The sequence below is a fragment of the Helicobacter sp. 12S02232-10 genome (assembly GCF_002272895.1).
GTDB lineage: Bacteria > Campylobacterota > Campylobacteria > Campylobacterales > Helicobacteraceae > Helicobacter_J.
The window spans coordinates 1-115,343 of the sequence record NZ_MLAQ01000002.1; the positions used below are offsets into that span (position 1 = coordinate 1).

General features: G+C 34.1%; 111 protein-coding genes, 1 tRNA gene and 2 pseudogenes (1 of these 114 running past the window's edge). 33 read left to right on the top strand and 81 right to left on the bottom strand.

Annotated elements, in window-relative coordinates; all coding sequences use genetic code 11:
* Window positions 1-832: 832 nt before the first annotated feature.
* Window positions 833-1,252, top strand: a complete 420-nt coding sequence (locus BKH41_RS01545) for a DUF1104 domain-containing protein (RefSeq protein WP_095296678.1) — start codon at window positions 833-835, stop codon at window positions 1,250-1,252.
* A 134-nt stretch (window positions 1,253-1,386) separates the two neighbouring features.
* Here BKH41_RS01545 and BKH41_RS01550 read toward each other — a convergent pair.
* Window positions 1,387-1,462, bottom strand: a tRNA-Phe gene (locus BKH41_RS01550).
* 167 nt (window positions 1,463-1,629) lie between these two features.
* On the opposite strand from BKH41_RS01550, the gene BKH41_RS01555 reads away from it, so the two are divergent.
* Window positions 1,630-2,385 carry an exodeoxyribonuclease III gene (locus BKH41_RS01555; RefSeq protein ID WP_095296679.1) on the top strand — a complete coding sequence of 252 codons (756 nt, stop codon included), beginning with the start codon at window positions 1,630-1,632 and terminating at the stop codon, window positions 2,383-2,385.
* Here BKH41_RS01555 and metA read toward each other — a convergent pair.
* From metA to mraY, 4 genes are all read right to left on the bottom strand, one after another.
* A complete protein-coding gene (gene metA / locus BKH41_RS01560; protein ID WP_095296680.1) occupies window positions 2,374-3,294 on the bottom strand; it encodes a homoserine O-succinyltransferase in 921 nt (306 codons plus the stop codon). The genes BKH41_RS01555 and metA overlap by 12 nt on opposite strands.
* A 162-nt stretch (window positions 3,295-3,456) precedes the next feature.
* The gene (locus BKH41_RS01565) at window positions 3,457-5,310 is read right to left on the bottom strand and encodes a mechanosensitive ion channel domain-containing protein (RefSeq protein WP_257875375.1); all 1,854 of its coding nucleotides are present in this window, start codon (window positions 5,308-5,310) and stop codon (window positions 3,457-3,459) included.
* Window positions 5,307-6,557, bottom strand: coding sequence for a UDP-N-acetylmuramoyl-L-alanine--D-glutamate ligase (gene murD / locus BKH41_RS01570; RefSeq protein ID WP_095296681.1), 1,251 nt, complete (start codon window positions 6,555-6,557; stop codon window positions 5,307-5,309). Before murD ends, BKH41_RS01565 begins: the two co-directional genes overlap by 4 nt.
* 5 nt (window positions 6,558-6,562) lie before the next feature.
* A complete protein-coding gene (gene mraY, locus BKH41_RS01575; RefSeq protein ID WP_095296682.1) occupies window positions 6,563-7,627 on the bottom strand; it encodes a phospho-N-acetylmuramoyl-pentapeptide-transferase in 1,065 nt (354 codons plus the stop codon).
* 130 nt (window positions 7,628-7,757) lie between these two features.
* Between mraY and BKH41_RS01580 the strand changes: the two genes are divergently transcribed.
* Window positions 7,758-8,675, top strand: coding sequence for a PDC sensor domain-containing protein (locus BKH41_RS01580; RefSeq protein ID WP_095296683.1), 918 nt, complete (start codon window positions 7,758-7,760; stop codon window positions 8,673-8,675).
* On the opposite strand, the gene proC is transcribed toward BKH41_RS01580, so the two are convergent.
* Both proC and fliW read right to left on the bottom strand, forming a co-directional pair.
* Window positions 8,672-9,460 carry a pyrroline-5-carboxylate reductase gene (gene proC / locus BKH41_RS01585; RefSeq protein ID WP_095296684.1) on the bottom strand — a complete coding sequence of 263 codons (789 nt, stop codon included), beginning with the start codon at window positions 9,458-9,460 and terminating at the stop codon, window positions 8,672-8,674. The two genes, BKH41_RS01580 and proC, sit on opposite strands and share 4 nt — an antisense overlap.
* Window positions 9,461-9,536: 76 nt before the next feature.
* Window positions 9,537-9,929: a flagellar assembly protein FliW gene (gene fliW, locus BKH41_RS01590; RefSeq protein ID WP_095296685.1), complete on the bottom strand. Its 393-nt coding sequence runs from the start codon at window positions 9,927-9,929 to the stop codon at window positions 9,537-9,539.
* Between the two features lie 188 nt (window positions 9,930-10,117).
* Between fliW and bamD the strand changes: the two genes are divergently transcribed.
* The 3 genes from bamD to BKH41_RS01605 all read left to right on the top strand — a co-directional run bounded on the left by bamD (window position 10,118) and on the right by BKH41_RS01605 (window position 14,076).
* The gene (gene bamD / locus BKH41_RS01595; RefSeq protein ID WP_095296686.1) at window positions 10,118-10,759 is read left to right on the top strand and encodes an outer membrane protein assembly factor BamD; all 642 of its coding nucleotides are present in this window, start codon (window positions 10,118-10,120) and stop codon (window positions 10,757-10,759) included.
* Between the two features lie 11 nt (window positions 10,760-10,770).
* Window positions 10,771-13,170 carry an endopeptidase La gene (gene lon, locus BKH41_RS01600; RefSeq protein WP_095296687.1) on the top strand — a complete coding sequence of 800 codons (2,400 nt, stop codon included), beginning with the start codon at window positions 10,771-10,773 and terminating at the stop codon, window positions 13,168-13,170.
* A gap of 78 nt (window positions 13,171-13,248) precedes the next feature.
* Entirely contained in the window at window positions 13,249-14,076 is an 828-nt protein-coding gene (locus BKH41_RS01605; RefSeq protein ID WP_095296688.1) for a prephenate dehydrogenase, read from the top strand.
* A 22-nt stretch (window positions 14,077-14,098) separates the two neighbouring features.
* Here the strand turns inward: BKH41_RS01605 and BKH41_RS01610 are convergent, their stop codons facing one another.
* Window positions 14,099-14,599, bottom strand: coding sequence for a flavodoxin (locus BKH41_RS01610; protein ID WP_095296689.1), 501 nt, complete (start codon window positions 14,597-14,599; stop codon window positions 14,099-14,101).
* A gap of 105 nt (window positions 14,600-14,704) precedes the next feature.
* Entirely contained in the window at window positions 14,705-15,274 is a 570-nt protein-coding gene (locus tag BKH41_RS01615) for a DedA family protein (protein ID WP_095296690.1), read from the bottom strand.
* A 120-nt stretch (window positions 15,275-15,394) separates the two neighbouring features.
* On the opposite strand from BKH41_RS01615, the gene BKH41_RS01620 reads away from it, so the two are divergent.
* Window positions 15,395-16,228: a flagellar hook-basal body protein gene (locus tag BKH41_RS01620; RefSeq protein WP_095296691.1), complete on the top strand. Its 834-nt coding sequence runs from the start codon at window positions 15,395-15,397 to the stop codon at window positions 16,226-16,228.
* Window positions 16,229-16,251: 23 nt separating this feature from the next.
* On the opposite strand, the gene ruvX is transcribed toward BKH41_RS01620, so the two are convergent.
* The 6 genes from ruvX to ilvC are packed head-to-tail and all read right to left on the bottom strand — an operon-like array spanning window position 16,252 to window position 20,460.
* A complete protein-coding gene (gene ruvX / locus BKH41_RS01625) occupies window positions 16,252-16,653 on the bottom strand; it encodes a Holliday junction resolvase RuvX (protein ID WP_095296692.1) in 402 nt (133 codons plus the stop codon).
* Window positions 16,650-17,438 (bottom strand): DNA-processing protein DprA, encoded by a 789-nt coding sequence (gene dprA, locus BKH41_RS01630; RefSeq protein WP_095296693.1) that lies wholly within the window; start codon window positions 17,436-17,438, stop codon window positions 16,650-16,652. The genes ruvX and dprA overlap by 4 nt, the downstream gene beginning before the upstream one ends.
* Window positions 17,428-18,390 carry a divergent polysaccharide deacetylase family protein gene (locus BKH41_RS01635; protein WP_095296694.1) on the bottom strand — a complete coding sequence of 321 codons (963 nt, stop codon included), beginning with the start codon at window positions 18,388-18,390 and terminating at the stop codon, window positions 17,428-17,430. The genes dprA and BKH41_RS01635 overlap by 11 nt, the downstream gene beginning before the upstream one ends.
* Complete coding sequence (minE, locus tag BKH41_RS01640; RefSeq protein ID WP_095296695.1) at window positions 18,390-18,623, bottom strand: cell division topological specificity factor MinE; 234 nt, start codon at window positions 18,621-18,623, stop codon at window positions 18,390-18,392. The genes BKH41_RS01635 and minE overlap by 1 nt, the downstream gene beginning before the upstream one ends.
* A complete protein-coding gene (gene minD, locus BKH41_RS01645) occupies window positions 18,620-19,426 on the bottom strand; it encodes a septum site-determining protein MinD (RefSeq protein WP_095296696.1) in 807 nt (268 codons plus the stop codon). The genes minE and minD overlap by 4 nt, the downstream gene beginning before the upstream one ends.
* Window positions 19,427-19,434: 8 nt before the next feature.
* Window positions 19,435-20,460, bottom strand: a complete 1,026-nt coding sequence (gene ilvC / locus BKH41_RS01650) for a ketol-acid reductoisomerase (RefSeq protein WP_095296697.1) — start codon at window positions 20,458-20,460, stop codon at window positions 19,435-19,437.
* Window positions 20,461-20,615: 155 nt separating this feature from the next.
* Here ilvC and BKH41_RS01655 point away from each other — a divergent pair, with 155 nt between their 5' ends.
* Window positions 20,616-23,321 (top strand): phosphoenolpyruvate carboxylase, encoded by a 2,706-nt coding sequence (locus BKH41_RS01655; protein ID WP_095296698.1) that lies wholly within the window; start codon window positions 20,616-20,618, stop codon window positions 23,319-23,321.
* Between the two features lie 123 nt (window positions 23,322-23,444).
* Window positions 23,445-23,669: a YdcH family protein gene (locus BKH41_RS01660; protein WP_095296699.1), complete on the top strand. Its 225-nt coding sequence runs from the start codon at window positions 23,445-23,447 to the stop codon at window positions 23,667-23,669.
* Between the two features lie 3 nt (window positions 23,670-23,672).
* Here BKH41_RS01660 and BKH41_RS01665 read toward each other — a convergent pair whose 3' ends face one another.
* Window positions 23,673-24,113 (bottom strand): thiamine-phosphate pyrophosphorylase, encoded by a 441-nt coding sequence (locus BKH41_RS01665; protein ID WP_095296700.1) that lies wholly within the window; start codon window positions 24,111-24,113, stop codon window positions 23,673-23,675.
* Window positions 24,097-24,792, bottom strand: coding sequence for a Bax inhibitor-1/YccA family protein (locus BKH41_RS01670; RefSeq protein WP_095296701.1), 696 nt, complete (start codon window positions 24,790-24,792; stop codon window positions 24,097-24,099). The genes BKH41_RS01665 and BKH41_RS01670 overlap by 17 nt, the downstream gene beginning before the upstream one ends.
* A gap of 143 nt (window positions 24,793-24,935) precedes the next feature.
* Between BKH41_RS01670 and gap the strand changes: the two genes are divergently transcribed.
* A complete protein-coding gene (gene gap, locus BKH41_RS01675; RefSeq protein WP_095296702.1) occupies window positions 24,936-25,934 on the top strand; it encodes a type I glyceraldehyde-3-phosphate dehydrogenase in 999 nt (332 codons plus the stop codon).
* A 52-nt stretch (window positions 25,935-25,986) separates the two neighbouring features.
* On the opposite strand, the gene BKH41_RS01680 is transcribed toward gap, so the two are convergent.
* The 4 genes from BKH41_RS01680 to BKH41_RS01695 all read right to left on the bottom strand — a co-directional run bounded on the left by BKH41_RS01680 (window position 25,987) and on the right by BKH41_RS01695 (window position 31,112).
* Window positions 25,987-27,534: a phospholipase D family protein gene (locus BKH41_RS01680; protein WP_095296703.1), complete on the bottom strand. Its 1,548-nt coding sequence runs from the start codon at window positions 27,532-27,534 to the stop codon at window positions 25,987-25,989.
* 87 nt (window positions 27,535-27,621) lie between these two features.
* A complete protein-coding gene (locus BKH41_RS01685) occupies window positions 27,622-28,368 on the bottom strand; it encodes a fumarate reductase iron-sulfur subunit (protein ID WP_095296704.1) in 747 nt (248 codons plus the stop codon).
* Window positions 28,365-30,350 (bottom strand): fumarate reductase flavoprotein subunit, encoded by a 1,986-nt coding sequence (locus BKH41_RS01690; RefSeq protein ID WP_095296705.1) that lies wholly within the window; start codon window positions 30,348-30,350, stop codon window positions 28,365-28,367. Before BKH41_RS01690 ends, BKH41_RS01685 begins: the two co-directional genes overlap by 4 nt.
* Window positions 30,351-31,112, bottom strand: coding sequence for a fumarate reductase cytochrome b subunit (locus tag BKH41_RS01695; RefSeq protein ID WP_095296706.1), 762 nt, complete (start codon window positions 31,110-31,112; stop codon window positions 30,351-30,353).
* Between the two features lie 504 nt (window positions 31,113-31,616).
* On the opposite strand from BKH41_RS01695, the gene BKH41_RS01700 reads away from it, so the two are divergent.
* A complete protein-coding gene (locus tag BKH41_RS01700; protein ID WP_095296707.1) occupies window positions 31,617-32,318 on the top strand; it encodes a triose-phosphate isomerase in 702 nt (233 codons plus the stop codon).
* 49 nt (window positions 32,319-32,367) lie between these two features.
* Window positions 32,368-33,366: a UDP-3-O-(3-hydroxymyristoyl)glucosamine N-acyltransferase gene (gene lpxD, locus BKH41_RS01705; RefSeq protein ID WP_095296708.1), complete on the top strand. Its 999-nt coding sequence runs from the start codon at window positions 32,368-32,370 to the stop codon at window positions 33,364-33,366.
* 45 nt (window positions 33,367-33,411) lie between these two features.
* Here the strand turns inward: lpxD and BKH41_RS01710 are convergent, their stop codons facing one another.
* The gene (locus tag BKH41_RS01710; protein ID WP_275542221.1) at window positions 33,412-33,969 is read right to left on the bottom strand and encodes a phosphatase PAP2 family protein; all 558 of its coding nucleotides are present in this window, start codon (window positions 33,967-33,969) and stop codon (window positions 33,412-33,414) included.
* A 314-nt stretch (window positions 33,970-34,283) separates the two neighbouring features.
* Between BKH41_RS01710 and ald the strand changes: the two genes are divergently transcribed.
* From ald to BKH41_RS01730, 5 genes are all read left to right on the top strand, one after another.
* The gene (ald, locus tag BKH41_RS01715; protein ID WP_095296710.1) at window positions 34,284-35,402 is read left to right on the top strand and encodes an alanine dehydrogenase; all 1,119 of its coding nucleotides are present in this window, start codon (window positions 34,284-34,286) and stop codon (window positions 35,400-35,402) included.
* A 182-nt stretch (window positions 35,403-35,584) separates the two neighbouring features.
* Window positions 35,585-35,758 carry a hypothetical protein gene (locus BKH41_RS09710; RefSeq protein ID WP_180762695.1) on the top strand — a complete coding sequence of 58 codons (174 nt, stop codon included), beginning with the start codon at window positions 35,585-35,587 and terminating at the stop codon, window positions 35,756-35,758.
* Complete coding sequence (locus BKH41_RS01720; RefSeq protein ID WP_180762696.1) at window positions 35,736-38,135, top strand: Plug domain-containing protein; 2,400 nt, start codon at window positions 35,736-35,738, stop codon at window positions 38,133-38,135. The genes BKH41_RS09710 and BKH41_RS01720 overlap by 23 nt, the downstream gene beginning before the upstream one ends.
* Entirely contained in the window at window positions 38,125-39,189 is a 1,065-nt protein-coding gene (locus tag BKH41_RS01725) for a cytochrome c peroxidase (protein WP_095296712.1), read from the top strand. The genes BKH41_RS01720 and BKH41_RS01725 overlap by 11 nt, the downstream gene beginning before the upstream one ends.
* Before the next feature lie 177 nt (window positions 39,190-39,366).
* Window positions 39,367-40,398: an MraY family glycosyltransferase gene (locus BKH41_RS01730; protein WP_095296713.1), complete on the top strand. Its 1,032-nt coding sequence runs from the start codon at window positions 39,367-39,369 to the stop codon at window positions 40,396-40,398.
* On the opposite strand, the gene BKH41_RS01735 is transcribed toward BKH41_RS01730, so the two are convergent.
* The 5 genes and pseudogenes from BKH41_RS01735 to BKH41_RS01750 all read right to left on the bottom strand — a co-directional run bounded on the left by BKH41_RS01735 (window position 40,395) and on the right by BKH41_RS01750 (window position 44,808).
* Window positions 40,395-41,048: an NAD(P)H-dependent oxidoreductase gene (locus BKH41_RS01735; RefSeq protein WP_095296714.1), complete on the bottom strand. Its 654-nt coding sequence runs from the start codon at window positions 41,046-41,048 to the stop codon at window positions 40,395-40,397. The genes BKH41_RS01730 and BKH41_RS01735 overlap by 4 nt on opposite strands.
* 140 nt (window positions 41,049-41,188) lie before the next feature.
* Entirely contained in the window at window positions 41,189-41,800 is a 612-nt protein-coding gene (locus tag BKH41_RS10035) for a restriction endonuclease subunit S (protein ID WP_257875386.1), read from the bottom strand.
* 75 nt (window positions 41,801-41,875) lie between these two features.
* Window positions 41,876-42,331, bottom strand: a pseudogene (locus BKH41_RS10040) (restriction endonuclease subunit S); the annotation flags it as partial.
* A 307-nt stretch (window positions 42,332-42,638) separates the two neighbouring features.
* Window positions 42,639-43,109, bottom strand: a complete 471-nt coding sequence (ilvN, locus tag BKH41_RS01745; protein WP_095296716.1) for an acetolactate synthase small subunit — start codon at window positions 43,107-43,109, stop codon at window positions 42,639-42,641.
* 10 nt (window positions 43,110-43,119) lie between these two features.
* Window positions 43,120-44,808 carry an acetolactate synthase large subunit gene (locus BKH41_RS01750; RefSeq protein WP_095296717.1) on the bottom strand — a complete coding sequence of 563 codons (1,689 nt, stop codon included), beginning with the start codon at window positions 44,806-44,808 and terminating at the stop codon, window positions 43,120-43,122.
* An 81-nt stretch (window positions 44,809-44,889) separates the two neighbouring features.
* On the opposite strand from BKH41_RS01750, the gene BKH41_RS01755 reads away from it, so the two are divergent.
* The 3 genes from BKH41_RS01755 to BKH41_RS01765 are packed head-to-tail and all read left to right on the top strand — an operon-like array spanning window position 44,890 to window position 47,206.
* On the top strand, window positions 44,890-45,663 hold the full coding sequence (locus BKH41_RS01755; protein WP_095296718.1) for a pyridoxine 5'-phosphate synthase: 774 nt from the start codon (window positions 44,890-44,892) through the stop codon (window positions 45,661-45,663).
* The gene (pdxA, locus tag BKH41_RS01760) at window positions 45,660-46,577 is read left to right on the top strand and encodes a 4-hydroxythreonine-4-phosphate dehydrogenase (protein ID WP_095296719.1); all 918 of its coding nucleotides are present in this window, start codon (window positions 45,660-45,662) and stop codon (window positions 46,575-46,577) included. The genes BKH41_RS01755 and pdxA overlap by 4 nt, the downstream gene beginning before the upstream one ends.
* Window positions 46,577-47,206, top strand: coding sequence for a hypothetical protein (locus tag BKH41_RS01765; protein ID WP_095296720.1), 630 nt, complete (start codon window positions 46,577-46,579; stop codon window positions 47,204-47,206). The genes pdxA and BKH41_RS01765 overlap by 1 nt, the downstream gene beginning before the upstream one ends.
* 3 nt (window positions 47,207-47,209) lie before the next feature.
* Here BKH41_RS01765 and BKH41_RS01770 read toward each other — a convergent pair whose 3' ends face one another.
* Window positions 47,210-47,662 carry an acyl-CoA thioesterase gene (locus BKH41_RS01770; RefSeq protein WP_095296721.1) on the bottom strand — a complete coding sequence of 151 codons (453 nt, stop codon included), beginning with the start codon at window positions 47,660-47,662 and terminating at the stop codon, window positions 47,210-47,212.
* A gap of 109 nt (window positions 47,663-47,771) precedes the next feature.
* Between BKH41_RS01770 and galE the strand changes: the two genes are divergently transcribed.
* On the top strand, window positions 47,772-48,794 hold the full coding sequence (galE, locus tag BKH41_RS01775; RefSeq protein WP_095296722.1) for a UDP-glucose 4-epimerase GalE: 1,023 nt from the start codon (window positions 47,772-47,774) through the stop codon (window positions 48,792-48,794).
* Between the two features lie 15 nt (window positions 48,795-48,809).
* Here the strand turns inward: galE and ruvC are convergent, their stop codons facing one another.
* Window positions 48,810-49,292 carry a crossover junction endodeoxyribonuclease RuvC gene (ruvC, locus tag BKH41_RS01780; RefSeq protein ID WP_095296723.1) on the bottom strand — a complete coding sequence of 161 codons (483 nt, stop codon included), beginning with the start codon at window positions 49,290-49,292 and terminating at the stop codon, window positions 48,810-48,812.
* A 94-nt stretch (window positions 49,293-49,386) separates the two neighbouring features.
* Here ruvC and dnaA point away from each other — a divergent pair, with 94 nt between their 5' ends.
* Both dnaA and BKH41_RS01800 read left to right on the top strand, forming a co-directional pair.
* Window positions 49,387-50,709 carry a chromosomal replication initiator protein DnaA gene (gene dnaA, locus BKH41_RS01785; protein ID WP_095296724.1) on the top strand — a complete coding sequence of 441 codons (1,323 nt, stop codon included), beginning with the start codon at window positions 49,387-49,389 and terminating at the stop codon, window positions 50,707-50,709.
* A gap of 1,878 nt (window positions 50,710-52,587) precedes the next feature.
* Window positions 52,588-54,426, top strand: coding sequence for a relaxase/mobilization nuclease domain-containing protein (locus BKH41_RS01800; protein ID WP_095296727.1), 1,839 nt, complete (start codon window positions 52,588-52,590; stop codon window positions 54,424-54,426).
* On the opposite strand, the gene BKH41_RS01805 is transcribed toward BKH41_RS01800, so the two are convergent.
* The 36 genes and pseudogenes from BKH41_RS01805 to BKH41_RS01960 form a co-directional block, all read right to left on the bottom strand.
* Window positions 54,423-54,794, bottom strand: a complete 372-nt coding sequence (locus tag BKH41_RS01805; RefSeq protein WP_095296728.1) for a hypothetical protein — start codon at window positions 54,792-54,794, stop codon at window positions 54,423-54,425. The genes BKH41_RS01800 and BKH41_RS01805 overlap by 4 nt on opposite strands.
* Window positions 54,779-55,675, bottom strand: a complete 897-nt coding sequence (locus BKH41_RS01810) for a Fic family protein (protein ID WP_095296729.1) — start codon at window positions 55,673-55,675, stop codon at window positions 54,779-54,781. The genes BKH41_RS01805 and BKH41_RS01810 overlap by 16 nt, the downstream gene beginning before the upstream one ends.
* A 63-nt stretch (window positions 55,676-55,738) precedes the next feature.
* Window positions 55,739-56,107: a hypothetical protein gene (locus tag BKH41_RS01815; RefSeq protein ID WP_095296730.1), complete on the bottom strand. Its 369-nt coding sequence runs from the start codon at window positions 56,105-56,107 to the stop codon at window positions 55,739-55,741.
* A 17-nt stretch (window positions 56,108-56,124) separates the two neighbouring features.
* A complete protein-coding gene (locus tag BKH41_RS01820) occupies window positions 56,125-56,811 on the bottom strand; it encodes an AAA family ATPase (RefSeq protein WP_095296731.1) in 687 nt (228 codons plus the stop codon).
* Window positions 56,812-56,829: 18 nt separating this feature from the next.
* The gene (locus tag BKH41_RS01825) at window positions 56,830-57,447 is read right to left on the bottom strand and encodes a hypothetical protein (RefSeq protein WP_095296732.1); all 618 of its coding nucleotides are present in this window, start codon (window positions 57,445-57,447) and stop codon (window positions 56,830-56,832) included.
* Window positions 57,448-57,850: 403 nt separating this feature from the next.
* Window positions 57,851-58,816: a sel1 repeat family protein gene (locus BKH41_RS01830; protein ID WP_095296733.1), complete on the bottom strand. Its 966-nt coding sequence runs from the start codon at window positions 58,814-58,816 to the stop codon at window positions 57,851-57,853.
* Between the two features lie 122 nt (window positions 58,817-58,938).
* Entirely contained in the window at window positions 58,939-59,958 is a 1,020-nt protein-coding gene (locus tag BKH41_RS01835; RefSeq protein WP_257875378.1) for a site-specific integrase, read from the bottom strand.
* Window positions 59,959-60,081: 123 nt separating this feature from the next.
* A complete protein-coding gene (locus tag BKH41_RS01840) occupies window positions 60,082-60,555 on the bottom strand; it encodes a hypothetical protein (protein WP_095296734.1) in 474 nt (157 codons plus the stop codon).
* A 2-nt stretch (window positions 60,556-60,557) separates the two neighbouring features.
* Window positions 60,558-60,683, bottom strand: coding sequence for a hypothetical protein (locus BKH41_RS10045; RefSeq protein WP_257875379.1), 126 nt, complete (start codon window positions 60,681-60,683; stop codon window positions 60,558-60,560).
* Between the two features lie 385 nt (window positions 60,684-61,068).
* Complete coding sequence (locus tag BKH41_RS10050; protein ID WP_095296735.1) at window positions 61,069-62,853, bottom strand: toprim domain-containing protein; 1,785 nt, start codon at window positions 62,851-62,853, stop codon at window positions 61,069-61,071.
* A gap of 8 nt (window positions 62,854-62,861) precedes the next feature.
* Entirely contained in the window at window positions 62,862-64,499 is a 1,638-nt protein-coding gene (locus tag BKH41_RS01850; protein WP_095296736.1) for a hypothetical protein, read from the bottom strand.
* A gap of 81 nt (window positions 64,500-64,580) precedes the next feature.
* Window positions 64,581-65,891 carry an ArdC family protein gene (locus BKH41_RS01855; RefSeq protein ID WP_095296737.1) on the bottom strand — a complete coding sequence of 437 codons (1,311 nt, stop codon included), beginning with the start codon at window positions 65,889-65,891 and terminating at the stop codon, window positions 64,581-64,583.
* A complete protein-coding gene (locus BKH41_RS09715) occupies window positions 65,884-66,036 on the bottom strand; it encodes a hypothetical protein (RefSeq protein WP_180762697.1) in 153 nt (50 codons plus the stop codon). The genes BKH41_RS01855 and BKH41_RS09715 overlap by 8 nt, the downstream gene beginning before the upstream one ends.
* 328 nt (window positions 66,037-66,364) lie before the next feature.
* Complete coding sequence (locus BKH41_RS01860; RefSeq protein ID WP_095296738.1) at window positions 66,365-67,807, bottom strand: hypothetical protein; 1,443 nt, start codon at window positions 67,805-67,807, stop codon at window positions 66,365-66,367.
* Between the two features lie 617 nt (window positions 67,808-68,424).
* Window positions 68,425-68,790 (bottom strand): YccF domain-containing protein, encoded by a 366-nt coding sequence (locus BKH41_RS01865; protein WP_095296739.1) that lies wholly within the window; start codon window positions 68,788-68,790, stop codon window positions 68,425-68,427.
* Window positions 68,791-69,165: 375 nt separating this feature from the next.
* Complete coding sequence (locus tag BKH41_RS01870) at window positions 69,166-69,630, bottom strand: single-stranded DNA-binding protein (protein WP_095296740.1); 465 nt, start codon at window positions 69,628-69,630, stop codon at window positions 69,166-69,168.
* 2 nt (window positions 69,631-69,632) lie between these two features.
* Complete coding sequence (locus BKH41_RS09720) at window positions 69,633-69,800, bottom strand: hypothetical protein (protein WP_180762698.1); 168 nt, start codon at window positions 69,798-69,800, stop codon at window positions 69,633-69,635.
* 215 nt (window positions 69,801-70,015) lie between these two features.
* Window positions 70,016-72,118 (bottom strand): type IA DNA topoisomerase, encoded by a 2,103-nt coding sequence (locus BKH41_RS01875; RefSeq protein WP_257875380.1) that lies wholly within the window; start codon window positions 72,116-72,118, stop codon window positions 70,016-70,018.
* Window positions 72,119-72,152: 34 nt separating this feature from the next.
* Complete coding sequence (locus tag BKH41_RS09730; RefSeq protein ID WP_180762700.1) at window positions 72,153-72,293, bottom strand: hypothetical protein; 141 nt, start codon at window positions 72,291-72,293, stop codon at window positions 72,153-72,155.
* A gap of 761 nt (window positions 72,294-73,054) precedes the next feature.
* A pseudogene (locus BKH41_RS01880) lies at window positions 73,055-74,950 on the bottom strand (type IV secretory system conjugative DNA transfer family protein); the annotation flags it as partial.
* A gap of 62 nt (window positions 74,951-75,012) precedes the next feature.
* A complete protein-coding gene (locus BKH41_RS01885; protein WP_095296741.1) occupies window positions 75,013-75,648 on the bottom strand; it encodes a hypothetical protein in 636 nt (211 codons plus the stop codon).
* 56 nt (window positions 75,649-75,704) lie between these two features.
* Window positions 75,705-76,655, bottom strand: a complete 951-nt coding sequence (locus tag BKH41_RS01890) for an ATPase, T2SS/T4P/T4SS family (protein ID WP_095296742.1) — start codon at window positions 76,653-76,655, stop codon at window positions 75,705-75,707.
* 31 nt (window positions 76,656-76,686) lie between these two features.
* On the bottom strand, window positions 76,687-76,998 hold the full coding sequence (locus BKH41_RS01895; RefSeq protein WP_095296743.1) for a hypothetical protein: 312 nt from the start codon (window positions 76,996-76,998) through the stop codon (window positions 76,687-76,689).
* A gap of 80 nt (window positions 76,999-77,078) precedes the next feature.
* On the bottom strand, window positions 77,079-77,720 hold the full coding sequence (locus BKH41_RS01900) for a hypothetical protein (protein ID WP_095296744.1): 642 nt from the start codon (window positions 77,718-77,720) through the stop codon (window positions 77,079-77,081).
* Window positions 77,721-77,734: 14 nt separating this feature from the next.
* Window positions 77,735-79,735 (bottom strand): hypothetical protein, encoded by a 2,001-nt coding sequence (locus BKH41_RS01905; protein ID WP_095296745.1) that lies wholly within the window; start codon window positions 79,733-79,735, stop codon window positions 77,735-77,737.
* A 10-nt stretch (window positions 79,736-79,745) separates the two neighbouring features.
* Window positions 79,746-80,342: a hypothetical protein gene (locus tag BKH41_RS01910; RefSeq protein ID WP_095296746.1), complete on the bottom strand. Its 597-nt coding sequence runs from the start codon at window positions 80,340-80,342 to the stop codon at window positions 79,746-79,748.
* 18 nt (window positions 80,343-80,360) lie between these two features.
* Window positions 80,361-81,692, bottom strand: coding sequence for a DNA type IV secretion system protein ComB10 (locus tag BKH41_RS01915; protein WP_180762701.1), 1,332 nt, complete (start codon window positions 81,690-81,692; stop codon window positions 80,361-80,363).
* Window positions 81,692-83,062 carry a TrbG/VirB9 family P-type conjugative transfer protein gene (locus BKH41_RS01920; protein ID WP_257875387.1) on the bottom strand — a complete coding sequence of 457 codons (1,371 nt, stop codon included), beginning with the start codon at window positions 83,060-83,062 and terminating at the stop codon, window positions 81,692-81,694. The genes BKH41_RS01915 and BKH41_RS01920 overlap by 1 nt, the downstream gene beginning before the upstream one ends.
* 5 nt (window positions 83,063-83,067) lie before the next feature.
* Complete coding sequence (locus BKH41_RS01925) at window positions 83,068-84,453, bottom strand: VirB8/TrbF family protein (RefSeq protein WP_095296747.1); 1,386 nt, start codon at window positions 84,451-84,453, stop codon at window positions 83,068-83,070.
* Between the two features lie 7 nt (window positions 84,454-84,460).
* Window positions 84,461-85,177 (bottom strand): Rha family transcriptional regulator, encoded by a 717-nt coding sequence (locus BKH41_RS01930; RefSeq protein WP_095296748.1) that lies wholly within the window; start codon window positions 85,175-85,177, stop codon window positions 84,461-84,463.
* Window positions 85,177-85,491: a hypothetical protein gene (locus BKH41_RS01935; protein WP_095296749.1), complete on the bottom strand. Its 315-nt coding sequence runs from the start codon at window positions 85,489-85,491 to the stop codon at window positions 85,177-85,179. Before BKH41_RS01935 ends, BKH41_RS01930 begins: the two co-directional genes overlap by 1 nt.
* Window positions 85,491-86,708, bottom strand: a complete 1,218-nt coding sequence (locus BKH41_RS01940; protein WP_095296750.1) for a type IV secretion system protein — start codon at window positions 86,706-86,708, stop codon at window positions 85,491-85,493. The genes BKH41_RS01935 and BKH41_RS01940 overlap by 1 nt, the downstream gene beginning before the upstream one ends.
* Window positions 86,698-89,067 carry a DNA transfer protein gene (locus BKH41_RS01945; RefSeq protein WP_095296751.1) on the bottom strand — a complete coding sequence of 790 codons (2,370 nt, stop codon included), beginning with the start codon at window positions 89,065-89,067 and terminating at the stop codon, window positions 86,698-86,700. Before BKH41_RS01945 ends, BKH41_RS01940 begins: the two co-directional genes overlap by 11 nt.
* A gap of 9 nt (window positions 89,068-89,076) precedes the next feature.
* Window positions 89,077-89,340: a virB3 type IV secretion protein gene (locus BKH41_RS01950; RefSeq protein ID WP_095296752.1), complete on the bottom strand. Its 264-nt coding sequence runs from the start codon at window positions 89,338-89,340 to the stop codon at window positions 89,077-89,079.
* A 9-nt stretch (window positions 89,341-89,349) separates the two neighbouring features.
* Window positions 89,350-89,637, bottom strand: a complete 288-nt coding sequence (locus tag BKH41_RS01955) for a TrbC/VirB2 family protein (RefSeq protein ID WP_095296753.1) — start codon at window positions 89,635-89,637, stop codon at window positions 89,350-89,352.
* A 10-nt stretch (window positions 89,638-89,647) separates the two neighbouring features.
* The gene (locus BKH41_RS01960) at window positions 89,648-90,379 is read right to left on the bottom strand and encodes a hypothetical protein (RefSeq protein WP_095296754.1); all 732 of its coding nucleotides are present in this window, start codon (window positions 90,377-90,379) and stop codon (window positions 89,648-89,650) included.
* A 217-nt stretch (window positions 90,380-90,596) separates the two neighbouring features.
* Between BKH41_RS01960 and dnaN the strand changes: the two genes are divergently transcribed.
* The 6 genes from dnaN (at window position 90,597) to BKH41_RS01990 (ending at window position 97,936) form a co-directional block, all read left to right on the top strand.
* Window positions 90,597-91,667 carry a DNA polymerase III subunit beta gene (gene dnaN / locus BKH41_RS01965; RefSeq protein ID WP_095296755.1) on the top strand — a complete coding sequence of 357 codons (1,071 nt, stop codon included), beginning with the start codon at window positions 90,597-90,599 and terminating at the stop codon, window positions 91,665-91,667.
* Window positions 91,668-91,681: 14 nt separating this feature from the next.
* On the top strand, window positions 91,682-94,006 hold the full coding sequence (gene gyrB / locus BKH41_RS01970; protein WP_095296756.1) for a DNA topoisomerase (ATP-hydrolyzing) subunit B: 2,325 nt from the start codon (window positions 91,682-91,684) through the stop codon (window positions 94,004-94,006).
* Window positions 94,007-94,038: 32 nt separating this feature from the next.
* Window positions 94,039-94,704: a glycerol-3-phosphate 1-O-acyltransferase PlsY gene (gene plsY / locus BKH41_RS01975; protein WP_095296946.1), complete on the top strand. Its 666-nt coding sequence runs from the start codon at window positions 94,039-94,041 to the stop codon at window positions 94,702-94,704.
* A gap of 3 nt (window positions 94,705-94,707) precedes the next feature.
* Window positions 94,708-95,043, top strand: coding sequence for a dihydroneopterin aldolase (locus BKH41_RS01980; RefSeq protein WP_095296757.1), 336 nt, complete (start codon window positions 94,708-94,710; stop codon window positions 95,041-95,043).
* A 62-nt stretch (window positions 95,044-95,105) separates the two neighbouring features.
* The gene (locus BKH41_RS01985) at window positions 95,106-97,268 is read left to right on the top strand and encodes a TonB-dependent receptor (RefSeq protein WP_095296758.1); all 2,163 of its coding nucleotides are present in this window, start codon (window positions 95,106-95,108) and stop codon (window positions 97,266-97,268) included.
* 182 nt (window positions 97,269-97,450) lie between these two features.
* The gene (locus BKH41_RS01990; RefSeq protein ID WP_095296759.1) at window positions 97,451-97,936 is read left to right on the top strand and encodes a heme-binding protein; all 486 of its coding nucleotides are present in this window, start codon (window positions 97,451-97,453) and stop codon (window positions 97,934-97,936) included.
* A 17-nt stretch (window positions 97,937-97,953) separates the two neighbouring features.
* Here BKH41_RS01990 and BKH41_RS01995 read toward each other — a convergent pair whose 3' ends face one another.
* Genes BKH41_RS01995 through BKH41_RS02010 form a run of 4 tightly spaced genes read right to left on the bottom strand, consistent with a single transcriptional unit; the run spans window position 97,954 to window position 100,423 of the window.
* Complete coding sequence (locus BKH41_RS01995; RefSeq protein WP_095296760.1) at window positions 97,954-98,316, bottom strand: DCC1-like thiol-disulfide oxidoreductase family protein; 363 nt, start codon at window positions 98,314-98,316, stop codon at window positions 97,954-97,956.
* The gene (locus BKH41_RS02000) at window positions 98,309-99,397 is read right to left on the bottom strand and encodes a DUF354 domain-containing protein (protein ID WP_095296761.1); all 1,089 of its coding nucleotides are present in this window, start codon (window positions 99,395-99,397) and stop codon (window positions 98,309-98,311) included. Before BKH41_RS02000 ends, BKH41_RS01995 begins: the two co-directional genes overlap by 8 nt.
* Window positions 99,394-99,597 carry a hypothetical protein gene (locus tag BKH41_RS02005; protein WP_095296762.1) on the bottom strand — a complete coding sequence of 68 codons (204 nt, stop codon included), beginning with the start codon at window positions 99,595-99,597 and terminating at the stop codon, window positions 99,394-99,396. Before BKH41_RS02005 ends, BKH41_RS02000 begins: the two co-directional genes overlap by 4 nt.
* On the bottom strand, window positions 99,590-100,423 hold the full coding sequence (locus BKH41_RS02010) for a class 1 fructose-bisphosphatase (protein ID WP_095296763.1): 834 nt from the start codon (window positions 100,421-100,423) through the stop codon (window positions 99,590-99,592). Before BKH41_RS02010 ends, BKH41_RS02005 begins: the two co-directional genes overlap by 8 nt.
* A 91-nt stretch (window positions 100,424-100,514) precedes the next feature.
* Between BKH41_RS02010 and rpe the strand changes: the two genes are divergently transcribed.
* A complete protein-coding gene (rpe, locus tag BKH41_RS02015; RefSeq protein WP_095296764.1) occupies window positions 100,515-101,153 on the top strand; it encodes a ribulose-phosphate 3-epimerase in 639 nt (212 codons plus the stop codon).
* Window positions 101,150-101,902, top strand: coding sequence for a 3'-5' exonuclease (locus tag BKH41_RS02020; RefSeq protein ID WP_095296765.1), 753 nt, complete (start codon window positions 101,150-101,152; stop codon window positions 101,900-101,902). The genes rpe and BKH41_RS02020 overlap by 4 nt, the downstream gene beginning before the upstream one ends.
* 1 nt (window position 101,903) lies before the next feature.
* Here the strand turns inward: BKH41_RS02020 and BKH41_RS02025 are convergent, their stop codons facing one another.
* The 12 genes from BKH41_RS02025 to hisF form a co-directional block, all read right to left on the bottom strand.
* The gene (locus BKH41_RS02025) at window positions 101,904-103,043 is read right to left on the bottom strand and encodes a glycosyltransferase (protein WP_095296766.1); all 1,140 of its coding nucleotides are present in this window, start codon (window positions 103,041-103,043) and stop codon (window positions 101,904-101,906) included.
* 4 nt (window positions 103,044-103,047) lie between these two features.
* Entirely contained in the window at window positions 103,048-103,878 is an 831-nt protein-coding gene (locus BKH41_RS02030; RefSeq protein ID WP_180762702.1) for a class I SAM-dependent methyltransferase, read from the bottom strand.
* 144 nt (window positions 103,879-104,022) lie between these two features.
* Window positions 104,023-106,098: a hypothetical protein gene (locus BKH41_RS02035; RefSeq protein WP_095296768.1), complete on the bottom strand. Its 2,076-nt coding sequence runs from the start codon at window positions 106,096-106,098 to the stop codon at window positions 104,023-104,025.
* Window positions 106,091-106,912, bottom strand: coding sequence for a rod shape-determining protein MreC (gene mreC, locus BKH41_RS02040; protein WP_095296769.1), 822 nt, complete (start codon window positions 106,910-106,912; stop codon window positions 106,091-106,093). The genes BKH41_RS02035 and mreC overlap by 8 nt, the downstream gene beginning before the upstream one ends.
* A 19-nt stretch (window positions 106,913-106,931) precedes the next feature.
* Window positions 106,932-107,972 (bottom strand): rod shape-determining protein, encoded by a 1,041-nt coding sequence (locus BKH41_RS02045; RefSeq protein WP_095296770.1) that lies wholly within the window; start codon window positions 107,970-107,972, stop codon window positions 106,932-106,934.
* On the bottom strand, window positions 107,972-109,237 hold the full coding sequence (gene clpX / locus BKH41_RS02050; RefSeq protein WP_275542222.1) for an ATP-dependent protease ATP-binding subunit ClpX: 1,266 nt from the start codon (window positions 109,235-109,237) through the stop codon (window positions 107,972-107,974). The genes BKH41_RS02045 and clpX overlap by 1 nt, the downstream gene beginning before the upstream one ends.
* A complete protein-coding gene (gene lpxA / locus BKH41_RS02055) occupies window positions 109,233-110,036 on the bottom strand; it encodes an acyl-ACP--UDP-N-acetylglucosamine O-acyltransferase (RefSeq protein WP_095296772.1) in 804 nt (267 codons plus the stop codon). Before lpxA ends, clpX begins: the two co-directional genes overlap by 5 nt.
* 5 nt (window positions 110,037-110,041) lie before the next feature.
* A complete protein-coding gene (gene fabZ, locus BKH41_RS02060) occupies window positions 110,042-110,497 on the bottom strand; it encodes a 3-hydroxyacyl-ACP dehydratase FabZ (RefSeq protein ID WP_095296773.1) in 456 nt (151 codons plus the stop codon).
* A 55-nt stretch (window positions 110,498-110,552) separates the two neighbouring features.
* Complete coding sequence (locus BKH41_RS02065; RefSeq protein WP_095296774.1) at window positions 110,553-111,704, bottom strand: epoxyqueuosine reductase QueH; 1,152 nt, start codon at window positions 111,702-111,704, stop codon at window positions 110,553-110,555.
* 136 nt (window positions 111,705-111,840) lie between these two features.
* Window positions 111,841-112,911: a 23S rRNA (adenine(2503)-C(2))-methyltransferase RlmN gene (rlmN, locus tag BKH41_RS02070; protein ID WP_257875381.1), complete on the bottom strand. Its 1,071-nt coding sequence runs from the start codon at window positions 112,909-112,911 to the stop codon at window positions 111,841-111,843.
* A gap of 8 nt (window positions 112,912-112,919) precedes the next feature.
* Complete coding sequence (locus BKH41_RS02075; RefSeq protein ID WP_095296776.1) at window positions 112,920-113,465, bottom strand: purine-nucleoside phosphorylase; 546 nt, start codon at window positions 113,463-113,465, stop codon at window positions 112,920-112,922.
* The gene (hisF, locus tag BKH41_RS02080) at window positions 113,466-114,236 is read right to left on the bottom strand and encodes an imidazole glycerol phosphate synthase subunit HisF (protein ID WP_095296777.1); all 771 of its coding nucleotides are present in this window, start codon (window positions 114,234-114,236) and stop codon (window positions 113,466-113,468) included.
* Between the two features lie 110 nt (window positions 114,237-114,346).
* Here hisF and rsmA point away from each other — a divergent pair, with 110 nt between their 5' ends.
* Window positions 114,347-115,144 carry a 16S rRNA (adenine(1518)-N(6)/adenine(1519)-N(6))-dimethyltransferase RsmA gene (gene rsmA / locus BKH41_RS02085; protein WP_095296778.1) on the top strand — a complete coding sequence of 266 codons (798 nt, stop codon included), beginning with the start codon at window positions 114,347-114,349 and terminating at the stop codon, window positions 115,142-115,144.
* Window positions 115,134-115,343 carry the 5' end (the start) of a ribonuclease J gene (locus BKH41_RS02090; protein ID WP_095296779.1) on the top strand. The gene runs 1,806 nt beyond the window's last position, so 210 of the gene's 2,016 nt are visible here — the first part of the coding sequence; the start codon lies at window positions 115,134-115,136; its stop codon lies beyond the right edge, outside the window. Before rsmA ends, BKH41_RS02090 begins: the two co-directional genes overlap by 11 nt.

Genomic DNA, 115,343 nt, shown 5'->3' on the forward strand with positions numbered 1-115,343 from the left:
GGTGCGACTCGACGACCTAGCGCTGCAACACAACACGTTCGCAGCGCACGTCACTATTGTGTGTTTTTTGCTAGGCGACGGCGCCCCCCGCGACTTCCCCTCTCTCCCTACACGACCCCCTTCCGGTCTGGTTGGAATCTTTAAGCGAAGGGCAATTTCGGGAGTGATTATTTTGCCCCCCCCCCCCCGTGCGAAAATATTACCCAGTGAGGTATCGATGTGGGCTTGATCGCGTTTGTTTATTTTATTGATTGGATTCATTAGAATGCTCCTTAAATTATCTTTGATTAAAGATTTTATTACCTACATTAAAACACAATTTCATTAAAAAATCCATTAATTATTTTTTCATAATTTGTGTTTTATAGCATTGAATTGACATTTTTTTATAATTTTGTGATTTATTTGATTTGATATATTTACTAATATAATTATAAATTTACTATATTTAATATAAATATTATTAAAAATATTTGATAAATCTCTGAAATATTGTGCAATGTTTCAGAAAATCAGATTAAAAACAGATCTGAATCTAAGAAAAAAGGAAAAAAATACAAATTCTTAAATCTGTTTGAAGAGCAAATGGAGAGCTTCCTCTTTCAAGCAATGCAATCAAAATGCTTGCAAGTGTAATGAAGAAATTTTGGTTCTATATGATGGACTGCTTTAGGAGTGTTATCAGTATTTGCTTGAAATCCTTTCATTCAAATGCAATGAGGGGTTTTATATTTTATTAAGATTTTTAAGATTGTGTAGATAGCAAATTAACAGATGATTCACATACAAGACTTATAATTGCTGTCTAATTTTTTAACATAAAGGAAAAAAAATGAAAAAAATTACTTCAATGATTTTGGCAGGCGCAATATGTGCTTCATTTGCTTTCGGTGCTGATTTTTCTAAAAAAAGCAACGATGATCTTGTACAAATGGCAGGAATAGTAGCACCAAAAGATGTTCCTGATTATAAAATCGAACTCAATAAGCGAATGAAGACAATGAAAAAAGATGAGGCGATGAAATTCCATCAAAAGCTCGAAGAAGCGATGAAAAAAAATACGGATAATATGACCCTCAAAGAATTCAGAGAAAGACGAGAGGCTGTTAAAAAAGCTATCGATGCGAAAAAAAAGACAATGACTAAAGAGCAATTAAAAGCAAGTGGTTTGGATCATCATTATCAATGCGATATGGATCACCAACACAAAAAATCTCACGATGCTAATCATAAACATTCAAAAGACAAATAATCATCTTGCAAATGGCAGGGGTTTCCTGCCATCATTTTCTATTCTTCTGATTTCATTCTTTCTATAGTATTTCAATATATTTGTGGTTTAGTTAGTTGTGTGTGTTTTAAAAATAAATGGATTGTATAGGCATATGGTGGCTTGAGGCGGAATCGAACCACCGACACGGAGATTTTCAGTCTCCTGCTCTACCGACTGAGCTATCAAGCCAAATTTAAAAGATGGATTATTCCAAAAAACCCTTGAAAAACAACTTAAACGATTTGATTCATTGTTAAATTGATTTGGATTTGACAAACAACGGCGATGAAATTCTGATATTAAAATCAAAAAGCTATAATCTAGCCATCAAATTCATCCTATCGTTAAGGAAAATAATGAAGCTCATCTCTTGGAATGTGAATGGCTTGAGGGCGTGTATGAACAAAGGCTTTATGGAGTTTTTTACTTCTATTAACGCTGATATTTTTTGTATTCAAGAATCAAAAATGAGTCCAGATCAAGCTGCATTTGAATTTAAGGGGTATGAAGAATATTGGAATTCGGCTGAAAAAAAAGGTTATTCGGGCGTGGCGATTTTTTCAAAAATCAAACCTCTTTGCGTAGCTTATGATATGGGTATTGAACATCACGATAAAGAAGGTCGGATCATTACTATAGAATATGAGCATTTTTATTTAGTGAATGTCTATACGCCAAATTCCAAGCGCGAACTTGAAAGATTACCCTACCGAATGCAATGGGAGGATGACTTTAGAACATTCTTAAAGCAATTGGAAATAAAAAAGCCTGTTGTTGTGTGTGGGGATTTAAATGTCGCGCATCAAGAAATTGACCTTAAAAATCCAAAAACGAATCGAAAAAATGCCGGCTTCACAGATGAAGAAAGAGAGAAATTTACTCAATTGCTCAATGCTGGCTTTACAGATACTTATCGGTATTTTTACCCTGATTTAGAGGGGGCTTACACGTGGTGGAGTTATATGGGCAAAGCTAGAGAAAACAACACGGGTTGGAGAATCGATTATTTTTTATGCTCAAATATTCTTGCTCCAAAACTCAAAAGTGCTGCAATATACCCTGAAATTACAGGGAGCGATCATTGCCCCGTAGGCATCGAACTAGATGTTTAAAGTCTGAGAGAAGTTCAGTTCATAAGGGGTGACTTGATAAACATAATAATTGAGCCAATTGCTAAAAATCAAGCTCGCCCCTGCCCGCCAATTCACACTTGCTTGATGATTTGAATCGAAATAATTTTTTGGCACATCTATCTTTAGCCCTTTGGCGATGTCTCTTTCATATTCTTGCTTTAGGGTATCGCGATCGTATTCCAAATGCCCGATAATGAAAATCTTTTTATTATCACGAGATTTGATAATGCCCGCCCCTGCTTCAGTATCTTCACATAAAACACATAAATCTTGGCATTGCAAAATTTTCTCTTCATCAACTTTAGTGTGCCTAGAATGAGGCATATAAATCTTATCATCACACCCGTTAAACAAAATATCGGAGGTATTTGTTTTGGAATTGGCAAAAACACCAAAAACTTTTTTATCCAAAGGGTATTTTTGAATGCCATAATGATGATACAGACCTGCCATCGCCCCCCAACAAATATAAATCGTGCTATTGACGTGAGTTTGAGCAAATTCTAAAACCTCTTTCATTTCATCCCAATAAGCCACTTCTTCAAATTCCATTGTCTCAATCGGAGCTCCTGTGATGATCATTCCATCAAAATACATATTTTTGAGTGCATCGAATTTTTTATAAAACCTTTCCAAATGGGTTTTAGGCGTATGTTTGCTCTCATAAGTTTGCGTCGTAAGCAAAGTAATCTTGACTTGGAGGGGTGAATTAGCAAGAAGCCTTATGAGTTGGCTTTCAGTTTGGATTTTGGTGGGCATCAAATTAAATATTGCAATTTCAATTGGTCGGATATCTTGTCTGAGCGCTCTAGTTGAAGACATTACGAAAATATTCTCATTTTGAAGCGCTTTAAAAGCTGGGATTTCTTGAGGAATGATTACAGGCATAGGTTTCCCCCTCCGTTTTGCAAATATATAATAAACACGATATGTGTTTATTATATAAATAAAACATAAATCAAAGAAGAAAAAACCCAAAGAATCATCTGAAATGGAAACAATGAAACATTAGATTTTCAAATGTTTCTCAGATATGGAGTTTTCAAAAAATCAAGCAGGTTTGGGCAAACTCTCGACATAAACGCTTTGGCTTGGAAAAGCAAAGCTTAAGCCATCGGCTTGGACAATACGCATAATTTCAAGCATCACTTCTTCTTGGACTTTTAAAAACTCTCCCCAAACCACAGTTTTTGTAAAGCAATAAATCAAGATATTGATGGAGCTATCGGCAAATTCATCTACAAAAACAAAAAGCGTGCTTTTATAACCCAAATAATCATCCATTGAGATAATATCTTTTTTGACAATGAGTTGATAATCTATCGAGCCGCGTTCATCGGTGTCTTTTGAGATATTGGGATTATTTAAAAGCATTTCTCTGATTTCTTTAACGCACTTTTGGAGCTGCTCTCTTGTAGAATCATAAGTTAAGCCGACACTCATTTTAATGCGTCTGCCAACCTTGCGTCGATTCCAATTTCGAATCGATTTATTAGCAAGTTCGGAATTTGGGACAAAAAGCATTGCATTATCAAATGTCCTGATGGTTGTGCGTCGCAACCCCATTTCTACGACACTCCCTTCAATATCCCCACAAACTATCCAATCGCCTTGAGAAAAAGAGTTGTCAAAAAGAAGCATTACAGAAGCAAAGAAATTTGCCAGCATATCTTTTACCGCCAAAGCAACCGCCAATCCCCCGATGCCTAAAGAAGCGACAATGGCAGAAATATTAAACCCTAAATGTTTTAAAATCACCAAAAGAGCAAAAACAATCACGATAAAATAAAGAATTTTTAAAATCAAATTGATCACTTCTTTTCGGAATCCATCTGTGCTTTTTTGAGCGATGGTGGTGATAAAAGCTGTCCCATAACCCTTTAGCAAAGAAATCACAAACCAAGCTATCAGGGCTATATAAACCACTCCAAACCACACTTCAATCTTTGGAGAGGGAAAATTGGGGTAGTACAAAATATCCAAAGCAATGGCAAAGCTCCAAATCAATAAAAACGCTGAAATCGGGGCAATGATATCATTGCGGATCTTGTTTTGTATTTCTTGATTGTGGCGAGTAAATTTTATAAAAAAATCTATCAGCTTCATAATGATGCGAGCAACAATCTTTCGACATCCAAGCAAAATCATCAGCATTACCAAAGAAAGTATGACTTTGGCAATTCCTAAATTACTTGTATTCAAAGGGATATAGTGGTCAATTTTCTCCAATACCCATTCCATTCCTATATTCATAGCTGCATTTTGAGGGAGCACCTCTTGGGCATTTTTTTGAATGTAGCTTAAAATTTCCATATAGGTTTCAAGCTTGGTTTGATAATGATTGAGTTGGGTTTGAAGCGTATGTTTTTGAGCCTCTTTGAGTTCTGTGGGCAAAGAATATTTTTGAGCTTTTTTTTGGGCAAATTGCAATAGATAAGGCGAGACGATTTTAACCACATCATCTTTTTGACTGAAAAAATCAATTTTTTTGCGTAATTTTTCTAAAAACTCATACATACTTTGATCAAGCCAAAGCGAATCTAAAGAAATTTTATCGCTCATCAATGCGTAGATATCCTTTGTTTGTTCGCTTACTTGAAGCTTTTGCTTGATTTTTTCTTGATCGGTTTTGTTTTGCTCGATATTGATACCAATTTTTTCTTTGTGACTGACAATCTTTGTAGCAAGCTCTTTCATCAAATCATTTTTTTGATCAGCATACAAAGCTGTTTCTTGAGATTTATGCGGATCCTTTTTATACGTATCTATGACTTGATTGATTTGATCAATCTGTTTTAAAATCACATATAAATCAATAAAATCTGGATTGTCTAAAGCCTTTAAAGAAATCGGAGCAAAAACCCCAAAAATCATAATGGCAAAACTAAAAATAATTTTTTTCATTCTTGTTCCTCTTTTAAAACAGATTGTCGAAATATTTCCCCACGTTCTTTATAGGATTTGAACTGATCGAGGCTTGCAGCTGCAGGAGAGAGCAAGCCCACGCCATCGCTTTTTAAGACATCTTTTATTTTCTTGATTGCTTCTTCCAATCTAGAACACGGGTATATTTTAAGAGCGTAGCTTTCCCCCATAGCTAAAAGCTTTTTTTCATTGCTTCCTATCGTAAAAATTTCTATGTCTAAATGTTTTGCCAATTCAAAAATAGGTTTTTGATCTGCTCCTTTGTCATCTCCTCCCAAAATCAAAAATATTTTTTTATTTTTATAGCGTTTCAGTGCTTCAAGCGTGGCATCTACATTTGTTCCCTTGCTATCATCAACCCATAAGCGCCCTTTTTTGTCATTAAATTCTTCAATCCGATGAGCACCTACCTTGAAAGTATTGAGACAATCAATATCAGCTTGATTGAATAAAATCTTTGAAGCATATAATGCCAAAAGTCCATCAAGCAAAAAAGGCTCTTGGAAGCAAATATCTTTTATAGACACGCCGATTTTTTCAGCCAAGCTTTGTGAATCGCTGTAAAAAAAGGCTTTTCCTATAAAATTTATCACTTCAGGTCTTTGAGAAAATTCTTCAGGCAAAATAGCATAAGTGTCTTGTTGCATCAATGAAAGCGGTTTGAGCTTGTCACAAACATAAGCTTCAAAACTCCCGTGCCAACTGATATGATCTTCTTTTACCGGAAGCAAAAGATATAGATTTGGAAAAGCCTTGCAGATATAGTGAATGCTGAAAGAACTTGTTTCTAAAACCCACAAAGGTGCTTTTTTTGTATAAAGTTCGGCTAAAGGTGTGCCGATATTTCCCCCACTTTGTGCCCCAAATTTAGAGAGCAAAAGCGTGAGCATTTCTGTTGTCGTCGTTTTGCCGTTAGTTCCGCTAATCCAAATGGTTTGAGGACAATAAGAGGGTGAAAATAAATCATAAAAATAATCGTACTCGCCAATGGGATTTTTTGACTTCTGAATCAAAAAATGGGTTGGGGGAATGCCAGGACTTAAAATCTCTATTTCAGAATCTTGTGCTTTAAATTCATCAGAGGGCAATAAAAGATTCCCGTATTCATCTGTTGATGGGCTTAAAAACTTATCATCAAAAATGACACATTTTATCCCTTTGTGATTAAGAAATTTGACAATGGGCTTCGTCGTGACACCATAGCCAAAAACTGAAACGTTCTTCATATTGCTTACCTTATTTTGATACTCATCAAAGCAATGATATTACTCAAAATCGCAATGATCCAAAATCTCACGATGATTTTGTTTTCCGCCCAACCCTTGACCTCAAAATGATGGTGGATGGGTGCCATTAAAAAAATTCTTTTTTTGCGGGTTTTGTAACTTCCGATCTGAAGAATGACTGAAAGGGTTTCAATCACAAAAATCGATCCGATCAAAATCAATAAAATTTCGTTATTTGAAACTATCGCCATATAAGCAATAAATCCGCCGATACCAAGACTGCCACTATCCCCCATAAAAACTTGAGCGGGATGGCAGTTGTACCACAAAAATCCAAAAAGAGCACCAATCAATGCAACAGAGACAACAAAAAGTTCGCCAGCATCTACAACGCGAGGCCATAAAAGGTATCTTGAAAATTCAGCATTACCAGCAATATAAACAAATATGGACAAAGATACCAAAGCACAGATGCTTGGCACACTTGCTAATCCATCAAGACCATCCGTAATATTGACTGCATTAGTAGTTGCTAAAAATACCAATGTCCAAAAAGCAATCGCTACACCTGGATAATCCCCCAAATAAAGCAAAGGTTTTTTCATAAAAGGCACATACAGGCTTGAATCAAGTCCGTTTATGCTCAAAGAGCTTGCAACACCTACTGAAACGATAAACAGAAGAATAAATTTTAATCTCGCACTCATACCGCTGTTTTTCTTGGCTGCAATCTTCATATAATCATCTCTAGCTCCAATCAAACCAAAGGCGATCAAAACAATCAGACCCAAAACAACATAAGCATTATCTAACTTGACACTTAAAAGCGAAGCAAGAACCCCAGCTAAAATAAATACTATTCCCCCCATCGTGGGTGTATTTGCCTTGCCCTGATGGGCGGGAACAAAAGTTGATATGGGTTGATTGGCTTTTTTTGATTTTGCCCATTTGATAAAAGAGGGCATCACAAAAGCACATAGGCAAAAAGCCACAAAAAAACTTATCCCCGCTCTAAAAGTCAGGTATTGGAATACATTGATTCCAAAAACCGAATACAAATAATATAGCATAGGCATCCCCATTGTTATTTAGATTTTAGAATTATAAACCAGTTTTAAAGATAAAATCTTTAAAAATTCAAAACACTTAAATTCATAGTAAAATTTCACAACAGACAACAAAACTTTAAGGAAATCTGCTATGCTCTCAAAAGACATCACCACCTATTCAAAAATCCGATCCGAACTGCGTGCCTACATTTGTTACTTATTCACTCAAAATATCAAAAACTATATGCCTGAAACAACTTTTGACTCTGTTTTAAATGCAATCAAAAAAATCAAAGATGAAATTAAAGCCTTTGATTGCATCTATATTTTAGATTCCAAAGGCAACCAAATCAGTGAAACAATTACGGGGAATAAAAACGTTCGACACGATATTTGTGAAAATTTTGCCGATAGAGCGTATTTTTCTGAAGCTCTCAAAGAGCAAAAATGTATCATCACTAATCCCTACCCCACCCAAATTGATGGGAATCTCGTTGTGACTTCTTCCTATCCTGTTTATAATGCAAAACGTGAGCTTCTTTTTGTAGTGTGTGTTGATATTCCTCTTAAAGAAGCTATCAATATCAGCTCTCCAAGTCGTTTTTATGATGTGTTTTCAAATTTTAGTATCGCTATGTATTTTTCTCTTTCAAGTATGCTCACTCTGGTATCTATCCTACTTTTTATAAAAGGTATTGCAAGTTTTTGGACAGCTTCAATCCATTTTAGAAGCTTTGATATCAAAGAAGTTTTTGAATCCACTATCTTGCTCACTTTGGCTTTGGCAATCTTTGATCTGGTTAAAGCAATTTTTGAAGAAGAGGTTTTGGGAAAAAATAGCGGGGATAATCATCGTGCCATTCACAAAACAATGATTCGCTTTTTGGGATCCATTGTGATTGCTTTGGCTATCGAAGCATTGATGTTGGTATTTAAATTCACTATCAGTGAGCCTGATAAAATTATCTATGCAGTCTTCCTTACAGGCGGAGTAGCAATGCTTCTAATCGGGCTATCTGTTTATGTGAAGTTTGCTTATGGTGCGATGAACAAGGATGAGAGAAACTAGTGCTTCTTCTTGCATTTTAATACAGCTTCGTGACAAGCCTGAATAAAAGCACCTCTAACCGCCCTATCTTCAAGCACAAAAAGACCTTCTATCGTCGTTCCTCCCGGACTTGTAATTGAAGAGATGATTTGATCAGGGGATTGCTCACAAAGCAAATGCGAAAATCCTTCAAATGTCGTTCTAACAAGACTGAGCGCATCTTCACGCTTCAACCCCTCCCTGACACCTGCATCAATCAATGCTTGAGCAACCAAAGCTAAAAAAGCCGGCGAACTGCCTCCTGTGGCTATAGAAGCATCTACTAAAGATTCAGAATCCACAAAAACAGCACAGCCAAAACTTGAAATGATTTTTTTTGCCTCTTCAGCAATGTTTCCCTCCATATACACAGCCGTCGATGACTTTTGATATCTAGCCCCGACATTGGGCATTGCCTTGACATAATTGGCAGAAATGATATGCTGTTTTAACGTATCGATATTCACTCCTGCCATCACGCTATACACGGAATTGGCATTGCCTTTATATTTAAAACTCTCTAAAGCATAAGGCTTGATGCATAAAATAACGATTTTTCCATCTACATCAATCCCTAATGATGGATCATAGATTTTTGCTTCTCCTGTTAAATGATTTTCTTCAAGGAATTTTTGAGCTTTTTGAGGATTTCTTCCTGTGATTTCAAATCGATAAATGTCTTTTAAATTGCTGTTTGCAATTCCTAGTGCAATTGCTTTGGCCATATTTCCATACCCGACAAAAAGTAATGTTTTTTGAGCTGGCATTCTCAATCCTTTATTAAATTTTATTTAAAATAATTCTTAAAATATAAAAAATTAAGTTAAATAAATAGCAATAAAATTATTTTTCTTCTTTATAATAATTGGCGATAGGCTCAGCAAGACCATATTGAGGGTATTTAAGACTGTCTAAAACGACCTGTCCCATTGTTTGATTGTCGAAATTAAAGACAACGGGGGCTAGAAAATTAATCGTGGAATTTTGAATCGGGGTTTGAATAACCATAATATTGGCTGTAAAAACATTGTTGCTATTTTCAAGGTCGAGCAAAAGTTTCAAAGCAATGGGAACATCAAATTCATATTCTCTTAAAACAAACGGATTGATGAGCGTGAAGACAGGAACATCACTTTCTGCGTTGCTAAGGCGAACAAAAATGTCATCTATTCTTTCCAGCTTCATCTTTATGACATTTTCAAATCCCAAAATTGGCGATTTTACATCAAAAATCATTTGTTAAACCCCTAACTTATACTAAATACTATATTTTAGAAAACAAATCTTATCATATATTCTTTAGATTTTATCCAAATTTTACATCTAAAAATCAATTTTACAAAATTATTTTTCTAATTGATTGCGTGAGATTAGGTATAATACAAAATAAAGACTACAAGAAACTAAATAAAATTAGGAGCTTTATGCCTTATAAGCAAATTATTTTTTTAATTTTTACCATTATCATTTTTGCAGCTTGCGCAAAACAAAATACAGAATACAATAAGCCCGCCATATACTGGTATCAAGGCATTGTAAAAGAAATCAAATTCGGGAATCTTGAAACTGCTGATAATTATTATTCTTCTCTTCAAAGCGAGCATATCAATTCCCCTTTATTGCCTGAAGCAATGCTTATTTTAGGGCAGGCACATATGAGCGAAGAAGAATATATTTTAGCTGAATTTTATTTTGATGAATATCTGAAGCGATATGGAACGATTGAAAATGCCGATTATATTGCTTTTTTAAAATTACAAGCCCATTATTATGCTTTTAGAAATCAAAGCAAGGATCAAGAATTTATATCAGATACAATCCAAGCTTTAGATATTTTTCTCAATAAATACCCTAATAGTCGCTATCTTCCGTATGTAGAATATATGCAGGTAAAATTCATTTTGGGGCAAAATGAACTCAATAAAGCCATTGCAAACGTTTATAAAAAACAACACAAAAAAGAGGCTTTAGAAAAATATCTCGATAGGATTGATGAAAAACTTGAGAAAGAAACTCACCCAAAACCTTCGCACATCCCGTGGTATGTCGTTATATTTAACTGGTAAAGGAATCTGATATGCAAATAAATAGTTACGGCAACTTTCCAAGCGTGATGCCTGTCATCATTGAAGATGAAGTTTTTATGTATCCTTTTATGATCGCTCCTATCTTCATCACAGATGAGCCCAATATCAAAGCTGCCAACAAAGCTCTTGAGCAAAATGATCTCGTGTTTGTAAGCTGTGCAAAAAATTCTCAAGAACAAAAAAGACTTAAAGACAGCTTTTATGATGTAGGGGTCATTGGGAGCATTATGCGAAAAGTGGCACTTCCTGATGGGAGAGTCAAGCTTCTTTTTCAAGGCATTACAAAAGGAAAAATCCTGTCTATAGAAGATGAAGATCCGCTTCAAGCACTTGTAGATGTCATTGTTTATAAAAATTACGATCCAGATAAAATCAATGCCATTATGGAAGTCTTGCGTGAAAAAGTCACTAGTCTTGCCAATATCAGTCAATTTTTTCCTCCAGACCTACTCAAAACCATTGATGACAACGACGACCCTAATCGAATCATCGATCTTATTGCCTCTGCTTTAAGATTAAAAAAAGAGCAGTCTTATCGTCTTTTTGCTAGTGATGACACAGAAGAAAGATTGTTGCTTTTGATTGATCTTGTGATTGAAGAAACCCAAACACAAAAACTTCAAAAAGAAATTAAAAGCAAAGTCCATAACAAAATGGAACAAATCAATAAAGAATATTTTCTTAAAGAGCAACTCAAACAAATCCAAAAAGAACTCGGGGTTGATAAGCAAAGAGATGAAGAGATCGATCAATATTACCAAAAACTTGAAAAAATCAAACTTTCTATGGACAAAGAAGCTTATAAAGAAGTCAAAAAACAAATTGATCGCTTGAGTAAAATGCACCAAGACAGCGCCGATGCAAATGTTGTTCAAAACTACATTGAATGGGTGCTTGAAATTCCATTTGGAAAATTTAGAAAGAAAAAACTTTCAATAAAAAATGTTCAAAAACAGCTTGATTCTGATCACTATTCCCTCCAAAAACCAAAAGAACGTATTGTTGAATATTTTGCTGTCAGGGAACTTTTAAATCTCAGAAATAAAACAAATGCCGAAGGAAAAGGAACAATTCTTTGCTTTTATGGACCTCCAGGTGTGGGAAAAACAAGTCTTGCAAACTCAATCGCCAAAGCCATTGAACGCCCTTTAATCAGAATTGCACTTGGTGGTCTTGAAGATGTCAATGAACTCAGAGGGCATCGACGCACTTATTTGGGTGCGATGCCTGGAAGAATCGTACAAGGATTGATTGAGGCTAAAGAGATGAATCCTGTGATGGTCCTTGATGAGATTGATAAAGTGGGAAGAAGTATGCGTGGCGACCCTACAAGTGTATTGCTTGAAATTCTTGATCCTGAGCAAAATATTGCGTTCAGGGACTATTACACGAATTTTAACATTGATCTTTCTCAAATCATTTTTATTGCCACTGCCAATGATATTTCCAATATTCCGCCTCCATTACGCGATAGAATGGAATTTATTGCTGTCTCAAGCTATACTCCTCAAGAAAAAGAAGAGATAGCAAAAAAATACTTGATCCCTCAAGAGATTAAAAAACACGCTTTAAAATCAAGTGAAATCGCTATCACACCTGATGCTATCAAAATCATCATCGAAAAATATACTCGCGAAGCAGGTGTGAGAAACCTGCGCCGAAATATTGCAACCATTATGAGAAAATGTGCAAAAATTATCCTCGAATCAAAAGAAAAAATGAAAAAAATTATCATCGTCCCCAAAGAATTGCCACATTATCTTGATAAAATCGTTTTTGAAATTGATGCTGTTGATAAAGAAAATAAAATCGGGATCATCAACGGATTGGCTTGGACAAGTGTCGGGGGAGATGTGCTTAAAATCGAAGCGATTAAAATCAAAGGAAAAGGCTCGCTTACACTCACTGGTAGTTTGGGAGATGTGATGAAAGAGTCAGCACGCATTGCATTTTCTGTCATCAAAGTATTGATTGATTCAGAAGTTTTAAAAATACATTCACCAAAATCAAAAAAGAGTAAAAAAGATCAGGAAGTTCAAAATTATAATCTCTATGATATCCATTTACACGTTCCTGAAGGCGCTACGCCAAAAGATGGTCCTAGTGCTGGCATTGCTATGGCAAGTGTGATTGCTTCGATTTTATGTGAAAAAAAGACACGTTCAGATGTTGCAATGACGGGTGAATTAACATTAACAGGAGTAGTTTTGCCTATTGGAGGACTCAAAGAAAAGCTGATTGCAGCCCATAAAGCAGGAATCAAAAAAGTTCTTATCCCTGAAAAAAATTATAAAAGAGATTTGGAAGATATTCCTGAAGAAGTCAAAAAAGAAATGCAAATCGTTCCTGTCAGCAAAATTGAAGAGGTTTTAAAAGAAGTTCTTTTATAAAAACTGCCAACTTAGTTTTTAATCTTTGGGCAAATGCTTTGAATTTGCATTATAATGTTTTATTTAACGGAGGAAAAAATGCAGGCAGGAATTATCGGTTTGGGTCTCATTGGCGGGTCGATGGGACTAGCATTGCAACAAGCTAAGATGTTTAAAACCATTTTGGGCTATGATATCAACCCACTGCATACCCAACAGGCATTATCTTTAGGTTTGGTCGATGAATGTGTGAGCTTTGATGAGATCCAAGAATGCGATGTTATTTTTTTAGCCATCCCTTTAGAAGGGATTATTCAAGCTCTTCAAAAATTAGATAAAACCTCTCCTCATACGACGATTATTGACTTAGGAGGGGCAAAAGAAAAAATTATCGCTGCTGTTCCCCCTAAAATACGTAAAAATTTTATCGCTGCCCATCCTATGAGTGGGACTGAATTTTATGGACCAAAGGCCGCCCTTAAAGATTTGTTTAAAAATAAAATCATTATCTTTACGGATTTAGAAAATAGTGGTGAATTTCAAATTGCTTGTGCGAAAGAAATTTTTCTTTCCATTGGAATGCGTATCATTAAAATGAATTCCAAAGACCACGATAAGCACATTGCCTTTATCAGTCATCTTCCTCATATCATCAGTTATGCGCTTGCAAACACCGTTCTTTCCCAAGAAAACCCACAAACAATCCTTGCTCTTGTAGGTGGGGGCTTTAAAGATATGAGCCGGATTTCAAAAAGCTCTCCAATTATGTGGAATGATATTTTTAAACAAAATAAAGAAAATGTCTTAAAATCAATTGATTTGTTTGGAAAAGAAATGTTACTTGCTGAAAAACTGATTCAAGAAGAAAATTGGGAAGAGCTCAAAGAGTGGATGGCTAAGGCCAACACTCTTCAAAATTTTATGTAAATTCAATCAAATGCTTAAAAAATTAAGCAAAATTTGATTTGATTTGATTGACCCAAGAATCAATTCTTTCTTCTGTCAAATCATCTTGATTGTCTTCATCAATTGCCAATCCTACGAACTTATCCCCATCAACTGCTTTAGAATCATCAAAAGTATAGCCATCAGTAGAAGTTTGACCAATTAGCTTGCCACCCTTTGCTTTTTCATACAAATGATAAAGCGCATCACAAAATGTATCGCTATAAGTGTCTTGATCTCCAAGTCCTACAAGCGCAACTGTTTTTCCAGAAAAATCACCTTCTTCTAAAGAACCGATGAAATCTTCCCAATCAGTTTGAAGGTCGCCACTCCCGTAAGTTGAACTTGCTAAAATAAGATTATCAAATCCTAAAAGCTGGTCTTTAGAAGCTTTTGCAACATCAATAAGTTCCACGTTCTCTTTGCCAAGTTTATCAGCTATTTTTTCGCAGACTGTCTGAGTATTTCCACTATCGCTTCCATAAAAAATTCCTATTTTTTTCATTTTTTTATCCTTTATGATTTATTTTTAAATGCGATATTATACATCAAAATGTATATATCAAAAACTTTCCTATGAAAACAAATCAAAAACATTTCAAAAATATTGCTATTTTTTACTAAATTTTTTTAACAAAAACCAAATAACCACAACAAATACTATGAAAATCAAAGGCATTAAATAAGGCATATCGCTTGCTGCAGAAAAAATCCTCTTGATAAACTCACTTGCAAAAAATGATACCATACCTAGAAATACAGCCCAAATACCACAAGAAAAAGCATTTAGAATTAAAAATTTTTTCAAATCATATTTGCTCAAACCAATTGCGATAGGAACAATTGTTTTGACTCCATAGATATATTTGTTGATAAAAATCAGCCAAATTCCGTATTTTTTCATCCAGATATGGACTAAGGCAACTTTTCTGCGGTGTTTTGAGAAGTATTTAAAAATCTCACTTTTTTGATACCTGCCCAAAAATGCTAAAACACTACTTCCAAAAGTATTGCCCAAAAAAGCAACCAAAATCGAAATCCCTATATCCATACTGCCCAAAGAACTGAGTATGCCTGCAACGACTATGCCCACATACCCGCTACCCATACAATACAAAAATAAAATCAAATATCCCCACGTTTGAAAAGAATCTTGAAACGATTGAATAGTCTGTTGCATTTCTCCTCTTTCTCTCAAAACTACGCTTATTCTACCCAAAAATGATAACAAATATCATCAATAAATTCTATGGGAATAAAACTTGCTTGAATCAAGTTTAAATCCGACAAAGAGGTTTCAATGCAAAATGGTTATTACTCTGCAACAGGGGGTATGGTCACTCAATTCAATCGACTTGATTTGATCTCAAATAATCTTGCCAATCTCAATACCAATTCTTTTAAACGCGATGATGTGGTTATCGGGGATTTTTTAAGGCTTTATCAAACCCATCAAGAAACCCTGCCTATCAAAAATCAAACCCGAGATGCCGCCAAATACATCAACAGAAATTTGGATCGAGTGCCTATCATTTCTGAAGAATACACAGATAGAGCTATGGGTGCTATGAGCAGAACGGAAAATCCTTTAGATTTTGCCCTGCAAAGAGAAAATGCTTATTTTGCAATTCAAACCCCTGATGGCATCAGATATACCCGCGATGGAAGCTTTACAATAGGAACAGATGGTATGCTTAGTACCAAAGAAGGGTATCACGTTTTAAGCAGAGTTGGTTTGGACAATCAAGGCGGGATTATGATGGCACAAGGTATGGAAATAGAAGCAGACAAAAACGGCAATCTTTATTTTAGGGATACTGCTAATGAAGCTATTGGAGAAACATTGGCAGCAGGAGCGATCGCAATCGTTAGTTTTGCTAATCCTAAGTATCTCAAAAAAGTCGGTAAAAATCTCTATGAATACCCCGAGGATAAAATCAATGAAAGAGAAAATCTGATCGCTCCAAATTCTCTAGTTCAATATTTTGTCGAAAAAAGCAATGTAAATGCCGTTACCGAAATGACAAATCTGATTGAAACCAACCGATTGGTTGATATGTATTCCAAAGTTCTCAAAACCCATATGGATGACCTCAACACTGAAGCTATCAGCAAACTTGCAGTAAGGGCTTAACTCTATAGAGTCCTTCTTGTGGCTTAAATGCTCTTTAAGTATCTTTCTAATATTTTACAAGCTGCTAAAGAATCTAATTTTCCGTTTTTACAAGCTTGTCTTCTAGATTTTTTTCCCATATAAAGAATATCTTCAAACGCCTCAATACTTGAATAATCCTCATTGACATAAACAATTTTTCCTTGAAATTTTACAAGTCCCATAAAATGCCTAATACGATGATACATTGGCGTCAAATTTTCATCTTGGGCACTAGGTAGTCCCACCGCAAGAATGGAAGCCTTTTTCAACTCCAAAAAATTTGAAAGCTCTTGGGCGGCTTGGTGGCGATTTTTACGAATGATGGGTTCCATTGGCAAGACAACCCCGCCAATATAGCCCGCCAAACCGATTCTTTTAAGCCCTACATCGCACGCCACAATCATAATACAACCTTTAAAAATCCATTTTCTCTCACAATTTTCCCCTCAAGCTCATATTCTAAAACCAAATCTCCATACATCAAATAAGCCTCCTCAAAAGTAGGCATATTGGCACAAAATCTCAAGAATTCATCGTTATTTTTTTCTTGTTTGCCAAAAATTTGCCCCACAAAGACATCTATATCATAAATAGCTTGCGCTAATGCATTCTGAAGCAAAAAATTCGTTCCCTTGCTCTCATCAAGACGCTGGGGCAAAACAAAAATAGGCTTATTGCATTCTATAGCGATTTTGGCACTTTGCATTGAACCGCTGTTTAAATCTGCGTGGGGAATGATGACTAAATCGCTTAAAGCAATCACAAGTCGGTTACGCTGTATGAAGGAATAATTTTTTGGAGGGTAATTTTTTTCATATTCACTCAAAATCAATCCTTGTTGGGCTATTTGAGAGATAACAGCAGCATTTGAAACAGGATAAATCATATCTAGACTTGTCGGAGAAACCATAATCGTATTGGGAAGTGCCGCATTTTGTGCAATGATATCCACTCCCAATGCACCCCCGCTCACTACAATGCCTTGATTTTGAGAAATTTTTTTGGCTAAAGCAAAAGTAAAGTTTTTGGTATAAGGGCTTGGGCGCCTAGTCCCTATGATAGCAATTTTAAAATGCGCCTCTAAAAGATTGGGATTGCCGGTATAATAGAGCTGTTTGGGGATATTTTTAAGGGCATTGAAAGACGATGGAAGAGGATATAAAGGCGAAAAAACAAAATCACTTTTCATATGTTTTTTTCACCGAATCAAAAATATCTTTGATATAAACAAGTTCTACTTTGTCAAAAAGCGTTTTCTTTGCAATTTCAAGTGCTTCAAAAGTCTCTTTATGTGGATGACAAATTGCAATGACATAGCCCTTTTTCTTCGCCATAGCAATTGCTTTTTTGATTTGCAAAAGAATATCTTGCACATTTAAAACATTATCTAAAAATATTTGTCTTGAAAGTAAAGGTTTATGCATTTGTGCATAAATTTCAGGGGCTTTGGTCTCAATGGTTGTTCGAGAATCTACAAAAACAATGTCGTATTTTTCCAAAACTTCTATGAAATTTTTCATATCTTCATAACTTGCACTAAATTTGCTGCCAGTATGGTTATTGATAAAAGCCAATCTTGGAAAATCTCTTTTGATTTCAGAAATATAATTTTCAATCTCTTCTTTACTCTGACCTGTCTTAATCCATTTGTGGGGGCTTTGATAAAAATGTAGTGCTTCCAAAGGCAAATGAACCATATAAAACTTTTCTTTCGCTGCCATTTTTGGGGTGAGTTCATTATCATTATTATAAGGAAAAAAGGAAGGCGTGATCTTAAGCTTGAGATGATGTAACAATTTGAGTTGCCAAGTGTAGGCCATATCATCCATAATGATTCCCAATTTTGGTTTTTTAGATAATTTTTTTGGTTTAGGAGTTGGAATTTTACGGACTTTTCGCTCCGCTTGTAGGGATGTATTTTGGGAATCTTTTAAAATCAAAGGTGGGTTTGAAGCATTTTCTTCTAACTTTTTAGGAAAAATCGTTTCTGCTTCAGGTTTCAAGATTTTAGAGTTTATTGTTTCAGAGCGTTTGTGAAGGGACTCTTTTGCGTGAGAATGAGTATAAATCCAATAGCCGCTAAAAATTCCAAAAACAAAGCAAATAAACAATAATGAAATAAAAACTGCGTTTTTTTTCATTATTTGCCTAAAATAATCTCGACCTCTAATGTATCGATATTTTGATTGGAATCAGCTTTGATATCAATTTTTGAAGCGTGGGTATATTTTTGTACCACTTCCAAAATCTCTCGTTTCATATCTTCCATATAAGGGAGCTTCACACTCCTTTCGTGGGCTAAAACAATTTTAAGTCTATCTTTGGCAGCTTTTGCACTCCCATCATTGCCAAACCATTTTGCAAGCAAATTCATTGGAACAACCTTTTAAAAGCTCCTAAAAAACCGCTTTGCGATTTTAACTCGGGAAAAGCGACCTCCTCTCCCAACACGCGCTTCACGATTCTCTTATAAGCTTCTCCGCTTGGACTTTTACCATAAATCACAGGTTCGCCCGAATTGGTTGCTGAAACAACCTTATTATCTTCAGGAACAAGACCGATAAGAGGAAGAGCAAGGATATTTAAAACATCTTCATTTGAAAGCATTTCGCCTTTTTCTACCAATTCAGGCTTCAAACGATTGATAATAATATGTTTTTGGACTTCAGAACCATTTTTAGCCTTATCTGATTTTGCATCAATAATACCAATCACCCTATCGCTATCGCGTACCGAACTCACTTCAGGAGTCACAATCACAAGGGCACGATCCGCCCAAAAAATTGCGTGCTCAAACCCCCCTTCAATGCCAGCAGGGGAATCAAGTAAAATATAATCAAATTCCTTTTTCAAATTTTCTATAAGGGTTTTAACCTTTTGTTTATCTAAAACGTTTTTGTCTTTGCTTTGAGAAGCTGGGAGAAAATAAAGATTTTTTGTTTTCTTATCATTGATTAGAGCTTGAGAAAGATTGCATTTTCCCTCCATCACATCCACCACATCATATACGATGCGATTTTCCAATCCCAAAATCATATCCAAATTTCGCAGACCGATATCAAAATCTACGGCCACAACTTTCTTACCACTTTGGGCCAAACCTACGGCGATATTGGCTGTCGCCGTGCTTTTTCCAACCCCGCCTTTGCCCGAAGTTATCGTAATTACCTCAGCCATTGCTATCCTTAATTCTTGCTTTTATCTACAAGCCTATTTACGCCGATCCAAGGCATCATTGCCCGCAAACGTTCGCCTACTTTCTCAACCTTATGTTCGCTCAAATTTTTTCTTTCGGCATTCATTCTGGCATAACCGGCTTTTCTTTCTAAAATAAAATCTTTAGCAAATTTTCCATCTTGAATATCTTTCAAGATTCTTTTCATTGCCTTTTTAGATTCTTCTCCAATCACTCTAGGACCACTGACCATATCCCCATATTCTGCAGTATTTGAGATTGAATAACGCATATCAGCTAATCCTCCTTGATAGATCAAATCTACAATCAGCTTTAATTCGTGCAAACATTCAAAATAAGCCATCTCTTCGGGATAACCCGCTTCGATAAGCGTTTCAAATCCTGCTTTTACAAGCGCGCTCACACCCCCGCATAAAACCGCTTGTTCGCCAAAAAGATCGGTTTCGGTTTCATCTTTAAAAGTGGTTTCAATAATCCCACTTCTTCCACCACCAATCGCACTCGCATAACTTAAAGCAATTTCTTTAGCATCCCCTTTTTCAGTATCTTGCTCCACTGCAATCAGATCAGGAATCCCCCCACCATTGACAAACTCGCTCCTAACGGTATGTCCAGGAGCTTTTGGTGCGATCATAATCACGCCTACGCCATTTGGAGCCTTGATCTGTCCGAAATGAATATTAAACCCGTGTCCAAAAGCAATGATCTTATCTTTCTTTAAACTGGGGGCGATATCTCTTTCAAAAACATCAGCCTGAAGTTCATCAGGGATAAGAATCATAATCACATCAGCCCACTCTGTAGCTTGAGAAACTTCAAGCACCTTAAAGTTTTTGGCTTCTGCCTTACCCCAACTTTTACCGCCTTTATAAAGCCCAATAACAACTTCAACACCACTATCCCTAAGATTCTCCGCGTGAGCGTGTCCTTGAGAACCAAAACCTATGATGGCCACTTTTTTCTTTTGGATCAAAGCCAAATTGCAATCTTTGTCATAATAAACTTTTAACGCCATATCTTATCCTTCTTAATTTTTGAAATAAATTCTACGATTATATGTTAAGAAAACTTAGCAGTTACTTTTAAAGCAAATTTTTGCCTCTATTTTGTGATAAAAAGGATTTATGATGTGTGCTATAATCATAACAACTTGGCAAACAAAGGCATAAAATGCAAAATAATAATCAGTTCGGGCAGGAATTAGATTTCATTTATAACGTTATGGTCGGCATACTTAAAGAACTCAATCCTGAAGTGATGGAACTTTTCTTAAGCCTGCGTCAAGAGCTTCTTTTTGAAGAAAAATCTCAAGATAAAATCAAATCAATCCTACAAGAAATCACCATTTCAGATAAAACTCTTGAAGTCATAAAAGCTTTTTCGCTTTATAATATTTTACTCAACATCGTCGAAGAACGCCATCATCTCGATAAACAAGCCCCACTTCTTGCGATTAAAAAAGCTTATGATGAGTTGATTGCAGAAGGATTTAGCAAACAAGACATCAATAAAATTTTAGGAACAATGCAATTTTATCCCGTTTTTACTGCCCACCCCACAGAATCTAGAAGACGTACATTTTTGGAAGCCCATCACGAAATTAGCGATGATCTTTGCAAAATTTTTGAGCTCAAAGATGAAGAAGCAAAAGAACATCTCAAATACCGCCTTAGGCTTTTGTGGCAAAGCCATCTTGTCAGAAGCGAAAAACTTGAGGTTCTCTTTGAGCTTGATAATCTTTTATACATTGTTGAGAGCTCCATTTTAACAAGTAGTCAAAAAGTATTGGACTTCATTCAAAACCTTCTCCAAAAACCTTTAGAAATCTCTCCTATTCAACTTGGCAGTTGGATAGGCGGGGATAGAGATGGAAACCCTTTTGTTACCAATGAACTGATGACGCGGGTAATGCGCACGCAACACGAACTTATCATCAAAATCTATTTGCAAAAAATAAAAAGGCTTGAAAGAGAGCTTTCCATATCTACGGATTTTCTCCCTATCAATCAAGAGTTGGAACGTTCGCTTGAAGAAGAAAAAAATGAGCTTGAAGAAACTAGTCTTAAACTTTATGGGAGAGAGCCATTTAGGGCAAAACTCCACTTGATGGGAAAAAAGCTCAAAAATCGTCTGATTGCCATCAATTCTCCAACGAATATTGATTTTATCTATCGCCATCCCAAAGAATTGCTTTCTGATATCGACTTGCTTATACGCAATTTAGACTCTTTGGGTTCTAAATACCTCAAAGAATTTAGAAACCTTGTTTTGCTTGGCGGGTTTCACTTAATGCGATTGGATTTTAGAGAGCATAGAGATATGTTTCTTAATGCCATCAGCGAAGTTTTTTGTCTGTTAGGAATCTCTGATAGCGATTTTGGAACCTTTAGAGAAGAGAAAAAAATTGAGATTTTAAACACAGCTCTTGAGAAGCCAAAAATTAATCTTGAAACCATTATTGATAAAGTCAGTAAAGATACTCAAAATATTTTAGAAGCGTTTTTGAGAATCGATTGGGCAAAAAAATATATATCTGAAGAGATTATCCAATCTTTTATCATCTCTATGACCACAGAGGCAAGCGATATGCTTTGCGTGCTTTGGTTTGCTAAACAAAGCAATCTATGGAAGCCTAGCAAAGACAAGACAACTCCAGACAAAAAAATCCGCGCTAAAATACGAATCACGCCATTGTTTGAAACTATCGATGACTTGCAGAGGGCAAAAGATATCATCAATATTTTAAGTCAGAACAAACATTATGCCCATTATCTCTATGATCTGAAAATGACCCAAGAAATTATGATCGGTTATTCTGATTCAAGTAAAGACGGAGGTATTTTTACAAGTAATTACAGCCTTTATCAGGCAATCTTTGAGTTGATGAAATTGGGAGAAGAATTGGAAATCGGGTTTGTTCTTTTTCACGGCAGAGGGGGAAGCGTGAGTCGTGGTGGAGGGACTTTGGAGTCTGCCTTGCTCGCCTCCCCGCCCAAAAGCGTACTTGGAATGCTCAAGACAACTGAACAAGGAGAAGTTATCAGTTCCAAATATCTCAATCCCAAAAGCGCAGAATTCAATCTTTCAAGCACGATGGGTGCTTTGTTGAAAAAATCCACTTATGACAGCTTTTGCTCTGGAGAACTGCCAAATATCAAAACAAGCAAAAATATCTGCCATATCGACACACTTCAATGGCAAATAATGCGTGAAATTTCTCAAGCTTCCTACAAGGCCTACCGAAAACTGGTGTATCAAACCGCAGGCTTTATGGATTATTTTAAACTTGCTACCCCCATCAACTTCATCCGACAACTCAATCTTGGCTCACGCCCAAGCAAACGCAAAGATACTTCAAAAGTTGAAGATTTAAGAGCCATTCCGTGGGTTTTTGCTTGGACACAAAATCGTAGCATTATTCCTGCGTGGTATGGTGTGGGAAGCGGATTGGAATCGATTGCTAATAAAGAGGAGCTTCAATTATGTTATCAAGAATCTGAATTTTTCAAAACCACTCTAGATAATATTTCACAAGCTCTCCTAAAGGTTGATATCACGATTGCACAACGCTATAATAAATTTGTAACCAATCAAGATTCTCGCGAACATATCTGGGAAATGATTAAAACCGAATATGATAAAACAATGCGTCTGATACTCTATGTGCGTCAAGAAAAAGAATTGCTTGAAAACGATTCCAAACTTAGAGACTCCATCTTGCTTAGAAAACCTTATGTCACTGCACTTAATCTTTTGCAAATAGAGCTTATCAAAAAATATAATCTCTCAAACTATCAAGACCAAAAAAACAGACTGATGGAACAAATCCACAGCACAATTGTCGGCATTGCTCAAGGAATGAGGAACACGGGATAGACTCCTTTGCATTGCTCCAACGTATTGGGCGTGTGGATTTAATAATTCTTGAAATCAGGCTCTTTAAGTGGTTTATTGGGAAAAATGGTTTAAAATTAAATACAAAATCATAAGGAGTTTTAAATGTTTCACGAATATAGAGAGGAAATTTCACAACTAAAAATCAAAAATGCGCATTTTGAAAAAATCTTTGAAGAGCACAACGAATTGGATCAAAAAATAATCAACGCTGAAAAAGGTATTGCTGCAGCCACAGATTTAGAAATCGATCAGATGAAAAAGCTTAAGCTTAAGCTTAAAGATGAGGTCTATGCAATGATTATGGAATATCGTAAAAACAATCAATGATTCTTAAGGGTTATTTTCAAAACTCTTAAAATATTTCAATACAAATTCTTTTTCAATCGCATAAAGCTCATAGCGAATATTTTTAAAATTTTCGCTATCTCCAAAAACTTTCAGTTCTTCATATTTAAGATACTCCTCTAAAACTCTTGAGCTTTCCTGCGAGCGCTTAAAATTGGCTGTTATAATTTGATAAATTCCATCGCGACAAGTTTCTGATAAAGTAGTTTTTTTCAAAACATCAGAAAATGTATTTCTACTATCTAAAAGAGAGATTGAAGCGTTTAAAATAGCTTGATGTCTTAAATTTTTAAGTCTAGAAGCAATATCTTTATCATTTTGAAGATACCGAGCGGCATCTTCAACAACTCTAATACCTTCTTTGAGGCGATTCAAGTTAGCATCCAAAATCCTTTGGGCACTAAAATATTTATTCGTCTTTTCCACCAAAAAGACCAATAAGCTGCAAGATAGAAATAAATATATTCAAGAAGTCTAAATACAAGCTGACAGCTGCATCAACGGGGCTTTCATACAAACCGCGAACCATATTTTGAGTGTCATAAGCCACAAAGACGCTAAATAATATTGCACTCACACCTGCAATCACAGCCTGAAAAACAGGAGATCCCAAAAAGATATTTACCAAAGAACAAACTAAAACAACGATCAATGCAATAAAAAGCATTTTTCCCATATTTGCTAAATCAGATTTTGTCTTAAGAGCAAAAATACTCATAATGCCAAAAATAATCGTCGTCATTCCCAATGCCTGCCAAATAGCTCCGGCACCAGCTTTTGCTATCACAAATCCTAATAAAGGAACAAGTGTAACCCCTGATAAAGAAGCAAAAATAAACAACATTGCAATATTCAATCCAGGCTTGCTTTTTGAAAACATCAATCCAAAAAATGCAGCAATCTCAGCAATAAAAAATACCCAACGATATTGTAAAACTATTTCAAAATAATGAAAGCCTATCAAAGCTCCTATTGTAGCCAATAATAAGCTACCGGCAAAAAACTTGTAAGTTGTTTTTACAAAGCTCACCAATGCAGTTTCGCTAAGAGCATTATGATAACTCTGGGCTTTTTCGTTCATATAATTTCTATCATATAATCCCATCTTAACCCCTTAAATTTAAAGATTTCAGGCTAGAATGATACATTGTTTATGTCAAGAAATTGTAAATTTAAGTAAATAGCTTTTTATCCAACCTTGAGATAAAATAACGTTATCGTTTTTTATATGCCTCAAAGGATATGGGTATGTCAAAATTAAAAATTGCCATCAACGGCTTTGGAAGACTTGGTCGAAGTATCGCAAGGGTTATTGCTAGCAGAGATGATGTCGAACTTGTGGGGGTCAATGATAGCAGCGATTGGGAAATACTTGCTTATCTTCTTGAGCACGACAGCACTCACGGGCATTTCCCAAAACCTGTGAGCTATCAAGAAAAACAGCTATTTATAGACTCTAAACCAATCAAAACGTTTTCTCAAACAAACCCTTCCGATCTTGACTTTTCAATCTGTGGGGCTGATGTGGTCATCGAATCTTCAGGAAAATTTCTTACTCAAAAAGAAGTGAGCCATCATATTCAAAAAGGTATCAAAAAAGTCATATTTTCTGCACCGACTAATGATGAGGAAACCCCCACTTTTGTTATGGGAGTCAATGAGCACCTTTATAACAATCAAAAAATTGTTTCCAACGCTTCTTGCACTACCAATTGTTTAGCACCCATCTGCCAAATTATCAATCAAGAATTTGGCATAGAAGCAGGTATTTTAACCACTATCCACAGCTATACCAACGATCAAAATTTACTTGACTCTGCGCATAAAAATGATAAAAGACGATCGCGAGCTGCTGCACTCAATATAATCCCCACAACAACAGGGGCTGCCAAATCAATTTATAAGGTTCTTCCTGATCTCAAGGGAAGACTACACGGGCATAGCGTCAGAGTTCCTATTATAGATGTTTCAATGGTTGATTTAAATTTACAACTCAACCAAAATGTTTCCGCCCAAAAAATCAATGACGCTCTTTATGAAGCCTCTAAAAATCGGCTAAAGGGGATTTTGGGGATTGATGAAAAATATGGCGTAAGCACTGATTTTTTAAATGATCCTAGAAGCAGTATTGTCGCTAAAGACTTGACTTTCAGCGTTGGCAAAATGACAAAAATAATGGCTTGGTATGATAATGAATGGGGATACTCAAACAGGATTATTGATTTGGCGATATTTATATCCCGTTAGGTCAAAATCCAAAGTTTATCTTTTATAAAATATAAAACTCTGTCTATATCTCTTATATCTGACTTTCAGGAAAAATTTTGGAAAGAAAATTAATCATCCTGACAAACAATGTCGTATCTGGAGAATGTTTTTCATAAAGCACTCTGCCATCTTCAATCCCCTCCCAAATAACCTTATTATTTTTTAAAATAAGATGCCAAGCTTTTTGCATATCTATTTGCATTATTTTTTTTGTTTCCTTTGCAAACTCTTCATTATCAAATACTGCCACAACTTCTGTGTTGATAGATTCAGAACGCGGATCAAGATTGAAGCTACCCACCCAAGTGATCTTATCATCAAAAACAATTGTTTTGCTATGTAAAGATGCTCCTGAACTTAACTTCCCCTTAATCTTTACTTTTCCCTCATTGCGTTTGTATTCATAGACATTTGCTCCAAGCTTGACCAAGTCATCACGATATCTTTCCCACGCACCATAAACCACCAAAGCATCTGTCGAAGATAGAGAATTTGTCAAAATATTAATGTCAATTCCTCTATCAAGAGCTGCTTGAAGATATTTCATTCCTTTTTTTCCTGGAACAAAATATGCTGAAGAAATATAAATGGAATCTAAGGTTTTCTCCCAAATCTTTTTTAAAGCTTGCGTCAGAGGATGTTCTATGTCTTCTTCTATTTTCTCAGGCGGATCAGCAATCAAATTCGCATACCCCCAATAAACAATATTTTCACAATTTTTATATCGAGATATAAAGCTTTGGATTGCGTGATGATAAATCTCCCAATCTTTTGGAGAGCCCTCAATTTTAGTGATATATTTGGAATAATTTTTGAGGTATTTTTTCATCTTGGACTTTGAGGGCAGCAATGAAGCTGGAATCGAACGATGAAAATTCCAATACTTCTCAAAACTCTCCCTTGCTTCTTGAGCAACCTTTCCTAAGAAAAAAACATCCGTATCAGAAAAATTGACGTTAAGATTATTATCAAAATAATTATCAGCAATATTTCTACCCCCGATAATAAGCGCAATACCATCGGCAATAAAAAGCTTATTGTGCATACGTTTATTGATTCTTCTAAAATCATAAACCATTTCGGGATATCTGAAAAATCTGATTCTGTTTTTATAAGGATTGAAAATTTTGACACTAATATTGGGATGATTATCTAAAGCAATCACATCAGAAAAATCAGAATCAAGTCCGTTATCATCGACTAAAATTCTAATTTTCACACCCCGATTTGCAGCCTCCCACAACTCGTGCATCAAAACGCGTGAAGCAACATCATTTTTATAAATATAGGTTTGAATATCAATGCTTTTTTGAGCCATTTTTGCCAAACTGGCACGATGTAAAAGTGCATAAGAACCATCTGTGATGATCATTGCCCCACTTTTATCGGGAGAATGCTTTAACTCATCGGCATAAACTTTCCCGATCTCTGTTTCCAAAGGATCAAATCTTTGAATAAACACTCCCTCAGGAAGCTTTTCTTTAGAGATATCTTTTGTAGAAGCAATAATGGATGAACACCCGCTCAACACAAAAAGTATTCCAAAAAACATTATGGCTACATTGGTCTCTGTCAGCATTCCCTACCTGTAAAAATTCAATATTTTAATTTTACATTTTTTCAATTAACTCCAAGACAGGAGTGCTGCATAAAACACAATGGACAATTATTTTTTGCATCCCACTGAAAGCATTTTTCGCCTTAAATAAGCAATCTTAGTCTGCAAAGGCAATTCTTTTGGGCAAGTGTCGTGACAAGCAATCAAACTCATACATCCAAAAACCCCATCATCATTTCCGATAAGTTCATAAAAATCATCATCGCTTCTTTTATCGTGAGGGTCAATCATAAACCTAACCGCACGATTCATTCCTGCTGCACCGATAAAATCTTCTCTCATAAGCTTTGTCGCACAACTTGCGATACAACACCCACACTCAATACATCTTTCAAGCTCAAAAACCTCTTGTGCAACATCAGGATCAATCTTTTCTTCGGGCTTGGAAATATCAATGGTTTCATTGGTATGAATCCAGCTCTCAACCCTTTTTGTCATACCCGCAAACCATTCTCCAGTATTGACACTTAAATCTTTGATCAATTTAAAAGCAGGCAAAGGCATTAAAGTGATAATTCCCTCAGGGAAGCTTTTTGTAAGCGTTTTGCAAGCCAATCTCGGACGACCATTGATCATCATTGCACAACTTCCACAGATTCCAGCTCGACACACAAAATCAAAACTCAAATCCGGATCTTGATTTTCTCTGATCATATTCAACGCAATAAAAATCGTCATCGAATGCGTTTCTTCCAACTTATATTCTCTAAAATGAGGTTTAGAAACCGCACTTTGCGGATCAAATTTCAAAACCCTAATAGTGATGGTTCTTCCTTGTTTATCTTGAGCGCTCATTTTTTATCTCCTAATCGTTGGTTTTTGGCCTTATATTTGGGTACCAAATCAAATGGCATTAAAGCTTCTTGAAGTTCATATCTGTCCCCACCTCTAGCCTGAATCTCTTCGGTAATTTTACGAATTTGCTCATCTCTTTGCTCTTTTAAGGGATGGGGAATAAAGTTGCCTTTAGCACCATAGCCCCTAAAATCAGGTGTTATTTCCATTTGCATAATATCTAAATCTTCATATTCCAAAGTCGGCAATGTTTGATCTGGATTTGACCAAGAAGCTAAAGTTCTTTTAAGCCAATTGGCATCATCACGCTTTGGATAATCAATTCTTGTATGCGCCCCTCTAGACTCTGTTCGATCAAGTGCTCCTTTAGCGACACAAAGAGCAATCTTTAACATTCTTGGAACTCTGTAGGCATCTTCAAGTTCAGGATTGTTATGCATTTTTTTATTTTTGACATTAATATTTTTAGAACGTTTGTAAAGCTCTTCAAGCTCTTTTACAGCTTCTTCCAACAAATCCCCGTTGCGAAATACTCCAACCTTTTCATCCATAATAATCTTCATTCTGTTTTTGATTTCATAAACGTCTTCACTGCCGCTGTTATTTAACAAAGAAGCTAAGTATTTTTCTTCTTTTTCAATGAAAGATTGAATGGTTTTGGTTTGAATATCTACATTTGCATCCGCACAATGTTGAGCAAAATAATCTCCGATAATCATCCCAGCAACCACAGCCTCACTTACAGAATTTCCTCCCAATCTGTTAAACCCGTGCAAATCCCAACAAGAAGCCTCTCCTGCACAAAAAAGACCTTTTAAATGAGTTTCGCCCTTATAGTTTGTCCTCACACCACCCATCGAATAATGCTGCATAGGCTTGATAGGAACCCAACCCTTACTACCCTCATCTGCTGGATCAATACCGGCAAAAGTTTTTGCAATATCTTGGACATCTCTGAGGTTTCGCTCAATATGCGCTCTCCCAAGAATCGAAATATCCAACCAAACGTGCTCTCCATAAGGCGATTTAACCCCTTTTCCACTCTTGATATGTTCCAAAATTCTTCTAGAGACAACATCACGGCTTGCAAGCTCTTTTTTCTCTGGTTCATAATCGGGCATAAATCGGTACCCATCCTTATCCCTAAGAACCCCGCCATCGCCTCTACAACCTTCTGTCATCAATATGCCGCTAGGAACCAAACAAGTTGGGTGAAATTGTACTGCCTCCATATTTCCAAGCTTAGCAATCCCTGTTTCCATCGCAATAGCTGCCCCAACACCATCGCAAATCACGGCATTTGTAGTATGTGCATAAACACGTCCATAACCACCGGTTGCCAAAAGAGTTCCTTTTGAAATATAAGCTGAAATCTCACCTGTAATCAAATCCCTGACCACAGCTCCATAGCACCTGCCATCCTCATAGATAATAGCAACAGCTTCTTTTCGATCGCGAATATCCACCCCATTTTTATAAGCCTCATTAGCAACTGAATACAGCATCGAATGCCCTGTAGCATCGGCTGTAAAGCAAGTTCGCCATTTTTTTGTTCCTCCAAAATCTCTCGATTGGATATAGCCGTGTCTTTCGGCATCTTCTGTAATGGTGACGTGTTCGCCATTGATAACTGCGGGGCGATCTCCTTCTTTAATCCTTGTCCAAGGCACCCCAAATCCTGCCAATTCTCTAATGGCTTTGGGCGCAGTTGTTACAAACATCCTTGCAACATTTTGATCACAACCCCAATCGCTTCCCTTGACAGTATCCATAAAATGGAGATCCTCATTATCGCCCTCACTCATCTTTCCATTTCCCAAGCTTGCCTGCATTCCTCCTTGAGCAGCTGCAGAGTGGCTTCTTCTAACTGGAACCAAACTCAAAACGATCACGCTTAAACCTCTTTGTTTTGCAGCAACTGCAGCTCTAAGTCCTGCCAATCCTCCACCAATAATCAACGAATCGCAATATGTTACTTTCATTTATTCTCCCTTGCCATATAGTTGTGTATCAATATGTTTATAATTAATACTTGAATCCGTTTGGGTGAGACCCTTTTTAACATAAGCGCCATAAGTCAAAAGACCCAAAACAATAAAAAATACGCTCATAAACCATTTAATTCGTCTGAGATTGCTAATCCCTAGTTTTTCAAACCAACCCCATTTGATACACAATCTATAAAGCCCTATAGATCCGTGAAGTTCTACAGCAAAAAGCAAAAAGATATATAGAATCCAAAAATGTTCGCTTACAAATCGATATGCCGAGCCGTTTGGTCCAATTGTATCGGGTTGGGTCAGCATTACAAATAAATGCACGCTTGCTAAGAAAAACATAGCAAATCCTGTAGCTGCCTGCACAAACCACAAGTTTGTATCGCTGTGCTTCATCAAATGCTTATGGGTTTTTAACACGATAAACTGCCTATAGTTGATCGGGAATTTTCTCATTGCCAAAAATGCGTGTGCTACCAACACGATAATAACAACCACTGCCACCCCACTCACAATAGCAGGTTCGCCAGCCTTAAACAGAAAGCTCCCTTCAAAAAACTTAGCAACCTTATACATTGCCTCATCACTGATAAGTATGCTTGATACCAAAAACATATGAGCTATCATAAAAATAGCCAAAAATAATCCCGTAGCACTTTGCCAAAAATCAAGCTTGGCAGGCACTTTACTCTTTCTGCGTTCGGGGGTTATGCCCAAATAACTTTCGATGATTTTATCTTGTTGCATTTATTTCTCCTGATTGTATTTGTAAATTTAAGCCTTCAAAAATAAGCAGTCCTTCCAAAAAATTAAAAAATCCCTTTTGTTGCCACATTTGCATTTTCCTTTTTATCAGCCAATTACAAGACCAAAGTTTTGAATTGCTTATACAAAAGAAAACTTTGCAAGATGTTTTATAGAGGTAGCGGCGCTGTAATAAGAGTTCATAAGATATTTTGGGAAGCAAACGTCTTGAAATGCTAAAATGAATAATACCGACAATTAGAGGCTTCAGACAAGACGACATTGAGGAAACGTTTGCTCGCATTCAATCTCCTAAACCTTTTAAGCAGCTAATCATAATTATAAGACAAATACAGTTAAAAAATCTCTTAAAATTTCTAATTTATTAAGAAAAAATCTCTAATAGGTAAATTGATGATACTTTTTGTAAATCTTATCAAATAATTGCTACAATATCTTTATCTTTAAAATCTAAAAATTCAAAAGTATCTGGAGACAAAAATATTAATGCAAAAAATTATCGCAGCAAATTTTAAAGCAAATCACACTAGAGAAACCACAAAAAAATACCTTCAAAAACTTGATTCTGAATTAAAAAATTCAAACACAAACCAAATTTATATCTTTCCTTCTCTAGCAAGTTTATGCCCCAATCATTTCACATCTTTAAAAATAGGCGCACAAAACGCATATCCTACTTATAAAGGTGCTTTTACTGGGGAAATAGGTCTTGAAGCCTTAGAAGAATTTGATATCAAAACAATCCTTATCGGGCATAGCGAAAGAAGAAATATCTTGAATGAAACGCAAGAATTTTGTGCTAAAAAATTTACATTTTTCGCCGAAAAAGACTTTGAAATCATTTACTGCATCGGTGAAAATATTTCCATCAGAGAAAAAGGGTTACGTGAAGTAGAAAATTTTATCAAAACCCAATTTGAAGGCATTGATTTAGGCTATAAAAAACTTATTCTCGCCTATGAACCCATATGGGCAATAGGAACAGGCATAAGTGCGACAATTGAACAAATCAAAAAAACCCATTCAATCATTAAAAATTTTTCAAAATCCCCGTTACTTTATGGCGGAAGTGTCAATCCGAAAAATTCGAGCGAAATTCTGAGTCTTCCTGAGGTTGATGGGGTTCTTGTAGGAAATGCTTCACTTGATGTAGAAAGCTTTTATCAAATCAGTCAAGGAAATAAATGATATTCAAAGGCAAAAGACTTGATAAAAGCAACAATAAAAAGGAGTGAAAATGAAACTTTCTGAAATGCTTCAATCCATAGGTTTGGATATTCTTTTAAAAAAAGACTTTGAAGTTTCTAGTTTGGCTCCGCTTGAAAAAGCAGGTCAAAATGATGTCAGCTACATAGATCAAAGCAAATATTTAAAAGACCTTATTTTTTCTAATGCAGGTGCAGTGCTTATTAGAGAAAAAGATGCACAAGCAGTGCCTGAACATATTGAACCTATCATTGTTTCAAACCCACATTTAATTTTTGCAAAACTTTCCAAATTTTTTATCCAGCCCCAGTTTTCACTTGCATCATCTCAAAATGAGATAAAAACACATCTGCAAACCGATCAAGAGTTGGATGTGGGCAAAGATACCGTGATTATGCCCAACGTATTCTTGGGCAATCGAGTAAAAATTGGCAACAATTGTCTCTTAATGCCCGGAGTGGTCATAGGAGACGATACTCTTATCGGGGATAATTGTAAAATATTCCCAAACGTCGTTATTTATAAAAATACGCAAATCGGAAACAACGTATCTATCCACGCAGGCACAATAATCGGTAGCGATGGCTTTGGATACGCTCATACACAGACAGGCGAACACATCAAGATAGAACATAATGGATCAGTGGTTATTGAAGATGATGTTGAAATCGGTGCAAACAATACGATTGATCGGGCTGTATTTGGTGAAACTAGAATCAAAAAAGGGACAAAAATCGACAATCTTGTCCAAATTGCTCATAATTGCGTTGTTGGAGAACATTCTTTATTAGTTTCTCAAGTCGGATTAGCAGGCTCAACCACAACCGGACGCAATGTAGTAATGGGCGGTCAGGCAGGAACAGGAGGGCACATCCATATAGGGGATTTTACCCAAATAGCAGGACGAGGAGCTGTCGGAAAAAATCTTCCACCCCATACAAAATGGGGCGGGCATCCTTTGATGGAATTAGATGAATGGATGAAGTTTTTTGTCACCCTCAGAAGAATGGTTAAAAAGAAAAATCCATAAATTCGATTCTTTTAATCAGAAATTCATCTGATATACCCCAGCATATCAAAAACGATACGCTATATGAACGCTATAGGTCGCATTTCCTTTTGTGTCAAAATCCATATCGGGTGTGATCATCAGTTTATCAGGTTTGTATTTACTTGTAAAAAGCCAAGCAAATCCCCAACCAATCGCACTTCCTACAAGAACCTGCCAAACAGAGTGTTTTTTGGCATAAACCCTAGAGGCATCTGTTAGCAAAGCCAATACGACAACAGGAATAGCAGGTTTCCAACCATAACGATAAAACACAAATCCTGCCGCACTAAAAGCCCCACCGGCGTGACCGCTTGGCATTCCTTTATAGTCCTCACAACAAGGGCGTTTAGCAAAAGCAATATTATGCCCATTCTTATGGGCGGCATAAAATCCCCATTTAACTCCTTCTATAACCCCTTGAGTAACCAAACTTCCCAAAGCCAACTCACCAAAACCGCGATAATCTTCCATTCCCAAAGAAACCACTCCCACAAAGACTGGAAGCAACCTAAAAACATCTCCGAATTTTTCAAAATCACTTTTTGCGATTGCACTCGTGCTCCAAGCACTCCAAACAATCATTCCAATCAAAATCATTTTTCTCATCAAACTCCTTTATTATTTCAAAACCCCATCGCGCATAAAAACATATTAACTCATCCTCTCTCTTTAGAAAAGGATGAAAACTTAAGAAAATTGCGCGCAAAAAATCAAGCTTGTATTGTGTGCAACTTTTACTGTATATTCTATGAAAAAACCATTAAAATCAGTGCAAGATTATTTTTTTAACTATTCCTTACACATTTATCAAATATTTGATTTTATGCCTTAAGGTTAATGGTGTTTATATTGATTATTAGAAATATGAAAATCCAAATCCCTCTAAAGGAGATAAAATGATTATCGGTTGTCCAAAGGAAATCAAAGATCACGAGTTTCGAGTCGGATTAACTCCATCAAATGTCCATACCTTCAGTGAAGCTGGGTGTAAGGTCTATATAGAAAAAGGTGCGGGCGAAGCCATCAATTTTTATGATGAGGATTATAAAAATGCCGGAGCAATCATTGCAGATAAAGAAGAGCTTTTTGAAAAAAGCGAGATGATCATCAAAGTCAAAGAGCCTGTTAAAGAAGAATACGATCTCTTTAAAGAAAAACAGGTTTTATATACTTATTTGCATTTAGCAAATGACAAAGAACTTACCGAAATGCTTTTGAAAAAAAAGATTTTTTCCATTGCTTATGAAACCATTAGAAAAGGGAAACTTTTGCCTTGTTTAGCCCCTATGAGTTCGATTGCAGGCAGGCTCTCAATCATTGAAGGGGCAAAATACCTAGAAAAAACCTATGGAGGCAATGGCACATTTATCGGTGGGGCACCTGGAACCCGTAAAGGAAAGGTTTTGATTTTAGGTGGTGGGAATGTCGGCTTTAATGCAGCCCAAATGGCATTAGGACTAGGAGCAGAAGTCATCATAGCAGATATTGACCTTGCCCGTCTTGAATACATTGATCAGGTCTTTCACTCCAAAATCACGACACTTTATAGCGATAGCGGCAATATCAAAGAATGGATTCGGGACTGCGATATTTTGATCGGTTCAGTCTTGATTCCAGGAAGCAAAGCACCCAAACTTATCCGAAAAGAACACTTAAAATTGATGAAAAAAGGGGCAGTCATTGTGGATGTAGCTATCGATCAAGGCGGTTGTATAGAGACTTCACACCCCACTACACATACCGATCCAATTTATATCATTGATGGAATTGTGCATTACTCTGTAGCCAATATGCCCGGAGCCGTAGCAAAAACATCGACTATAGCCCTTACCAACACTACAGTGCCTTATGGACTAAAAATTGCTACTTTGGGCGCTAAAGAAGCTTGCTTGCAAATTCCTGAATTGACTGAAGGACTCAATACCATTGATGGCAAAATCACTTATAAAGGAATCGCCCAAGCATTTGGTGCGGATTATTTTGATCCCATAGCAACACTTCAAGCTTACCAATAATCCTCTTAAATCCCAAATGCATACCCATTCCTTTACTTCTTGATTTAAATCCTTGTAAAAAAGCAAGGGTTTGAATCAAGTTTTCATAAAAAATAAAAATATATTAAAAAATTAAGCTTTATAAAAAATATTTAAATTATAATTATGATTACTATTTTAATTATAAAGGAAAAATTATCATAATGTCAAAGAATGCCCTTTTATCTGTACTTAGTGCCCTAATTTTAAGCACACAAAACATATCTGCTCAAGAGATAAAAAATTCCCAAAAAGATAATGAAAAGCATTACAAACTCCCTAAAATACAAATTGAGGCTAATAAAAATAGTATTTATGAAATGGGGGGGGGGGCATAACATTTCTGAATATTTCATCAATGCCTTCCCCTCTAGCAATGGACAAATCACAGATTTTCTTAAAATTAACCCCAATGTCCAGTTTAGCAATTCTTTTAACAACTCTAAAACGCCCGGCGAAATCGACCCGCCAAATGTCTCCATCAACGGCGCACCGTTTTATCAAAATCTCTTTCAACTTGATGGCATCAGTATCAACAATGATTTAAATCCCGCTGCAAGCAACCCTGCAAACGCTACAATCATACCCGGAAGATCTCAAGGACTTGCAGTTGATGCCTCAATGATTCAAAACATTCGCGTTTATGACAGCAATATTTCAGCCAAATACGGCGGATTTGAAGGTGGGGTTATTGATGCACAAACCAAAAATCCGAGCAAAGAATTTAAAACCAAGCTTTCCTACCAATTCACAAGCTCTAAACTCACTAAATACCATATTTATGATTCTGAATATGAAAATTTTATCCAATCAGATTCTGAAAGCAACCAACCTGAATTTTTCAAATATTTCATCAGGGGTCAAGCGCAAGGCTATGTAACCAAAGACTTCGGAATCATCGGGAGTTTTTCAACTACTCAATCGATTATCCCGCTGTATGTTTATCAATCAAGCTTCCATAAACCCGATCGAAAAAAGAACAAACGCGCCATTTATAATTATTTCTTAAAGGGCGTCTATAGTGGGATAGAAAATCTTTTTTTGGAAGCAAGTCTTGCATATATGCCTCAAAACAATCAATATTTTATCTTAAATACCAAAGATTCCTTATATTCTATCCACCAAGGAGGCTGGCAAGCGTTATTGAAAACTTCATATGATTTTAAATTTGCAAATTTTATCGGTACGCTTTCTTATAGCGATGAAACTAATTCTCGAAATGGAGAAAAACAATATTTTAAGGCGTGGAAACCATCAAGTGAAAAAAATTGGGGAACAAAAACCTTATCAAGTGAGGGAACGTGGGGCAATGTAGATACAATTCAAAGAAACATTACCTATAAAAGCAATATGGATTTTGAGGTCTTGGAATTTTTTCACACAAAACATCTCTTAAGTACGGGTATCCAACTCGGTTATACCTATGCCTATTATGGGCGACCCAATGATTTTTATGAAACCAAACTTAGTTCGCAAAAACCCTTAAAAAGCTCACAGACCTGTAGCGAAACAGATTATTGCTCTGCTTCGCCCGTAAGCACCCAAACAGGGATTTGGAAAGACAATATCGGGCAATATGCAGGGCAGCTTACCATCTACCAAAAAGGTAAAATCCAATTGGATAATTTTGCTTATGGGCTATACATTGAAGACAATATCAATCTTTGGCGATTTCATTTTCGTCCAGGCGTGCGACTTGATGGCGATACTTATATGAAAAAACTCACACTTGCTCCAAGAATAAGTCTTGAAATGGACGTTTTTGGCAATGGTATCACTCACCTTATGGGCGGGTACAATCGCTACTATGGACGCAATATTATGGCTTACCGTCTCCAAGATGGTATCAAAGCACTCGAACTCACCCAAACCAGAAGCAACCCCGATCAAGAATGGACAAAAAGCATCGCAAGCAAAAGCAATGTCAAATTTGAAAAACTCAAAATTCCCTATAATGATGAATTTGTCGCAGGAATATCCCAAAAAATATGGCAAATAAAAGGGAGTTTCAAATATGTCCGTCGTAACGGAAAAGATGAGATCATCAAAGTCGCTCACAGCAAAATGCTCAACCCGTTGCCTGATACCAACTACGCGCCTGTATATTTCACCTATAGCAATGAAGGCAAAAGCGTCAGCGATATTTTTTCACTCAGTATCGAAATGTCAAAACCCATCAAATTTTTTAATATTTATCAAGATTTTTTATTCACAGCCGATTATTCCAACATTCATAGAAATTTCACCGATTATGCCAATAGCCTCAAAAATGATCGTATCTTTTTTGAGGGCAAAACAATCTTATTATCCCAACTGCCCCCTGATAATTTCGCCAAACCTTGGAATGCACGCTTTACAAGCATTACTAATATCAAATTTTCACGCCTGCTTTTAACTTGGAGCAATTTCTTTTCTTTTCGTTCAGGTTATATCGGCATTACAAACATAGGCAAAAAAATAATGAACGATGGGACAACTTTAACAGAATACAAACGTTTTAATTTTCCCAATGCTTTCAATTGGGATACTCGAATCGGTTTGAACTTCAACTTTTGGGGTAAAAATACACTTTTTATGAATCTAGATATTTATAATTTGCTTGATAACCTCAATATCGCCACAGCCAAGTTTAAAACCCTCAAAGGGGATACAACCACAACCCCTACCTATGAGGCAGGCAGATCATTTTGGTTGCAAGCAGGTTATGAATTCTAAGATTTTTTTGCTTTTTTTGGCAATATGCAAGCTTGCCTATGGAATGCCAAAAAATATTGAGCAAATCAGAGAAATGTATCAAAAGCCCTCCTCTGTTTGGGAAAAACCCAATGTTGATACAGGGGTCGATTACAAAGAGCTTTCCCCCCTCCCACTAAAAGCATCTTTTCCTAAATATAATCCCTATTCCAAAGAAAAAGCAAAACTGGGCAAAAAACTATTTTATGACCCCCTCCTTTCACTTTCAAAAAAACTTTCTTGTGCGAGCTGCCATAAAAAAGAATTCGGATTTGCAGATAACGTAAAGCTTTCTTTGGGACATAATGACCAAAAAGGTACCCGCAATACTCCAAGCATTACAATGAGCGCTTTTGGGAAAGAAAAATTTTGGGATGGCAGAGCCAAAAACTTAGAAGACCAAGCTTTATTTCCCATAGCAAATCCAAAAGAAATGGCATTGCCCTTAAAAGATTTACTAAGGCGATTAAATGTTGATAAATTTTACAAAAAAGAATTTCAAACCGCATTTCAAACATCTCCCATCACATTAAAACAAATTGCTGATGCCCTAGCGACATATGAGAGGACCTTACTCCCCAAAAGAAATGCTTTTGATAAATTTTTACTTGGAGAAAAGAATGCCTTAAGTGATAAAGAAGTCTGGGGATTGCATCTATTTCGCACTAAAGCAAAATGTATGAATTGCCATTATGGGACTGCTTTTAGCGATGGTAAGTTCCATAATTTAGGGCTTACCTATTATAAACGCAAATATCAAGATTTAGGTAGATATGAAGTAAGTCGGGATATAAAGGATATCGGAACGTTTAAAACTCCTTCTTTAAGAGGTGTCATCAAAAGCCCTCCGTATATGCATAATGGACTATTTCCCAATTTATCTGGGGTGTTAAATGCCTATAATGCAGGAATGTTTCATCCTAAGCCCGAAGACACCAATGATGCCTTATTTCCAAAAACCTCTCCCCTACTCCACAAGCTTTTTTTAAACAATGAAGAATTAAAGGCATTGGAAGCTTTTTTAAAAACGCTTTAAATCTCTATGCATTGCATCAAATCCAACACTGACACAACATTTTACGCTTCTTTTATCGATTTGCCCTCCATAATGTATGCAAACTCAAAATGATTTTGATCAAATAGCAAAAAACACAAAAAATACAACAAATTTTAATCCTATCTTGGTTAAAATAGCAGAATTAAAGGGCGATGTATGGAACTTTCAAGAATTATTGGAATAATTGAAATCGGACTAGTAGCATTCTTTATTTCTTTAATAAGCTCTCTTATTGTCATTTTTCTTTCAAAAAAATTCCATATTTTCATAGATACCACAAACAGCGATAAACCCCAAAGATTTCACGATATTCCAACCCCAAGAGCAGGCGGAATCGGGATATTTTTAAGCTTCTCTTTGGTGTTGTTTCATATTAATCTTTCAAGTCTGTATTTTTTAAGCGCCCTGTTGATTACTTTCTTAAGTGGATTGATGGAAGATTTTTCCGCATCTTTAAGCCCAAAAGTACGGCTTTTAGTGCAATTCTTGGGGGCATCTGTCGCCGTATTTGGAATGCAAGCAGTCATTACAGATCTCTCTCCCATCGTTACTTTACCCTATCTTTTGGGTATAGCTTTTAGTCTTTTTGGAATCATTGGTGTATGCAACGCCATCAATATTATTGATGGCTTCAATGGCTTGGCAGGCGGGATTTGTGCAATGGCATTTATTGTTATAGGAATCGGTGCATTTGAATTTAATTGCGATTTTGTCTTATTTGCCTCAATTATCGGATTTTGTGCAACACTGGGTTTTTTAAGCGTCAATTTTCCTCAAGGAAAAATATTTTTAGGTGATGGCGGGGCTTATTTGCTGGGCTTTGTCATTGCGATTCTCTTAGTGATTTTGACCCAAGAGAATTCTGAAATCTCTGCTTGGTTTGGGCTTTCTGTGATGATTTATCCTGTCTGGGAAGTGCTATTTTCGATTATGCGTCGCATCTTAAATAAACAATCTGCGACACAACCCGATAAAAAACATCTCCACACCCTTATCTACCAAAAGATCCAAAATAACCCCTTGACTGCACTTGTCATTTGGCTTTTTAACCTGCCATTTATGGTACTTGCATTGATTTTTATTAATCAAGCGTGGGTTTTGATTGGTTTGAGTCTTGCTTTTATAGCTATATATGGCATCATTTATTTTTTCTTGAACTCTTCTTTAAGGTCAAGCCAATCATTTTAAATCCATTTTACCGCATCTTCATAGGGCTTCCTACGTTTTAAATGATTTTTGTTCTCTGCCCCGTAACCAAATGTCATCAAGCACGCAGGTTGCAAATCATCAACATTCATAAAATCATTTAAAAGCTTTTTAACTCCCGCTGCATAAAACCCACCAATGATACACGAATCAATACCCAACATTGCTGCACTCATTGCCATCTGCCCAATTGCTATGAAACATTGCTCCCTAGCATATGCATTGATGAGTTTCTCATCTCCTTTTAAACGATTTTCACAGACTGATTGTAATGCTGTCCTAATCTTTGCTTTATCATAGGTTTCGGGAACAGATTTGACGTTTTCATAAAGAGTATTTAAATAGTTTGAATCAGGTCTCAAAACATCAGCACTCAAATGGCATACAACCAACAAATGCGAACACGTCTGTATTTGGACTTGATTGCTTGGAGAATCTGTAGCAATCTGCTCTTTAAGAGATTCAGAAGCAATCACTATAAATTTCCAAGTCTCCAACCCCAAAGAACTGGGGGCAAGTCTCCCTGCTTCTAAAATCAACTCAAAATCTTCTCTCGGAATTTTTTTATATCCATCAAATTTTCTACAGGAATAACGGCGATAGAGTAGTTTTAAAACTTCTTCTTTTTGCATTCTGAATCCTTCAAATTCTTATCTTTACACATCGTATTTCAGATTTGAAATACGATATTATCATATTTCTCTTCACAAACAATATGCATACAAAAACGACTTATTGCCAACTAATCCCGCAAATACACTCATACCTGATTTTAATCATTTTTCTTAAATGCCAATAACTGATCCCGATAATACTCATATTGTTTTTGACGTGCATTGATTTCAGCAGGCAAACCAATGCAAAGATCATTGCACAAAGCATCAAATCGATCCAAAATCCCAACGATTTTATTTTGGACCTCTATGGGTGGGATGGGGATTTTGATTTGTAAGAGTTTTTTATAATCTAAATGATTAATGGTCATCCCTTTAACACATTGCATTTTTAACTTTTCAAACCAAGCACCATTTAACAAATAAACAAGATATCCATCATTTTGAGAATGTCTTAATATTAAAGCATCTCCACCCAAATATGCAGGAACATCGGAACGATAAGATGATACTTTGCCAATTTGGGCTTCTTTTGTGGTGCTTGATAAAGGCAATAATAAATCTCCTTTTTTGATGAGAGGTGATTTAGATATTTTATCTTGAGATGTTTGAGATACAACATTTGTAATATAATTTCCATAAGTGGTATAAAGCTCTCCATATAAAATTATTTGCTCTTTACCTAATCCTTTGTCACTTTTTGATAAACCTTGACCTTTTATATATTGGCAAACCTCTCCTAAGCTAATTAACTCATACCCCCCCCCCATCTCATTTAAAGATTCAAAGCTTAAGAGTTGGTCGCGGTAGTATTCGTATTGCTTTTTTCTAGCTGTAAGTTCTGCTTGAAGTTTAATTTGAAGTTCTGTTGTGAGATCTGTGAATTGATCTAATATATGGACGATTTTATTTTGGACCTCTATGGGTGGGATGGGGATTGGAAGTGTCCAAAGATAATTTTTATCTAATTTTGGCATTGAAGCACCATAAAGATGTTTTTGAAATTCATTTTGATGATTTTTTAAGACATAAAATATAAATTTAATATTGATTTTATTTTCTTCTTGTTTTTTGCTTGCAACAAAACATACATCAGTTGCCCAAAACTTATCTTCTTGCCAATTTACAAAACCAGCACTTCCAACCCTAGCGATTGTAATTGCATTTTCAAAATTATAATCTGTGTAATATCCAGTAGTTTGAGTTCCTCCACCAAAAACAGGATATTTATAATCATTGCTCATCATTGATTTAATGATTCTATCACCAGCTCTTAAATTTACTATACTCTCAAGAGGCTTATATTCGACCCCCCGCCGCCGCCAAGCAGAGTTCTCTTAATTTATTCATTTTTTTGCCTTTGTAATTTTCTCATTTTCTTTGGATAATACGAGAAAATAAAGCAATAAATATGCCTAAAAAAGGAAGTTCTTGCAGAATTTATATTTATACAGGTATGTTAGATAAGATTTCAAACAATTGATTACTATTAAAACAGAAGAGAGAAAAGGAATATAGAAAAAAAAAAGGGGGGGGGGGTGGAACTATAGACAAACCCAATGGATACACTTATAAGCGGTTTGAGTTGTCAGAATAAATTTTTTGGTATCAATACCTTTCTAAAGCTACCACGCCACTTCGAACCATTTCTTTAGGGCTAAACCTTTTGATTGCTTTTAAAAAGCTATCAATACGATAAGGCTTATCCGTCACAGCTACAATGATGTATTTTTCATTAGCATTCACAACGTGCCCGTTATAGGCTCGACATAATGCCTCAATACTTGCAATATCTTCTTCAATGGAAATTTTTACCATTGCCATTTCTTTTTCTAAAAAATCATCATTCTCAGTCACACTCAAAACCGGAATCAATTTGTGGAGTTGCTTAACGATTTGCTCTAAAACTCTTTCATCTCCATTGGTTACAATCGTTACTTTAGAAAGCTCAGTTTCTGGGATTGGGGCGACCGTGAGAGATTCGATATTGTATCCCCGTCCGGCAAAAAGCCCCGATATTCTTGATAAAACCCCGTGCTCATTAATCACGGAAACAGAGATTATTCTTCGCTTCTGCATACTTTTATCCTTATTCTAATATCATTTTATTCAATGCAGCCCCGCCTGGCACCATCGGAAGAACGTGCTCCATTCGATCGATAAGAACATCAAGCATACATACGACGCCTGATTCTAAAGCTTTATTGAATGCTTCTTCAAACCCCTCTTTGGTTTCTACTCGGTATCCTTTTCCGCCAAAAGCTTCTATGAGCTTTACAAAATCAGGTTGGAGGGAAAGGTCAGTATGAGAAAATCTGCTTTCATAAAAAAAACTTTGCCACTGGCGCACCATTCCCAAATAGTTGTTATTCAAAATAACATTGATTACGGGGATTTTTTCTTCAACACAAGTCATCAATTCTTGAATATTCATTAAAATTGAGCCATCTCCGGTAATATTGAGTGCAATTTTATCTTCTTTAGCATTTTTAACCCCCATAGCAGCAGGAAGACCAAATCCCATTGTCCCAAGCCCCCCGCTTGTGATAAGCTGTCTGGGAAAACTAAAGGGATAAAATTGTGCTGTCCACATTTGATGCTGCCCCACATCTGTAACAACAACGGCTTTTTCTCCCAAAATCTCCCCAATTTTTTGAATGACCCACTGGGGTTTGAGAACCTCATCAGAATCTTTATACCCTAGTGGGTGCATATGGGCATATTTGGCAAGTAACTCTCTCCATTGTTCAATCGAAGAAATATCATATTCTTCAAGGCATTCCAAAATATCCTCACAAACACTTTTCAAATCGCCCACAATCGGAAAATGAACATCAATAATTTTACCAATAGAGCTTGGATCAATGTCAATATGAACAATTTTGGCAAATTTGGCAAATTCGCTCACTTTTCCAGTAACCCGATCATCAAATCTCGCTCCAAGACAAATGAGTAAATCACATTCTTGCATTGCCATATTGGCCGCATAAGTCCCGTGCATTCCGACCATTCCAAGCAAACAAGGATGTTTATGGGGAATAACACCTTTTGCCATTAAAGTCTCAAGAGCAGGAATATGCGTTTTATCCACAAGCTTTCTAATCGCCTCTGAAGCGCCTGAAATCACAGCACCCCCGCCGATATAAAACAAAGGTTTTTTTGCTTCCTTTAAAGCTTGCACAACTTTTTTAATCTGCCTTGAATTTCCTTTTGTGGTAGGCTTGTAAGTCCTGAGAGAAACTTCAGAAGGATAATCAAAATCCCCATAAGTCGCACTAATATCTTTGGGCAAATCTACCAACACAGGACCGGGTCTCCCACTTTTGGCAATATAAAAAGCTTCTTTTAGGATTCTAGGGAGTTCTTCAATGCTTTTGACCAAAAAATTATGTTTGGTACAAGGGCGAGAGATACCCACTGCATCAATCTCTTGGAATGCATCAGTTCCAATTTGAACAATAGGAACTTGACCGCTAATGATGACTAAGGGAATAGAATCGGTATATGCCGTTGCAATCCCTGTAACCGCATTTGTAAATCCCGGGCCTGAAGTAATGACAGCCACACCGACTTCCCCGCTTGCGCGAGCATAGCCATCAGCAGCGTGAATTGCGCCTTGTTCGTGCCGTGTCAATATATGCTTGAAATAATTTTGCTTATAAATTTCATCATACACATTCAAAACCGCTCCACCAGGGTAACCAAAAATCACTTTTACGCCTTCTGATCGCAAAGCTTCTATTACCATTTCAGAGCCATTTAGTCGTTTGGTTGGCATAAAGTCTCCTAAAATCTATATAATGTCTTTAATTATAATATGTTTTAAGCTAAAAAGACTACAAAAATTTGGAGACATTCTATGAATTTAGGGCTAAATATTGATCATATCGCCACATTAAGAGAAGCTAGAAAAATCAATGATCCCGACCCATTGGAAGCGGTATTTATCGCAAAAAATGCGGGAGTTTCCCAAATCACTATCCATCTCAGAGAAGACAGACGCCATATCCACGATGATGATGTAAAAAAAATCATTCAGACCTCTATTTTACCCATAAATGTAGAGTGTGCTTGTGATGAAAAAATCATTGATTTTTTATGCGAACAAAAACCCCATAAAATCACACTCGTTCCCGAAAAAAGAGAAGAAGTCACGACTGAGGGCGGGCTGGATTTAAATCGCTCAAATTTAGAAAAAATCATCAAAGAATTTCAAAAAAACCAAATTCAAACAGCCCTCTTCATCGATCCAAATAAAGATTGCACTACAAAGGCAAAAGAATTGGGTGCAGATGGAGTGGAGTTTCATACGGGTGAGTACGCCAACTTGCATTTAATGCTTTATTCTAATCTCTCAAGACATAAAAACTCCATCAAAAACCTTGAATTAGATAGAAATCTTTTGAGCAAACTGCTTGATGAATCTTTTTGTAAGCTTATTGATTGTGCGAATTTGGCAAAAGATCTACACTTGGGAGTTTTTGCCGGACACGGACTCAATTACCAAAATGTCTCTTCTATTGCTAAAATCCCTGCTATCACAGAACTCAATATCGGACAAAGCATTATTGCCCGATCAATTTTCACGGGATTGGAAAAGGCGATAAAAGATATGTTGGAACTGATACGATGAAAAAAATCGCCATCTCTATCGGAGACATTAACGGAGTGGGTCCTCAAATCGCTCTCAATGAACATAAAAAAATCAAAAAACTATGCAATCCCATTTATTGTGCCCATCCTGAATTACTTCAAGATGCCTGCAAAATATTGGGAATTGCTATGCCTAAAGATATGGAATTTGTACCCCCAAATACTCCGCTTCCTTCTATCTGTGCAGGTACTATCAATGCTCAAAGTGGGCGTTACAGCTACGAAAGTTTTCTTCAAGCCTGCAAACTTGCAGACAATAAAGAAGTTCAAGGCATTTGCACGCTTCCCATTCATAAAAAAGCTTGGCAAATAGCTGGGATTAAAGAAGTGGGACATACTGAAGTCTTAGCAAAACGCTACCAAAAAAAAGCGATAATGATGCTTGGGTGTGAAAAAATGTTTGTTGCTCTTTTTAGTGATCATATCCCGCTTAAAGACGTAAGTGCAATGATTAAAACAGAAGAATTAAGCGAATTTTTAATTCAATTTTATCACTGCATTAAAATGAAAAAAGCACTTGTACTTGGAGTCAATCCGCATTGCGGTGATGATGGGGTGATGGGAAATGAAGATGAAGCCATTAAAAAAGCAATTATAAAGGCAAACAAAACGCTGGGGCAAGAATATTTTACAGGACCCATTCCGCCTGATACTGCTTTTAGCCCGAAAAACAGAGAAGAATATCAATTTTTTGTCAGTATGTATCACGATGTGGGTTTAGCACCTTTAAAAGCGCTATATTTTTATGAAAGCATAAATATAACCCTAAATATTCCGATATTAAGAACATCTGTGGATCACGGCGTAGCTTATGACATAGCTTACAAAACTCGGCCAAATGCTCACAGTTATCTAAACGCGATTGATTTGGCCACACGATATGGAATGGATTGATGAATAAAAACCAACTCAAAGCCCTAGAGGCAAAGCTTGATGAACAAAAAGCCTATATCCAAGAACTTGAAAGCCGTCTGAATGTCAGGAGTTCAGAAATCATTGACAACAAAAACATTCTTGCTAAAACCCACGATCAAATCAAAAAACTGAATGATGAACTCAATGATCTTTTAAACTTTATTTTGATGCTTGAAGAAGAAAAACTCAATGCAAAATCCAAAGGTGTTTTAGGACTACAAGAATATATGCGCTCTACAATCATTACCGAAGATAAAAACTTGCTATTTGGTTTAAATATTGATAAAAAATTCATTCAAAACAGAAGTATCCCGACTATAAAATATTATTTATATACTTTTGATTGTTTCATACAAGAGGAACACCAACTCCAAAACCTAAAAATTTCGCATAAAAAAGATCTCACTTTGATCGTGGAAACGCTGAATGAATATATCAAGCTCTCCTTTAAGAACAAAAATTCAAGTATCAAAGGGATTGTTGAAATTGTCCCGATTCAAAGCCTTTTTCCTCAAGATTCTCAAAATTTGACTATAAAATTTTATGGCAATCATAGCATTGAAGAAGAAATTCAGAATTTCATTACACTTTATAGCCAAAAAAATTAGAAATCACTTGCCTAATCTTGCTTTTCTTCTCTCAATTGCTTTTTGATACCTTTGTTTTTCCATTGGGGTTTTTGGCTCTAATTGAGGTATCGGAACGGTTTTGCCATCTTGAACTGCCACCATTGTAAAATAACAACTATTGCAATGCGTTACATATTTGTCTTTGATATTTTCACTGATGACTTTAATCCCTATTTCGCAACTTGTTCTGCCTGTATAATTCACACTTGCCAAAAAAGTAATCATCGACCCGATTGGAATTGGATGTTTAAAAATAACATTATCCACACTCAATGTCACAACACCTATGCCGCAATATCTCGTCGCACAAGCATAAGCAACCTGATCTAATATCTTTAAAAGCTCGCCTCCGTGCATCACGCCACCAAAATTAACCATACTCGGTGTTACTAGAACCGACATTGTAAGAGATTTGGTATCAAATACGTCTTCCATCACAATTCCTTAATTTTGAAATCAAAATAATTTTTTATTTAAAAAATTATAGCCAATTTAAAATCGCGAACTTAGCTATAATTTATAATTTTATATTCTAGGAGTAAAAATGAATCTATTATTCACCGGAGGTAGCGGATATATCGGTTCTCACACAGCATTGGAATTTTTAAAAAATACCGATTATACCCTTACGATTATTGATAATCTAAGCACGGGTTTCTTTGAAAATTTCCAATATTTAAAAAACAAATTTGGCGACAGAATCAATTTTATACAATCAGATTTATCTGATACTGCCACTCTTGAAAATATTTTTAAAGAAACCCGTTTTGAAGGGGTTTTGCATTTTAGCGCTTCTTTGATTGTAAGCGAATCTGTTACTAACCCGCTTTTATACTATACAAATAATACACTCAATACGACTTCTTTGATTCGATTGTGTATCCGCCATCAAATAAAAAATTTTATTTTTTCCTCCAGTGCAGCTGTTTATGGAGAACCTGATTTTAAACTCATTCCCGTGCAAGAAAATACTCCTTTGAATCCTATCAATCCTTACGGAGTCTCTAAAATGATGAGCGAAAAAATTTTAAAGGACTGCAGTGAAGCATATGATTTTAATTATATTGCGCTTCGATATTTCAATGTAGCAGGAGCGAATATAGAAAATTGTTATGACTCCAAAGCAGGTTTAGGGCAAAGAAGCAAAAACGCCACACATTTGATTAAAGTTGCTTGTGAATGTGCAAGCAATAAAAGAGAGAAAATGTTTATTTTTGGTGATGACTACCCCACTAAAGATGGTACCTGTATTCGTGACTATATTCATATCAACGACTTAGCAATCGCGCATTTAGAAGCTTGGAATTATTTGATAGAGTCTCAAAAATCAGAAGTTTTTAATGTAGGCTATGCACAAGGATACAGCGTCAAAGAAGTCATCAACACTCTCAAAGAAATCTCTAAAACAGATTTTGAAGTTCAAATTCTTTCTAGAAGGGCTGGCGATCCAGCAATCTTAGTAGCAAACAACCAAAAAATACTCTCAATGACAAAATGGAAACCAAAATATAATGATTTAAAAACTATCATCCAAAGTGCTTATGAATGGGAAAAATATTTGCTTTAAAACAATAAACAAATATCAGCCTTTTTTTTCCACTTTCAGGCGTTGTGAATGCGTGATGGCAATCGCAATTGCATCAGTAATATCCAAAGGCTTGATCTCGCCTTTAATACCTAATATTCTCTTGACCATAAAAGCTACTTGATTTTTTCCAGCTTTTCCATTTCCTGTCAATGCTTTTTTAATCTGTAAAGGCGTATATTCGGCAAAATTTCCCAACTCCTGCAAAATTTTTAAGCTAAGAGCCCCACGAAATTGAGCCAACTTAATAACAGATTTAGGATTATAAGCATAAAACATATCTTCAATAGCAACTTCATCAATCTTATAAGATTGTAACACCAAATCAATGCCCTCCACAAATTCTAAGATTTGATGCTGTAATACTCGTTCTTTCATCTTGATAAAACCTGCTTCAATCAAAGAAATTTTATTGAGTTCTAAATTGACAATTGCATAACCGCAATTCCTGCTTCCAGGATCAATACCTAAAATATTCATTTGATTTTGCTTCCGTTTTATTTATTTTACACATTTTTTTCACTATTATTCACTAAACTTTTCACATTGTGAAATTATTATCGACGGAGAAAAAATGTTAGAAAATGATATATTAAAACAGCTTAAAGACGAAATTACAGAGTATGAATACAATACCTATATATCAAAAATGAAATACGATGAAAATACCTCTAAATCGGACTTAGCAGTCTTTATTGTCCCTAACATCTACATTGCCAATTGGATAAAAACCAAATACAGTGAAAAGATCATACACTTGTTTGAAATTTATAAAAAAATTAAGCCAGAAATAAGCATTATTGTGGAATCGCAAAAAAAAGATGTGAAAAGTTCGAAAAACTACGGATCCAAGCTTCAAACTCGAGCAATTTTAAATCCCTCTTATACATTTGATTCCTTTGTAGTGGGAGATTCAAACCGATTCTGCTATGAAATTGCTAAAAAAATCTCTCAAAGACAAGCTGAAGTTTATAATCCAGTTTTAATCTATGGAGGTACAGGTCTTGGAAAAACACATATTCTCAATGCTATTGGCAATAGTGTTTCAGAAAAAAATAAAATAGTCATTTATGTTACAGCCGAACAATTTTTAAATGACTTCATCACCCGCATTAACAACAACACAATGGATCGATTCCGAGACAAATACCGAAGTTGTGATTATCTATTGATTGATGATGTTCAATTTTTTGGAGGTAAAGAAGGCGTCCAACAAGAATTTTTTCATACTTTTAATGAACTTCACGACAAAAAAAAGCAAATCGTGATGACAAGTGATAAACCCCCTAAACAAATCTTAGGTTTAGAAGAAAGATTAAAATCAAGATTTGAATGGGGAATCATTGCAGATATCCAACCGCCTGGATTGGAAACAAAAATTGCTATCATCATTCAAAAATGCCATCTTAATCAAATTGAAATTGACCGCGAAATTATCCATTATCTTGCTTCAAATATCAATGACAATATTCGCCAAATTGAAGGGATTATTCTAAAACTGAATGCCCAAGCTTCTATTATCGGACAAAATATCACCTTAGCAATGGCAAAAAATGCCATCAAAGACACTCAAAAAGAAAATTTAGAAAATATTACACTAGAAAATATCATTAAAATCGTCTCAAAAGAACTCAACATCAAACCCAGCGAAATCAAATCAAAATCTAGAAACAAAACTACAGCCAATGCTAGAAGAATCGTTATTTACCTCGCAAGAACACTCACACCAAACTCAATGCCTGCCTTAGCTCAGTTTTTAAATATGAAAGATCATAGCTCAGTGAGTAAAGCAATGAAAATGATTACAACAGAAATCGCTGAAAACATCAATATTAAATCAATGATCGAAGAAATGAAAAACAAAATTCAAAATGAGCAAAATAACAAAATAATATAAAAAACAAAATTTTAGATAAAAATGAAATATTAAGTTGAAGCTAAGTTTCAATCGAAGATTTTGCCAGTATTGTTTCTAAAAAAAATAAACAAGTCAAGAGCGAACGAATAATTAAAAATTGTATTTTAAGGTTAGCCTTTGGCTATGCTTTGCACTTTTAGTTCAACTTTGAGATTGACTATTATAAGCTATTTTTATTGCACTTAAGTTCATTTTTCACCATTTCTATCACCATAAGCGATTAAAACAATCAATCCCCGCTGTTTCCCCTTAAATAAAATTATTGAGCTTTCAGAGTTCATTAAAGCTGATTGCTTATAACTTGAGTATTTATTTTGATTTTGATTTGGCAATATAGGATGTTTGATCCATAAGTTACAAATGAATTTGAGATTCATTCGGTTTTGTTTTTAAGTTATCCGTATAGATTGATTTTAAATTTATTTATTTTGATATTGAGTTTATCTTTATTTGTCTGTCTTTAAACTCATTTATTTTGATATTGATTTTATTGTGATTCTTCCTGTTCTTACACAATTGCTTGCATATGATTAATCGCTTTGATAATTACAACTCAAAAAAAATATCAAAAGTTTTTCATCAAGTTTCATTTCAAATTGCCTATCAGGTTACTATGATTTTTCTCATCAAATGATCGTATCAATTGTCGTGACTTTTCTTACCGACTTGCCATAAAAAATTTTACCAACTCGTTATAAAATTTATTGTCAAACTTCTTGCCAAATATTTTTTCAAGTCATCGTATTTTTACTCAAGCAAAAGCAATACTTAAATAAAACTTAAGGTGCTTCAAATGCCGTATTTATCTTACTATCTTCTCTAAGCTCCCTGCATAGGGCATTATAGAAAAAAATACATATTTTTTGGGTTATCCTGCATTCTTTTGGATTTCTGTATTTTTTCTCATACAAAAACTTTGAAAATTTTTAAATAAACTCTTCAAAGAGTTTGCATTTTCTATGCAAAAAAGGACAAACAAACAATAGTAAAATTTTCGATTGCTTTGATTGAAAGTTGCTGTAAAACTCATTGTGATTTTGTTGTAAAATTTATTTTGATTTTGCTTACTCTGGTTTGCTATGAAATTTGTCATAATTTTCATTGCAATTTTCTCTCTTTTTTGTTTTGATTTTACTCAAACTTCTTCTTGCTTTTTCTTTGCCATTTCTCTCTGATTTTTATAAACTATCGTGAATAAAATTTTAAATCTTTGTTATGAAACTTATCATAAGACAATCTTATTTAAAGATAATTAAAAACCTTGTATCGAAACTTTGCAAAACTTTCAAAGGCTTCTCGCAATTACGACTTAATATTTTTAAGAACTGAGACAATAATTTGATTTCTCATAATGAATAAATGAATAATCTGCATTGAAACTGCAATGATTACAATCATTAATGGATAGTGGAAATGAATTTCCATACAATTGTATTTATATATAAGGGGAAAGAAAGAGAGATTTAAGATTTATAAGATTTCACTTAATTAAAATTATTAAGATTGATAACTTGATAATATTTAAAATTAATATTCGGATTAATAATTTTTCAGAGATCTTGAGATTTAAAAGATTTTAAAAAAAAGATTTTGGAATTTAAGAATGAAAGAATGATAAATTTATTAGAAATGAAATCATTAGAAATTGATTTATATTTCCAATAGGGTTGGTTATAATTAAGATATTGATATTTTGGTTACTTTATATTATTTATATTTTGTAAGAATTGATAAATGCATAAAAATCATTTTGAGATATTTAAATCTGATTCAAATTCTTAAGTTTCTTAAATTTATTTTTTTAAATCAAAATAAAATCATTAAAGAAAAGATTTTAAAAGATTGTAAGGTTTTATATTGAATGGAATAAACAATACCGGTATCATTACAAAACTTCCGTTAAAATATATCATTTCAGATGACGAGCCTTTATTTGAATATGAACCTGTCAAAAGAACTTCCAAAACCCCTAAAAGTTATTCTGATAATTTGATCTTTGCTTTTAAAAGCTTTCATTCCAAAAAAGATTTGCATTTACAATCAAATTTCTATTCTCCAAATTCTTTATTAGGCTCTTCATTATTTGCATCACAATCTTCCAAACAAGTCGTGATTAAAAACATTGGCAATTTAAATCATAAACATCTTTTTAATGCTTTGAGCTATACAATAAAAAATGCAATTGAAAAAACAGCTTTTAATGAGTTTTTTGAACTAAAAAGTTTTAAAGAAATTTTAGAGGAATGGAAGCCTGATTATGTGAATGCTAAAGAAAATGATAAAGTAGGCTTGCATTTGGTTTTCTCTCTCAAAGAGGCTAAGAGTGAAAAAATCTTAAAGCTTTTACAAACTGCTGTTTATCAAACTTTAAAATCTAACCTAACAGATTATTCTTTTGTCTTAATTCCCCATTCTCATCAAAACAATCCGCATATCCATTGCGTTATCAATAAAACCAATCAAACAACAGGCAGGAAACTTCATTTTGCCTCTAAGAGCGAATGCAGAGAGTTTTATCATCAACTCCGCGAAGATTTTAAAAATAATCTTTTTTATCTTTCTGATGGCAAACTCGACTATTCAAACAATCCAAAAATTAAATTGGAAAGCATTGAAGAAGAAATAAAGGCTGTTCAAGCCCAAAGTAACAATTTAAGTCGTTTTGATGCGGAGAGTTTTTATAATAGCGCTTTTAGAGATTTAAACAATCGCCATCAATTTTTAAAAAAAGTCGATTCGAAATTTCAAAACGATCTCGAAGATCTTTTAGCCAAGAGGGAGAGTTTGTCTTTCGATAAAAAAAGTTTTGAAAATCTTAAGAATGAAAATGCCATTCAATCGCTCCAAAAAGATATTTCAAAGAATTCTAAGGCAATGGGCAGGCTTGAATCAGAAATGAAACATTTGATAGGTTGGAGTGATAAATTTAAGGTTTTCAGTCAAAATTTTACGCTTTTAGAGAAGAAAAAGACTTTATTGTCTTCATTAAAGACTTTTGAGCCTTATGCTTCAAAAGTTGTTTTTAAGAATATGAGTATCTTAAAAAATGACATTTTATCCCATCATTTAAGAGTAAAAAATCATTCGATTGCATTGAATAAGGCAATGAATATGATAGCATTGTTAAATTCAGACAAAACCAATCTTTTTGAACTTAAAAAACAGCTCCAAACTTATAAGACTTATGAACGCTATTTGAAATCTTTTAATACTCAAAAGGCTATAAAAACCTCAAATGATGATTTGGAATCTTTTTTACAAACGATTGAGATTAGAAAAAAGGAAATTTTAGGATTAATCAAAAAGCGATTGGCATTTTTGGTTCAAAGGCATCAAGAACTTGATATTCAGGTTCAAAAAGATTATAAGGCATTTAACGAAGCTTTTAAGAGGGATTGCTTAAAAGTTTTTGACAGCAATGGAGAAAGCCGTGCTTTATTCAGAAATTTAAAAGCACTGGATTTTATTACAAAAGAATTGATGGTTTCTAAAACATTATTAAAAGATAGCTACACCCAAACTCTAGATAAGAAGTATCAAAATAAAATTGACTCTCAAATCAAACAGGTCGATTTATTCAAAGGAGGGGTTGCAAATACAAATAAAATATCCCAAATGACAAAAGAAACAAAGGATAATAATCCCAAATTGAGTGAATCAATAAAACCATATCCCAAAAATCAGCAGAAGGATTAAAACATTACAATATAGTTCATTTTTGTGACGCATCCAGTTTCTTGGACACAGTCAATTTCTAATACTTTTGGCATTGATGGTTGTCCGTAGTCATTGACAATAAAGGCGATGTTATTTTTTTGAAGGTCGGTTCTGATTGTCCAAGTTGTTTCTTTTTTTGGGAATGTGATCACTTGTTTTCCCTGATAATAAAATGTAGTATTGTCCGTAAGGTTATTATAAATGATGTAATATTTATTTACCCTTGCGAGAATATTAGGCAATATCAAATTAAAGAAAAGAAAAATTAAAATGCCTCCGACAATATAAAATAATATTGTTTTATAAATATTACTTTGGGATTTTTCTTTTCTTATGGAATATCGCATTGAATATCACCCTTTCTTTTTTGATTATTTTGCTTTATTTTAAGTGATTTTTCAAGCTGATAACCTTTTGGTTTTATTTTATCTTGCAATGCCTTGTCTTGAGCAAATAATGGGATAATTTCGGAATACAATTTTTCATAGTTTTTCTTAAAAAATTCTTTAGTCTCGCTATAATCGCCACTTTCATAATAAATAATCAATGCTTTTCTGTATTCACTATAGACTGCCTTGTCAGTATCAATTAATACCATTGGCATTATGCCGTCATTTTTTAAAGACAAAAATTGCATCGCCCTTGCCGTTCTTTTATTGCCGTCTTGAAAGCATTGAAGATAGGCAAGATTATTGTGCAAATAAAGTGCGCGATCAAAGGGATTATTCAAAGTATTATATTTTTTAAATAAATAATCCAATTCAGCATTTATTTTTTCTCGATTGCCTAAGGGCTGATAGGAAGTTCCCATTATTTTTACATCGTCTTCTCTAATGGAGCCGATGTCTTTAGCTGGCAATAAATCTTTGGTTATAATGCTATGGAGATGTTTTAGAGTTTGCTTATTGACAGGGATTATTTGATCACGTAAAATCTCCTCATAAGCATCCCTTAGGTTCAAAATCATTAAAGCATCGCTGTATTTTTTACCCCCCGCAGTGATACCTTCTTCCAGCAATGCTAAAGTTTCAAATCTGTCATACGTATTGCCCTCAATTTGAGAGCTTGAATATACAAAATCAAATTTAAGCCACTCTACAAGCCCTTTATCGCCTCTTGAATTCAAAAATAATTCTAAAGGCATCTTTTCGGATATTTTTTCCAAACTTAAAAGTTCATCTTGATTAAAGATGTGCGTATTTTCCAAAAAATCAGGATTATATTGCATACCAGTCCTTTCTTTTTGTGAATAAAACAATTTGATATTCTAACAAGAGATTTACCCAAAGACTCATTTCCTGTCTAATCTCTCTAATTTCTCTAACAATAATTTTTTCATATTCTGTTTTTTTGTTTGCAATCTCTCTAAAATTGCTTCTTGGATAAAAGAACTCTTGTTCTCTCCAAAACTCCCAAATTCTTTTAAATAGTTATCTAATTCATTAATAACACTTTTTGAAAGATAAAGGGTGTAATTCTTTTTTTCGTCATCGCCCCCATCTGTTCTATCAACTTGCATTTTAGAAGTCTGCATTTCCTTTTTTTGAGCTTCATCAAACTTATCACTTAAGGCATCAAGTTTATTTTCTGCCGTTTCATTTTCTACGGATGTAAGTTTATTACTATCTTTACTATTCTTTTTTGTATTTTTAAATTCCATTGCGCATCCTTGTTTTATTAAGCGGGTTTTTGTTTTGAGTTTTGTTTAAAACTTTGTTTGAAAAATCTACTCTCAAGTTCATCATAAAGACTTTCAAATTCTTTTTTTGCCTTTGGCTCATCATATTCAATTACTCCAAGTCCTTCTGACACGCTTCGTTTATAAGCAATCCTTTCGTGCAAGATATTTTCCAACAAATCAATGTTTAAATCTTCCTTATTTTCTGAGATGAAATCAATCAAAGCTTGTTTTTCTTTCAAATACGGTATTGGAGGAATCCTGTTCATTAAAATACAGACTCTTAACTTTTCATTGATGACTTGAATGTTTTGAATCCGTTCAAACATTTCCAATAAAACTGCAATATCTAATTGCGAAGGGGTAGTAGGGATGATAACTAAATCAGAAAGTAACATTGCTTTTTGGCATTCTTTAGAATCTTCGCCTTTAGTGTCAATGAGAATGTTTTCATATTTTGCACTCATTTGCTTTAAAGTATCTGTAATATTGCCTGTTCTGTTGTATAAGGGGAATGAATGCAGCTCTTTTTCATTGCGAATGTTTAAAAAAACTTCAATGCTTTTTTGCATATCCGTATCTAAAACTACAACTTCTCTATTTGCTTTCATCAGCCTTAAAGCAAGGTTTAAACAAAGCGTGCTTTTTCCGGATCCGCCTTTTTCATTGGCTATGGTAATAATCATTTTACTGCTCCTTTAATCTCAGACTGCCTGATCTTGCAGCTCTGTTTCTTTTGTCTCTCTTTTAGCACCGATTTTTTGGAATTCTCTTGCAAATTCCTTTGTCGGATTTTTTTCTTTTAAGAAGCTTTGATATACGCTGAAAAACTCTTTGAAAAACCTTTTTACAGATAAACCTTTATACATTTCAGCAGTTTGAACATAAGCAAGCAAAATCATTGCGCCCTCTTGGGCTTGATGGTGGGCAAAATCAGCAATTTTTTTGCCGATATCCACTTTAATGATATTGGGATTTTTTTCCTCTGCTTTACTCCAGCCTACGGGCTTTTGCAAATCCTTTGTCGAAAAAAGCATTGCTCGCATTTTTATAGGGTTGCTTGCCATCTCCTCCATTGTTTTTGAATGACTTTTCCTGATTGCGTCAAATTTGTTTTTCAATATATCAAAAGTTGCATCGGTTTGTTTGGCAAAAAATGTTTCAAACATCTTAGCGACATTGCTTGTAATAAAATCTTTAGAATTTTTGTCATTAAAATTATAAGCATGCAAATAAGACAGCAGTAAGCAAGCTACCTCAATGCTTTCTTCGTGAGTAAAATCAAAATTCTTATTCAAAATATTTGTATCTATTTTTGCCATTTAATTCCTTGTATTATATTGTGATTGATTCATTATACAATATCATTATTAATAACACAATATAATATAATATAATTATTGATAATATCATACTATTATTATCAATATAAATACTCTAAATATATCACAATATAATATTATTGATTAGAATGAATCAGAATAGAATTAAATACAATTAAACGAGATGTAATAATTAATAATAAATGCAATACAATCATTATTATTGCATTTTGTTCTTATACTGATAATTCTTTGTAGGTTTTGTCGATGAGATGCCCAAATAACATTAGGCATTATATACCGTATAGACGATTGCAGGAAAATTTTCTATTTTTTCAAAAATATCTTTGAAAAATAAAATTTGGTTTTGCAGATATGGAGCTGATAGGTCTATATCAGCGATTTATTTTCTCAAATTTTTGTATTTTTCAACGATAAGATTTTTTTCCTTGCAAGCCTTAGCAAATCCACTATTGCAAGCTTTGTCATAATAATGATCCGAGCCCTCCAGCCAGCTTTTTTTCTTGGCAAGTTTGTATCTATATATGGTGGCTAAATAGTAGCAGGCATCTATTATACTATACCGATTGTTGCAAGATTGGTCAAACAAATCCCTTGCTTGGGTATAATCTAAAAGTTTTTCATCGTATTTATCGTGTTCTTTCGCATCAAGATGACTGATGACAACACCTAAATTGTAACATCCCAACGGCATTAAGGTTTTATCATTCACATCGCAAAGTTTTTGAAAAATATTTTTTGCCTCATTAAAATCTTCCGGCAGTCTGTATTTTTGATTCATTAACCTGTCTCCATACAAATAACAAAAAGTGTTGTCACCGTCATTGCAGAGTTTTTTTAATATCTTTGTTTGTAATTTTGATTTGTCTAATTCTTCATCCGAATTGTATTGCAAGTATTTGTAATCGCAATTTTTTTGACCGTTAGAGCTTAATTGACAACTTTTTATAAAATATTTCCTAGATTTTGGATAGTCAATTTTGAAATTTTTATCTCCGTCTTGATATTTTATTGAAAGTAATCTACAAGCCTCCGGAAACTCTTTTGCACATGCTTTCTCATAAATTTTTATATTTTCAAACTTGTCTATGCTAAAATATTCGGCACCTTCGGTATATGCTTTTGGATTTACTACCATACGAATTATTTCGCCGCAAGCCGCTTCATTATTTTTAAGACATTGCTTTGCTAATCCATTCCAATCTTTGGCATCAAAGCAAGCTTGCAAATCTCCCTTGTCGCATCTTTGTATATTTTCATCAATGGATAAGGTTTGATCGGCATTTAAAAAATTGAAATTCAAGCCGAGCAGACTGACAATAATTAAGAACTTGTAGTGTTTTCTCATAAATTCCTCTTTAAAAATAAAATTTGGTTTTGCAGATATGGAGCTGATAGGTCTATATCAGCCTCTTTTGTGTTAAATCTTAACACAATCTCCCTATTTCTAATCTTAAGTAAATTCGATTATCAAAACAAATTTGCCACCTGCCTACAATAATCATTGTTGGTATGGATATAAATTTTAGTTGTTTCAATATTGGAGTGTCCTAAGGCATTTTGGGTTAAAATCAAGTCTTTGGTTTCCCCATAAATATAACTTCCAAAGCTATGGCGTAGCATATGCAAACCAACGTTGATATCTTGCAAGAATCCCAGTTTTTTAAGGATTTTGTTTAAGAAATAGCTTGTTGTGTTTGTATTTTTTGCAGTCATAAAAATATAACCTTTGCTATTTTTTCGCTTTCTAGTCGGTGTGTTTAACCATTCTTGCAAAAATTCTTCTATCAATTCTTTTCTGATAATTGCAATTCTTTCTTTATTCCCCTTGCCATTCACCTTAAAATAATAATTTTGCTCATCACCGGTTATATCAGTCGTTTTTAACCCACGCACCTCTGAACTTCTTAGCCCGCTATAAGCTACAATGAGAACAATGAGACGATTGCGTTTATCTAAGTCTGTGTGAAAAGAGGCATTTTTAAGATAATTGATGAAATCAAAAAACTTTTCTTTTGGTAAGAATTTAGGGATTTTTACCTGTTTGCCAAGCGACATTTTTAGACTAAAGTTGAAGCGGTAACCTCTGTTTTTATCCAAATATTTAAAAAAAGTTCCAATATTTGTTTTAAACACAAAAATTGAGGAATCCTTATACCTTAAGCTTAAATTGTATAAAAAATCAATCACCACGCTCTCTTTCAACAACTTCAATTCTTTAATTTTTAATGCTTTGCTATTTTCTTTTAGAAAGTTATAAAAATGGTTTAAAATCTTTAAATTTGCAATGCTCTTAACACCAAAGTAACAAAGTCGCTGACAAATGCCGTTTAATTCTTGCATACTTTGGGTATTGTTAATTTGATTTTGCAAAATTTGGAAACTGTCTAAATCTCTTACATTGTGTTTTGAATAGGTTTTAGACTTAAAGTCTGCATAGTCTTTAATAAGCTCAAATAATTCCCGTTCCAACGAAGTCATCTTTGTCATTTTTATCTCCTAAAAATAAAATCAAACTCTGATTTTACAACCATTTTAAATTTTTCTTAAGATTACCGGTTCCCTCTGCGTTAAGAGATTATGGGCAATATTTACTTTAAGAGGCTTAAAAGCTTAAGCCGCATAATACCCGCCAAGCAAAGAGGGGTTAAACAAATCTGCTCTGTCTTGATCTTGAGAATTGCTTTGGGGACGTTTTGCTCTTTTTGGTTTGATCATCGCCATAAACACCCGCTCCTTGATTTCTTCAACAGAGGGCATTGTCTCTGAAACAATTTCGCAAACAACGGTATTCCTCCTATCATAGACAAAAATCAAATTTTGACCGAAAAGATCATTTTGAATTACAATAGATAGGATTTGATTTTTGCATTTAATTGTGAATTTCTTAAAATCTTCTTTTTGAATTTGAAATTTTGCGTAACTTTCAAGCAATTCGTCATAAGATTTCTTCATGTGGGGATTTAAGCTTGCATAAAACGCATCGTCTCCGACTGAAGTATCAAACAAGTTTGAACCTTGATTTAAGCCTCTTTTTTCAGAGATTTTTCTTCTTTTGTTTTTTAATCTTGTTTTTATTTTTGGCATTTTTAATCCTTTAATTTAATTTGATAAAGAGTTCTCCCTGCGCCGTCTAAATAGCCATCATAATGACAATGTACCGCCTCTATGCTCCTGTATTGCTTTTCTAATCCGATCGCCGATCTTGTTGCCATCTCAAACTCCTTTATTTTTCTTTTGATAGGCATATTTTATCACCCACAAACGCCTAAAAATACCTAAAATAGGTATTTCATCAGCCTTTTCTCCCCTTATAAATAAAGGACTTTGGGGATGTTTTGAATTGAAAGCAAATAGATGTAGAGGTAGGAAGCCGAAATTTTCAATAAAAATTTATTTTTATTCGAGTTTTTACTTGAATGAATAAAATTAACAGATTAAGTAGAAGCATTGGGAAGGAAAAAAATGAAAGAATTTGGAAGAGGTAGGAGCTTATGTTGAATTCTATATATTATCTTGTATTGTAATCTATAATATTTTTATTGCATTCTATGTCTTACTATTCATTATAAACGTTGCCTGCTAATCCTGTTCTCACTCCTAAAGCTCCCTGATTGCCTTATGTTTGTTGATTTCATTAAATGAATTTTTAAAATTTTCTTTGAGGGGTTTATATTTATCTATTTTTCTAAAAGTCTCTAGAATATTTTTTCGTTTGAGAGTGTCGGAGCTTTTTTTATAAGTGAGCAATTGTTTTTCTAAAAAATCATTCAAGCTGTCATTATTGAGTTTTTTCAATCCGGTGAGTTGAGAAAGTTTTAAATCGTCGTTTAAATCCTTGCAAAACGGCTTATAAACCATCGGAGCTTTTTTTGTTTTTTCTAAAATAAACCTTTCAAATTCCTCACTGAATTTGCGTCCTTTGGTGTCATTGTCAAAACCCAAAACTATTCGAATATCAGGATTTAATATCTTCATAATCGCCTCCAAGCTTGGCTTAAGTCCAATCTCAAAGTTAAAATCTCCACAAGTTCCTATTAACATCGTTTCTTTAGGATTAAAGTTTGAAAAAAGTTGTAAAAAGCTTAAAGAATCAATGATGGATTCTGTTATCACAATCTGTTTGATCTGTTTGGAATCTGTAGGGTTTAAAAGCCCGTTTGGTTTTAAAATCTCTAAGCCTTTTGCTCCGTAATGAATCTGTTTGAGCGGTTTTTCTTTTATGCTGCCGTTAGTATTTTTAGTCAGAGGAAATTTAAGGCGTTTGGTATAACCGCACATTGTAAGCATTGTTTTTGGTTGTATTGTTTGCAATTCTCCCTCTTGTAAGGAGTTGTTTTTATTAATATTCGGAATGTGTGAGAGCTTAAAATGCGGGAAACAAACATCTCCAAATCCGTCAAGTTTAATTTGGGTGTCGTATTCATTTATCAGGGCGTCATACAGCCCCCGATTAGCAAAGAATTCATTATTGTTTCGGTTATAAGCAGACATTTCATTAAATTTCTTAATGGTTTGAGCGGAGTTTAATTCCGAATTAAAGTATTGCGGGATTTGATGACTTTCCAAATCAACGTTGCCATTTTCATAATTTTTAATTAAATCACTTACATTTACACCTCGATGTTTGCAAAAATTGATGATATTTCCTCTGTCATTGCTTCCATCAGTATTAAAATAAAGATAATGTCCCTCTTTTTTACAGATCACAAGCTTGTCGTTGTCATTAAAAACAACCGGATTATTTACCGAGCTTGAATCTTTATTGAGTTTAAAACCATTGCAAAGGAGGATTTTATGTAAGGGAAGTAAAGTTAAATCAGTGAAAGCTTTAGGTTTGAATTCGTTTGAGCGGACTTGTTTTGGTGGGGAAGTCAGTGATTGTCTCGCAAGACTATCAGCTCCTGTGTTATTGCTTTTAATTGTTCCTGCAAATCCTCTTTGATAGCTATTACTTTCTCTGTTGTGTAAGATGAATTCGGTAGTATATGATGTTTCCAATGTTCTATTGCCTGAAGTATTGTCTTGGACTTGGCTATCAGAGCGGTTGTTTGTGCTTCTCTCTCTAATGAGCGCTTCTCGAACTCTTCTAAGGTAAGCTTGGGAATATTGGCTGAGTTGATTTTTGATAACAAATCCACTGTCCTTTGTGTTGTTTGCATAGTCTGATTCATTGACAATCTCCTGCAGTTTCTCACCATAGCTAAACTTGCCTATGGGTTTTTTCTCATCCAAAACAATCAGGCAAAGATTGATTGTATCGTGAATTATATTATAATCGGTTTGCTTGGAAATTGCAACAATCTCTTTATCAATCAACTCTATTACTGATTCAAACTCTCCTTGCAAGAGTATTTTATTAAGCAGGGTTTTAAAATCTTCCATAACAAAACCTACATTCCCATTCCTAAATTTATTTGTTTTTTAGAAGCTTTAATATCTGGTGTTTTATCTTTAGAAGTAGTCTTGAGAGCATTTTTTAGGACTTTAGGAGTTTTAGATGATTGATTGTTTGAATTCTCAATGGTTGCCCTATCTGTTGATTTATCTTCTAAACCATTTATTCTATTTTCTAATTGATTTGCCACTTTATTTTTAACTTCATTTGCCAAGTTATTTTTCAGCTCATTTTCTATTTTTTTGCTTTCTGTATTTTTTTGTTGCAAATATTCTTTTTCATCAGGCTTTAACTCTATTTTAAGTTGATTCTTAATGGCAATTCCCAAATCTTTATCAAGTAAATTTTGATTACCCAAACCATAAGCCAAACCGCTTTTAATTAATTTTTGATGCTCTGAGGTCAGTTTGGAAGGCTCTTTGTTCAAAAGTCTTAGCAAAACTTTCATTTCATTTTCTTTCATTTGGGTTTTGGAATAAATCAAAAATTCCTTTTTAAATTGATCTTTTCCAATCGCCATATGTTCGTGCTGGATCTTTAATTTATCAAAAAAATCAAGCAAAGGAGCGACATCAGATTGGCGATTGGATTGATGGGAGTTTTCAAGATTTGCCCTATCAAGTCCTTGAGGTTTCAAATTATCTTTTGGCATAGGATTTGGATTTATTTGCGTAGTAACATCTAAAGAATTCGGATTGTTTAGATTTTTCTCTTGTAAGGCTAAATCTGTCTCTTGTGAATTTTCAGATATTTCTAAAGATTGATTCCCATTGAAAATATCTTTGATTTCATTTTCAAAACGATCAATAAATTCCTTGCTTCCTTTTTGATAATTTTCAATATGATTGATATCCCAATTAAATTCTAAATTTTCAGTATTTTTCCGCAGTATTTTTTGGGATTTCACCATTGTTAAAAAATCAGTTTGGCTTAAATCCATCTTGGAACTAAGTAGGATTTCGCCTTTGGCATTTAACCCCAAAAACTGCATACCACTACCAATTTCATTACCTAAAGTCTTTAAATATGACTTGGCATAATCATTCCTTAATCCGTTAATCCTTTCTTCAGATAATAGGGCGTTTTTAGAAAAAACTTTAAATGAATTTCCATTAAAATCAATATTTTTTATAATATTAAGGTCTGAAAGTTTGCTACCGATTTGTGGATTTGATTTTTTGATAAAATCATTAATATTTTTTTCCAATATCAATTCAAAATGATTGCTTGGAAAGGGTAGCACAAAGGTTTTAGGGGTATTTTCTTGCGTGCTTGGCACTTTACCTGCAAGCATAGAAGTATTCTCAATTTCTTGTTCTGATCCCAATGTTTGGCTTATTTTTGGAGCAATGCCAAGCTCTGAATTGTCTTTTTGGAGGGAATTTTGTTCCTTTTGCCTGTTTTCATCCAAATCACGCAGATTTTCCGCCTCTGTTTTTACCGACTCTTTTTCTTCCAAATGAAGCAATTCTTCTTTTAGAACTTGAATAAAATTATTGGATTCGATATTTTCATTTTCTTTGAGATTTGAAACCTCCTTTATTAATTGTTCAAAAAATCTGTCTTTATTTTTGCCCAGCAAACGATAAAAATACATAAAATTTTGCATAAAATCATCAATATTGCGGTTCATACGATTCCTTTGAAATGAAATTAAAAGTTTTGGCTTCATTTATAATCAAAAATCATAAGCAAGAGAGCTTATGATTCTGACTTAAATTGCCATTTCCACGTTATTTTTAGATTGTTTTTTTGCGACCTGTTTTTTACCGACCGCTTTAGTCTCTTTTACTGCTTCTTTAGAATTGGTTTGGGAAGTTTTTTTCATATAGTCGTCTAAGTCTTTTTGATTTCTGATGTCTTTATCGTGATAGACTTCTACACTTCCTTTAACAGCGACATCCCCGTATATTTGTTGTCCTGAACCGATGACTGCGCTATCATATGCTTTGGCATTATCATGGGCATTATCATGCAAAGCATTGCCGGTATGAGAAAGATTTTCTTCGCTTTCAATATAGCCCCCTTTGTCTCCGACTTTTACATCATCAAAGTCTCTCAAAGCTTCTATTCTGTATAACTTAGTTTGTTTCAGCTCCGCTGTATCATTTTCTAAGAGTTTGTATTTATCTTCTTTTTTCTCAATGATCCCCATTTCTTCCAATTTTTTTTCAACTATGTAATCCACTATGTAATCCACTTGATTTTTTTGTGTTTCATTTAGCTTGATAGGAGGCTCATAGCTTTTAGAATTATTTTGAGCGATCAAATATTCTTTGATTTGTTCTGCCGTGGTTTTGTTGAAATTTTTTTCAATGTCGCCAAAAATAATATGGGTTTTGGAATGATCAAAGTCTTTTGAATGCCAAAGCATTGATTTTTTAAACAACTCGACTTTTATCGGCTTTATTTTGCTTTTGTCGATGGTTTGAAACGCATCAATATTATAAAGAAATGTTGATTCGAGCGTAGGCTCTATGTCAATTCGTTCAGTTTTGATTTTCATATAAGGTTGATTGGTTTTTAAATTGATTTTGATATTCCCGTTTTTGTCTGTATTGGGCTCAAGTTCGTATTGAAACAAGGGATTTTTGTCTTTGTCAAACGCTTGAGAACCATCTTGATTCAAATAGGGGATTTTATTGCCGTTAATATCAAGTTTATAAACAGGTTGCAATTCAAAAGTCTTGATAAAAGAAACTTTAGCTTTAGGAATGGAATTATCATTAAAAACAGCTTCGATTTCTTCTTTTGAAGCCCCTAGATTTTTCGCATCTTTTAAGCTCGCCCAAACATTGCTTTGATATTTTCCTTCCTTTTGTTTGATATCTAAAATTAAAGAGTTCAAACCGTGATAAGGTACTCCGTTTAATCCGTTGTAAGCCCTGTCAAATGTTTCTGTTTTTTGTTGAAACGGTGCGTAACCTTCTTTTGCAGATTTGATAATTTCATAAATTAGATAATTGCCAAACGTTGCTTTCTTTTCTTCTAAATTCATTTCTGTCCAAGTTTTTTTCTCACTCATTTTCTTCTCCTCTTTTAAGTTCTGCAATTGCTTCTAAATCTGCTTGAGCTTCAAGCTCGTTTTGAAGCTCAACTCCATAATTGACCAATGCCACGACTTCGTCTTTTTTTAATTCAATCCTTGTTTCCAAGTTTCTTAAATCCATTATTGCTCCTTTTATTTTTGGATATTTCATTTCAAATCAAGATTTGAATTTGATTTGATGCAAAAATATTAGTGGAAATGAAAATCTTAAAAAATACACATTTTTAGAAAAACTTAATCTAAAAATATGTATTTTTTAATCTGAATTATGTGTTGATAAGGGTTTAAGAGAGATAGAAAAACGGTAACGAAGAAAATGAAATTTGTAAGAATTTGTGGAAATTTATCAAAAATTACAGAAATTCAGCTAAAAATAACTGCGAAATTTAAGATTTAGAATGATGATTTATAGAAATGGGGGATTGAGAAAGTATTGATTCATTCTCGCCTTATTCCAAGCCGCCCTCACTGTTGCTGTTGCCCTTGTTGCTTTTGGAATATAAAATATCAATGGGAAAACCAAAGCGATTGAATTTTACATTTTTAGCGTAATCTTTAAGCGTTTTACCGCTCCCGCTTTGATCAATTTTGTCATTTAAATCATCAAGCTCGTCTTGCTGTTTTTCTGTAAGTACGGAAACATCGGGGGCGGTGTCATATTTATTTTTATAATCTTTGGCAATTAAATTACTAGTCAAAGCCATTGTTTCATTTAAAAATGAAAGATTATTGGCAATATCTTTGATATAAGAAAGCACTAAATCATTTCCTTGCATTTTCATATTCGCATAGGCTCTAGCTTGTTTTTCTTTATCGTTCCCAGCCTCTGCAAGCTGTTTTCTAAGATCTGCCTGATACTTTTCATAGTCGTTATTTAATCTTGCAACATCAAAGGCATTGGGATAGCAAAATTCTTCGCCGTTATCGTCTTTTTTGAGTGTGCAATAAAGAGGTTTTCCATCTTTGCCTTTGTAGCTTTTATCTTGCACGCCCAAAGTTTCTAGCATCTGAATGGAGCGTTTGAATAGGGGTTGAGTCTCTTCAGTGATGGCATCGCCTAATTCTTTTTTATGCTTTTTGTCATCTAAAAGCTCTTCCTTGGCAATTTTATAATATGTATCAAAGTCATTGTTCAATAGTGCTAAAGTTTTTTCTTTTTCATATTCCTTTTTCCTCATGGCGTAATGATTTTCTGCAAACTGTCTGCAGGTTACAATTGCTAAGGCTCGCCCTTTCAGTCCGCTAATTAAAGAATCGATATTACCGTTAATATCATCAGAAATAGCGTCAAAAAATGCTCTGGAAGCTTTGGTTAATTCAGTTTCCTTACCTGTATTGACAAAACTTAGTTTGGTAATTCCGGCTTTCACCTTGTCAATTTCAAGTTCGGGGCATAATCCTTTCAATCGTTTTGAATGGATATGGTCTGCATAATTATAATTTTTGATATCGTTTTTTAATCGGTTAAAATTTTTTTCCATTCTTTTTGTGACGTCTTGCAAATTATTAATGAGTTCTCTGGGGTCTGCAATGGCAATGCTTGATCCGTTTATAAAGCTGTTCATATCGCTCATAATATGGTTGATTTCATTAAGATTATCAATTTGGGTTTGGGCTTTTTTTAACATTTCGGTGTATTTGTTAATCATTTCCGTCGCTTTTGTAAGCTGTTCTGCAACATCGCCTTGCATCTTTCCAAGAAAACCGTTTGCTCGAATATCATCAACTTCCATCGGAAGAGCTAATAGCATTTTATTGACACTAAAAAAAATTGTAACAATCAATGCAAACTTAAATAAACTTGATGGTGATTTTTTAATCCTTAAGGTTTGTTTGTTTTTTAAGCTTTGCAGGGATTTGAATTTTTCTAAATTTTTTATTTTATATTCCATAATTTTCTCCAAACAAATAAATTAAAATAATGCTTAATTCCAATCAATATAAATGACAAATCAACTTAAATCAATTAAGCCGATTAGACAATAAAATCTAAATAAAAGACTAGCAAAAATTTTAGCTTTTGCAACCATAAATTTGCCATTTTAATTTTAGGGGGGGGGGGGGTGAGTTTAACTTTTTAGAATCTTTAATAAATTTTCTGCTTAAATGCAGTTATACACTAAAGAATTCTCTCTGCCTTAAAAGCCTCTTTTGCACTTTTATGAGTTCTAAAAGTGCCATTTCTTCTTTGTTTATCAATTTCTTTTATATCTTTTATAATCTCTTCTTAAAACTTTTTTGTATAACCGTATTGCGCTTATTTCATTTATTTTTATTTTCGCTTTTGGCTCTAGTTTTACTACCCTTTTATGGCTTCTAACAACTTTTCATTGGCATTGGATATTTTTAAATATTGACTCCTTATCCCAAAGGGGCTCAACCTCAAATTAATATAATAAATTATAGCATAGTTTAGGGCTTATAAACCCTATTCTTCTTTTATTTAGCCGTTCTAGAACAAGTAAAGAGTCTGACAAATGGCTAGGATTTTCATATTTAATTACTTTGATTATTTTGAATTGGTCACTTCAGCTCCAAATGGATATAAACTCAATTTGGCGAATTTAAAATATTGCAATCCAAAAGGTATGCCGATAATTGTAATACAAACTATAATCCCACCTATAAAATAAACTATTCCCATCCAAAGTCCAAACAAAATCAGCCAAATGATATTTCCAATACGGTGTTTAGATGGATTTGTTTTTATCTCGCTTCCAAAAGGACTTAAAGATAAAGAAGCAAACTTAAAGCATTGTAATCCCAAAGGTATTCCAATGATCGTAATGCAAAATATCAATCCGCCGACAGCCCACCATAAAGCGCAAAGCAAACCGCCAAAAATCAACCATAATAAATTACCTAATAATCTCATTTATTTTTTCCTTAATTTAAAATATTCGCTTATCTAAGCAAGCTGCTTAAAAACCTAATCAATTTGATTAATTGTTTAGATTTAGAATATTCAGGCGCCAACTCTTTATAATCAAGTTGCAAATAAGAGGGCGGACGTTCGATCCACTTTTCAGATGCCTCCAAGACTAAACAGCGGTTGCTTATTAAATCTATTAATAAGGCATTACCTCCATAACCGCCCCATACTTCTGTTCTTTGTTTTTAATATCGTTTCTTGTTTCATTGCTTATGCCTTCTCAACCCTTTTAAACACATATCTCCCATCGTTTTTACATAGTATCCGCTTTATTTATGATTCGCATTATAACATTCTTCTGTATCTTATTCAATCCCTTTAAAAAGGAATTGTTTCATCGGTTTCATCATTCAAAGGAATTATTTTTCCCTCATCTACATCTATTGGTTTGCATTCGTTTTCAGGGCTGTTATTATCATTAACTTTGACAGGCGGGTTTGGGTTTTCGTTTGCATCACTTTTTAAATCCATCATTTGCATAGATTCTGCGGTGATAGTGTGCCTGCTTTTTTTTACGCCGTTTTGATCTGTCCAACTCTCAAGGGTCAATCTACCATCAATTAAAACCTTTGAGCCTTTATGCAAGTATTGATTTGCAACTTCTGCGGCTCTTCCAAAAAGCTTCACATCCACAAAACACACTTCTTCCCCTTGACTGCCGTCCTGCTTCTTAAACCTGCGATTGCTTGCAAGTCCTAATGTCGCTAAAGCCGATCCACTTGGCAAATATTTCATTTCCACATCACGAGTTAAAAAGCCTACCATAATTACTTTGTTATACATTTTTAATCCTTTTCTTCTTTGGGGATATTTCCCAATTCTTCTTCCATCAAGAAATCCATCTCTAAAAGCTCTTCCCGCTCTTTTTTTCTGATTTCTTCATCAAAATTTGCCAAATCTTCTAAATCTATTTTATAAGGCATATTATTTTCTAAATTCGTATCTTTATTCATTTTAACCCTTTATAAATATATCAATATGCATTTTGTGCAAAAGCATAAAACACAAACAAAACAACCCGCTTAAAACGAATCGTCTTATCACCATCACCGCCGCTTCAATCAAGCCTGCACTCTAACTTTTTCTTACTTTGACTCCTTTATTTTTCTTTTGATAGGCATATTTTAACACCCCAGCACGCCTAAAAATACCTAAAATAGGCATTTCATCAGCCTTTTCTCCCCTTATAGACATTATGTTTATTGTGTCTGTCAAAATTATTTTTTATCCTCATCTTTTTTCGCGTATTTTTTCTCATTGAATTTTTTAATGTGTTGGTCAATAAAGTCTTTTGCGATATAGCAGTCTTTTCCAAATTTTTTGGCAAATTGATGTTTAGGGTTTGTGCAATCGCTTTGCAAAAATCTATTTGTTTTTGACTGGAAGGGATTTTGTTTGAGCCTTTGGCATTGTTATTCCCTTTTGATTTTTCAGATTGTTCTGATTGGGATTGATGTTTAGTATTTGAACCTCCGCTGAATTTGATTTCATTCCCGATTTTTGAATGGATTTGTTTCATAAAATTGATATAACTTTCTTCATTTTGGGCAATTAAATCCAGTTTTTCTTCCATCTCTTTTGTGAATGCAATATCGAGTATCCAAGCATTTGTATCGTTCTTGAAAAATTCAATGACGCTCATTCCTCTTTGAGTAGGTGCGATTTCTCTTTTTTTATCTTCAATGAGTATGTATTCTCTTTTTGATAAAATAGTCGTATAAGTTGCATAGGTGCTGGGTCGCCCGATACCTTTTTTCTCTAATACTTCAATAAAATCAGATTCCAAATATCTTTTTGGAGCGTTTTTATTTAAAGCTTTGATAAAAATTTCTTTAATTGGAATTAAGTCATTGGGCTTGAGCTTGGAAATATCAAGATTTATGGGATTTTCAATACTGTTTATTTTGTTATTTGCCAGATTATTGTTGTCTTTATCGTCATCTATTTCCTGATTGTTGCTGTCTAGTGCATTGGAATTATTTTCAAGTTTATTTTCATCGTTAGGACCAAAACCCGTATTTTTAAGAAGCTTTAAATATCCTTCGTATATAAGATTTTTAAAAGATAATCTGAAGTCGTTCATCTTGATTTTAAAATTTAGCGTTGTATTTTCATAAACGGCGGCTTTACTTTGGGAACAAAGCGTGTTTAAAAATATCATTTTATAAAGCTCAATCTCTTTGGTTTGCGCGATATTTTCATTTTGAAGCATCGCTTTTAAATCTTCCAATTTATGCGGATGGGTAATTCTGATGGCTTCGTGAGCTTCAGCCTGTGAGTTTTTACCTGCCTTATATTCTGTGTATTGATAAGTTTCAGGATAAAGGTTTTGATAAAAAATTTGATGGCTTTTTAAATATTCTTGAGACAGAAATTCGCTGTCAGTTCGAATGTAGGTGATTAGCCCCGCTTCAAATAATTTTTGAGCGATATCTTGGACTTCTTTGGTCGATATTTTAAGCTTTTTAGAGCCATCTTTGAGCAATTTTGAAGTCGTGTATGGTTTGGGCGGATTACTTTTAACTTCTTTTTTCTCAATTGAAATAAGCATTGCATTATTTACCCCGCTCAGTTTTTGAATTTCTTCTTGGGCTTCTTTAAGAGTGTTAAATTTGAATTCTTTATCTTCTGCAATTTGTTTGATAATACATTCTTGGCTGTTAATTAAAATTTTTGCTTGGATTTGATAGGTTAGTTTTTCATCTTCGCTTAAATTATCGAATGCTCTGATTTCATTTTCTCTATCTGTAATCAGGCTTAAAGCAGGTGTTTGGACTCTTCCTGCTGATAAACCTTTAATATTGAGTCTGTTTGAGATATAAGGGGAGAGAGTATAGCCAATTAGCATATCACTAACTCTTCTTCCTAAAAATGCTTCGTAATATTTCTTATTGGTATTTTCAAACAATACTGCCTCTCTTAATCCTTTTTCTACGCCACTCTCTGTGATTTCGTGAAATTCCGCCCGATAAACCTCTTTGGCGACGTTCTTGATTTTAGAATAAAACATATAGCCGATTCCATAACCCTCTCTGTCAGGATCCGTGGCGACATAAACTTTTTTGCCTTTACAGGCGTTGATATAACTAAAAATACTTTGTTTTTTTGAAGCGACATAATCAAAAACAGGCTTGTAGTTATTATCTGTCTCTATATTTTTAAGTTCCATAAAATGACCGATAGTGGCAAATACTCTCGCTCCTGTAAAACCTGCTATTTTTTTGACTTTATTGGGGGATTCGATGATGATCACGCTGTCTTTAGAGTTCATTTTGATTCCTTTATATTTATATAAGTTTTGAAAATCATCTGTTTTCCTTTGTATGTTGGGATTTGTCATTAGATTTAAAAGTCGTTTTAAAAGGTCTTTTATTGCGTTTAAAAAGTCTGAAAATCATCTTTAAAATCTTAATAATCCTAAAAGCGATAAAATATTCTCTTTTCATTTTATTTTTTCCTTTATTGTTTCTCTACTTTAGGCATCTTTCGTATTGTCTGGATTGTTTTGTTTGGATTCTTCAGAAGCAAAATTATCTTGATGTATATCTGTCTGATGGGAGGTATCGGAATTTTGGGTTTCTTCTGGAGTATTTTTAAAAATCACAGCGACATCGAGTTTGTGTTTTGTTGCATCAAGATAGGCTTTTTCTTGTTTGATTTTAGCAAGCAGTGTATTTGGCATTGCATCAGCGGAATTGGGCGGATAAAAGACAATATTGAGGATATTGTCCGTGATTTTTAAACTATATTCTTTTTTATCGGTATTGCTAAAATCGAATGCCTCTGCTTGTGTCAAGGCAATGAGTTTTTGGTATTCCCTTTCTTCTGATTTTGCCTCCTTGATCGCTTCTTCTTTATTTTTTGTTTGCTGTTGGGCTTGTTCTTTTTTAAATTGTTCTAATTGAGCTTGCAAAAATGCTTCTTCTGAAGAGATTTGACTTGAATGGCTATTTGGATCAGATAGGTTATTTTGGAGATTTATCTGCTCTTTGATATCTGAATGATCTTTTGTTTGATTATTGTTTTGTTTTGGTGGTTTTATTTCCTTCGCTTCATCCAAAATTTGTTTTTTTCTGTTTATTTCGCTTTTGTTTTCGCCTGCGCTTACACTACTGCCATTATTGTTGCCAGCTTCTGCATTGCCGCTATTTTTTTCTGTCTGATTTTGCCTTTGTGTTATTTGCCCTTCTTGATTTTCTTGAATAGATTTTAATTTCCAATTGAGCCTGCTCATCAGTGTTTTTGATTTGAAATAAAAGTTTGCTTTGAGTTTGAGGGGTTTTGCTTTATGTCCGCTGGTAAGCACAATAATCTCATCTTCACCAATATTCATTATGTCTTGTTGGCTGACTAAATCCCAACCCTCTTTAGAGATGGAGCTTGTGCCCCCAAAGATTAATGCCCCGTCTTTAGTGGATTCATTCCGAGATTTGCGCGTGTATTTGCCAATTTCTTCAGAGAGCATTTTTGCATAATCAACATCATCATTTTTAAAAATCACTTTGTAAGCAACAGTGGCATTGATAATTTTTGCATCCTCTTTGGAGTAGTATTTTTCAATCAATGCGTTGCTTTGGGTAATATAAAGTCCCACAATGCCATAACTACGGCAAAGTGCGGGCATTTCAAGCAAAAATTGCAATTTGCCAAATCGGACAAATTCATCCAAGATAAAATAAATTCGTTCATTGGGGTCTTTGCTCTCCTTGGTAAGAAGATTTTTAGCGATGGATTCAAGCAGGATTCGAATTAAAGGAGCAAGCGTGTCAATATCGGTTTGAGCAATTTTGATATAAAGCGTGATATTTTCTTTTCTTAAATCCTCATATTCAAAGCTCATTGCAGATGTAGCTTCTCTGACTTGATAACTAGTAAAGACTTGCATAAATCTTCCAAAAACCGATTTGATTGAAGCAAATTCATTAGGATTGGCATTTGCCCATCTTCTGGCATCATTGCGAATGATTTGATCAAGCAGTTCGCTATCGTTGGAATTGGCATTATTTTCAGTGCTGTTTTTGTCATCATTATTGTTATAATTTTTAGGATTATTTGCATCTAAATAGACTTGGTCGGCGACTTGGCGATAAAATAGATTTTCTACATCAGCATCTAAATTGATAACTTTTTGCCCGTTTTCTAAAATAAAATCCCCATTTTCATCTGTTTTGTAAAGTTCTTTATAATAGGGGCTATCAGGATGAATAAGGGGGCGATAATCTTTAATGGGAGCAGTTGCAATTTCAAAAAAGCTGGATTCATTTTTAGTGCATAAATCATATAGGGCATAAAAAATAAAGAGATTTTTGGCTTGTTGTGTCCAATGTGGGTCTTTTGAGTCATTATCGGCAAAAATTGTATTGGCAACTTCATCTACAAGCCGTCTTTTTCTGTTAAAATCAAGTTTTGAAACAATACGTTTATCAAATGGATTGAATTTTAAAGAGTTGTCATTGCCCAACGGATTAAATACAAAAACCTTGTTTTTGAGCGCTTGTTGGCGATAGCCTGCTGTAAGATCGCATAGTTCGCCTTTAATGTCTAAGATAATGCAGCTTGTTTTTAAAGATAAAAGATTTGGAATGGCTACCGCAGCAGTTTTACCGCTTCCGGGAGGCGCGACAATTAGTGTGCATAACGGAGCATCATAACAAACTTCTTTTTTAACTCCAAGTTCAGAATAAAGCCCGAGTATAAAACCTTTTCCGAAGTTTATTTTCATCGGATTGATGACTTTTCTTCCCAATTTAAAAAGATTGATAAATCGCAGAAAAAATACTTTGGGTTTTAAAAGATTTAATGGATTGAGAAATAAAAAAATATCTTTAATAAATTTAAAAGGATTATAGGTATAGCGTTCTATATCTTTTCTGCTTGCCCATCTGGCTTTGCCGTGCGTGGTAAGATTGCTTTTATTTGTTGTGAGATAAACTATACTGATAAAGGGTGTAAAAGCTATCAAAGCGCTCAGATAAACTTCTTTTTTAAAGCTTGGATAATTTGGTAGATTTTCTAAAATAAGCTTTGTAAAATCATAGGCTTGGTTAAAATTTTTCAGATCAAATAAAAGCATATTTGTGCCCAAAAATAATGGTAGAATCATTACGATGCCTAATAAAAAGAAATAAGGCTTATATTTTGGATTATTGATAAGATTTAGCATGATTAGTCTCCTGTCGGTTTTTCTATATTTTCTTGTTTTATAAGCATAATCAAATCCTCTTGAGTTTGAAAATCTAAGTCGGTTAATTTACCCTCCGCATTGCCTTCCTTGATTTTTGCCATCTCTTTTTTATATCTTTGTTGATAGATTTTGATACGATTTTGGATTTGTTTATACTTTTTATTGTCAATTTCGAGATAAAGCAGAAATTCAAGCGTCAATAATCTCAACTCTTGCAATGCGATTCTTGTGACTATAAGCTCATCGGCAATATTTTTTAAAAACACATTGTCAATTCGGCTTGTTTCTAAGAATTTATCAAGATTAAGGTTGTAAGCAATTTGATTGAGATTGGAAAATGTAGTGTTCAAGTCTGTATAAAATTTTTGATTAAGATTTGTAAGGGCGGTAATTTTTGCGATTCCAAGTGCATTTTGCGAACCTTTTTCTTTCAAAAGAGTTTCTAAAAATTTTGTCATCGTAAGATTTTTTTCTTTTGATTTGTCTTTAAGATTTTTATAGCTTTCTAAATCTAGAATAAAATTGGTTCGTTTTCCTGAGACCGATTTGGAAATCTTGCCTTGATGATGGCGAGGCTCTTTAATATGATTTTGATTATTTTTTGTTTTAATTTCCATCTTGTTTCCTTTAACTGATCAAATTAATTCATTTTTATTTGAATCTGGTTGAATTTTTAAATAGTCATCTTCTTGTTCAAATATCTTTTTAAATCTTTTTTCACATCCAAAACATTTTCAATGACGCGTTCATTGCCGATTTTTTTAATCTGAATAATATAATCTATTCCACTGATAAAAAAATCAAGCAGTGCTTCGCTGTCAATATCTTTTCCACTTCCCATTTTTACATTCAGACCAATCGCAAATATGGCATCTTGAACGCTATTGCTATGAAGCGTTGAAATCATCCCGCTATGCCCCGTATTGGCAAGTCTTAAAAATAAAGATACGTTTCTTGTGTCGATTTCGCCAAGTAAAACCCTTTGAGGCGACATACGCATCGCATCATTCAATGCTTTTTCGTAGCTATAGTTTGCATCTTCATTTTTGCCCACGACAATAGAAACCAAATTGGGATTTTTGAGATGTAATTCAGGGCTGTCTTCTATGGTAATCACTCGCTCATCAATGGGTATTTCTTCAACTAAACAATTGACAAAGCTAGTCTTCCCACTAGCGGTCCCCCCGCTCACTAAAATATTTTTACCTTGATTGGCAAGTTGCAAAATATCGTTGTAACTGATATTTTTTTCGATTACTTTTTTCCCCAAACTAAAAGCTTCAATACTGAATTTGTTTGTATTTGGCACACGAATGCAAACAGCAATTTTATTATTGGCTGTAATGCTTGGGTGCAGGGCATTTACCCGATATCTGGTATTTGGAATAGAGCAAGAGAGATGTGGGACAGAAACATTAAAATAAAGATTCCTATAAGTAGCCAGTTGTTCGCAAAAATGTATTAAAAAATTTTCATCAAATTCTGGGCATTCTATTTTTTCATACTCACTACCTTTTGTTAAATACATTTCTTTTTGGTCATTAAAGATGATTTCATTAATATCTTTTTCTAAATATGGTTGAAGCTTATCAACCAGCACGCTTAAGATTTTAGAAACGCCCATAACTTTATCCTTTTGGCTTATTGTTAACTTATTACCCTATGTTATGAGGGCTTTTATTTTTGGAACCGTTAATTTGTTCTTGGAGTCTTTGAAATGTCTTGATTTTAGCTTCAAGGGTTTTTTTGATATTTTTTATATCTTTCTCTAGCCTGTGATAATCTTTTAATAGCTTTGCATTTGGTAGGGTTGTTTGTTCTAAAATATTGTCGATGATTGTGAGCTTTACTTCTTGTGCGTTGTTTTCCATTTGGTCTCCTTGATTTGGATTTGATTTTCTCTCCATTTTTTTATTGCTATCACTGATTTGTGTCCTTTTGCCTATTTCTATTGTTTCTGTTTCCATTTTTATCCTTTTATTTGAGATTGCAAAGATTTAAAATTCAATTTTGTTTTAGTTGCTTTTAATGCCTCCATATCGCCTCCTTACATTTCAAAGTCATTAGACTTGGTTTTCTTATTAGATTGATGTTGCTTGATATCTTTTTTATCCTCTTGATTGAACTTAACATTAGACTTTAGGACCAATTGTGAAACTATCGATAACTCATTTGTTTGGGCTATTTTTTCATAATGCTCTGCCACCAAAGGATTTTTAAATTGCATTGGCTCATTAAGATTTCTGTCGGAATAAAATGTTATAATCACACTATCAAAAGGGAATAGTGGCGTATTCGAGTGACCCTCCCTTTTGAGTTTATCTACTATTGTTCTAAATCTCGCTCCATCTTGATTTTCCCATTCATAGATTTTTGCCCCATTTTTTTCAATAAAAGGTTCTTTAAATATTTCAGTGTATTTTCTTAGAGAACGCCCTAAATTAAGGAGCTCATCAATTACTATAAAACCATTTGAGTTTTTATCTAAATGCAATTTGATATGCTCTGCTCCAAGTCCTTTGTCTGTTTTAAAATTGTGGTAACCTTTAATATACATTGCAATCGATTTAATAAGCATATCTTCAATTAACTCAATTAACTCAATATTAATTTGTATAGGGGTTACTTTCTTCTCATTAAAGGTTACGTTATAAATCCCTGTTTGTTCTTTTTGATTAGTTTTATTCATCTGTCCTCTCTCCTTTAATTTTTGGTTGGGATTATGTAATCGTTCCAAGTTCCGCAGTTATAGTTTCCATTCCACGCCGTCCAATGACATTTTGAATCACTTTCAGATTTATCCCATACGCTCCAAACCTGACAAAGGCTTCCTTTGCCTTTTCTATAGTATTTAGTAATGAAATCTGTATATTCTTTTGATTGTTTGGTATTATTGTTATCAGAATCTTTATAAAAATTCTCATTTACCTCATAAAACTTCATATAGTCCGCATCAAGCCCCAATTCATTTTTAACCACGATTGTGCTCCGATCAATCGTTTTAACTCGTTTGGAGGTGTAGTAGATACTCGCTTCTTTTTCATCGTCTTGTTTGGGTCGTTGATAACCGATGGTAACCCCCGTATTGGTAGTTTTATAGGTGGTTTTCCATTGGGTTTTAATAATCAGATCACCATTGCTATAATGTGTTGTCCATCGATGGTAGCCTTTATTACATTTTGTATTATCATCACTGCTTGAATTTAACATCCTCTCCTTTATCTCAAACTCATAAGTCCCATTCATATCCCCCTCCTCAACTCCCCCATCTTTTTGATTATTGGCTAATTTGATATAAGGCGTTGTAATTCTCCCACTCTTGCCTCCATCATTGCTGTAATCACAGCCGGTAATGTCATAATAGCTTCCAGCAACGCTGTCATAAGCTTTTATTTGGGTTCTTCTGTAAGCTTGAAGATTAGGATCATCCATTTCCCAAAGCCCGCAAGCATATTCTTGATAGCCAAATTCAAATGGTGAATAAATGCCGTGATTGATATAAACTTTTTGATTGGTTTTAGGATCGATGTAGTATTGATTCACCATTCTTTTGAGTTTTTTATCCGCATCATCCTTTTCATAACTGATTAATTCTTCCTGCACATTCATATAATCCCCGCAATCTGCAGCTGTATGGATCAGTCCATCTATTCCTCTGAATAAAATTTGTGTTTGAAACATCCAAGCTTCTCCTCCGCCATAGCCTTTGTTATCAGTAACTTGCAATTTGCATTTTGAATCGTCCTTATATAAGGGGAAACGATATTCATCTCCGGCTAAATCTACGCACCCTCCGATATTTTGAGTTTGATTTTCTTTATCAACGTAATAAAATTGCGTTTGTTTAATCGCCATTCCGTCATTAAAGTCATAACGGTATTCACATTTGGTATCGTCTCTTTGAGCTTTTAAATCCGTGCAATTCCCGTCTTTATCCACAATGGATAAACTGATTGAGTTTTTGCCGTCATATTGCGGGGCTTTGCAGTATTGAGCTGAATAATTTGAAACTCCCCCTGCATCTCCTTGAGTATTATTGCCATTAGGGACAATCACAGGGTTAGGCACATTGCTAGAATTATTGCCGTTATTGGAGGGAATATAACTGCCACTACTTCCGCTAAAATCGCCATTTCCTGATGAAAAAGGGCTGGTATAGCTGTTATTGCCCCCGCCACTGTTGCCGCTATTGGTTGCAGAATTACCATTTGTCCCATTTTTGCTGCTATTCCCATTATCAGTTATCACGCCACCTTTTTGTTTGTAGGCATTGATATCAATGCCTAAAATCTTTGCGATTTCTTCTTGATTTTCTCCTGCTAAAATAAGCTTAGAACCTTTTTGAAGTTTTTTGGCATTTTTAACTTCTTTGATTGTTGAGGGATTGCTTGAGAGAGAATGGGTTTGATTGTTTGTCTTAATTTCGCGCACCATAAATGCTGCGGACTTTCTATCGCTGCTAAGCTTATAATCCCCGATAGCAATCGCAGGATAGACTTTATTGTCAAATACGACCCTGCCTCTTAGCGCCCCTTGTTTTTTACTTAAATTAATATCTTTATCAGTGATAATCATTAAGGCAAAAACCGAACTGAAAACACCTGAAAAAGCACACAGGCAGGCTATTTTCATTAATTTGTTTTTACTTTTTTTTACTATTATGCTTCTTGTCATTTCTTTTAAATTATTTAAAATATTTTTCATTGTCTCTCCTTTAGATTTCTCTATCCCATTTTTTGGATTTTGGTTTGGATTTGCAGATTTGCCTGTTATTGTCGCATTCATTGTTTTTAGGTAGAATGACATCAATATTTTCTTTTGGTAGCCTAAGCCGAGTATCTTCTTGTTTGCTACCTAGCTGAGTGAAAGTTTGGATAATATCAGCACTGCCTGTTTTCTCGTTACTTCTTTTTTCAAGCCTTTTTAGATCTCTTTCATCAACTTTGGTTGCGTGTATTACCTCTCCTGTTTCTTTTGTAATAACTACTTTTCCAATTTTATTTTCTTGCATATATTTGACAATTAAAGAGGCATCTAATCGATTATTCCTATAAAAATGTGTTGGATTTTCTAACACTTTTCTAATAAGTCTAAACACATCACTAGGCTTATCAAACATTTCAGGGTGCTTATCAGCAAGCTTTTCTAAATCTGCGAGAATATGATTTTGCGTAAGCTCTGCTAAGGAACAAATATTTTCATCTATGCTCATTCCCACTTTATAATCACTTTTTATCTTGTCTGTTGATAAAATTTCAAATTCTGTTTTTGTTATTTTTTCACTCATCTTGTCTATTCTTTTTTCATTCATTTTTATTGCTCCTTTTGTTTAGTATTCATTTTCATCATCGCTGAGATCATCATCTTTTGGCAGCGGTTTATATTCTTTAAAAAATTCTGTTAAAACCTCTCCATCTTTTGGTTCCGGAAAAAAGATATCCACATTGGGAGAAATAAAAATTCTGCTTCCCTCTTTGATGGTAATAATGGGTTTAATCCGCACCTGCTCTCTTAAAATTTGCGCGACAATATTAGAAACATCATCTTTCATTTGTCCCATTAACTGAGCGGTTTGATAGCTTTGATACACACCTCCTCCTCCGCTTTTATTGAGTTGTGTGTTTAATCCGGAACTGATGGCTAAAAGCAAACCGTTTGAGAGAGTGGAGAGTGTGAGAGGCAAGCCGTATTTTTCCCAATACTTATTATGCAAGTTTCCAATAAGCCCTGCATAACCTTTGACATCAGCCCCTTTGGCATTGGTTAAAATGATATTGACTCCTTGTGGTGTGATAATGCGACTCCACACCACTTCCAGACGATATTCCCCGATTTTGTTATTGCTATTGTAAAATCCGATTGCGTGCGAACCTTTTGGAATGAGTACGGCTCGTCCCATTGCCGCATAAATATCGCTTTCAACTTGTGCGATTACTTTATTGCCTCCGATTTGAGAACTGATAGGCGTGATTAAAATCGCCGGTATCATTCTGTCTGCCGTAATGGTTCTTAAAAGCTTGTGTTCATTACTTGCCTCATCTTTTTTATCAAGATTGCTAAAAGAGCTTGCCCCATAATCAATATCTCGATTGATTTTGCTTTCAGGGTCGCTCGGATTAACATCAGCGCTTTCAAATCGTTTGGCAAGTTGTAATAATCTTTCTTTATTAGTGGGGGAGGCGGATTTATAATCAAATTGGGCATTGGATGTGCGTCGGCGCGAATTATTTAAACCGGTTAAATTATTTTTATTGGTCTTATTGTTTTTATCTGCAGATTGATTCACCTCCGCATTTGGATGCAGTACAATGATTTTTTCTTTAGGCAAAACAATATTGCCATTTTCATCAACAATGTTGCCATCTTTGTCTTTGTGATAATTTTGATTTGCTTGGATTTGAACTTGTTTTTCAACCTCATTTAAAGTCTTGTCAATCGATTTTTCCAACTCGCTTTGTATTTTGCCCTTGCTTGATTGGCTGTTTTGGTCTTTAGAGTCGGCAAAAAGATAATCAGAAAGCGGGAATTTTGTATTGACTTCAAATTCACTTTCACCTTCATCAACATCAGTAAAAACAATCATCAGCATTAAAATACTCGCGATGCTTAGGGGTATCCAAATAACTTTTCGTTTGAGTAGCCTAAGAATGCCAGAAAACATTATTTTGCCTCTTGTTTTGTTTTTTGAGTTTTTTTATTTGGGATTTTTTCCACGCAGACATATTCGTCTCCAAGTCTTAAAGTCCATTTTCTTCCGACGTCTTCAGCAATAATATAATTGCCTACAATGCGTGAATTTACAGGATTATCGTATTGATCAACGACTTTATAGGCGTAGGGAAATTTTGAAATGCTTTTTTCTCTGTCAAATTTGAAATAAGTATATTTCCCATCATCAAAAATCTCTTGAGATTGCATATTTTCAGCTTCTTTAGAAGTCTTTTTATAAAGCCATAAACTCTGCCAAGTTCTTTTTGCTTTTGGCTTTTGGTAATAATCTTTTTGGATTTGAGACTTGTCAATGAATAAATGATTGACACCATCTCCAATCCTGATAAATTTGCCATCATCAATTTCTTTGGAGGAATAATCAATTTTTTTAGAAATCACATCGTCCCCATCATTTTTGCCACTTTTGGGATTACTATACGCATCTTGTGAGCTTTCTTGAGGCTTTGAAAAAGGATTTTTCATATCAAGCAAATAAGAATTTTTTTCTTGAAGTTTTTTAAACTTTTCCTCTTTTTCTTTTTGCTCTTTATTTTTATCCACATCAATTTTTCCAATTTTTCGACTATCTGAAACAAACACGCTTAAAACAGGGTTTCTGGAATTGGTGAAGTGGGTGGAAAATAAGTAGAAGGTATATATTTTTCCGCTTTTTCCAATTATAGTGAGGTTAGTGTCTATGCCGATTAAAAGCGGTTTGATGAGTAAAATATTACTCAAATCAAATCCCTCTTTTTGGGGTGTTTCAACTTCAAATCCGCTGGGATCGCCTAATGAAATATAAAGAATGCTGTCATTATCAAAGACAAACATTGTGCTCATCGCATATCTGAGTCTGATTTTATGGGTATCCCCAGCGACATAATGAATGTTGAGATTATTATCCTGCAGGTTTCTTTTTCTAGAAAAAAATGAATTTTGAATGGCATTTAAAAACATCATTTTAGAGGCATTTTGTTCTTTTTCCTGTTCTTCATAAGCTTGTAGGGAAATTCCGCCATCACTATTTGCTCTCGCATTTGAAGGTTGCGCGCTTGTATTTTGATTTTGTGCAGGATTTTCAAATGGGGATGGCACAGGTTGGGGATCAGCTTGCAAACAGGCAATGAATAAAATCGCAAACAAGGCAAAAATTCTTAAGCCTATATTTTGACAGCTTGGCTTTTGAATCCGATCTGCAATGATTTTGATTTTCCCCTCTTTTACTGCCTCTTTAATCCCCTTATAAAAATTATAAAAAACTTCTTTGTATTTTTTATGATCTCTATGATTTTTGACTTGTTGCATAGCTTTTTGCATCATTGTTTTCACTTATTTTCTCCTGCAAACGGGGATATAAGATCTTGTTGCTCTTGCTTTGTTTCTTTTTTGGTTTCTTTGTTATCTTTTAGAGGACTTATTGTAGACATTAATTTTTCTTTAGAATCAGAATTTTCTTTTTTATCATTTTCTTGTTCTGTGTTTTCATTGTGTGGGCGCTCTTTTGAGTTTTCTGATTCTTTTAACTTGTTTAATTCTTTTGCTTTTCTCAGTCTTTCTAATTCCATCTCTAATTCTTCAATTTCATCTGGAGTTAATGCTTCTGATTTTGTATCTGACTTAGTCTCTGATTCTTGGCTTGTCTTATCTTTATCTTGAAGATTGTATTGGTAGGCATCGTTAATATTTTCCTCATTATTGAGTCCGTCGCTACCAATCCCTTTTTTCAGATTTTTATAATGAATTCTTGAAGGTGTCTTATCGGGATCTTTAACTTGATTTTTGGGATCGAGCTCTTTAATCGTAGCAATTTCTGTGATGGCATAACCTGTTACCATAAAGCCTGTGGGATTTTTTGGCATTGATTGAAAATCAATTTCAATCGGTTTGAATTCATAAGCAATCACAATGCGATAGCGCTTTTCACTTTGCAATAACCCATTAGCATATAAAGTGATATTGACATCAGCGTTGGCATAACCTTTTTTAATTGTTGAGATATTGATAATTTGGACGTTTCTTTTGAGATTGTTATTGGTATAGATTGAATCTTGCTTTGCCACGATTTTTTCAAAAATTTGCCACACTTCAGGAGTGCTTTGCTCTCTGACAATATCAAATCGCATTTCATCATCAATGCGATTAATGCTTTCTCGATTGAGGATATATGCTCCTAATAATTGCCTGATGAGCGCAACATTGGCAGTAATCTTTGAATCTGCTTTTTGCACAATAGCAAAATTTTGAGTGGAAGTTGCAAATGTTACTAAATAAGGAACTTTTTCTTTTAAGGGAAAAAGAGAAATGATTAAAATCAGTTCAATTAAAGTCGTGATAAAGAAAAAGCCTGCAATTAAAATCAGCCAATCTCCAATTTTTCGTTCCATCTTAAAGATTGTATTTGCATTGCTCACGCTTTCAAAAAGCATTGTAACCTGTAGGTGTTTTCTTGCCTTTGACATCAGTTTATTTTCAAAAAACTGCTTGATTTTATCTTTGACATCAGCAATATTTGCTAAAACACTTTTTTTACTATTTTCTTCTTTTATTTGTTCTTCAAGGCTTTTTTCTGGGATATTTTTTGTATTTTCAATATCATTATCCATTTTGTCAATATTGATATTGTCAGTATTATTAATAATTTTTTCTGCATTATTGAAGCCATTTAGATTATTTTCAGCATTCGCATTGCTTTCTTTATTAATTTCTTGCATTCTTATTTCACTTACCTGCTAATTGTTGCTTGCATATTTCAATGTCTTTTTGAGTAAGATTTTCTTCATCAATGATTTTTTTTATAGAAACAGGATTTTTTTGGAGTAAATCTGCAATATCTTTTAATTTGCAACCTTTTTTATAATAATTTAAAATATCTTGTCTTTCAGATTGAGTGATATGTCCATATTGGTTGATTTTAGCGAATGTCTTCATTTTGGTTTTCCCGCCAATGGAGGCAATAAAATCTCTTTGAATGTTGATGATTTCATCTTTTAAGCCAAATTTTTCATTCTGCAATAAATCAATTTTAGCTTCAAGTAGTCTGACTTTTTGACTAAGATCTGCTATTTCTTTTTCTTTAGCAGGCAGACTATCAAGGAGTTGATTTCTCAGTTGAAATTCAATCTTATTAAAGGCATCTATAAAGGCAATTTTCCACTGATAGGCTTTTGAACCCGTAAAGCCCATTACAAGCAATGAAAATCCATCGCGAGTGAGATTATAGGCAGGGCGTATTTCTCCTTTGGCATCTTTATAGGTAACGCCCTTAAAATTTAGGGCGCTAAAATTATCATCAGGCAAATTTTTAATTTGAGCAATAATATTGTCGTGACGTTTGCCAAAAACCTCTGCAACATCATTAGAGCTAATAAAGGCTTTAAATTCTTTGATTTGAAAATCAATTTCTTTATTATTGATTATCACAATATTATCAGCCATTATAAACTCCTTTCTTTTGTGTCTAACGCGTAATTTTCTCTTTTGTCTGAGGAAAAATAGCTAACGCCCTTGAATTTTGGGGCGATGGTATTGAATTTGTTTGATTTACTAATTCCATTCAGTTTTTTTATATCTTCAAAGCAAGCACAGGGAGATTTGTACATTTCATAATATTTATCGCTACAAGCACTTAAAATAAATACTGCAGAAAAAAGTCCTGTAAGCAATAATATTTTTCTTATTATTTGCTGACAACTTCTTATCTGATAAATATTTTGTATTTGCATTAGTTTTATCAATTTTTGTTTTTTCATTATTTATCTCCTTTGCTAAAGGCTTTGGCTATTTGGCTTGTGCCAAATGAAACCCCTTTAGTGATCGCACTCTTAACCTTGTTTCCGCCCATTGCTCCTACTGCTGTATCAATGCCTTTGCCGACTATATTTCCCCCGACTTTACTTCCAAGACCAGCAGTTGCCATATTAAGACCGGCTCCCACTAATCCGCCGATAATGCCCCCGCCTGCTCCTTGATAGCCTGATTTGGCTGCTCCTGCTAATCCTCCAAAGACTGCCCCACCTGCACTTAAGGCTGCCTTACCCATATCATTCATTCCCTGTATTCCCGTGCTTGTCCCAAAGAGGGCATCAATCATAGCTGGGATTTGCTTGATGAGCAAAAGGCATAAAAAGGACATAATTAAAATCATTGTCAAAATCCCATCTATTGCAGCTATTTTCTTTGTTCCTTGAACTAGGGTTTCAATAAATCCCTGTTTTGGTTCATCGGGAATATATTTTAAAAGCTGCTCTGTAACCTTAAAATTAAGCGTTGCTAATAATAAAATCAAAGGTTGATAAAAAGTGAGTGAAAGGATTTTTTTAATATAAGCCCAAGCAAAACCTCTGGTTTGGGAGAAATAGATGAGCGGTAAAATTAAAAGTGCAAAGGCTTTATAAATAGTGATTTCAATAGAAATAATAATGACAAAATAACAGACAAATAAAATAAAAATAATCTCTATAATAGCTATAGCCAATGTTAAAGCTAATGAAACGAAGTATGTAATAAAATTACTGACTCCAATATCTTTAAATACTGTATGAACAAGTGTTTCTATTGAACCAAAAGTCTTTTTAATCAAAATACTGATAGCATTTTGAGAGGTTACATTGGCTTGATTTTCAAGATTTGAGTTTCCTGATGCTACAATCGCATCGCTTATTTTATTTGAGAGATAAAATAACGTTTGATCAAAATATTGATTGAATGTATCAGGATATTGTCTTGCCCAATTATAAAAGCCCACAAAAAGAATAAAGACCAATAAGTTGATAATGGTTTTAAATTCAAACATATCATTGTTTTTGAGCTTTTTAATTACAAAGAGCAAAATAAGTAAAATCGTAATAACATTGACAATAGCTGTAGTATGGAGTAAAATAGAAAAATTTTTTGCCATATTATCTGCAAAATTATTTAAAAAGCCCGTAAAAATACCAATCAAGCTTTCAAATAAATTAGTATCCATTCAAAAACCTTTCTTTATAGTCGTTGGGATAAGTATTTTTAAGATTTTTAAGTTTTTGAACCGAATGGCTTGATGAGCTTAGGATATTTAGATAATTTCCCAATTTAGCGAGATTAACATCAAGGATATTAGAAGTCCCATCAAGCCTGTTTTTCAATAAGATTTTCCTATCTCTTGCATTGGCACTGAGTAAAAAATTTTCTTCGGATTCTGTAAGATTAATGCCATAACTTTTGATTTTTTCAATGTCTCTAGTGGGATACAAAATAATATGAGCCATATTGGCTACTATAGAAGAAGCGTTTTTAACGCCATCTAACTGATTGATATCTTGAAAGGCTAATGCCAAAACGCCATTGACTTTTCTGGCTTGCGTGAGAGTCAGATTGATTTTATCAATCATCGTATCAATTTCTGTATAGCTCTTTGCCTCATCAATAAAGATAAAAAAGCCTTTGGCATTTTCTTTGGCTTCAAAAATCATTTTGTGAAACAGATATAAGGCAATCAAACTCGCATCTTTAGTGGAATTAACAATAAAGTCCATATTGATGCAAGTGATTTGTTTCTCAAAGCTCAGGGAGTCTTTGAGACTATTAAAGAGCGGGTTTTTCAAATAACGAGTAAGCTGCATTTGGATATGTTGGTCAGATGTCTTTAAAATTCCCTCTGCGATGTCGCTCAGTCCAAATGTAATATTTTGATGATAAAGATTGTGATAGGTATCGTTGATAGCTTTTTCAATCGCAGCGATTTTTTCAATATCATCGGGATTATTTTCGTCCAATCCGATTAAAAATCCTAGCCAACTTGATAAAAAGGCAATATTCTCTGTTTTATACTCCAGCGTAAAAGGATTGATATAAAATTCTTCTCCATCATTATATTCCCCATCAAAAAATTCCGTCATTATTTTCATCCCATACAATCTGTCAAGGGTTAAAATATTGATGTCATATTTGAGGCAATTAGCGATTAAAAAGCTCATCAAGGTTGTTTTTCCCGCTCCTGTTCCCCCGATAATCATTGTATGCCCTAAGACCATATCTCCTGCTTGTTTGACTTCTTGAGCGTGAAAATTAAATAAGAACGGCGACATACTTTGATTTTTAAAAATACTTAGAGGCATATTTCCCCAAGAGTTTTTATCTCTGCCTGTGTGTTCTTTTTCAAACAAAATCATTGAAGCGATATTACGGCTTACTTGTAGCCTTTTTCTGGCATTAAGTTTGCTTTTATTAGGGAAGAAACTAAAAAATGTCGGGAGCATATTAATGGTCTCATTAATTGCAACAAGCCCGTTTTTGATAAAAATATTGGCAATCTCTTGGGATTTGAGATTTAAATTTTCCTTGCTTTTTTCTTTTACTAAAACCATCAAAGAAATATATTGAATGAGCAGTCTGTCAGACTTTACCAGTTCTTTTAATTCATCAAATTGCCCTTTTATCAAGGGGCTTGCACGTCTTCGTTTTTCAGTGATTTTAGAAACAGCCTTATCTTTAGAAATTGCATCGATATTAATAATTACATCAAATTCAGCCTCCAAGTGTAAAATATTGCTTAATGGCAATGAGGAGGTCGTTTCACTGTCATAAGCTTTAATTGCTACAAAGCGATTAAAAATTCGTTGCCCATTAAAATCTTGAATAAAATAATCTTTGTGAAAAGAAACATTGGAAGCAATATAGCTGTCTCCCAAGATTCCGTTATCAGGAAAAAACTTGATATAAATACCGTTAATATATTCTGCATAAAAACGCAAGAGGTCAATGGAATTCATCTTTTTGGGATTTAGGGGACTAAGCGCATGTAAAACCCTTTGTATCACTGCAGAAAGCAGAGTTTGTTTATTGATATAGGTAATATTGGTATTGTTATTTTCCCCCGCATCTTCTTTGATAGAAGTAGTTATTTCTATTTTTTTCTTCTCAAAAAAACCTTTGATATTACTGTTTTTTGTTTCAAAGATAATAAAATAAGAACTAGTATAAACCTTTTCCTTACCCTCCCAAAGATTGATTATTCTTTTGGCATAGGAGTTTTTGATATGGTTGTATTCCCTGTTGAACTCTAATTTTCTGCGTTTGGTAATGATTTTGATTTCAACCTCTTCAGAGATGGCATTCAGCGCATTGATGCGTTCGATAAACAAACTCTCTATACTCCCTGAATCCAAATCGTAATAGTTAATGCCTTCAAGGCTGATTGCTCCGATAAAATTTTCTGTTTTACTCACAATCAAATCTTGATCATAAATCCCTAGGATATTGTTTTCTTCTATCATTGAAAAATGCTTTGGGGTACCAATATTCAATAAGGAATCAAAAATATTTTTTATGCCTTCGGTAAAATTCATTACAAACCTTTACGCATAATAAATTTTGATATCAGTTTTCATCAAAAAACTTGCAAACAAAATGTCTGTGATGTCTTCATCAAAGAATTCGGCGACATAAAAACTCACAATTGCACAGATAAAAAATAATAAAGCAAATAAAAACGAATAGTTTGCTAAAGCAAGGGCGGCAAACGAACAAATCACCCACGAATTAAAATTTAGTCCCAAAAGTTTTTCTTTTTTGGTAAGTTCTCTGATGTTTGGAACTTCAACATTTGTAACTTGTAACATTCTCTTGCCTTAAAACAGCCATTGAGCTATTGCTTGAGAATGCGTGATTGCTAAAGACCCCAGAATGATGCTTAAGCAAGCGAGACCGACTTCTTTCCATCTCTCTAAATTTTTTAAAAAATAGATGGCTACTGCAATGATGATTAACGCTCCGATGGTTTTCATCAGGGTGCTGGAAAAATAACCTGTAATTTTTTGGATCTTTTGTTCCAAACCATCAGCAGCGCTTGCAAAATTACAATACATAAGCAACAAGACAAGCCCTAAAGGCATACGATTTTTAGTTTGAATTTTCATTTTTTTCCTTTTATGAGATTTTTAGTTTTTGAAATTCTTGAACCTCAGAGCCGTTGTCTGAATTTTCTGGTATGGGAGGAGGAGAAACAATGTAATTATTTAAAGCGGTTGTGATTCTTTTTTTGATGATGGCTTGATGGTAGGAGCATTTAATACTTGGTAATGCCTTACCTGTCAGCATTTCGTAAGAAATGATGGTTTCAAAACATTCGTTCTGCTTGTCTTTAAAACGCAAAAAAACATTTTGCATTGCGCTTAAATCTTTTTTGTCTCTAAAGTCAGTAACTTCAAATTCTCCGCCCTCAATACTTAAAGTTTTTCCATCAAAATCTTTAACAACTTTTGCAAGGATTAATTGAATGTTCTTGTAGAATCTTGAGGGTAAAATCTCTTCGCCGTTTTCTTTGTGTGTCGGCGGATTGAGAGCAGGGATTTTTCGATAATCAAGCAATGTGATTTTTACACAATCAAAGTTTAAATATTCATATCTGATAAACCCCATCTCTTGGAGAAAAAACAACCAATTTTTGATGGTTTTTTTGGTAACATTGAATCGAAAACTCTTGTCTTGTTTTTGAATTAAAAAAGTCCCTGTCTTAACAGTGGCACTTTCGAGATAATCCAAAAATTCTATAATCAAATATTGATAAAACACAAAGATTTTTGAATTCAAACTACCCGCAAAGAAATTCAGTAACTTTTTGTCCCGAGTGTAGTTATAGAATATTGAAGCATCAAACAATTTTCAGCCTTTCACTAGACTGAAGCTTATGCTTTGCTTAATATTGTATTTTTAGATATAATATTAAAAATTTGGTAATGTGAAAAAATGTGAAAATAAAAATAAAACTTTTCACATCAAAAAACCCATTATTAAGACTATTTCATAGTATTTTTCACTATTTCACTGAAACCTACTATGTATTATTTAAAATGTTATAAATTTAAGGAGATACGAAATGAAAATCATCGTAGGGAAAAATAACCTAGAAATCATCTTAAGAAACTTTCAAGCTTTCTTAGATAAAAAAGATTCTTCCCAAATCACTTCCCATATTTATTTTGAAGTCATTGATACAAAACTTCTCCTAAAAGCCACAGATTATGAAATCGGTATAGAATCAAAAATTGATATTTTAAAAAAAGAGTCTGATGGCAATGCAACTGTAAATGGAAGAAAAATACTTGACATTGTAGGAAGACTCAAAGATGGTGAAATCATTTTAGAATCTGATAATGATTTCATTCATATCAAACAAGGAAAATCAAAATTCAAACTTCCAATGTTTAATGCTTCAGAATTCCCAGATTTTCCAGAATTAAATGAAAACACAAAAATTAATATTGACACTTCTAAATTCATCCAATCAATCAGAAAAATCAATCCAGCTGTTGAAAACACCAATCAAAAAATAGAACTTAGTGGAGCACTTTTAGATATAAAAGAATACGCTTTTAATTTTGCAGCTACAGATACAAGAAGACTTGCCATTGTAAAATATGACACCCAATCAGTAGAAAACTTTTCTATCATCATCCCAAAAAAAGCTATCAACGAAATTTTGAAATTATTTTATGATGACTTAGAAATATTTTATAACCAAACCCAATTAATTATAAGAACGCCCAATTATACTTTTTTCACAAAGCTTATCAACGGAAAATATCCCGATTATGAAAAAATCATTCCCAAAAGTTTCAAAAATGAGATCAAACTTCCTAAAGATATCATCATAGAGTCTATCAAACTTATCAATTCTTTATCAAACAACATTAAAATTATCATCAAACCAAATGAAATTATATTTGAATCCATCAGTGATGAAAACTCTGAAGCAGCAAGCACACAAATAGAAATCAACACTAATATTGATTCTGAAGTCATCATTGGAGCTAATTCTAAATATATTCTTGATTTTCTTTCTCAAATAGAATCTTCAGAATTCAATTTATGTTTAAATGAATTGAACACACCATTTACTCTTAAAGACGGAAACTTTTCAACAATCATTATGCCAATTATATTTTAGCTTACGGAGCAAATATGGAAGAAAATAAAAAAGAATATGGAGCAAGTAACATAAAAGTCCTTAAAGGACTTGAAGCAGTTAGAAAACGCCCAGGAATGTATATAGGCGATACGCACATAAATGGCTTGCACCATATGATTTATGAAGTTGTGGATAATTCTATTGATGAGGCAATGGCAGGGTATTGTGATACAATTAAAATCACTCTTACACAAGAAGGTAGTGCGATCATTGAAGACAATGGCAGAGGCATACCCGTAGATATGCATCCTACAGAAAATTTACCTGCAGCAACCGTTGTTTTAACCGTTCTTCACGCTGGTGGAAAATTTGATAAAGATACTTATAAAGTTTCAGGTGGTTTGCACGGAGTGGGTGTAAGCGTTGTCAATGCACTTTCAAAACGTCTTATTATGACCATTAAAAAAAATGGCAATATTTATCGCCAAGAATTTGCTAAAGGAATTCCTCAAACAGGACTCGAAATCATTGGTAACACTAAAGAACACGGGACTACTATAGAATTTTTTCCTGATGGTGAAATTATGGAAATTTTGGAATTTGATCCTGAAATTCTTACAAAACGCTTCAAAGAAATGGCTTATCTCAATCAAAATGTAACGATTTGTTTTAAAGAAGAAAAAACTCAAAAAGAAGAAAAATATCATTTTGAAAATGGATTGCATCAATTTGTAGAAGATATCAATAAAAAACCTTTTCTTTCTCAAATTATTAGCTTTAATGCTAGTGAACAAGAAACTGAAGTTGAAATTGCTTTAGCTTATAATGAAGGTTATGATGAAAAAGTTTTAAGTTTTGTCAATAACATCCGCACACCAGATGGTGGAACACACGAAGCTGGTTTTAGAGCAGGTCTTAGCCGAGCTATTACTAATTATATTGATGCTAATGCTAATGCGAGAGAAAAAGATAATAAAGTTACTGGAGATGATATTAGAGAAGGTTTGATTGCAATCATCTCAACAAAGATTATGGAACCCCAATTTGAAGGGCAAACTAAAGGAAAATTAGGCAGTTCTTTTGTAAAACCTATCATTCAAAAACTCACTTATGAAAAACTTTCTAAATTTTTCGAAGAAAATCCCAGCGATGCCAAAGCAATTATGCAAAAAGCAATGCTTGCAGCCAGAGGCAGGGAAGCAGCAAAAAAAGCTAGAGAACTCACTCGAAAAAAAGAAAGTTTATCAGTAGGAACATTACCAGGAAAACTTGCAGATTGCCAAAGTAAAGATCCCACTGAATCTGAAATTTATTTGGTTGAAGGAGATAGTGCGGGAGGTTCAGCAAAACAAGGAAGAGATAGAGTTTATCAAGCTATATTGCCCTTGAGAGGAAAAATTTTAAACGTAGAAAAATCCCGTTTGGATAAAATTCTCAAATCCGAAGAAATTAAAAATATGATTACAGCTTTTGGATGTGGTGTTGGAGAAGAATTTAACATTGAAAGGCTTCGTTACCATAAAATTATTATTATGACAGATGCTGATGTTGATGGGAGTCATATACAAACCCTTTTAATGACATTTTTCTATCGTTATTTAAAACCTCTTGTTCAAAATGGACATATTTATATTGCTCAACCCCCACTTTATCGATTTAAAAAGGGTAAAAAAGAAATTTATCTTAAAGATGAAAAATCTTTATCAGAATATTTGATTGAAAATGGTATTGAAAATTTTAAATTCGAAAATATCGGAAATAAAGAACTTCTTGAAATTTTAAGATATATTTCTCATTATCGATTTACATTAAAAGAGCTTGAAAAACGTTATGCGATGATTGAAGTGATTCGATTTTTGATTGAGCATAAAGAATATATTTCACTTAGTTTTAAAGAAATGTATGAAAAAATTGAGGTATTTTTAAGTACAATCGAATGCAATATTTTAAGCAAAACAATCCGTGAAAACCAAATTATGCTCTATATCCAGACTAAAGCTGGATTGGTTGAACTTAATATTGATGAAAATCTTTTTGTTGATAATTTTTTTGAAGAAGCTTATTTTATTTATAATAAAATTTGTGAGCGAAATTTAGAATTTTTAAAAGATAAAGATCCGATTGCTTTCTTAGAGGAAATTGAAGAATCAGCTAAAAAAGGTGCTTATATCCAAAGATACAAAGGACTTGGCGAGATGAATCCCGAGCAATTATGGGAAACAACAATGACACCACAAAATCGAACACTTTTAAAAATAACATTGCCTGATGAACAAAAAGCTGATGAAATTTTTACTCTTTTTATGGGCGATGAGGTAGAACCTAGGAGAGAATATATCCAACTTCACGCTAAAGATGTGAGACATTTGGATGTCTGATTTAATTTAAAACAAAGGAAAAATTGCAAGCGATGGATTTTTTTTTAGAATTGATTACAAATATTAACATTATTTTTTATATTTTGGCTTATCTAGTTGGGGGAATTCCCTTCGGACTGCTTTTAACTAAAGCCTTTTGTGGTGTAGATATTCGTAAATCAGGTTCTGGAAGTATTGGAGCAACAAATGTTTATCGAGCACTTAGAGAAATTGATGCAAAAAAAGCAAAAATTTTATCAATTTTTACGATTCTTTTGGACGCAATTAAGGGTTTAATAATTGTGCTTTTAGCGAAAATTTTTGGTTTGAGTTATGAGACTCAATGGATGATTGCTATTTTATCAATTTTGGGGCATTGTTATAGTCCTTATTTAAATTTTAGTGGTGGAAAAGGGGTTTCTACCGCTATTGGTTCTGTAATTTTATTGATGCCTATTGAAGGAATTTTAGGTCTTATTGTTTGGGGAATAATCGGTAAAGTTTTCAAAGTCTCTTCACTTTCTTCACTCTTAGGAGTTTTGAGTGGGATTGGTTTGACTTTTATCATTCCTTATATTTTGCCCCTCCCTGATAGCATTTCTATCATTTCTCAAGTTGGAACACATGTTCCTGTTGTTATTATCGGTATTATTGTTTTATATACCCATATTCCAAATATTGTGCGTCTTATTCGAGGCAAAGAAAAAAAGGTTTTTTAATCATTGGAATCTTTAACACTGATTATCCAAAATTTAGAGTTTGAGACTATTATTGGTATTTTAGATTTTGAAAGAAAAAATCCTCAAAAAATTCTTCTTGAAGGCGAATTTACCTATAATTATAAAGAAAAAGGCTTTATTGATTATGTAATGCTTAAAAATTTTATTAAACAACTTTTAGAAGCTAATCAATATGGTCTTTTGGAAGAAGCTTTATTGGATATTATAAAAAATTTAAAACAAAATTTTGATTCTATTTCATCTGTTTGTTTGACACTTAAAAAACTTCATATTATTAATGATTGTATTGTAGGAGTAAAAATAAATAAAATTTTTTAAGTTTATTTTATCTATAAATAAATTATAATAATAAATATTATTTTTATAACAAGGACAATACGATGTTTAAAAATCAACTTGGCATTATGATTTCGCTTCTTATGCCTTTATCTGTTTTATTTGCAGATGAACCTCAAAATTATACTTTGGATAAGGTTACAGCATCTGGAGAAAAAGAATTCCAATTCAATAATAAAGATTTTATTAATGAAAAGGATTTGGGGGCGCGTCAAGCAAATCAAATGTCAGACGTATTTGCCACACAACCAGATATCAATGTCGGGGGCGGTGGTATGATGGCTCAAAAGATTTATGTTAGGGGCATTGAAGACAGATTGCTTCGTGTAACCATTGATGGAGCGGCTCAAAATGGTAATGCTTTTCACCATCAAGGCAATACGATCATTGATCCTGGAATGCTTAAAGAGGTTGAAGTCACTAAGGGTGCTGCAAATGCTTCTGCAGGTCCAGGTGCTTTAGCTGGGGCGATCACTATGACGACGAAAGATGCTTCAGATTTACTCGAAAAAGGTCAAAATTTTGGTGCTTCTTTATCAAGTTCTTTTTATACGAATTTTGGTATCAGAGAAAACGCGATTGTTTATGGACGCGGTAAATATTTTGATATTTTGGGATATTATACACATCAAAATATTTTTTATTATCGTGATGGTGAGCATACTTTTAAAAATCTTTTCCATCCGACATTTGAAGATAAAGTACTAGGTTCTGCTTCACAACAAAATAATGTTTTATTGAAAGCAAACGGCTATATCAATGATAAAGATAAAATTACTTTTACTTACAATCTAACGCGTGATGATGCGACTAGACCATTTCGAGCAAATGTTACCAATCCTCCTGCAAGTGCGCAAGAAGATAAAGTCGATTTTGCTCAAGAACTTTTTCATCACGTTGATAGCAATAATAATGCTTCTTTTGAATATAACCATCAAGGCGATAAAAATTTTGGTAGCCCTAAAATCAAACTTGATGCTTATGGAAGCGTTCGAAATATCCATTTAACTCCTTTGTTTGATCCAAACAATACAAAAACAGCTGATGGTCAGCCGATAGCAGAAGCTGATTTTGAAGGCAGCACCCCAAGAAACATATTTTTAAATAACTTTGGAGCAGATTTGAAGATTTCTCATCCGATTACTCAAGATTATAAGAATACATTTGATTGGGGTCTTGATTATCAAAATATGACCGTTATGGATAAGGATCAAAAAATTGTTACTCCTGAACAAAGAGGAAGGGAAAGCAGTAATATTATGGGGGCTTATGTTCAGGCGAATTATTCAGTTTTGAAGTCTTTAACCATTGGTGCGGGAACTAGATATGATGTCTATACTTATTTTGACAAAAATTCCCATAATCACGTTACACAAGGCTTTAGCCCTAGTGTTGCGATTCTCTATAATCCTATTGATCCAATAGATGTAAAACTTTCTTATGCTTATGTAACTCGCGGGGCTTTACCTGGAGATGCTTTATTGATTCAAGATCCTGATGTTATTATTGATCCTCATTTAAAATCTGAGAAAGGACAAAATGTTGAATTTGACATTGACTATACTCAAGAATATTTCAGTTTGAGAGGAGCGGTGTTTTATCAGGTGATCGGTGATTTTATCAATAGTTATGGAAAGGATAATGTGATAACTCCAGATGGAGATATAGATGCCAATAGGGGGATGAGAACAAATTTAAAAGATAAAATAAATATTTATGGCTATGAACTTGGAGCGACTTTTAATTATGAAAATTTTATGGCAACTTTCGGATTTGCAAGGAGTTATCCCACAGTTAGAGGTGCCTTGATTGCAGATACTTATGAATTAGGTGCTACAACGGGATTTAATTATACCTTAAGATTACAATATGTTTTTCCGACCATCGGATTGGATATTTCTTGGTTGAGTAGATTTGTGCAAACGCTTGATTATAGGGGTTATGATATTTATAATCAGGAATTCAGCAATGTCCATAAGCCCGGCTATGGAGTGCATAATATTTATGTCAATTGGACACCTCCAAAAATTAAAGGCTTATCATTTTCTATTGTTTTGAACAATATTTTCAATAAATTTTATATTGATCAAACTTCTCCGATTAAAGTTGAAGCTGATGGTTCTGCGAGTGAATCTATCAATCAAGTCAGAAAAGCTTTAGCAGAACCCGGATTTGATGGGCGGTTTGAAATTTCTTATAAATTTTAGTTCCAAGATGCTTTTTGCAAATTATTGACAGCCATCTCCTTAAGTCATATAAAAGATAAGATTTCTTCATCTTATCTTTCTTTTTTATTAATTTTTATTAATTTAAGTGGTTCTTAAGCCCTATATAGCGAGTTTGAGTATAATCATAAAATCAGGTAAAAAAATATCACAAGGAATTAATTATGCTACACAGAGGTTTATTGATTGCGATATTATCAGTAGGTTTTAGCATTGCTCAAACTCTTCCAAAAGAACCGGTATTGAGTTTAGATGTTGCTTTGAAAATAGCTCAAAATGCATTGAAACAATGTAAAAACGATGGTTATAAAATTGCTGTAAATGTTTTGAACAAATCTGGTGTGGTTCTTGTTGCCCTCCGAGATCAAGACGCAGGTCCTCACACAATTGAGGGAAGCTATAAAAAAGCTTTTACCTCTGTTTCAACCAAAACCCCGACTTCTGTTTTTGCTAAAAAAATAGAAAAAAATGAAATGTCTTCTGGGTTGGTCAATCTCAGCAAAAACTTTGTATTTGCAAGCGGGGGTTTGCCTATAAAATCAGAGAATACCACTATAGGAGCAATAGGTGTAAGTGGTGCTCCACAGGGTGATTTAGATGAAAAATGTGCGCAAATTGGGATTGATAGTGTGCAAAAGGATTTAGAATAAGATTTTATGCACTTTGATCAATGAATTTTTGTTTCTTTTCCAAGTATCTTTAACAATAGCCTTCGAAATCCTTTTAAAAGCGGATAAACCAATCCAATGAGGCTTTTGGAAATGAAAATTTTATATATCAGATTTTGATTGGTGGTGAGATTTTTGAGATAAAGCAATGCTTTTTGAGCTTGTAAAACTTCTCCTGTCTCACTAAGCAATATGATACCATCGTTAATATCTATGTGGTTATCTTCACAAATAGCTTTTAATTCAGGGGATTTTCTAGCATCTTTAAGGATTAAGCGGTGGGTTTTTTTGATCCTTAAAAAAATAGAATATTGTTTGCAAATCGGGCATTCCCCATCATAATACAAGGTCAATTCAGGCATAAAATCTTGCTTTTATTTCTTTAAAAATACCATCAAAATCAGCATTATCAGGTTCAAATAATTTTTGAGCTTTTGATTTTAAAACATCTTTTTGTATTTTTGAATCCAAAAGTTTTTTTACTTCGTTACAAACTTCTTGAGGTGTCTTGCAATGTTTCATCAAGTCGTTGTCCAAAAGATATTTGTCGTGAAATAAGAATAAAGATCGAGTGGAGATGGTTGGAATTCCTAAATAACAAGCTTCCAAATTCATCGTGCCCCCTCCCCCGATGAGAACATCTATAAAGGGATAAAATTGATTTGGCAAGAGTTTATCTTCTAGGATAAAGACATTTTTTAAATTGCCAAAGTCTTTTTTTAATTGTTTGCTTCCATAGCGGGGCATTAAAATTAAATTCGCATCTGTTTTTGAAGCAAGCAAGGCAATACTTTCATAGATAATTGTCAATTTTTTTTCGACGTAATGGGCTTTGTATTCTTCTTCACGGATTAAAACGCAGGGTCTTTTTTTGGGGATATGATAGATTTCTCTAAAATCTTTTTTTGTGGCTAAATCTTTTAGCCACAATGCTACATCAATAAAATTGTATGCGATAATATTTTTTGAAGGTATTCCAAGCGCACTATAACAAATTTCAGGAACAATAAAGGGGCGAAAGATGAGTGAGCTTAGAGGCAATGTGAGGCGAGAAAGCAGGGTAACTTTTTCTAAAGAAAAATATTCGCTTTTAAGAGGTGTGTCAGAAAATTGGACAACAGGAATTCCTAATCCATAGGCACACTGCGTTCCATCTGCACTTGCACCTGTGATAAAAATTTTTGGAATACCGATTTTTTTAAAGAGCTTTAAAAAATTTTTTTGTCTCTGTAATCTTGATTCAAATTTTCCTATCAAACTTGCCCCGCCATAGCCTCCAACTTCAATGGCTTCTATTTCAAAAAGTTCTAAAAGCTTTGCGCATTCATTGTAATCTTTGCTTTTTCTTGTAGTGATGAGTACTTCGTCTAAGGATTGGAGCTTGGGGATGAGGTTTTTAAAAAATAAAGCATATTTAGGGTCAATAATATCAATCCAAATCAAAATTCAAAATCCCCAGTTTGTCCTTTATTCATACTTTCATATACGGCTTTGACATAATCTTTTCGGACTTGGCAATCCAAGATTTTTTCACATTTAAAGCAGCTTTGAAGAGATTTTTCCTGTTGGCAATTTTTTAAAAATAATAATTTTTCTTCAAGTTTGCTTTCCCAGATATCTTTAGGCGTTTGGGCTTCACTCATAATATTTTCTCACTTTTTCTATTTCATTTTTGGAGCCAAAAAAACAAGGCGTGCTTTCGTGTAAGCTTTGAATTTCAAGCTCAAGAAGTCGCTTTTTCCCATCTATGGCTTCTCCTCCAGCTTTTTCATAGATGAATGCAAAGGGAAATACCTCAAAGAGTTTTCTTAGTTTTCCTTTTGGGGAATCTAAAGTCGCAGGATAGCTGAATAATCCTCCACCTTTGATGAGTATTTGATGCAAATCAGGAACCATACCACCTGAATATCTCAAACGATAACCTTCTTCAAAAAGAGATTCTATGAGTTTTTTGTGCTTTGGATCCCAATTTTTTTGAGTGCCTCCAGGAGCGTTGATTTTGCCTTGAGTTTTGAGTGTTGCAAGATTTTTTTCTTCCCAGCCGTTTGTATTGTAAATAAAATGAGTTAATTTGTCATCTGCAAATACAAATTCAAGCTTGGGTCCATAGACGACATATGCACTTGCCACTAGAGCACTTGCTTTAAATTCTTTTTCATAAATGCCAAAAATAGATCCGACGCTTAAATTCGAATCGATGATTGAAGATCCATCGAGCGGATCATAAGCAACCAAATATGAACCAGTGTCTTTAAAAATCGCCTCAGATTTTTCCTCACTGCAAAGACCTGCTATGAATTTTGATCCCATCAGTTCTTTTTCAATGATTTTATCGGCTGCAACATCAATTTGTAATTGCGCATCCCCACTTGTATTTGTAGTGTTTAAATAGCAAGCAGGAGTTGTTTTTAAAAGATCTTGGATTTGAAGGGAACATTTTTGCAATAAAGGGATAAAATCTTTTGTCATTTTTACTCCAAAATTTTTTGGCTAAATTATATCTTATTAGGTTTTATGTTATTCTTTTCTTTTAGAATTTTAATTTTTAAGAAAGGTTTTTATGCTTGTTGCTCCAAGTATTTTATCAGCGGACTTTTTAAATCTGGGTTCAGAGGTCAGTTCAATTTGTGAAGCGGGGTGTGATTATGTGCATATTGATGTGATGGATGGACATTTTGTGCCTAATCTGACGATTGGTCCTGTTGTGGTTGAAAAGGTTGCTGCGATTGCTTCTAAGCCTTTGGATATTCATTTGATGGTTAAAAATGCTACATTTTTTGTGGATTTGTTTGTTCCTTGCAATCCTGAATTTATAAGCGTGCATATTGAAGAGGAAAAACATCTCCATCGCCTAATCTCTTATATCAGAAATCAGGGGATACGTCCAAGCGTGGTTTTAAACCCGCATACAAGTGAAGATTTACTCAAATATATTTTGCCTGATATTGATATGGTTTTAGTGATGAGCGTGAATCCGGGATTTGGAGGACAGAAATTTATTCTTAGTATGATTGAAAAAGTCCGAAATGTTAAAAATATTATTCTTGCTAAAAATCCAAATTGCCTCATTGAAGTTGATGGGGGAGTGAGTGATAAAAATATTGCTTCACTCAAACAAGCAGGGGCAGATATAGTGGTGGCAGGCAGTTATGTGTTTGGCAGCAGCGATTATAAAAAAGCGATTTCTTCTTTGCGATGAATTATTCTGAGCTTTATGACAGACTGAAAGTAGCCCCGATAAATAAAGAGGAGTTTTTAAATCGTTTGGCTAATATTGAGGGGCTTTATGCAGACTCTGAAACAGGGCTTGAAATATTAAAATCGTGCGGCTTTCCTTTGAGGCAAGAGGATGAAAATATAATTTTGACTACATCAAAAACAAAATGGAAAGAACAAGTTTTTTGTTTTGTAGATATTGAAACTACTGGAGCAAAGCCTGATATTTCTTCGATTATTGAAATTGGAGCATTGAAGTATCAAGGCGGTCAAACGATAGGTAAATTTGAAAGCTTTGTTTATGCCAAAGAAATTCCGGAGAAAATTACTGAACTCACTGGCATTAGTGCCAAAACAATCCAAAATGCCCCAAAAGTCTCTGAAGTCTTGAGAAAATTTAAGGAATTTTTGGGAGAGAGCGTTTTTGTAGCACATAATGTAAATTTTGATTATGGCTTCATCAGCTATCATATGGATAAGATTGGACTAAATCAGATTTTAAACCCTAAAATATGTACCATTGACTTGGCTCGTAGAACTATCTTGTCTCCAAGGTATTCTTTAGGTTTTTTAAACCTTTTTTTAGGCATCAATATTCCTGTTTCTCACCGAGCATATGCAGATGCTTTGAGTGCTTCAAAGGTTTTTGAAATTTGTTTATATTCGTTGCCTAAGCGCATTATCAGCACGCAAGATTTGATTGATTTTTCAAAAGGGAAGAAAAACTTTTGATTTATGGGCATAGAAATTTGATGATGTTGTCTATGTTCTTTTGATTCATTTTGATATTGAGGGTTTTGGCTGCCTTGTTTGAGCATTCTTTAAGCTTTTTGATTTGTTTCTCATCAAGTGCGTTAATCGCATTCGCGATTGTTTTTGGTCTGAAATTTTTGATAATGAGTCCGTTTTTATAAGTATGGATAAAAGGAATCATTTCAGGGTTTGGTGTGATAATGAGTCCGAGTCTGGCTTGAATGTATTCAAAAAACTTGTTTGGCAAGGCGTGTTTGAGGTTTAAGGTGCTTGGAGGGATGGCATAAAGCCCTAAATCATAATCGGAAGTAAAAGGAATGATTTTGTCATAAGTTACCGGTGGGATGATGGCAACTTTTTTCCCTTTGAGACGGATTTTATCGACCTTTTTTTTCAAAAACTTCATATAGTTTTCATCTGTATTTATCAACATAAAATCAAGTTCAAAACGTTCTTGTAGGTATTTGGAGACTTCAATCATTTTTTCTATTTTTCGGTTTGGATTGGCTGCTCCGTGATAGATGATTTTGATTTTATTTGGATTGATTTGTGAGGGTATTAAGTCGTGATATTGAGGGAGGGAATAAAAAAGCCTACATTCAATTCCATAGTTTTTTTTATAGGCTTCTTGAAGTCCTTTTGATACCGTGATGGTACAATCAATTTGAGGAAGATAGGTTTTGCACAAATAATCGTTGAATTTTGAAAAAAGAAATCTCCATCTTAAGTTAGTTTTGTTTTGAGCAGGATAGAATTCTCTAGCATCAAAGAGAATTTTTGCATTTTTTTTACATCTAAGTACAATGGGGAGAAGTACAAGATCGTGGCAGATAATGAGGTCAAAGGCATAGCGATTGAGTATTTTTGGAATTTCTAAGCGATTTTTGGTATCAATGAGTTTTTGCCAGTTTTTGAAAATGACATTTTTATAAAGACATATTTCTTCAAAAAAATTTCTTTTTTTATATGTAGGATAGCTAAAAACCTCTACATTTTCTATTTCAGAGGCATTAATGCCCATTGCATAGACTTTGTGGTATTTTTTTAAGAGTGTAATCATTCTTTGAGGTCTTGGATTGGTTGCAGGATTTGCAGCACACAAAACGAGAATTTTTGACATAAAGTTACTTTTTGAGTGCGTGAAAATAAAATATTTTAGCGCCGTTTTTTTGGATAGGAAGTTCAAAAAAATCTATAAAATCAAGCAAACAAGTGTATCTCTTTCTGATAGCATTTTCGTTTTCAAAGATTCTGACGTGACCTTTTGAATAAAAGTTTGGCACCGAAGCAATAATATTGGTTTTAGGCAGTATTTTTTTTAAAATTTCTAAATCTTGATTGATGTGTTCAAGGACTTCAAAAATACAAATATGCGTGTAAGCTTTGGTGATTTTATCGGTTGTGAAAATATCTTCTTGAATGAATTTTTTTTCCCAAGAAGGAATTTTTTTTCGGGCAATTTTTAAGGCTTGAAGGCTAAAGTCTATCCCGAGATAGTTTTTTATATTTTTTTCATAGAGCATTTTTCCGAAATCTCCTGTCCCACAACCTATATCAAGCACACAAACGGGTTTTTTATACGCGCTTAAAATTTTTTGGGCGTATTCCCACCCCAGATAATAGATGCTTTCTTTATAGGTTTTTGCATTTGTTTGATTGATGAGATACAAATCATCATAAAAACTTGCATCTTTATCAGGTTTGGGAATGGTTTCAAGTATATTTTTAAATATTTTTTGGAGATTTTTCAAATAAGGGGTGTCCGATAGGAGCATTTGAATGAATTTTTCTTCATCACTATATTCAAAATGATTTTTAATCCAGTCTTTTAGCCAATAGGAAATATAAAAGCAGTCGGTATAAAAGCGTATTTTTTCTTTTTTTATTTTGAGATTAGAGAGTTTTTGGGCAAAAATTTCTTGAAGCTCTGTTTTTGCACTACAAATCACTATCACTACACATTCTTTTAATGAAGCAGGATTAGAAGTAATAGGGGGTTGTGCATTGTTTTCATCACAGATAATCATATTTTTAATATTTAAGTCTTGAAGTAAGGAGAAAAAGTTTTTCCTGTTTCTCCAAACCCAAAAATTCCTATTTTAGACACTTTCAATTACTTTTAAAAAAGATTCAATTCCATTGTTTCTGCGTACATTGTCGTATATTTTTCGTAACAAAAGCCTATTGTTTGAAAGTTGTTGTTTTTGCTCTTTTGAAAGACTTAGGATATTTGAGGCTTTTTTTATGTACTCATCTTGTTCAAAGGCAATGCAAGATATGTCTTCGATCCAAATTTTTCTTAGGGTCTCTAGAGTAATATTTGATTTTTGACATTCTTTTTGGACTTCTTGTGAATTTTTTTCAATCCAATTTTGAATGCGGCTTTTGCGCTCTTTTTTATTTTCTTTGGAAAGATTTAAAATAATGCCACCTTTGGCATTGAATTCTACTTTGCTTTCGCCTTGTTCCATTGGGAAGCTATCAAGCCAAAAATCAATAATATGCCCATAAATTGTACTATCGACATAACCAGGAAAAAAGAATCTTTTTAAAATTTCAGAATCTATAGAGGCAATTTTTTGTTTGATCTCATAAACGTTTCCCGTCCCGCATCCTAAAAATATCGTTTCAGGAAAATTTTGCATAATCTTGATAACACTTTTCAGATAAGGAAGAGAATCGATTTTTGTAAGTCGTCCGATGACTCCAAGGATCATTTTTCCTTCGGGGTATTTGAGCTTTTCTTTTTCTATTAGATCTGTCTTGATGGAGGGATTGTAAAATTCTGATTCCATACTGACACTAATGCCTGTAAAATCATATCCTTCATATTTTAGGGCTCCTGATTGGGCGCAGATATGGGTAATTTTTAGATCAATTTCAGGAATATCATAGACAAAGTTCCCGTGGCTCCAAAAGATTTGTTTTGGAGCACTTCTTGAAGCGAGGATAAAATCACTAATTCCATAGCCGTTGTTAGGGCTAATAAGGATATCTGTTTCATCTTTGAGGATAGCTTCTCTAATGCTTAGAGCTTTGGATAAATGAGAATTATAATAGCCATCTTGATTGAATGGAGCGATCACATTTACGATTTTGATACCCAAAGCCTCATAAGATTCTTTGATACGTATATCATCATCGCTTTTTTCTAAAAAGCCCATCAGATATATTTTAATTTCATAGCATTTTTTGAATTCTTCATTTTGCATTAAAGTTTTCAAAAAGCTGTATTCGACTTTGTAGGGGGAATTTTCTACAAATCTATCTCTTAAAAACCCGATAGTTTTTTTAATTTTGGTTCGGGAGCTAAGCTTTGGCAGGGAGAAAGTTTGGGCAAATTTTTTATAGACTAGGGAGGCTTTTTGAGAGATTTTTTGATTGAATGTTTTCCAATCTTCTTGAGAAGTGAAGCTATTGCCGCACATATGATAGATAAAAAATTGCAAATAAAGTGCTTCGTCAATTTTTTTGGAATCGGTATTTTCAAGTGTTGCATAAAATATTTTTTCCCACAAGGGATAGAGTTTAAGCCAATCACGATGATTGAAGAAGTGTTTTACATTCCAAAATACGTGCAGTTGCCAATTAAAAACAGAACGCCTGCGTTTGCTATCTAAATGCAGAATATTTTCAGGCTCTAAGACTTCTTCCATTGCTTGGATAAATGTTTCAAAAGGGATTTGGAGTAGGACAAAAGATTTTAAAATAAAGTTCGCACTTTTTTGAGCTGAAGGGGTGTGCATATCAATGAGACAAATATTTCTGATATAGTATTTGATACCTTCGTTTTTATCTCCTGATAAAATCTTTGCAATAGCGCCCAATTCTAAAAGCATTATATTTTCTTCATCGCTAATTCCTTTGGAAAATAAATTTTCTTTGGAAATGCGAATGAATGGCTCAAACCTTTGATCTGTTTTGGAGTTTGGTTCTGTAATGGCATAAAGACAAAGATAAAATTTTTCTAAAATTTCTCCTTTTGAAAAAACATATTCATAGATTTTGTCTTTAAAGAGGGAAATGAGATTTTGAGATTTAGATAAAAGCTTTTCGGGCGAGTTTTCAAGGAGTCCGAGAAACTCATTTAAAGCCCGATCGATTTGACTTTTTTGCGTTGCTTCCAAAAGATTGCAATAAATATTTTCGATGGAATTTTGAGAATTTTTATTCATTTTCTAGATCTTTATGAAGGAAATCAGAGTTTGTTTGGATAATCTTCGTGTCAATTAGCCACATATAGCCGAGATGGTTTTTTTTGGCATAAGGGGAAACTTCTGCTGTGATGTAGCCATAATTTTGAGCAACAGATGTGATCTGACCCACAGGGATACCTGGAGTAAAGATACCATCTAGACCACTTGCAGTAACCTCATCGCCTACATTGACTTTTAACCAAGATGGAATAAAGTCAGCGAGAATTTTTTTAGGATCGGCACTATTGTATCTGATGATTGCAGGAGTTTTTTGATCCCCGATATAAACAGCGTAACTGCAGCTTTCATCTCCGTTTAACAATCCCATCAATCTATCGTTTTTGTTGATGGCGATTCCAAGTGCATTCCCATTTTGAACAATTCCAAAAATCTTATTTTTAGGGTAAGTAGAAATATCTAAATCAAGCCAAATACGATCATAATTTCCGATTCCCACATATGAAAATGCTTTTGTAGCAATAAAATCAGGATTTTGATTGGAGGACTTTTGCTTGATAAAATCTGACAATTCTTCAAATTGTGTTTGAAGCGTTTTTAATTCAAGTCGTGTTTTGGAATAATCTTTCAATTTTTCTTTATATTTCTCAATGCTATTAGCTTGTTGGAGATATTTTTCATAAGAAAGCTTAATCGTCTCTTGGGTATTGAAAAACCAGATTTTAAATTTATCAGTCAAAATCAAGGTTTCTGAACGCAAGAACTGATTTGAGTCAAAAATAATAAATAGCAAAGCCACTATAACAACAATAAGAGAAAGTAGCTTATACTTCATTTGATTTGGAATCCATCAATTAATCATGAGCGCCTATGTGATGTAATAAATCAAGTTCTTCGATTGCTTTTCCCGTACCTTTTGCAACTGCAAGTAGGGGTTCGTTCCCGATATACACCGGGAGCTTTACAATATCTGAAAGATATTTATCCAATCCTCTGATGAGCGCTCCTCCTCCTGTTAATACGATACCATTTTCTACAATATCGCCTGCTAAATCCGGTGGCACAGATTCTAAAACGCTTTTTAAGGCATTACTGATCTCCCTGAGCTGATCTTTAATGGCATCGCGAATATCTTCGCTTGTGAGTTCTACGGTATTAAGCAAGCCACTTACCTGATCTCTTCCTTTGACTTGCATAGACAAAGGAGCCTCTAGAGGTGAAGCCGAACCGATTTGGATTTTTATTTCTTCCCCTGTGCGTTCGCCAATGAGAAGATTATATTTTTTGCGGATATAATCAACAATGGCTACATCCAGTTTATCTCCGGCTATGCGAATGGATTTAGAAATTACAAGTCCGCCAAGGGAAATCACGCCGATTTCTGTAGTTCCTCCGCCAATATCGACTATCAGGCTTCCTTGAGGCTCTCTGACAGGAAGACCTGCTCCAATAGCTGCAGCCATTGGTTCTTCAATCAAAAATACTTCTCGTGCGCCTGCACTCATTGCAGATTCTTTGACGGCTTTTCTTTCTACCCCGGTTAAGCCATATGGGACGCAGACCATAACTCTAGGGCGGATTAAGGATTTTCGTTTGTGAGCTTTTTCGATAAAATAGCGAATCATTTTTTCAGTTACATCAAAATCTGCAATTACACCATCTTTCATCGGTCTGATGGCTTGAATTCCTCCAGGCGTTTTTCCGATCATTTCTTTTGCTTCGTGACCGACTGCCAAGATTGCCCCATCCCTATCGTATTTGTTTGTTTTAACAGCTACGATTGAAGGTTCGTTGATAATGATTCCTTGTCCTTTGAGCAAAACGATTGTGTTTGCTGTTCCTAGATCGATGGCTATATCGTGAGAGAATAGCCCTATTACTTTGTCTAATATCATCAAGCTCCTTTATTTCTTTGAGAGAGTTTTTTCTTTTTTATCAAAAGGGGTTTGCTTGCTTTTGACACGCAGTCTTTTGTTATTATAACCTCATAACCCTTTAATTCAGGCAAATCAAACATAATATCGGTACTAAATTCTTCAACAATTGCTCTCAATCCCCTTGCACCTGTTTTTCTAGCAATAGCAAGTTCGGCAATTTTTTCTATGGCATCTTTTTCAAAAACCAATTCTACATCATCAATTTTAAATAATTTTTGATATTGTTTGATTAGGGCATTTTTAGGTTTGGTCAGAATTTCAATCATTGCATCTTTTGTGATTGATTCTAAGGTAGTGATGACGTGGAGTCTCCCAATGAGTTCGGGTATAAGACCATAATTAACCAAATCATCAGGTTCAACTAGATGTAAAATATCTTCTTGTTCTATTTTTGTCTTTTTTTCACTGCCAAAACCTAAGATATTATTTACGGATCGTTTTTTGATGATCTCTGTAAGCCCATCAAATGCGCCACCACAAATAAAAAGAATATTGCTTGTATCTATCTGAATAAAATCTTGGTTTGGATGCTTTCTTCCGCCTTTTGGAGGGATATTTACAAGACTTCCTTCAATGATTTTTAATAGCGCTTGTTGTACGCCTTCACCCGAAACATCTCTAGTGATGGAACGATTTTCTGATAATCTTGATATTTTGTCGATCTCATCAATAAAAACAATTCCTTTTTGAGCCTTTTCTACATCACCATCAGCAGCTTGAAGGAGGCGAGTTAAGATGTTTTCCACATCTTCTCCGACATAGCCAGCTTCTGTAAGGCTTGTGGCATCACAAATTGCAATCGGAATGTTTAAGAATTTTGCTAGTGTTTGAGCCATCAATGTTTTTCCGCTTCCTGTAGGACCGATGAGGAGAATATTAGATTTGGAGATTTCCACATCTGCGTCATCTTCAAAATTTTTGCTAAGTATTCGTTTATAGTGATTATAGACAGCAACAGAAAATACTTTTTTTGCATTTTCTTGTCCGATAACATATTCATCCAAAGCTTTTTTGAGTTCTTTGGGTGAAGGAATTTCTTTGAGTTCAAATGTTTCTTTGGGAGAATCTTGTTTGAATTCTTTTTGTCCTCCGGTGAGTATCTTATAAAAATTTTTGATGCAAAATTCACAAATATGGGCATCCACTCCTTCTTTGCCCGATGAGAAGACAATGCATTTTTCCGATTCGATTTTGCCACAAAAACTGCAGCGTTTTTCTTTAATCATCTAAACCACCTTTTTTGATTGGAATGCCACGCTCTGATTGTAAGATAAAATTACATATTTTGAGTGTGTATTCATTATTTGGATTTTTTTGAATTTCATTTTGTGCAAGTTCCCTTAATGGAGCTGTTCCTGCAAATAATCTTTTGTAAAGTTGATTGATAAGATCAATATCTTCGTGGGAAAAAAGCTTTCTCATACGATGTCTGTTAAGCCCTCGAATAACTGCTCGATTGCCTTCTGCCATACAAAATGGAGGAATGTCTTGAGTAAGTGCTGATCCGCCTGCTATCATTGCTCCATCACCAATTCGAACAAATTGATGAATCGGAGTCATTCCCCCTATATTGACGTAATCCCCCATAAGAATATGTCCGCCCAAAGTAGCGTTATTTGCAAGGATACAATGGTTTCCAATAATGCAGTCGTGAGCTATATGGACAAATGCCATCAAAAGGTTTTGGTTTCCGATGATGGTTTTGCTGATCCCTCCTTTGGTTCCGGGATTGATCATACAATGTTCGCGAATGAGATTGTTATCCCCGATAATCAATTCCACTTCTTCGCCTTCGTATTTTAAATCTTGTGGGATTGTTCCTAAAACTGCATAAGGGAATATGGTATTATTTTTTCCTATTTTGGTATTGCCTAAAATTGTTACATTATTATAGAGTTTAGAGCCTTCTTCTATTATAACATTTTCTCCTATGACGCAAAAATCCCCGATTTCAACGTTTTGAGCAATTTTGGCACCTTCTTTAATAATTGCAGTGGATGCTATCTTTTTTTGATTTGCCATTATTTTTAATCCTTTTCTCGATCTGCTACCATTGCTTTTAATTCGGCTTCAGCAACTATTTTTCCTTCGACAAAAGCTTTTCCCTCCAATTGCCATACAGAACCTTTATGTTTAAGGACGTTAAGCTCATATTCAAGTCTATCTCCAGGGACTACGGGTATGCGGAATTTCACTTTGTCAATAGTCATAAAATAGACGATTTTATCTTCAGCCATTGCTATATCATCTCCCCAAGTGCTGATAAATGCCAAGACACCTCCGGCTTGAGCCATTCCTTCAACAATCATTACCCCAGGATAAATAGGTTGCTTTGGAAAATGTCCTAGGAATACTTCTTCATTGATTGTGATATTTTTGTATGCCTTGATGCTTTTATTGGCTTCCAGATCGATGATTTTATCAACCAAGAGCATTGGATATCGATGAGGGAGTATTTTTTTTATTTTATTGATGTCCATCATTTCAGACCTTTATGCATATTACTTTTATGTGTGATTTTAGCAAAATATATTTTAATTACAAATTTTGTATCACTTTAAAAATTGTTTCTTCTTGGAAAATGCTTTGAATATTTACGCGTATGCTTTCATAAAAAATTTTATCTACTATGATAATTGGATTGATGCTTTCATAACCGCATAGGATATTTCTAAAAAATAGTTCATCTTCATATTTTGGAGGATTGTATAAAAGCTCTTTGATTGTCTTGTAAGAAGTATCAAGCAATAGATTCAATAGCTTTAAATGCACAAAAATAGTATCGTCTTTTTTGCAGAAACCTACGAGGTAATTTTTAGTTTGATATGCGTGTATTTTTTCTTTTGTTATATAAAAATTTGATGAGCTTTCAAATAAGTTTGGCTTAATCCATACGATTGATCCGGTTCTAACGTCTTTTTTATTTTGGGATTTTGCAATGATATAACTAGATAGAAATTCATCACCTTGCTGGATCTTTGCATTTAGTAGTCTCCATACCAAATATTTTCTTTGCGATAATATATATTCTTTGTTTTGTTTTTCAAGTGTATCTCTGTGGGCGAAGGTTGTGTATCTTTCTTCAATACTGCCAGGAAGTATTTGAGCTCCGATGTGGTTGATCATTTCGAGAGAAAATCTGTTTTGCTTGGTTCTTTGTTGTTCAAGTGCGAATTTACATCCGCAGTAATTTTGTCTGTAAAGTTTATTTTCTTTGGCAATTTCATTTTGTTTTTGTGTGCCTCCATTGGCGCGCACATTGATTTTGATGAATTCTAAATTATTTTTTTCAGCAATGATATCTCCTTGTGCATAGAGTTTTTCTTGCTCTTTCATCGGACTTGAAAGCAGGGTTGTCGTAAATTTGTTTTCATTGATTTCTTTGGCTAATGAAGCACTTTTTTCAAGACGGATATCAAAACACTGTGTGCATCGATCACCTTTTTCGGGTTCGCATTCAAGTCCTTTGACCTCTTCAAACCAATTTTGTGTGTCATATTCTCCTTCAATCAATTTGACACCAAGCAGATCGCAACTTCTTTTGACATCTTGCAATCGTAAATCGTATTCACTTTTTGGATGAATATTGGGGTTATAGAAATAACCGATGAAGGTTTCATTTGGATAAATTTTTTGTAATTCGCTTAAAAAATAATGGCTATCTACGGAACAACAGATATGAACTAGCATTGATCTACTCCTTATTTTTTAAAACTGTACCAGAGGTAATAACCTATCCCGATAACAAATACTAATATCAAAAAAATCAATAGAGATAAATCTAATAAATCCATACATTTTTCCTTTTATGTTCCATATGAAACATTTAAAATATTTTTGACAATTCTTTCTCTCTCAATTGCCCGCAAGCTGCGCTGATATCAATTCCTTTTGATTCTCTGATGGTGCATAAAAGACCTTTATTAATCAAAAAATCCGCAAATTTTTTTACCTGATTTAAATCAGGTCTTTGGAATTGAGATCCTTCGTGAGGGTTAAACAAGATCAAATTGACTTTTGCTTTGATGCCATCAAGGAGTTTCAAAAGTTTTTTAGCGCTTTGAATATTGTCGTTAATGTCTTTGATGACTAAGTATTCAAACATAATTTTTTTTCTTTCATCTACGGGGAAATTTTTTACAGCTTGGATGACACTTTCGATATTATATGCTTTATTCATTGGAATGAGTTTGCTTCTAAGTTCGTCATCTACAGCGTGTAGTGAAATTGCAAGTTGGACACCCAAGTTCAGTTTGCCTAATTCTATAATTTTAGGAGCAATCCCGCTTGTTGAAATTGTTTGTCTCCTTGCAGATATGGATAATCCATCAAGTTCGGATAAAATTTCAATAGCGTGGGTTACATTTTGCATATTATTCAGGGGTTCCCCCATACCCATATAAACAATATTGATTCGCTTTTCAGGAGCGATTGAATTGTCTTTTTTGATTTGGACGACTTGTTCTACGATTTCGCCACTGCTGAGATTTCTTACAAAACCGCCTTTTGCCGTGTAACAAAATGCACAACCTACTTTACATCCTATTTGACTTGAGAGACAACAAGTCCATTTTTCGCTTTCAATGATTTGTCCATTTGAATTGAGTTTTTTATCCCTCATTTTAATCAAAACGCTTTCAAAACTTAGCCCGTCTTTTGTCTTAAAAAGATATTTTTTACTCCCATCTTTGCTGGTTTCAGTACGGATAATATTTAGATTTTTGATTTCATATTCATTTTCTAAATCTTGACGCATTGATTGAGGGAGGTTGATCATCTTTGAAAATGTATTTTCATATCGAATATAGAGCCATTGATAAATTTGTTTCGCACGAAACGACGGTTGAAGCTTCTCTTGAAGTTCTTTCAATGTGTAGTCATAAATATTTTTTTTCATTGTTATGCTCATAAGAAATAATTTTTTCGAATATAGGTCTCAAGGATTTCTTTTGCTTTTTGATGGTTTGATAAGAAATCTTGATGTGCATTCTCATTGCAATAATTAGTAACGCAAAAAATCCCACAACATTCTATGTCAAAATCTTGAGCCACTTTTAAAACAGAGAAAAACTCCATATTTTCAAGCATTATTCCAGCATCAAGCATTTTTTTTGAAAAATCTGAATTTGTATGGATATAATTACTGGAATTGACGATTGATTTTTTTGTTTCACGTGGAACTTTTTGAGATTCAGTTTTGATCTGATTGTCAATGGGCGTATAGCTTTGATGATAAACATAACTTGCTTCTATTTGTGTGGCACAAGTGCTTGAAAAAATTTCAAAAAGAGGAATTTGGGGATTATACGATCCGGCACTGCCAATAAATATCAAAGAATCGACAAATTCATAGCTACAAATTTTACTAAGATTTAAAGCACTCTCGACTAAGCCAATACCGATAGATTTAGCAAAACTAAAACTTTCGGATTTTCCTGCACAAATAAACATCTAAATCCTTACAGAAATTTTATTCTGATTGAGATAATTTTTAAGCTCATCAATCTTGATTTCATCAAAATGGAAAATACTCGCAGCCAGTGCTCCATCAGCAATATTATTTCTAAAAACTTCTAAAATATGTTCTTTTTTTCCTGCTCCGCCACTGGCAATAATGGGAATATTTACAAGTTTTCTAATACTTTCAAGGGCTTTTAAATCATAGCCGGTTTTTGTTCCATCTGTGTCCATACTAGTCAGTAAAATCTCTCCTGCTCCTCTTTCATAACATTCCTTGACCCATTCGCATAAATCTTTGCCTGTATTTTCCCTGCCTCCTTGTATATAAACCTCCCATTTATCTGGTAATGTTAAATGTTTTTTGACATCAATGGCTATTACGACGCATTGAGTGCCAAATCGTGTGGCACTTTCTGTGATGAGTTTAGGATTTCTAATAGCTGCACTATTGAGACTGATTTTATCTGCTCCTGCTTCAAGAAGATAATAGATATCTTGAAGATTTTTTATGCCTCCTCCTACTGTCAAAGGTATAAAAGTAACTTTTGCAACTGATTTGATGGTATTGATCATCGGATTGCGGTTTTGATGGGTTGCACTGATATCAAGTAAGACTAATTCATCTGCACCTGCATCATTATATTTTTTTGCCATTGCAGCAGGATCGCCCATATCTTTCAAACCGACAAAATTAATACCTTTGACAACTTTTTCGTTATGAATATCCAGACAGGGGATAATACGTTTTGCAAAAGGGGTCATAGTTTTCTCCATAATCATTGGATTATTATAATATTTCTTACCTTAACTTCACTATTTACAAATCATAAAAAAATGGATAAAATGCAGACAAATTTTTATGGAGATGAGCCATACACTATAGAGCCAAAAAGCAGTTTGGACAAAATTTTTTAAAAGATACTGTGTATGTCGGTAGGATTGTCCAATCCATTCCCAATGTGTGGCAAGGTGAAAAACTGATAGAAATTGGGGTTGGCTTGGGTGATTTAACAGATAAGTTGCTTGAGTTTTATAAACTCAAGGCTTATGAAGTCGATAGAGATTTGTGTTCTTTTCTTGGGCAAAAGTATAATAGTTTTACTATTTCCGGAGATTTTGAATTGATTTGTCAGGATGTTTTGGAGTTGCCTAATATTAAGGGTTGGTTAGATGATCAGGAGTATGTTTTGATTTCCAATCTGCCTTATTATATTGCCTCCATTATTTTATTGAAAACATTGAGAGACATTCAATGCAAAGGTTTTGTGGTAATGACTCAAAAAGAAGTTGCCCAGAAGTTTTGCGCTCAAAGCAAGGAGAGAAATTTTTGTGCTTTAAGCGTTATAACCCAAACGCTTGGAGTTGCCCAAATGCTCTTTGATGTTCCAAAAGAGGCTTTTGATCCTGTACCTAAGGTTACTTCATCTGTATTTATGATGAGAAAAAATGGAAATTGTTTAAAAGAAGGATTTGAAGAGTTTCTTAAAATCTGTTTTTGCTCTCCTAGAAAAAAATTATTAAGCAATCTTGCAAATGGATATGATAAGCAAAGTTTGCAAAAATTATTTGAAAAATTGGGCATTGAAGACAATATTAGAGCACACGAAATTACAACAGCGACTTATCACCAAATATTTGAAAATCTAAAGGCAGAAAAATATGGAAAATAATAATAACGAAAATGTCAATCAAACACCATCCTCCCCGAAAGAGGGACAAAAAAGAAGGTTTTTTAAACCACGTTTTAAGAAACCTCAAGAAAATAACGATGCCAATAACGCAAATGTAGAAAACACTCAGCCAAGACCTAGAAAATGGATAGGGAAAAATAAAAATACAAATCCCAATACCCCTCAAAATAATACTATT

What these genes read in the sequence shown, in the direction of transcription:
- BKH41_RS01545 (WP_095296678.1), top strand. Translation starts at nt 833, where the DNA reads ATGAAAAAAATTACTTCAATGATTTTGGCAGGCGCAATATGTGCTTCA.
- BKH41_RS01555 (WP_095296679.1), top strand. Translation starts at nt 1,630, where the DNA reads ATGAAGCTCATCTCTTGGAATGTGAATGGCTTGAGGGCGTGTATGAAC.
- metA (WP_095296680.1), bottom strand. Translation starts at nt 3,294, where the DNA reads ATGCCTGTAATCATTCCTCAAGAAATCCCAGCTTTTAAAGCGCTTCAA.
- BKH41_RS01565 (WP_257875375.1), bottom strand. Translation starts at nt 5,310, where the DNA reads ATGAAAAAAATTATTTTTAGTTTTGCCATTATGATTTTTGGGGTTTTT.
- murD (WP_095296681.1), bottom strand. Translation starts at nt 6,557, where the DNA reads ATGAAGAACGTTTCAGTTTTTGGCTATGGTGTCACGACGAAGCCCATT.
- mraY (WP_095296682.1), bottom strand. Translation starts at nt 7,627, where the DNA reads ATGCTATATTATTTGTATTCGGTTTTTGGAATCAATGTATTCCAATAC.
- BKH41_RS01580 (WP_095296683.1), top strand. Translation starts at nt 7,758, where the DNA reads ATGCTCTCAAAAGACATCACCACCTATTCAAAAATCCGATCCGAACTG.
- proC (WP_095296684.1), bottom strand. Translation starts at nt 9,460, where the DNA reads ATGCCAGCTCAAAAAACATTACTTTTTGTCGGGTATGGAAATATGGCC.
- fliW (WP_095296685.1), bottom strand. Translation starts at nt 9,929, where the DNA reads ATGATTTTTGATGTAAAATCGCCAATTTTGGGATTTGAAAATGTCATA.
- bamD (WP_095296686.1), top strand. Translation starts at nt 10,118, where the DNA reads ATGCCTTATAAGCAAATTATTTTTTTAATTTTTACCATTATCATTTTT.
- lon (WP_095296687.1), top strand. Translation starts at nt 10,771, where the DNA reads ATGCAAATAAATAGTTACGGCAACTTTCCAAGCGTGATGCCTGTCATC.
- BKH41_RS01605 (WP_095296688.1), top strand. Translation starts at nt 13,249, where the DNA reads ATGCAGGCAGGAATTATCGGTTTGGGTCTCATTGGCGGGTCGATGGGA.
- BKH41_RS01610 (WP_095296689.1), bottom strand. Translation starts at nt 14,599, where the DNA reads ATGAAAAAAATAGGAATTTTTTATGGAAGCGATAGTGGAAATACTCAG.
- BKH41_RS01615 (WP_095296690.1), bottom strand. Translation starts at nt 15,274, where the DNA reads ATGCAACAGACTATTCAATCGTTTCAAGATTCTTTTCAAACGTGGGGA.
- BKH41_RS01620 (WP_095296691.1), top strand. Translation starts at nt 15,395, where the DNA reads ATGCAAAATGGTTATTACTCTGCAACAGGGGGTATGGTCACTCAATTC.
- ruvX (WP_095296692.1), bottom strand. Translation starts at nt 16,653, where the DNA reads ATGATTGTGGCGTGCGATGTAGGGCTTAAAAGAATCGGTTTGGCGGGC.
- dprA (WP_095296693.1), bottom strand. Translation starts at nt 17,438, where the DNA reads ATGAAAAGTGATTTTGTTTTTTCGCCTTTATATCCTCTTCCATCGTCT.
- BKH41_RS01635 (WP_095296694.1), bottom strand. Translation starts at nt 18,390, where the DNA reads ATGAAAAAAAACGCAGTTTTTATTTCATTATTGTTTATTTGCTTTGTT.
- minE (WP_095296695.1), bottom strand. Translation starts at nt 18,623, where the DNA reads ATGAATTTGCTTGCAAAATGGTTTGGCAATGATGGGAGTGCAAAAGCT.
- minD (WP_095296696.1), bottom strand. Translation starts at nt 19,426, where the DNA reads ATGGCTGAGGTAATTACGATAACTTCGGGCAAAGGCGGGGTTGGAAAA.
- ilvC (WP_095296697.1), bottom strand. Translation starts at nt 20,460, where the DNA reads ATGGCGTTAAAAGTTTATTATGACAAAGATTGCAATTTGGCTTTGATC.
- BKH41_RS01655 (WP_095296698.1), top strand. Translation starts at nt 20,616, where the DNA reads ATGCAAAATAATAATCAGTTCGGGCAGGAATTAGATTTCATTTATAAC.
- BKH41_RS01660 (WP_095296699.1), top strand. Translation starts at nt 23,445, where the DNA reads ATGTTTCACGAATATAGAGAGGAAATTTCACAACTAAAAATCAAAAAT.
- BKH41_RS01670 (WP_095296701.1), bottom strand. Translation starts at nt 24,792, where the DNA reads ATGGGATTATATGATAGAAATTATATGAACGAAAAAGCCCAGAGTTAT.
- gap (WP_095296702.1), top strand. Translation starts at nt 24,936, where the DNA reads ATGTCAAAATTAAAAATTGCCATCAACGGCTTTGGAAGACTTGGTCGA.
- BKH41_RS01680 (WP_095296703.1), bottom strand. Translation starts at nt 27,534, where the DNA reads ATGCTGACAGAGACCAATGTAGCCATAATGTTTTTTGGAATACTTTTT.
- BKH41_RS01685 (WP_095296704.1), bottom strand. Translation starts at nt 28,368, where the DNA reads ATGAGCGCTCAAGATAAACAAGGAAGAACCATCACTATTAGGGTTTTG.
- BKH41_RS01690 (WP_095296705.1), bottom strand. Translation starts at nt 30,350, where the DNA reads ATGAAAGTAACATATTGCGATTCGTTGATTATTGGTGGAGGATTGGCA.
- BKH41_RS01695 (WP_095296706.1), bottom strand. Translation starts at nt 31,112, where the DNA reads ATGCAACAAGATAAAATCATCGAAAGTTATTTGGGCATAACCCCCGAA.
- BKH41_RS01700 (WP_095296707.1), top strand. Translation starts at nt 31,617, where the DNA reads ATGCAAAAAATTATCGCAGCAAATTTTAAAGCAAATCACACTAGAGAA.
- lpxD (WP_095296708.1), top strand. Translation starts at nt 32,368, where the DNA reads ATGAAACTTTCTGAAATGCTTCAATCCATAGGTTTGGATATTCTTTTA.
- BKH41_RS01710 (WP_275542221.1), bottom strand. Translation starts at nt 33,969, where the DNA reads ATGATTGTTTGGAGTGCTTGGAGCACGAGTGCAATCGCAAAAAGTGAT.
- ald (WP_095296710.1), top strand. Translation starts at nt 34,284, where the DNA reads ATGATTATCGGTTGTCCAAAGGAAATCAAAGATCACGAGTTTCGAGTC.
- BKH41_RS09710 (WP_180762695.1), top strand. Translation starts at nt 35,585, where the DNA reads ATGTCAAAGAATGCCCTTTTATCTGTACTTAGTGCCCTAATTTTAAGC.
- BKH41_RS01720 (WP_180762696.1), top strand. Translation starts at nt 35,736, where the DNA reads ATGAAATGGGGGGGGGGGCATAACATTTCTGAATATTTCATCAATGCC.
- BKH41_RS01725 (WP_095296712.1), top strand. Translation starts at nt 38,125, where the DNA reads ATGAATTCTAAGATTTTTTTGCTTTTTTTGGCAATATGCAAGCTTGCC.
- BKH41_RS01730 (WP_095296713.1), top strand. Translation starts at nt 39,367, where the DNA reads ATGGAACTTTCAAGAATTATTGGAATAATTGAAATCGGACTAGTAGCA.
- BKH41_RS01735 (WP_095296714.1), bottom strand. Translation starts at nt 41,048, where the DNA reads ATGCAAAAAGAAGAAGTTTTAAAACTACTCTATCGCCGTTATTCCTGT.
- BKH41_RS10035 (WP_257875386.1), bottom strand. Translation starts at nt 41,800, where the DNA reads ATGGGGGGGGGGTATGAGTTAATTAGCTTAGGAGAGGTTTGCCAATAT.
- ilvN (WP_095296716.1), bottom strand. Translation starts at nt 43,109, where the DNA reads ATGCAGAAGCGAAGAATAATCTCTGTTTCCGTGATTAATGAGCACGGG.
- BKH41_RS01750 (WP_095296717.1), bottom strand. Translation starts at nt 44,808, where the DNA reads ATGCCAACCAAACGACTAAATGGCTCTGAAATGGTAATAGAAGCTTTG.
- BKH41_RS01755 (WP_095296718.1), top strand. Translation starts at nt 44,890, where the DNA reads ATGAATTTAGGGCTAAATATTGATCATATCGCCACATTAAGAGAAGCT.
- pdxA (WP_095296719.1), top strand. Translation starts at nt 45,660, where the DNA reads ATGAAAAAAATCGCCATCTCTATCGGAGACATTAACGGAGTGGGTCCT.
- BKH41_RS01765 (WP_095296720.1), top strand. Translation starts at nt 46,577, where the DNA reads ATGAATAAAAACCAACTCAAAGCCCTAGAGGCAAAGCTTGATGAACAA.
- BKH41_RS01770 (WP_095296721.1), bottom strand. Translation starts at nt 47,662, where the DNA reads ATGGAAGACGTATTTGATACCAAATCTCTTACAATGTCGGTTCTAGTA.
- galE (WP_095296722.1), top strand. Translation starts at nt 47,772, where the DNA reads ATGAATCTATTATTCACCGGAGGTAGCGGATATATCGGTTCTCACACA.
- ruvC (WP_095296723.1), bottom strand. Translation starts at nt 49,292, where the DNA reads ATGAATATTTTAGGTATTGATCCTGGAAGCAGGAATTGCGGTTATGCA.
- dnaA (WP_095296724.1), top strand. Translation starts at nt 49,387, where the DNA reads ATGTTAGAAAATGATATATTAAAACAGCTTAAAGACGAAATTACAGAG.
- BKH41_RS01805 (WP_095296728.1), bottom strand. Translation starts at nt 54,794, where the DNA reads ATGCGATATTCCATAAGAAAAGAAAAATCCCAAAGTAATATTTATAAA.
- BKH41_RS01810 (WP_095296729.1), bottom strand. Translation starts at nt 55,675, where the DNA reads ATGCAATATAATCCTGATTTTTTGGAAAATACGCACATCTTTAATCAA.
- BKH41_RS01815 (WP_095296730.1), bottom strand. Translation starts at nt 56,107, where the DNA reads ATGGAATTTAAAAATACAAAAAAGAATAGTAAAGATAGTAATAAACTT.
- BKH41_RS01820 (WP_095296731.1), bottom strand. Translation starts at nt 56,811, where the DNA reads ATGATTATTACCATAGCCAATGAAAAAGGCGGATCCGGAAAAAGCACG.
- BKH41_RS01825 (WP_095296732.1), bottom strand. Translation starts at nt 57,447, where the DNA reads ATGGCAAAAATAGATACAAATATTTTGAATAAGAATTTTGATTTTACT.
- BKH41_RS01830 (WP_095296733.1), bottom strand. Translation starts at nt 58,816, where the DNA reads ATGAGAAAACACTACAAGTTCTTAATTATTGTCAGTCTGCTCGGCTTG.
- BKH41_RS01835 (WP_257875378.1), bottom strand. Translation starts at nt 59,958, where the DNA reads ATGACAAAGATGACTTCGTTGGAACGGGAATTATTTGAGCTTATTAAA.
- BKH41_RS01840 (WP_095296734.1), bottom strand. Translation starts at nt 60,555, where the DNA reads ATGCCAAAAATAAAAACAAGATTAAAAAACAAAAGAAGAAAAATCTCT.
- BKH41_RS10045 (WP_257875379.1), bottom strand. Translation starts at nt 60,683, where the DNA reads ATGGCAACAAGATCGGCGATCGGATTAGAAAAGCAATACAGGAGCATA.
- BKH41_RS10050 (WP_095296735.1), bottom strand. Translation starts at nt 62,853, where the DNA reads ATGGAAGATTTTAAAACCCTGCTTAATAAAATACTCTTGCAAGGAGAG.
- BKH41_RS01850 (WP_095296736.1), bottom strand. Translation starts at nt 64,499, where the DNA reads ATGAACCGCAATATTGATGATTTTATGCAAAATTTTATGTATTTTTAT.
- BKH41_RS01855 (WP_095296737.1), bottom strand. Translation starts at nt 65,891, where the DNA reads ATGAGTGAGAAAAAAACTTGGACAGAAATGAATTTAGAAGAAAAGAAA.
- BKH41_RS09715 (WP_180762697.1), bottom strand. Translation starts at nt 66,036, where the DNA reads ATGGATTTAAGAAACTTGGAAACAAGGATTGAATTAAAAAAAGACGAA.
- BKH41_RS01860 (WP_095296738.1), bottom strand. Translation starts at nt 67,807, where the DNA reads ATGGAATATAAAATAAAAAATTTAGAAAAATTCAAATCCCTGCAAAGC.
- BKH41_RS01865 (WP_095296739.1), bottom strand. Translation starts at nt 68,790, where the DNA reads ATGAGATTATTAGGTAATTTATTATGGTTGATTTTTGGCGGTTTGCTT.
- BKH41_RS01870 (WP_095296740.1), bottom strand. Translation starts at nt 69,630, where the DNA reads ATGTATAACAAAGTAATTATGGTAGGCTTTTTAACTCGTGATGTGGAA.
- BKH41_RS09720 (WP_180762698.1), bottom strand. Translation starts at nt 69,800, where the DNA reads ATGAATAAAGATACGAATTTAGAAAATAATATGCCTTATAAAATAGAT.
- BKH41_RS01875 (WP_257875380.1), bottom strand. Translation starts at nt 72,118, where the DNA reads ATGAACTCTAAAGACAGCGTGATCATCATCGAATCCCCCAATAAAGTC.
- BKH41_RS09730 (WP_180762700.1), bottom strand. Translation starts at nt 72,293, where the DNA reads ATGAAAAGAGAATATTTTATCGCTTTTAGGATTATTAAGATTTTAAAG.
- BKH41_RS01885 (WP_095296741.1), bottom strand. Translation starts at nt 75,648, where the DNA reads ATGGAAATTAAAACAAAAAATAATCAAAATCATATTAAAGAGCCTCGC.
- BKH41_RS01890 (WP_095296742.1), bottom strand. Translation starts at nt 76,655, where the DNA reads ATGGGCGTTTCTAAAATCTTAAGCGTGCTGGTTGATAAGCTTCAACCA.
- BKH41_RS01895 (WP_095296743.1), bottom strand. Translation starts at nt 76,998, where the DNA reads ATGGAAACAGAAACAATAGAAATAGGCAAAAGGACACAAATCAGTGAT.
- BKH41_RS01900 (WP_095296744.1), bottom strand. Translation starts at nt 77,720, where the DNA reads ATGAATAAAACTAATCAAAAAGAACAAACAGGGATTTATAACGTAACC.
- BKH41_RS01905 (WP_095296745.1), bottom strand. Translation starts at nt 79,735, where the DNA reads ATGAAAAATATTTTAAATAATTTAAAAGAAATGACAAGAAGCATAATA.
- BKH41_RS01910 (WP_095296746.1), bottom strand. Translation starts at nt 80,342, where the DNA reads ATGAATGAAAAAAGAATAGACAAGATGAGTGAAAAAATAACAAAAACA.
- BKH41_RS01915 (WP_180762701.1), bottom strand. Translation starts at nt 81,692, where the DNA reads ATGTTTTCTGGCATTCTTAGGCTACTCAAACGAAAAGTTATTTGGATA.
- BKH41_RS01920 (WP_257875387.1), bottom strand. Translation starts at nt 83,062, where the DNA reads ATGATGCAAAAAGCTATGCAACAAGTCAAAAATCATAGAGATCATAAA.
- BKH41_RS01925 (WP_095296747.1), bottom strand. Translation starts at nt 84,453, where the DNA reads ATGCAAGAAATTAATAAAGAAAGCAATGCGAATGCTGAAAATAATCTA.
- BKH41_RS01930 (WP_095296748.1), bottom strand. Translation starts at nt 85,177, where the DNA reads ATGGCTGATAATATTGTGATAATCAATAATAAAGAAATTGATTTTCAA.
- BKH41_RS01935 (WP_095296749.1), bottom strand. Translation starts at nt 85,491, where the DNA reads ATGAAAAAACAAAAATTGATAAAACTAATGCAAATACAAAATATTTAT.
- BKH41_RS01940 (WP_095296750.1), bottom strand. Translation starts at nt 86,708, where the DNA reads ATGGATACTAATTTATTTGAAAGCTTGATTGGTATTTTTACGGGCTTT.
- BKH41_RS01945 (WP_095296751.1), bottom strand. Translation starts at nt 89,067, where the DNA reads ATGAATTTTACCGAAGGCATAAAAAATATTTTTGATTCCTTATTGAAT.
- BKH41_RS01950 (WP_095296752.1), bottom strand. Translation starts at nt 89,340, where the DNA reads ATGTTACAAGTTACAAATGTTGAAGTTCCAAACATCAGAGAACTTACC.
- BKH41_RS01955 (WP_095296753.1), bottom strand. Translation starts at nt 89,637, where the DNA reads ATGAAAATTCAAACTAAAAATCGTATGCCTTTAGGGCTTGTCTTGTTG.
- dnaN (WP_095296755.1), top strand. Translation starts at nt 90,597, where the DNA reads ATGAAAATCATCGTAGGGAAAAATAACCTAGAAATCATCTTAAGAAAC.
- gyrB (WP_095296756.1), top strand. Translation starts at nt 91,682, where the DNA reads ATGGAAGAAAATAAAAAAGAATATGGAGCAAGTAACATAAAAGTCCTT.
- plsY (WP_095296946.1), top strand. Translation starts at nt 94,039, where the DNA reads ATGGATTTTTTTTTAGAATTGATTACAAATATTAACATTATTTTTTAT.
- BKH41_RS01985 (WP_095296758.1), top strand. Translation starts at nt 95,106, where the DNA reads ATGTTTAAAAATCAACTTGGCATTATGATTTCGCTTCTTATGCCTTTA.
- BKH41_RS01990 (WP_095296759.1), top strand. Translation starts at nt 97,451, where the DNA reads ATGCTACACAGAGGTTTATTGATTGCGATATTATCAGTAGGTTTTAGC.
- BKH41_RS01995 (WP_095296760.1), bottom strand. Translation starts at nt 98,316, where the DNA reads ATGCCTGAATTGACCTTGTATTATGATGGGGAATGCCCGATTTGCAAA.
- BKH41_RS02005 (WP_095296762.1), bottom strand. Translation starts at nt 99,597, where the DNA reads ATGAGTGAAGCCCAAACGCCTAAAGATATCTGGGAAAGCAAACTTGAA.
- BKH41_RS02010 (WP_095296763.1), bottom strand. Translation starts at nt 100,423, where the DNA reads ATGACAAAAGATTTTATCCCTTTATTGCAAAAATGTTCCCTTCAAATC.
- rpe (WP_095296764.1), top strand. Translation starts at nt 100,515, where the DNA reads ATGCTTGTTGCTCCAAGTATTTTATCAGCGGACTTTTTAAATCTGGGT.
- BKH41_RS02020 (WP_095296765.1), top strand. Translation starts at nt 101,150, where the DNA reads ATGAATTATTCTGAGCTTTATGACAGACTGAAAGTAGCCCCGATAAAT.
- BKH41_RS02025 (WP_095296766.1), bottom strand. Translation starts at nt 103,043, where the DNA reads ATGTCAAAAATTCTCGTTTTGTGTGCTGCAAATCCTGCAACCAATCCA.
- BKH41_RS02035 (WP_095296768.1), bottom strand. Translation starts at nt 106,098, where the DNA reads ATGAATAAAAATTCTCAAAATTCCATCGAAAATATTTATTGCAATCTT.
- mreC (WP_095296769.1), bottom strand. Translation starts at nt 106,912, where the DNA reads ATGAAGTATAAGCTACTTTCTCTTATTGTTGTTATAGTGGCTTTGCTA.
- BKH41_RS02045 (WP_095296770.1), bottom strand. Translation starts at nt 107,972, where the DNA reads ATGATATTAGACAAAGTAATAGGGCTATTCTCTCACGATATAGCCATC.
- lpxA (WP_095296772.1), bottom strand. Translation starts at nt 110,036, where the DNA reads ATGGCAAATCAAAAAAAGATAGCATCCACTGCAATTATTAAAGAAGGT.
- fabZ (WP_095296773.1), bottom strand. Translation starts at nt 110,497, where the DNA reads ATGATGGACATCAATAAAATAAAAAAAATACTCCCTCATCGATATCCA.
- BKH41_RS02065 (WP_095296774.1), bottom strand. Translation starts at nt 111,704, where the DNA reads ATGCTAGTTCATATCTGTTGTTCCGTAGATAGCCATTATTTTTTAAGC.
- rlmN (WP_257875381.1), bottom strand. Translation starts at nt 112,911, where the DNA reads ATGAAAAAAAATATTTATGACTACACATTGAAAGAACTTCAAGAGAAG.
- BKH41_RS02075 (WP_095296776.1), bottom strand. Translation starts at nt 113,465, where the DNA reads ATGTTTATTTGTGCAGGAAAATCCGAAAGTTTTAGTTTTGCTAAATCT.
- hisF (WP_095296777.1), bottom strand. Translation starts at nt 114,236, where the DNA reads ATGACCCCTTTTGCAAAACGTATTATCCCCTGTCTGGATATTCATAAC.